Genomic DNA, 90,741 nt, shown 5'->3' on the forward strand with positions numbered 1-90,741 from the left:
AAGCGGGAAAACGAAGTTTAATGTTCATAATCTGGTTCTAACTGCTTGAAAAACCGTATTCCCGATAGAAGCATTGTGTACATTAAGCTCCGCTTTCGGGAATGACAAATAGTTTTGCAATTGGCTCAAGTAACAGGAATATAACATAAAAATCAAGCAAGGGGGGTTATCATGGCCGGAGAACTAAAGGGAATCAGAGTTATTGAAGTGGGGGGCGCCGTTGCCGTACCGATCGTCGGCATGCTGATGGGAAGCTGGGGCGCCGAGGTCATTCACGTTGAACCGCCCGGCAAGGGGGATAACTGGCGGCACGCCCTGGGACAGGGGATGTCGGGATTTGCGAAACCTCATTCGGTCAATTATTACTGGGAACATACCGATCGCAACAAAAAAAGCCTGGCCCTGAATATGGGAACCCCGGAAGGCCAGGCCGTTTTGCATAAACTGGCGGCTACCGCCGACGTTTTTCTGAACAACCTGCGGCCCTATGAGATGGAGAAGTTTCACCTCACTTATGAGCTTCTCTCGAAAATCAATCCCCGGCTTATCTTTGCGAATCTCACAGGATACGGCCAACGCGGCCCCGAGAAAAACACCGGCGGCTACGACTCCGTCGCCTTCTGGGCGCGCAGCGGCGTCATGGATTTGATGCATGATGCGGGGGTCGCGCCCAATATTTCGCGGCCCGGCTACGGCGACAGCATCACGGCGATGAGCCTGCTGGCCGGCATCATGTCCGCCCTCTATATCCGGGAGAAAACCGGGGTGGCCCAGGAACTGGAGATCTCCCTTTATAATACCGCCGTCTGGGCGCTGGGATTCGATATCGCCGGCTGCCTGATCACCGGCGAGGATGCGGTGCGGCCCCAGCGCAAAGAGATGGGCAATCCGATTCGCAATGTCTATGAAACGAGCGATCACCGCTGGATCATGCTGGGCATGACCAACGCCCAGCATTACTGGCCCGGTTTCTGCGCCGCGCTCGACCATCCGGAACTGGAAAATGATCCCCGTTTTGCCACTTATGATGAGCGGTTCAAACGGGCGGAGGAACTCGTGACTATCCTCGATGGGATATTCCGGAGCAGAACATACCGAGAATGGATAGATATTTTAAGCAAGACCAAGCTCGTCTGGTCCCCCGTAACGACGCCGCTGGAAGTCACCCGCGACGGCCAGGCCGCAGCCAATGAATTCTTTGTGGACTGGGACCATCCGAAATACGGCCCGATCAAGGTATTGAACAATCCGATTAAACTGTCCCAAACCAAAGCCGAGATCACCAGCGCGGCGCCCAGGTTGGGGGAGCAATCGGAAGAGATATTGAAGGGCCTGGGTTATGCTGACGGCGAAATTCAGACCATGAAGGCCGCGGGAACGATCGGGTAGGCGATTAACAGGGATGGGGCTTGTGTAAGTGCCTCCGCCGACTTGTTATTTATGGGCAAAAAGGAGGAAAGTCATGTCGGAAGAGATTATTTCCAGCCAATTCGCGAAATTTTCGTGCAATCTTCGTTTCGAAGAACTGAGCGCGGCGCATATCGCCAACATGAAGGGGTACATCCTGGACTGGCTGGGGTCGGCCCATGCGGGCGGGGAACTGCCGTCGGTCAGAATGATCAGGAAGGTTGCCGGCAGCCTCGGCGGCCATCCCGAATCCACGTCTATTCCCGACGCAAAAAAAACGAGCTGTCTATTGGCGGCTTTGGTCAACGGCGCTTCCTCGCATGTAGTAGAGATGGATGATCTGCATCGGGAATCCATTCTTCATCCGGCCTGCGTCATTCTTCCCGTGGTTCTTGCCTTGGGAGAACGGCAGCACGCCTCGGGCCGGGGGCTGATCGTCGCGGCTTCCATCGGTTATGAGATCGCGATCAGAGTGGCCCTTGCCGTCGGCACTGATCATTATAATTATTGGCACACGACTTCGACCTGCGGAACTTACGGGGCCGCAGCGGCGGCGGCCAAATTGCTTTTTCTGAACGAGGAGCAGTTCGTCTGGGCAATGGGTTCAGCAGGAACGCAAGCGGCGGGGCTCTGGGAGTTTCTTGCGGATAATGCGATGAGCAAACAGCTCCACGCGGGCAAGGCGGCGCAAAACGGAATGCTGGCGGCGCTCCTGGCCAGGGAGGGATTCACCGGCGCCCGGAAAATCCTGGAAGGGGGAAAAGGATTTTTTGTTGCCACCTCGAAGAATTTCGACGCGGACAAGTGCACCGACGGCCTGGGAGAGGTCTTTCACAGCGACCGCAATTCCTTGAAGTATTATGCCTCCTGCGGGCACACCCATTCCGCCATCGATGCCGTGCTTCAGGCCACGGGCGGGAAGACCTTCAAGCCCGCGGAAGTAGCGGAAGTCCGCATCCGCGTTTATCAGGCGGCAATCGACCTCCTGGGAGAAATCGAACCGAAGTCGCCGTACCTGGCAAAATTCAATCTGCCCTTCTGTATCGCGACGGCGCTGGCTTACGGCCACGTCCAACTGGGCGACTTCACCGAAGAGAGACTGGGCGATGCCGATTTGCGGGCACTGATGGCCAAGGTCAGTTTTACTGTGGATCCCGGGCTGACAAAGGTCTATCCGCGCAAGTGGCCCGCCGGTGCGACGATCGCGCTTGCCGACGGCCGCCAATTGAGCGCTGAAAACGAGTATCCCAAAGGGGATCCGGAAAACCCTCTGACGGCTTCCGAGCTGATCGTCAAATTCCAGAGCCTGACTGACAAAATACTCTCCGAAAAACAGGCGGACCGGATTGCCGACAGGGTGATGAACCTGGAAAAGATAGCGGACGCAAACGAACTTCTGACATAACGATATTTGGGAGGATTAACAACATGGCAAACAAGGAATTTTTCGGAATTTTTCCCTATCTTGTCACGCCCCTGGATGAACAGGGGAGGCTCAAGGAACAGGTTCTTGCCGATCTCGTCGCTCACCTCATCCGCCAGGGGGTGCATGGCGTCACACCGCTGGGCAGCACCGGCGAGGCGCCTTACCTTGACTGGGCAACAAGAAAGCGAACCATCGAGGTCGTTATGAGCGCAACGGCAGGGCGAGTCCCCGTCGTCGCGGGAATTTGCAGCAATTCCACTCAGGGGGCCATCCAGGAAGCGGCAGAAATCGAAAAGCTGGGAGTGGACGGCATTCTCACGATGATGCCCGGTTACTTCCCGCTGGCCGACGCCCAGGTTGTCGGACATTTCCGCGCCGTCGCCCGTTCGGTATCCTGCCCCATTGTCCTCTATACGAATCCGAAGTTTCAGACCTGGGACTTTACCGTCGAGGCGCTGCGCCAGCTTGCCGAAGAGCCAAACATCCAGTACCTGAAGGATGCCTCCGGGAATGTGGGCAAGCTCGTCTCTCTGGCGTCAACCCTGGGCGGCCGGATCAAAATTTTCAGCGATACTTCTTCCGTTCCCCTGTTCATGTTCCTGATCGGCGGCGTCGGCTGGATGTCCGGCCCCGCCTGCGTGATCCCCAAACAAAGCATTGAGCTGTACGAAACGGCACGGCAGAAGCGCTGGGACGAAGCGGCGCTCCTGCAGATCAAGCAATGGCCGCTTAACCTGGCCTTCCAGAAATTCACCCTGTCGGCCTGCGTAAAGGCGGGTTTGGAGATGCAGGGATTTCCCGTCGGCCCACCCCTGCCGCCGCAAAAGCAGTTGAATGCCGAGGAAAGAAAGGCCCTGGAAAAGATTCTGCGCGATCTCGGAGCGCTTTAGGGCCAATCGGTCAGTCGCACTCCGGCGGACCGACAACCGCTGGTCAATCTATCGAAATCCTCCGGGCATCGCTTTCCGGGTAAGGGTATTCCATCTGTTTGGCCGCTGCCCGCGCGACGGCTTCTCCAAAATGGCGGGCAACAATTTTCAGCGACATGTCGATGCCGGCGGAGATGCCGGCGGAGGTGTAAAGGGCGCCATCTTCAACAAAATGCAGATGCCGCTCGACACGGGTTTTCGGAAACAGCTCCTGCATCCAGGCAAGCGAGCGCCAATGCGTAGTCGCCCGCTTGCCGTCAAGGAGCCCGGCTTTCCCGAGCAACAGGGCGCCGGTGCAGACCGAAGCGAGGGTTTCCACCTGATTGGCGCGCTCGGCAAGCCAGCCGAGGAGCCGCCCGTTGTTCATTTCCGCCCTCGTCCCCCAGCCGCCGGGAACGACGAGGATATCAAGCGGCGGGCAATCGGCGAGTGCATAGTCCGGAACGACCTTCATCCCGCCGGCGGCAACCACAATGTCTTTGGTCTCGGCAACCAGAAAAACGTTGAAGGGAGAGGGCTCTTCCCGCCGTTTTAGCTCGTTCAAGCGGGTCACGGAAAAGACCTCGAAGGGGCCGCAGTAATCAAGCACTTCCACGTCGTTGAAGATAACGATGCCTGTCTGCTTGCGCTTCTCCATAGTTAGTGACTTACTCCTCAACTCCTGCATAAAAAAACAAGAAAATTTTCAGGTATTGCAAAAAATGTCTGCAAATTAAAAGGTTAGAGCCAATTGCAAAACTCCCCATTCTTGTCATTCCCGCAACGATTCTGAGCGGGAATCTGGTTCTAACTGCTTGAAAAAACCATATTCCCGATAGAGACATTATGGACATTAAGCTGCGCTTTCGGGAATGACAAATGGTTTTGCAATTACCTCGTTAGACAAAAATTTTCGGACAGCAGCTTGGAGAAATGGGTTGCGGGCGCCAGCCCGCTTTAGTCTCCCTCAAGGGCTGACCTCCCCGTTGGCCGTTCCCTTTAAAGACGACGGGGCGCTCCCGGTCGCCTGCCGTCATTTCCCGGCGTCAATTTCCGCAAAGACCTCCCGGGCGACTCCCATCGCATCGAGCGCAGCGGGAACACCGCAGTAGATGGCGCTCTGCATGAAAACCTCCATCATTTCCTCTCTGGTCACGCCGTTATTGAGCGCCCCCCGCACATGCAGTCTGATTTCATGCGGGCGGTTCAGCGCCGTCAGCATGGCAAGATTGAGAAAGCTTCTGGTTTTGCGGTCGAGGCCGGGCCTGGTCCAGATCTCGCCCCAGCAGTATTCGGTCACCAGCTCCTGCATCGGGCGGGTAAAGTCATTGGCCGAGCGCAGCGACTTTTCTACGTATTCGTCCCCCAGAACGGCCTTCCTGACGGCCAGCCCCTCTTCATAGCGTTTCTTTTCCATTGTCACGGCTCCTCTTTAATTTGGCTTCATGGCGGCTCTGTCTCTCCTGAGCCCCACCCCGGATTCAATAACCAGTTTTATTCCTGTACCACGGGCGGCAACTTGATGCCCTTGGGGCAGATATTTGCCAGCAGTTCCCGAAATGTTTGCAGTCCCTCCCCGGTCAAGCCGGCACTCTTCATTCTCTCGCTCCCCAGGGCATCCCGGGGATCAACGGCCAGCCGCACGTTTTTCACCAGGGCAGCGGAAGTAACCGGACCGTTCTGAGGAATCGCGGCATCGCACACGCCGCACAGGATGCAGGTTGCGGGAGTCTCAATCCTCGCCGAAACTTCAGGGGAAATTAGCCCATCATGGTGCGGTCCGGTAATGACCCAGGGCAGCACCCGCTTCAGCGCCGCGAAGAAAGGCTCCAAGTCCACAACCAGGTCCTTGAGCTGACGGAACCCAGGCAGCGGCTTGATTTCAAGCTCGCCCCCGTCGCCTGTCACATCTCTTACCAGCGTCTGGCAGGCCAGACGGGAAATGTTTCCAATCTGCATCGCGCAGGAGCCGCAGATGCCGCTGCGGCAGGAGCGTCTAAAGGCAAGCGCCGGATCCTGACGCCTCGCTTTGAGCAACACATCCAGCACGGTCTCGTGCCGCTCCCAGTCAACGGTGAATGTCTGACGGTAAGCAGCATCATTGGTCTGCGGATCGAACCGCTCAATAATTAACCTGAGTTGCATATCAATACCCCCTTTCCTGGGGCTGGAACCGGGTGAAGGCGACAGTGCCCGCTTCATAAATCGGCCGCCCGTCGTCGCCGCGGCGAATCAGCGTGTGGTGCAGCCAGTCGGGGTCATTCCGCCGCGGGTAGTCAATCCGGAAATGGGCGCCGCGACTTTCCGTGCGCCTCCAGGCGGCGCCGGCGGTCATTTCGCTGAGCTCCAGCATGAAGCCCAATTCCATGTGGTCAATGAGCTGCTGGTTAAAGGAATGTTCCCCGGCAGGCACCCGCAGCGCTGCATAGCGGCTGCGCAGGACGGCCAATTCCTCCATTGCCTGCTTAAGTTCAACCCCGGTGCGGAACACTCCCACTTTATCCGTCATGATGCGACCCATGTCCTCCCGGATGGCAAATACCGAGTCATCTGACTGTCGGGGTGCGCCGACGCCGAAATTGGCCTGCCAGTTTGACAACGCCCTCTCTAAGGAAACGCGCGGCCTGGGCGGCATGGGCCGCTTAACCATCTCCAACATGCGCCTGCCGGCCCGGCGGCCGAACACCACCGTTTCCAGCAGGGAGTTGCCCCCCAGGCGATTGGCCCCGTGGACGCTGACGTTTGCCGTCTCGCCGGCGGCCAGTAATCCGGGGATGCTGGTTTCGCAGTCCCGGTTAACCCTGATGCCCCCCATGCTGTAATGCTGGGCGGGCTCAATGGGGATCGGGGTTTGGCTCGAGTCCACTGCGGCGTAAAGATGGGCCAGTTCATTTACCTGGGGCAACAGCCGGTGGATCTTGTCCGCCCCCAGGTGGGTAAGATCGAGATTTATGTAGCCTTCGCCCAGACCTCGCCCATCCTTGATTTCCTGGAAGATGGAGCGGGACACCACGTCCCGGGGCGCCAGCTCCATCTTCTGGGGGGCGTACCGGGCCATGAACCTTTCTCCCGCGGCGTTGCGCAGATAACCGCCATCGCCCCGGGCCGCTTCCGAAATCAGGATGTTGGTGCCATAGAGGGTGGTGGGGTGGAACTGTACGAACTCCATGTCGGACAGGACGGCCCCCGCCCGGTAGGCAATGGCCGTGCCGTCCCCCGTGTTGGCATGGCCGTTGGTAGTCTTACGGAAAATCCTTCCATACCCGCCGGTGGCCAGGAGCGCCACCCGGCAGCGCACTACTTCCAGTCGCCCTGTTGCCAAGTCATAAACCAGAAGTCCCGCCAGACGGCCCTCTTCCAGCAACAGCTCCACCAGATGCCATTCCGGGTAGATGCGCACCCCGGCGGCCAAGGCGCGCTCATACAGGGTATGCAGCACCGCATGACCGGAGATGTCGGCAGAGTAGCACGCCCGCGGAAAACTGGCGCCCCCCAGTGAACGTTGGGCCGGGCGGCCCTCCGGGGTTCGGGACCAGGGCACGCCCATCTGTTCCAGCTTGCGGATTACCTCCGGCCCCTCGGAACAGAGCGTCTCAATGGCGTCCTGATCCCCCAGGTAGTCGCTCCCCTTAACCGTGTCGAACACGTGGTTCTCCACCGAGTCATCCTCTGCCATTGCGGCGTTAAAGCCGCCCTGGGCAGCCCCGCTGTGCGAGCGGGTAGGATAAATCTTGCTGATTAAGGCCACGTCCGTTCCGGGCGGCGCCTCCACGGCTGCCATCAACCCTGTCAGCCCCCCGCCAACGATAACAATGTCATGAAAAATCATTATTTCTTCTCCATGTTTGAGTTTCCCGTACTTGCTTTCAGCCGCGACTTCAGACCCGGAGCAGCAGATGCCTCCCCTTATCGTTGAAAGGTTGCTCTTGCGAATCGCCAAGTTTGCCGTTTGCTATTGCACCTGCCTGATGAGACATGGCTTTTTGTGCTTGCCGATATAAGTCGCCTTGGACTTGCGTGTCAAGAAAATATTGGCCGCCAGAAAATATAATAGATGATGGATTACAAAAATGGCCTGCGCTCCCGGGCAGGTTTCAGCTTAAAAATAGTACCCGACCCGCAGTTCCAGCTTGAAGTCGAAGGGTTTTTCGCCATACTCGCTCCCGACAGCGCCGCGGACAATGCTCGCCTTGAGGCGCAGCTCGAGGTTTGTGATCCCCGCATATGCCACCTCGGGCGAGAGGGTGAAGCTCCGGTCGTTCAGGTTGAGAATTGTAGTCAGCGCCGGGGTAACGTAGAGGAGATCGAAGGGTTCCTTCTGGGAAACCCGCAGGTAGAGGTAGTCCCTCATTGCATTGGGGCGGCCGTACTGCCCCTCGAAGAGCTGGACGGCCTTTTTCAGGGCGGCGTCCCCGCCGCCAGCCGCATAGGTTAGGTACGCGTTTTGTGTAAATCCGAAGAAATCCTCCATTTCGTCCCCGGAAAAGCCCATGCCATTGCGGTAGTATTCCAGGATGTAGGTCGTGTCCCGGGCGGTCAGGTAGCGCGTTCCCAGAAGATAACTCGTCGCATCGAACTCCCGGGGCGTTGCCTTGCCGGAGGAATCCACCAGGTTCACCGGAAAATCCTTAAGGTAGGCGATCTCGCCGTGAATCTCCCAGTTCGTTGTCACGTTCCGGGAAAAATCGGCGCCGAAACGGGTGGTCCGGCTGCCGCCGGTGAGGAACATAAAATCAATGTCCGTGTCGTAGAGAAGGAGGTAGAGCTTCCCGGCGGCATTAATGTAATTATTCTTCCCGAACTCGGAGTTCACGTGGTCGTAAACCGGCTGGAGCACCGGGGTGAAGGAAACGGTTTTCAGCGCCCCATCGAAACTCTTCGTATAGTCGGCCGACAGGGCAAAAACCCCCTCCATCCCCACCTCCGGATCGTCCGGATCCTTGGGACGGTCGATGAATCCCACGGGGTTCCAGGCGTAGCCCTTCCCCCATTTGAAGGTTTTCTTGCCAGCGTCCGTCTTTTGTACCGGAGCAGATTCCGAATCGCGATTTTAAAGAGATTGCCCATGGCCGTTTCCTCCCTTGTTCTTTGCCCCGTTTAGCTTGCCGTCTTCGAGTGTAAAGATGATTTCCGCCTCGCCCACGATCTTTGGGTCGTGGGTTGAGAAGATAAAGGTCGTCTTGAACTCGTCCCGCATCTGCTTCATCAGGTTGAGCACCATGTAGGCTGTATCGTGGTCCAGATTGGCCGTCGGTTCGTCCGCCAGCACCAGCATAGGGTTCGTCACCAGCGCGCGGGCAACGGCCACCCGCTGCTTCTGCCCACCCGAGATCTGGTCGGGCCGCTTGTCCCGCTGATCGGCCATCCCGACATCCGACAACAGGGCGGTTACCCGCTTCTGACGTTCCTGGGCCGAGACCTTCTGCACCATCAAAAGGGGATATTCAATGTTCTCGTAAACCGTCAAAACCGGCAGGAGGTTGAAGTCCTGAAAAATGAAACCGATGGTCTTTCCCCGGAAGGCCGCGCTCGCCTTGCGGTCCAGGGAGGCCACATCGGTGTCGGCAACTCTCATGTTCCCCGCCGTCGGCTTGCCCAAACAGCCGATGAGGTTCAAAAGGGTCGTCTTCCCGCTTCCCGACGGTCCGACAAAGGAGACGAACGAGGCGGGTTCGATCTCGAAACTGACGCCCCGGAGGGCCTGAACCGCCACCTCGCCCACCCGGTATTCCTTGGTTATCTGCTCTGCTGCAATTAAGGCCACTGCTGCCCTCCTTTTATCACGTCATGAAAAATCGCCAAGCCCCGGGGCGGGGGATTACTCTGCGAACAATATCGCCATCGGCTGGATACTTCTTTTATTAATAACCGATTTATTGGGCGTCCCGGCCAAATCTCACGGCCGGGACGGCCGTTCGTCAGTAAGTTAACGTATTCCCCAGCCGGGGGCGAAACCACCCCGCATGCCGGCTCCGCCGCGGGCCATTCCCCGCCCCAGCCCATAAGACTGCACCTTCGCCAACTGCTCAGGCGTCAGAATCTTGCGCGCCTCCAGGCGGTAGGCGGTCAGCTTGTCCATCAATTGATCGCGGAGGTTCCTTCCCTCCTTCTGCAGGGCGAGTATCTTCTCCTGATCCGGCGTCTTGGCCAGCCAGAGATTTCTCAACTCTCCATTTTTGGCGTAGAGCTGGGCCTGGAGGGGCTGGATATCCTTGAGGTGCGCCTCGCGCAGGGCGTTGATCTTCGCGGTCTGCTCAGCCGTCAGATCGAGCCCTCGCGTCGGATCCATCATCCCGTAACCGCCGGGTCCCCTGTCAAACCCGCCCGCCATCCCCCGATAGGCCATCGCCGGGGAGGCCACGACCGCCGCCAGGACGATCACCGCTACTGCTGTTACCACTTTGTGAATGTTAAACTTTGCTTTCATCATTTTTTGTCTCCTTTCAAGAGAATTGTTTGCTTTCTATAACGCAAGCTATGTGCCAATAGCGTGAATAACACTATATCTACATAATCTTATTAGAATTTATATTATAAATCGGCTTGAACCACTGAATCACATGGATACATTATATCCGGCGGCTGTATCCAGTTCGACAAACATCCTGGCAAACAGTATCCACCCCGGAAGAGCGAATCGGCGTTATCCAATTATCGTCTGGAAGATAAGGATGGGGTTGGATTGATTAACGGAAAAGCGGTGCAACGGAACCCTCGAAGAAGATGGCAAAGGCGGCAATCCCGACCAGAAAGGCCCCCAGGGCCGGATAGCGGTTCGCCTTCGTGAAGTTGGCAATGAACAGGATCAGGATGCACGAACCGAAGGCCAGGCAGAAGGGACAATAGGTGTCGTTAACGACCTGGAAACGGACGAGGATGGTCTCCCCGCCCAGGGCTCCGGAAAGGATCATCATGCGCAAGCATTGGACGAAACCGGTCCAACGGGACGCAAGCGGGATAGCCAGCGCCAGAAGACCCGCCATGAAGAGGATCCCGATTATCTTCAGGTCCAATCCCATAAACGTCCCCTGCAGGGAGGAACAAGTGGTTTCGCAGACATCGTAAAAAACCATCAGGCCGATGCCGATGACGGGGAAGAGGACATTGATGATTTTCAAAACACGGTATCTCGTCATTCGCCATCCATTCCTTCCGCAGGGGTCGTCCCGGCAAATGATCCGTTATTGCAGGACCTTGAGGGCGTTAATAATATTATCAACACCGATGAACGTCTTCTTCTGGCCGTTCTTGATAATGACGCAGGTAGGAGTTGCGTTGATTTTGTCCTCCTGCAACAACTTGTTGTAGCGGTCGAAGGCGAACTTGGGATCCCAGACTGCAAAGGCAATTCCCTTTCCCTTGAAGAGCGCCTCGATTAGTTCCTGGGTCGCAATCTCCTTGTTGGTGGAAGCTTCCATGAGGATGCTGCGCACCAGCAAGGCATGTTCAGCGCCGTTGTTTTTCCTAAGGGCGTAAAGAAAATTCCTGGAAAAAAGCGGCGTGAGCCGGTTCAAAGGAACGTCCACCAGGATAAGGCGGATCGCGTTTTTCTTGAGCAGGTCTTTCAGAATCTGGACAGCGCCTGGTTCCATTCCCCGACAGGGGGGGCAAAAATAATCGGTGTAAAGCCGCACTTCTACAGCCCCCGAGCCGAAAGAGGGAAAAGTCTGGTTTCGTGCTTCCGCCCATCCGCTCCCCGCCGCGCTCAACCAGATCAGAAGCAGCGAGAGCACCCCTACCACAGACACCCTTTTTAATCCCATATTTCCCCTCTTATTTCATAAACCTTACGGATACGGCGCAACAGTCGCAAAAACCGTAAATATCTCTTTTTCATTGAAGGGATTCATACGCACATCGCAGCATTTTGTCAATCACAGGATAGCCGTGCTCATCATAAAATTGGCTGCGCCTCCCGCCTATATGCCTGCGCCGACATTGCATCAGAAAAATCCGCCAGGATGTTCATATAATTGATATAGGCGTCGTAGGGCGACGCATAGGGGTTGAAATACTTGTGGACATCCCCGTCGGCAAACCACTTGGTGCACATGTAATAGAAATGGTCGGAGGTTTGAAGCCTTCGCCAGACGCTTAGAATCACGGCATTTTTTGTTTTTCTGACTTTTCGTTCCAGTCCATATAAGGAATCAATGGCGTCTTTCTGCAGGGAGTTTCCGCTCCAGGCCGTCAGATCACGCTCGACATCCGCCCACGACACGGGATTCGGCACATCCAGTTGCGCCGCCGAATCGTTATCCCGGACGACTTCCCGCGGCGTTTGAAACCGAAAGTCCGGATCTTTCAAGACCTCGCCCGGGAACGCCTTAAGGAAGTCAAATATCCCCGTATCCGCCCACTGGTGCTCGCCAAATGTCTCGTAATCCATAAAAAGATTGATCGTCTGGCAGGCGGCATCCGTCCGGTGGAGCCAGCGGGCAAACTTGTCCGCCGTAAGGGGGTATTCCGGCCACTGTCGATTGGAGAAGCGGAAGGCAATGTCATCGGAAAGCCGGTAATTGCGGAGGAGGAGCTTAAGTTTCGTACACCCTGCGGGCTGATAGACATGGTTGGGACTCCGCCATTCGAGGACATGGTCCGCACCCTCGGCGAGGATCGCTTTGTAGCGCATCTTCTCGATGACCCTCGCCAGGTCGTTGCTGTAAATCAGCTCGGTATTTCGGAAGGTCTGGGGCGTCTGACCAAAGAGGGCTTTGATTTTTTCCCCGTGCAGCGCCACCTGCTCCCTGAACTCCCGCAGGGAATACAGAAAGGCCAGGGAGTGGTAATAGGTCTCTCCCAGGAACTCCACACATCCGGTATCGGCCAGCCGCTTGAAGCTGTCGAGAACCTGCGGATTGTACCTCTCCAACTGTTCGAGCATGACACCCGTAATCGAGAAAGAAATCCGGAAATCGCCTCCGTGTTTCCGGATCAGGTCGAGCATGATCCGGTTCGTCGGCAGGTAACATTTCGCGGCCACCTTGTTCAAAATCTGCCGGTTATTTTCCTCATCCTCGTACGAGAGCCCCTGTTTGAAGTCAAAAACGGTAAAATGGCGGTGGCGCAATGGCTGATGAACCTGAAAATAACAGCATACCGAAGGCATCTTCCCTCCTCCCTATTTGCAGAACCTGCGGTAAACCGACAGGATTTTTTCCGCGGCCGCGTTCCAGCGAATGTTTTTCAGTTCTTCCCGCGCTCTGGTCGTCATCTCCATTACCAGAGCCGGATGCCTGAGCGCCCCGATCATCTTGTCGGCCAGTTCATCGACGTCCCAGAAGTTCACTTTCAATGCGTGGTGAAGAATCTCGGAGACCCCCGACTGTTTCGATATGATGACGGGAACATCATAAAGCATGGCTTCCAGAGGCGATATCCCAAAGGGTTCGGAGACGCTCGGCATGACATAGAGATCGCTCATGGCATATATTCGCTCCACCTCTTCGCCCTCCAGAAAGCCGGCAAAATGAAAGTTGCGTCCAATTTTCAACTCGGCCACCCTTTCGATCATCCGGGACATCATGTCTCCGGCGCCGGCCATGATAAAAGTCACGTCCGGGATCTTCTCCAGCACCCTCGCTGCCGCCTCGATGAAGTAGTCGGGCCCCTTTTGAAACGTGATCCTCCCGAGGAAGAGAACAATCTTGGCGCCGGTCCGTTTCTCAACACGGGAAAATAAGCGCCCCTCGCCGCGGGAAACGGCGTTGTGGACAACCGTAATCTTGTCGGGGCTTATGCCGTAGCGGTTCACGATGACATTCTTCGTGTAATGGCTCACGCTGATAATATGATCGGCATTCTCAAGTCCGCAACGCTCGATGTCGTAAACCTGACGATTGACGTTCTCGCCGCTCCGGTCGAATTCCAGGGAGTGGATATGGTAGATATAGGGCCTGCCGCTTACATTCCGGGCCTCGATTCCCGCAGTGACGGTCATCCAATCATGCCCGTGGATGACATCGAAGCTCTCCTTCCCCGCAAGAACACCTGCCGCTCGCCCATAGTCGCTCACTTCCCGGAAGAGGTCGGGGCCATAATCGCCGGCGAGTTCCCCCGTGCCCTGACTCGGCTTCAGATCTGCCAGGATGCCCCGTGAAAAGGGCGCGGCCCCCGGTAGGAGAGTTGCGTATGGCCTCAAGGCAGATTCAATTGCCCTGAATTGTACGGCCTCTGTAAAGATTTTCGTTCCGGAACCGTCGCCCCAAGGGATATCCGACGCCGATACCAGATTCACATGAGATGGACGCTGTTCCCCCCTTATTTTCGGCAGGACGAAAATAACCTCTGCGCCCAATTGGCTCAGTCCCAGAGTGATCCCCAAACAGGCAGTTCCCAGTCCGCCGCTGATATGGGGAGGAAATTCCCAGCCTAACATAAAAACGCGCATTGGTTCTTTCCTCTCTGGCGATATTCTGCAAACGATCGCCTTTATTGGTTCGTAATCTAGACCGACTGACCGCTATTGGACAAGTACTTCGGATCAGTTCGCCATTCCCTTTTACCGTAACATCAGACGCAAAATCAATGCCAATAATCACTGTAAGTCTTGCCCGTTTTTCCTGCCATGGTATTGAGCGGTTACAAAAAAGTTAGAAGGATTATCCAGGAAAAGGGGACGGCATCATGAAACTGTTTCAGACAAAAATAGCCATTCTGAAACGGAAAATCATTATAATTTATTGCCATTTCTTTTTTTAAATGTGAGAGCCAATTGCAAAACTATTTGTCATTCCCGAAAGCGGAGCTTAATGTACACAATGCTTCTATCGGGAATACGGTTTTTCAAGCAGTTAGAACCAGATTATGAACATTAAACTTCGTTTTCCCGCTTAAAATCATTGCGGTAATGACAGAATGTGAGAGTTTTGCAATTGCCTCGTGAGTAAATGGAAATCTTTCAGGAGGCTATTATGCTTGATCCGGCTATCATAACCTTTACGTCCGATGAATATATGCAGATAAAGAGGATCGTCCTTGACAGAGACACGCCCGACACCCTCGCTTTCGAAGATTATCGACAAGCGGTGTGAACTGTTCACAAACAAACCGGGCGTCATGAAAAACGCGCTCGACGTCTAAGCGGCGGTCAATACAACGAAAATAATTGCCTTGACAAGACGTTGGTTATTTGGCATAAGGGCCACAAGTTAGCGATCCGACGGGGCGAAAAGATGATAACCTTCTACAAAGCGGAATTAAGGGTAAAAGTTGTCAAGGCGATGGCCCATCCAGTGCGTCTGATGGTCATCGAATTTCTCCAGGGCAGAGAGCGCTCCTTTTCAGAAATATTCAAACTGTTTCAATTCGATAAATCCACAATCTCCAAACACCTGCTCGTTCTTAAGGAATCAGGGGTCATTTCTTCACGGAAAACCGGGAGGGAAATGATCTATAAACTCGAAGTCCCGTGTGCTGTGGATTTCTTCCGGTGCGCCAATGTTATCATTAAAGACAGAGTAAATAAGGAACTGCAGTTTCTGAGCAGATAATTTTTTTTGCTTCATTGTTGGCCGAAATGGCATATTACCATTTATAAAACGATGTAATGATTGGATGTTAAAAACTTTTGCTGACAAGAAGCTTGAAGGTTAGATGGGGATGGCTGATTTCTGGAGCGGGAAAATCCCCTGCTGGAATTTTTTAGGGTGCACATAAGGTGTTTATTCGCGCTGTGCAGCCCATAAAGACACGGAACGCCCCTGCTGGGAGGTTGCCGGAACTGAGTGCAGGAACATCCTCAATTTCGATTGGGAATGTCGGGATTGCAAGGTTATCAAGCTCTACGGTTCCATGGATTGCGACCCTTCACGGGAAGGCAGAATGGGAGATGAAAATGCGAAACTATAACAAGCCATCCCCGGCACTTAGTCGCATTTTCATATAAGCGACCAGGGCATTCATTTTGCTGCTGGCCAGACACATTAAACTAAGGAGGTTCGTATGCGGAAAGTTTTTAGAAAGGGAACTTTATTTGGTTTCATGATGTTGGTTTTGGCAGGCGCTGTTATCATGGGCGGCACATTGCCGACGATATCGGCTCAAGCCGCCGGGCTTGCCTCTATCTCAGGTACGGTAAATGATGTCAAGGGCGCCGGCGTGAAGGGCGCTGTCGTAACCGTGGCGGGACAGAAGGCAAAGGCCACCACGGCGGCCAACGGCTCATTCAAGCTTACCGGCGTGGCTCCCGGTTCGGCGTTTCTCTACGTAAAAACGCCTTCCGCGGTTTACTTGGACGGCGAAACTCTGAAGGCCGTCCCGGTAAAAGCCGGCGCCAACGTATCCGGCGTGGCGATAACCCTTTCGGGTCGCCCCAGCGCAACCGCCACCTATGTGGGAGGGAAGAGTTGCGCCGGGTGCCACGATGAAAAATTATCCAAGGCCCTTGACGGCACGCCCCATGCGTCCATCCACTCGCGCTTCGTGAACGAGGGGACAAGCCACATGATTTACAAGAACATGTGGCCGGAGCCGAACAGCAAATACCTGCCCCGGGATCCCAAGGGCAAGCTGCTCATGGTGCAAGACCCCCTGGACGGCAAGGGCCTGGTCAATCTGGCTCTCTGCACGAAAGGCGACGAACCCAATCGTCAGTACCTCTTCAAGTTTTACCCCGAGCAGAAAGATAAAGCCTCCCGGGCCGAAGCCGAACTGGATTGCTCGGATACCGCAGGCGCCGTCTGGATTCCCATTGCCGCCACAATCGGCGGCGAGGGCAACTGGGGCGAAGGGTACACCGACCCCAATCACAAGATTGCCGACCGTTACCCGAACTTCGGCGAGGGGAAACAGCGCTACATGGCCAGAATCCAGGACGTGCCGTATATCGTGAAGTGGATGAAGGAGAACAACGTCTCCCGGGAAGGCCAGAAACAGGATTACATCGACTACATGCCGGTCTTCATCATGCAGGACGGCACGCCTGTGGGTTCAAAGGTACTGGCAAAAGGCGAGCTCGGCGCCCCGATGTTCAGGCAGAAGTCACCGAAGAAATGGGCCACTCCGGACAACACCCTCTCGCGGAACTGCGCCGGATGCCACGCCACCGGAGTCAAGATACAAACAAAGGACTTCAAAGACTACAAGACCGTCGTCATCGACTGGGATTACAAGGACCTGAATACAACCTGCGAGCGGTGCCACGGGCCTGGTTCGGATCATGCGAAGACATCCGACAAGACGAAGATCATCACGCCCAAATATCTGACGGCAAAAGCGGGCAACGAGCTCTGCGGCCAGTGCCATGGAAACCACGACGGCAGGAGCATAACCCCGGCGGGGGTGTACAAACCCGCCTATGATGGCAACTACAAGGACACCCTCGGTCATGGATTCTTCGTCCCGGGCGTGTACAACATCGAGACGTTTTTTGCGAACTACGACAAACCCACACCCAGGCTTGTACCTGACTGGAAGGAAGGCTCATTCGCCTCCTGGCCTGATCAGACCCACGGTCGTTCGCACTCCATGGAGCTTTCCGAGCTGCACAGATCCGTCCATTATAACAACAAGTCCGAAAAGCTCACATGTTACACCTGTCACGACGCCCATACCCTGGATGCAGGGCCGGCATCGCTTAAGATTGGCGGCTACGATTTCACCAACGCGGCATACGGAAACAACACCCTCTGCCTGGCCTGCCACGCGGAAAGCGGCCAGTTCAAAGATATCTCCAAGACCGATGTGGCGGCACTCCAGCTTGACGCGGGCCGCAAGGTGAAGAAAGACGGAGCAGCCGTCGCGGTGAAAGCCGAAGACGCCGTAATGGCACGCAACAGGGTCGCCCGATCCGTGGCCAAACACATGCAGACGGGGGCCGCCATGGGCGGGGCTCTCTATACGCCGGATGACCCGCAGATGCCGGTGGGCAACTGCGCATCCTGCCACATGGCGAAGATCGGCAAGCTGCAGGATATCAACGTGGATGCCATGTACCACCTGGACTTCGACAAGAACGGGAAGAGCGCCGTGGCCGAGGGCAACGTCGCGTCCCACGTCTTCGACATCGTCTGGCCTGGTCAGAGCTCGATCCTGAAGAACCCCGATCCGTCGAAGGGCCACGACTACGACATCATGCCGAACTCGTGCAGCAAGTGTCATGCCTTTGCCAGGACCAGCGGCGATCTGGATTAACTATTTAATCTTTCTTTATCAGTGCCGGGGACAAAGTTGCAACTGTCCCCGGCAACCCTTCCAATTAACAACCCCGCCGCAAGCGGCGGAGTTGTCGCTCCCTCAGGCAATACACAACCTGTACTTCAAAACAAGAATCGCTTGATTCCGCATGTTTCGCAAATGATTGATTTTGATTGGAATCGTTAAACCGCTTTGGGGTTTTTGCTTTTGCGAATCCAGCGGCCTGCAAGCCAAAACCCGAGGGATAAGGCAACCAGCAGCAGAAAGAACGTTATTTCAGTTGGTTCCAAGATGAACTCGTCTTGTATATCAAGATGAGAAACCCCGGGGATGCTCTTTTATTGCGCTACGATTTCAAAGGAATAAAAAAACAATAAAACCGTTTTCTGCCTGGGGTAAGGAAGAAAATGAAGAACTACAAGGGGGAGGACCCGCGGCCAGCGGTTTGAATTTTTATAACACACGAGCCAATTGCAAAACTATTTGTCATTCCCGAAAGCGGAGCTTAATGTACACAATGCTTCTATCGGGAATACGGTTTTTCAAGCAGTTAGAACCAGATTATGAACATTAAACTTCGTTTTCCCGCTTAAAATCATTGCGGGAATGACAGAATGTGAGAGTTTTGCAATTGCCTCACACATTTAAAAAACACATTTAAAAAACCCTTGACAAGCAACCGAGGCTTGCTTAATATATGCTTTCAAGCGCAGATAAGCATATAATAAACCCGGAGGGGAGGTACCAAAAAATGAAAAAAGAAGCAGAACTCTTCAAGATTTTTGCCGATCCAACGCGTTTGAAGCTGGCCGCGCTCCTGTCAATCAAGGAGGAAATTTGTGTCTGCACGCTTGCGCAGGCGCTTAACGAACCGGAGTACAAGATTTCGCGGCACATCGGGATCATGCGGGCGGCTAAACTGGTGGAAGCCCGGCGCAGGGGAACGTGGATGTACTACAGAATGGTGGCGCCAAGCAGTCACATAGAGGAATGTCTCTCTCATCTGTTCCGCGAATGCCTGACGGAGCATCCGGAGGTGATTGCCTGCCTGGGGCGGCTGGATGAGGCGCAGTGCAACGATCCGGGGCGAACGGCAAAGCGCCGAACAGGCAACTGTCTTGCCGATTCCCCGATAACAGGTGGAACCGGCAAGCGGGAGAACCGCGAACATTAATGAAAACCAGAAGGAGGGCATAAGGTATGGCTGGGGAACAAATAGGCAAACAACTTTCTTTTCTCGATCGGTTTCTGACATTATGGATCTTTCTCGCCATGTTTGTGGGGGTGGGCTGGGGGTATCTCTTCCCCGGCGTCGTAGGCTTCTGGAGCCGGTTTCAATCGGGAACGACGAATATTCCCATTGCGATAGGGCTCATCCTGATGATGTACCCGCCCCTTGCAAAGGTAAAATACGAGGAACTCGGCGAGGTATTCAAGAACTACAGGATCCTGGGCCTGTCGCTGGTTCAGAACTGGGTGGTAGGCCCGGTGCTCATGTTTCTTCTTGCCGTCCTGTTCTTAGGCGGCTATCCGGAATACATGGTGGGCCTGATCATGATCGGCCTGGCCCGCTGCATCGCCATGGTCATCGTCTGGAACGATCTGGCAAAGGGCGATACGGAGTACTGCGCGGGGCTTGTCGCCTTCAACGCCATCTTCCAGGTCCTGTTCTTTTCCGTCTATGCCTATATCTTCATCACCGTCCTGCCTCCCCTCCTCGGCCTCAAGGGGGTGCAGGTGAACGTCACGATCGGCCAGATCGCCGAGAGCGTCTTCATTTATCTCGGCATTCCTTTCATTGCAGGCGTCCTCACCCGTTTCATTCTGATCCGTGTCAAGGACAAGAAATGGTATCATGAAAGGTTCATCCCGAAAATCAGTCCGATTACACTGATCGCGCTCCTCTTCACCATTCTTGTCATGTTCTCTCTCAAGGGCGAGTATATTGTTAAGATCCCTCTCGATGTTGTGCGGATCGCCATCCCGCTCCTCATTTACTTTGTCGTCATGTTCGCGCTATCGTTCTACATGAGCCACAAGGCCGGGGCCAATTACGGCCAGGCGGCCACCCTCTCCTTTACCGCCTCATCCAACAATTTCGAGCTGGCCATTGCCGTCGCGGTTGCGGTCTTCGGCATCAACTCGGGCGCCGCCTTCGCGGCCGTCATCGGCCCGCTGGTGGAGGTGCCGGTGCTGATCAACCTGGTGCACCTGTCCCTGTGGATAAAAAGGAAATACTTTCCCTATGAGGTCAAGACGCCGAAAGGCGTGTGCTATGTCAGTTGCAAACCATAAAACATGCCACGCACCGCAGCTTGACAAGAAAAGACCCGGGGTTCGTGAAGAGAGGATTTGGGGAATGAAAAAAAATGAGTTGATTGTCTATGAGGGCGCTATGTGCTGCTCGACAGGTGTCTGCGGACCGGAACCGGACCGCACGCTGATCGAGTTTAACGAGACGCTGAAGCGACTGACCGGCGAGTGCGGCGACAGCCTGAAGATTATACGGGCCAGCCTGACTTTTGACAGTTTCATTTTTATGGCCCACCCGGAAATCGCCCGGCTGGTCAAGGAGGGAGGACCAGGGGTTCTGCCGATCACAACGCTTAACGGCGAAATCATCGCCGGGCAGAAGTATTTGAACTATGAGACATTGAAAGCGGCAATCGAAGAGAAAAGCAACGATGTCAGGTGAAAACGAGGCGACATTTACCGCACCCGTGATGAACCTAAAGCGGCAAAATGCTGTCGAAACAAGAATGCGGAAGGAGCAAAATGATTAGGGATTTGATCATACCCACTAAAAATACGGTAAAGTTTGTTTTTTTCAGCGGCAAGGGCGGGGTCGGCAAAAGCACGATGAGTTGCGCTGCGGCGGTCTGGCTGGCCAATGCCGGATACAAGACGCTGCTTGTCACGACCGATCCGGCGCCGAATCTGGCGGACATCTTTGGTCAGCAGATCGGCCATCATGTCACGCCGATCCGGAATCTGAAGAATCTCCATGCCATCGAGATCGATCCCGACAAGGCGTCGGAGGAATACCGGGAGAGGATCGTGGCCCCCCTGCGGGAGCTTCTGGATGAGAAAAACATGAATGTCGTCAGGGAGCAGTTGAAGAGCCCCTGCGTGGAGGAAGTAGCGGCCTTCGACAAGTTCATCGAATTCATGGACGATCCCGACTATGAAGTGGTCGTGTTCGACACGGCGCCGACGGGGCACACCATCCGCCTTCTGGAGCTTCCAAGCGGCTGGACAGAGACCCTGAACGAAAACGCCGCCACCTGCATCGGACCGGGGGCATCCCTCCAGGGCGCGAAGGCGAAATACGAGAAGGCGATCTCGTACCTCCAGGACCGTAACCGCACCTCCTTCGTTTTTGTCCTGAAACCGGAGAACTCGTCCATTCTCGAGACGAAGCGAAGCGGGGCGGAGTTATCCAAACTGGGCATTGCCACCACTTTCCTCATCGTAAACGGGCTTTTGCCCGAAGAGGCCTGCACCGATGACTTCTTCCGGAAGAAAAAGCAGGAAGAGGGGCGAATTGTAGCGCGCATCGAATCCGAGTTCGCCGGTCTGGAGAAGGTCTATTATCCCCTGCGGGATGGGGAGGTCGCGGGGATAGAGATGCTCCAGGCCTTAGGTCGCTTCGTCTATGAGGAGAAAGCAGAGCAGCCCAAACCGGCCCAAGCCGAATCAGCGGTTTTTGCCGCCGACGGCACGCAGGCGTACCGGGAAGAAAACTGCCATGACCTCCTGCGGCCCGTCAACGGACAGCGTTTCATCTTCTTCACGGGAAAGGGCGGCGTGGGCAAGAGCACCATCGCCAGCGCCACCGCCCTGTTCATGGCGGATCAGGGATACAAGACCCTCATCGTCACCACCGATCCGGCGTCCCATCTCCACGACATCTTCGGCCAGGAGGTCAACCATGCGCCCGCAAGGATCTCAGGCGTGGACAACCTCTATGCGGCGCGGATCGATCAGCGCCAAGCCCTGGAGGAGTACAAGGCGCGGATTCTGGAAGCCATCAAGGAGCAGGGCGAGGAAACGCAGAAATCCGTGGCGGAGGATCTGAACTCGCCCTGCGCCGAGGAGATGGCCGCTTTCGAGAAATTCATGAGCTATTTTGAGAGCAACGGATACGACGTCACCGTCTTCGATACGGCGCCTACCGGTCACACATTGCGCCTGCTGGAATTACCGACCGACTGGAAAGGGTTTATCGATCTGGGCACCCTGACCAAGCAGACATCCGAGGCCACGCAGAACAAATACGCCGACGTGATCGAAAAGATGCGCAATCCGGACAAGAGCGCCTTCGTTTTCGTCATGTATCCCGAATACACCCCGATTGTCGAGGCATGGCGGGCCTCCGAGGACCTGAAGAAGCAGGTGGGCATCGAAACGGCGCTGGTCGCCGTCAATTACATTTTACCCCGGGATGCGGGGAACAACGCCTTCTTCGACCGGCGGCGGAAACAGCAGGAAAAGTACCTGGCGGAAATCGCAGAGCGTTTCCACAAGCCGCTGCTCTTCGCGCCCCTGCTCGATTGCGAACCGAAGGGGAAGGAAACGCTCCGAGAACTGGGCAAGGAGCTGTGCGGCGCTCACTGACGAACGGCAGTAAATGGCCGGCCACGGACGTAGATGATGCGAAGCTCGGCGCGATCAGTCTGCCGGCGCAGAGCCGTTTTCCCAGTTCGAGGGCGGCCTTGATCCGGGCGACCTTCGCCGGACCGAGGCCGGGTACCTTCCGCAGCTCCTCGCTGTGGGTGCGGTCGATCCCGTCGAGTCCCCGGAATTCCTTCAGGAGCGAAAGGGCGACCGTCTGCGCCCCTTCGGCCTGATCTTTATTTCTTCCGTAAAATTCCTTAAGATCCGCAACCCATTTTTACAACTAACGGGGTTCACGACACTTTCCCACTCACTTCGGTCTGTGGCAACCTAACATGCGCCTCATGACCCTGTCCAGTTTCTGGGGAGTGCTATACTGTGACAATGCACCCTGCATGAAGGCAGCAAACAAGCTTGTCAAAGACGCCATTGTCAAGCGCAAAGACGGTATAGTTGAATTCAACTACGCCAAATTGGCTAAAAGTCCAAAGGCTGGCGAAGCAGCCAAAAAGGCGTGCCCATACTACGCGATTGTCGAAGATGAAGGCGGATTTTACACCGATGGCACACCGGTTCAGGAATTATATGAACAGCGCGACTTCTATGAAAATGATAAAAAGCTGACTCGCCGTAAAGGAGCTCTAAAAGGCGCTATCCGCAAATGCACCTTCTGCTCACACCGCCTTGACAGCGGCATGATCCCTGCCTGCGTATCCACATGCATCGGGCGCGCCATGTATTTTGGCGATCTTAACGATCCCAACAGTCTGGTTTCCGAATTGATCAAAAAAGAAAAACCTGGCGTTATCGCACCGACCTTGGAGCCGGAACCAGAATTTACTATATCGGCTATGAGGATCGTAAAAACATTGCTGTCCCCAGCGCTGCCAGTTGCATCGAATGCCATAAATAAAGGAGGGATAACCACATGTACGATACTGAAAAACCATGTAAATTGGGAGAATATTTTGAAAAACTGCCAAAGACAGAGGTATCTCGTCGCGGCGTCCTTAAGTCGGCTGCCTTTCTTGGTGGCTCTGCCCTATTGATGAATCAGATTGAAAGCGCCTTCAAACTGCTGAATGTCGCTAACGCGGCAACAATACCTGCCGGCGACTATCCACTTGCCAAGGCAGGCAGCGTTATCTATTCCTGCTGTCTGCAATGCCACACCGCCTGCCCGATCAAAGTCAAAATACTCAACGGCGTCGCGGTCAAAATCGATGGCAACCCTTTCAGCGAAAACCTCATTCCGAATATCAATTACAAAACCAATCTTTCCAAGGCGGCAAAAATTGACGCCGGTCTCTGCCCTAAAGGTCAGGCTGGCATCCAGAGCCTCTATGATCCGTATCGCGTTGTAAAGGTACTCAAGCGTAAAGGACCACGCGGTTCCAATAAATGGGAAATTGTCTCTTTTGACAAAGCAATAAATGAGATTGTCAATGGCGGCCAGCTTTTCCAGGGAATCGGCGAAAGACTCGAAAGAGGTCGCCGCAGGCAAGATGAAAGTTGTTGAATTCATTCTTTATTTTGGCACCGGCTTTGTCGATGCGAACTTCGGTCCTCCCGCAATGTGCCCCAAAGTTACAGAAAACGTATCTGCCGGCAAGTTGAAGGTTGCCGTTGTTGACCCGCGCATGAGCAAATCAGCTTCACGCGCATTGAAATGGCTGCCGGTAAAACCGACTACTGACGCAGCGCTGGCCCTTGCCATGATTCAATGGATCATTGCCAACAAGCGCTATGACGCCACATACCTTGCCGCCGCAAACAAAGCAGCAGCCAAAGCGGTCAAGTAAACCACCTGGTCCAACAGTTCCCATCTGGTAAAAGTTGAAAAAGGCGTTCCCGGCGTACTGCTGCGCGCTTCTGATGTCGATCTGGGCGATAAGGACAGCTTTGTTGTCTTGAAGAATGGCGCCCCTGTTGCCGTAAAAGCGGACGACGACAAAAATGCCGTTGTTGGCGATCTTGAATATAGCGGTGAGATCAAGGGGATCCAGGTTAAAACCGCATTTACTATCCTCGATGTTCCGAACATCGTCTCAAAATTCCGTCGGCCGACTATTACACCTCTTACCGAAGTTGTAACCGTGTATGGCGAAAAAACCCACTGTTCATTCGAATCGGTTGCCATGGTCGGAAAGATCAAGGCTGTTGAAGGGATGGCGCCAGGCTCAATTGCGGTCTCCTGGTCATTCGGTCACTGGGGCTACGGAGCATCAGATGCGTCAGTTAATGGCAAGACCATCAAGGGGGACAAACGGCGCACCAGCGGTCTTTGCCCGAATGCTGCCATGAAAATTGACCCTGTATTGAAAAACTCCTGCATGACGGACCCGATCGGCGGAAGCGCATCATTCTATGAAACAAGGGTAAATCTGGTAAAAGCATAATTAACTTGGCAAGCAGGCGGGGAGAGTGTTAATTCGCTCTCCCCGCCTTCTTCTGTCTCACGCAACCGATTCAATCCATTGCGCGTCGGGCTGTCGCGACCATGCACACCCCCAGCTTACCTGGTTTCATCAATTGCAGTGATCGCAATGCGCCATCTCCCCCGCCGTGATGGGCAGAATCTGGAGCGTGGCGTGATTGATCCCATATTTATGAACGAGCATCTCCTGGACGGCACGGATGATCGCTTCATGATCCGGAGCCGCGTCGCCGGATTTGATATGGGCCGACAGGAGCTTCTTCTCGGAACCGCTCGCCCAGATATGGAGATCGTTCACCTCCACCACAGCGGGGATAGCCAGCAGGTCATTTTTTACTTCAAGGAAATCAATGCCCTGTGGCACGGAGTCCATCAGGGAGTTGACCGCCTGGCAGACTATCTTGTAGATTTCGCGGGCAATAAAGATACAGATCGTCAGCGAGAGGAGCGGATCGACAAAACGCCAGCCAAAGGCCATGATCAAGAGCGCGCCCACGATCACCGCAAGGGAAAACAGGGCATCCTGTAGAGAATGGAGCCAGGCGCTTTTCATATTGATGTTCCGCGACGACATCTTCTGCAGCAGCAGCGTCGCCGCTCCGTTCCCGACAAAGGCCACAACGGCGACCCAGAGCATCACCTGACCTTGAACCTCCGCGGGCGTCGTGAACCGCTTGATGGTTTCCCAGAAGACGAAGGCGATCACAACGGACAGACCGATGCTGTTGACGAAGGCGGCGATAAACTCGATCTTCCGGTAGCCGTAGGTTTTTCTTTCGTTGGGGGGACGACGGGCCACCTTCTCCGCCCAATAACTGAAGAGCATGTGGGCGATATCGCTCAGGTTGTGGACGGCGTCCGAGATCAGGGCCATGCTCTGGATCAGCAGGCCGAAGACCATCTCGAAGGCAACGATCCCGCCGTTGATCAGGATGGCGAAGATCAGGTTTTTCAGCGAGGCCGGCGTTTGATGGCTGTGGCCGTGGTCGTGGTCATGTTCGTGTTCGTGGTCGTGTCCCATGTTAGTTTATCTCCTTTTTTCTCATACTTTAAAAAAGCGCATCAGCGCATTTCAATGGCATGGCCGCAGCAAGCCGTCATACAGAAGCCGCAGCCATTGCACTTGTCATGGTCGAAAACTATCCGGCCTCCAAGCGGCTCCGCCTCGTCCTCGACGTGTGCAATCGCCCCGTAGAGACAGACCTCAATAGCCTTGCACATCTCCTTGAGGGCGGGACATTTCCGCTTGTCGAGATGGGGTTTCAACATATCTTTCGGGTTTGTCACCATGGACTCCCCTGTCCTTTTTCAGAAAACTCCCGCATTTTACGTTCCAAGACCTTGGCAATCCTCTTCGCTGCGGTTGGCGAATTCGGGGGAAACTTAACTCCTCCGTTCTCGCCCTGCCTATTTCAAACGTTTGTTGCGAACCGCCGAACCGATCTTATCGGACAGGGCGCCGCTAAAGGGCGATACCACCGGAAACGCCACCGAAAACGCCATCATGTACAGACCGGCCGTTTGGGGAGAAATCACCAGAACCTTCTGATAATAAAAAAGAATCAAGACTGTCGGGGTGAACATCGTCACAAAGGAAAGCCAACCTCGCGTGCTTTGCTGTCGCGGGGGATGGAGATGTAGGAGACGATAAACCCGGCGATAAAAACCAGGAAGGTCAGGTAAAAGACCGACTGCCACCCCCATAGCCCGATTGCGATCCCGCCCAGCGGTGCCCCGGCCTTTTTTGTGGAAAAACCCCCGACGTCAGAGGGCTTTATTCTCAACAGAAGCACTTCCTCGGTTTGCCTTCCGCAGGAGGAAGCTCATCCCTGATTCTTCAGGGTGAACGTTAAGCGCCCTCTTGCCATTCTGTTTTTCACCATTTTTTGTCGCTCTTTTATGCGATGAAATTGCCATAAATCATCCCTGCTGCAGTGGACATTACCACAACGATGGCGCAGTAGGTAAGGGTCTTTTTCCAGCCCATAATCCCCGTCAGCGTCAGCATTGCCGGCAGCGACAAGGCCGGGCCTGCCAGCAGCAGAGCCAAAGCGGGTCCCTTTCCCATCCCGGCGCCGAGCAGCCCCTGGAGGATCGGCACCTCCGTCAGCGTCGCAAAATACATGAGCGCCCCCGAAAGCGCGGCGAAGAGATTCGCCCAGAGGGAGTTGCCGCCCACCAGGCCGGCAATGACCGACTCCGGAATCAGGGCCTGGTAGCCGGGACGGCCCAGGAGAAAACCCGCCACAAGAACCCCGCCCAGGAGGAGCGGCAGTATCTGCTTCATGAAGCCCCAGCTTGACTCGACCCAGGAGGTCAGTTCGCCCTTGAAGAACCATGCCTTCAGGATTATGGCCAGAACGATCAGCAGCGCCGCTGTAACATACCACTTGGCGGCGAAGAGAATCTTCCAGACAGCCGCATCACCGGCCGAAGGCCTTGCGAAGGAAGCAAAGATGAGGATCAGCACCATCGTCAGCAAATAGAGGGCATCCTGCCAGAGCTTGCGAGTTTTTTTGTCCTCGTCCGGAAGGTAGATCTGCCCGGCCATCCGGTTAGCGTCATCCTTGCGGAAAATGAACGCCATCAAAAGACCGGTCACGACGGAAAAAACAACCGCGCCAACCGCCCGGGCCAGGCCCAACTGCCAGCCCAGCACCTTCGACGTCAGGACAATCGCCAGGACGTTGATTGCCGGTCCCGAATAAAGAAAGGCCGTAGCGGGGCCGATTCCCGCCCCTCGCATATAGATTCCCGCGAAAAGCGGCAGCACCGTGCAGGAGCAGACGGCCAGAACCGCCCCCGAAACCGAGGCGACCGAATAGGAGAGAAACTTGCTGGCCTGGGCGCCTAAGTACTTTAGCACCGAGGCCTGGGAAATGAAGACCGCGATCGCCCCGGCGATAAAAAAAGCGGGGATAAGGCAGGTCAGGACATGCTGCCGGGCGTAATCCTGGAGCATCATGAAGGCCTCCAGACCCGACCTGCGTATTACCTCATGATTCCAAGGAATGAAATAGGCCGCCAGAAAACCGGCCACGATGATCAATAGTTTTGTTCGTTCTTTCATAACAACCTTTTTCCCTTCCTCCTTGGTTCAGGGACCATACCCTGATATTGCTTATACGACGCACCCGCACCTAAAATACCATCCCGGGATAAATTCCGCAGCAGAGCCCTAAAACAACCCGGGGAAACCGCAATGCCATTAGGCCACGGGAAATTTTCCGAATCACTCGCGGATACGGCACAGCTCTGACCGGCAGAGACCCTCACTCCGGGCGAAGAGCTCCATGATCTTCGGGTCGTCCTCAAGCCAGTGCCGAAGGTTCCCCAAAAGCGAAGCCGCATAGGGGCTGCGGCTGCCGTCGCTCAGCGAGTAGTTCGCCCAGAGACCTTCCTTTTTCCTCACTACAAGCCCCGCAACTTCCAGTATCTTCAAATGCTTGGAAACGGTAGGCTGGGCAATGCCGAGGGCCGCCTGGATTTCGCAAACGCACATCTCGCGCTTCTGAAGCAGCTTCAGCAGCTTCACCCGATTGGGATCGGAAAGCGCTTTCATGACCATGATAAATTCTTCCATAACATCCCCTCAATATTTCTGTTGAGGAATATAGTTGCCATCAAAGCCGTTGTCAAGCAACTTTTTTCCCCTCTAACAACCCCGTAATTGGCGAGCGGTCATCCCTATTTTCTTCTTTCTGAAACCTCAGACAAAAAAAGATGAATCATTATATTCATCTTTGGCTATATTTCCAATATGTAATCTTTTCAGGGATATGAATTTGGGCAGGGCTTTGGGAAAACAGGCTATTCAGGCGGAAAAAAATTTTAAAACGGTCCATCCATTGTGAACAGCAAGCTTGACTTTATAAACATTAAACGTCTCTCCCCTGCTACGCCTCCAGCACCCGCAACAGCGAGGAGGTGTCGTCGTATCCCCAGCCCTTTTCCATCAGAACCCTTAGTTGCCTGGCTACCAGGGTTACCACGGGCAGATCAATGCCGGCATCGTCGGCTATTTCCTTGACAATGCGGAAATCCTTCTCATGCAGGCGCGCCTCGATCCCGGCGGAAAAATCCCGTTTCGCCATCTTGGGGCCCATCATGTCCAGCATCCGGCTTCCGGCAAAACCCGGGGCAATGGCGGCAAGAATTTTTTCCAAATCGCCCCCCTTTTCCCGGGCAAAATGCATCGCTTCGGCTATTCCCTGGATGTTGACAACCTGGACAATCTGATTGCAGGCCTTGGCAAGCTGGCCGCTGCCAGCCGGGCCGACATGGGTAATCGCCTTTCCCAGAAGCTCCAGAAGCGGCCTGGCTTTTTCCAGCGCTTCCGGCTCGCCTCCGACCATAATGGCAAGCGATCCTTCGCGGGCCGCCCTGACGCCGCCGGAAACGGGGGCATCGATAAAAGCGATCCCCTTTTCCGCAAGCGACAGGGCGATATTGCGCGCGGCGACAGCGGAAATGGTGCTGAAAACGATGCAAAGCGCTCCGGGGATCGCGCCCTCGATGGCGCCGTTCGGCCCGAGCAGGACGGCTTCGACGTCACTTGTATTGGTCACCATGACACAGACAAAATCGGCTCCCCGGGAGGCAACAGCGGGGCTTGCGACAACTGTTGCCCCCAGCGCGGCAAGCGGCGCCGCTGCTTCCTGCCGCCGCGCATAGACGCGTAACCGGTGGCCTGCCATGAGCAGACGCTCCGCCATCGGCGCTCCCATGTTCCCCAACCCGATAAAGGCAATTGTTTTTGAGTCAAAGCTGTCTGTTCTTGTCTCGGCCATCTCTTCGTTCCCTCCTGTAATTTCCCACGCCAGTTTTTATCGCCTGTCCAACCAGGCTTAGACGGGGCAACGATACGAAGAACGTTTCCGTGTGTCAACATTTTTTCCGTAAAATGTGAGCGGTTTTCATTAAAAAATTTTGTTGACAGGGCGTTTTCACTCTGGTAGGAAGGAAGTCGTTTTTTAAGATTAATGAAAAGTGTGGATGAAATGACCGTGAATAATGCCTGCAAAAACTGGCGCTGGTGGAGCAAATACGAAGGGGAGAGGTTTGCCGACCGCGCTTGACCATCATTGATGTAAAAAAATACAGCCGTGGCAGCCTCTTTAGGCAGCCACGGTTTTTTTGTTTTCAGGATTAAAAAAGGCCGTGACGATTCGCGGCCTTTTTTAATCCTGAAAATTTATGGAGAATTTGATCATGCATGTACCGGATTTTGAAACCTTCAAAAAACTGGCGAACGAGGGAAACCTGATCCCCGTTTTCCGCGAACTGCTCGCAGATGCGGAAACACCCGTGACGCTGCTGCTCAAACTGGCTGATCGGCCCCGGGTGTTTCTGCTGGAAAGCGTGGAAGGAGGTGAAAAATGGGGGCGTTACAGCTTTCTCGGAACTGATCCGAAGATCACCGTGAGGATTCGTAAAGATCATGTGATTATTGAGGAAAATGGAGAATCCCGGCGAATTCCTCATAAGGGAGACCCGCTCGGAGTTCTGGAGGAGCTGCTGGGGCGCCGGCGCCCGGTGTCCTTGGGGGAACTGCCCCGTTTTTACGGCGGCGCCGTCGGTTTTTTCGGTTACGACACCGTTCGTTATTTTGAGCGGCTTCCCGAGCACCGAATTCCCGGCAGCGATCAAGACGATGCCGTCTTTCTCATAACCGATACCATGGTCATTTTCGACAATGTCCGGCACACGATAAAAATCGTCTCCTCGGCTGCGATCGACGAAGACACGAACCTGCAAACGGCATACTCGGACGCGGTGCGGAAAATCGATGAGCTGCTGGAAATTCTGCGCTCTCCCGCCGTTCCCGTAATCAGCAGTTCCCAACCCCCCATACCGGAGGAATCGTTTCACCCGGAGATAGAAAAACAGGAGTATCTGGCGATGGTTGACCAGGCGCGAGAGTACATCATGGCCGGAGACGTCATCCAGGTTGTCCTGGCGCAACGATTCCACCGACCGACAACCGCGTCCCCCGCTGCTCTCTACCGGGCCCTGCGCTTTGTAAACCCCTCCCCCTACCTTTTCTTTCTGAAGATAGACGACACGCATCTCATTGGTTCCTCCCCGGAGGTGATGGTCCGGCTCGAGGAGGGCATAGCCGAGCTCAAGCCGATTGCGGGGACCCGACGCCGGGGGAAAACCGAGCAGGAAGACCGGGAGCTTGCCGACGAACTACTGCAGGATCCGAAGGAACGGGCCGAGCATGTCATGCTGGTGGACCTGGGGCGCAACGACCTGGGACGCGTTGCTTGCACCGGCAGCGTTCAGGTCAATCGGCTGATGGCGGTGGAGCGCTATTCCCACGTCATGCACCTTGTTTCGCTCTTGCAGGCGCAAATGCAGGAGGGGAAGAACGCCTATGATCTGCTGCGGGCGACCTTTCCCGCCGGGACACTGAGCGGCGCCCCGAAGGTACGGGCGATGGAGATCATTGCGGAGCTGGAACCATCCCCGCGCGGGGCTTATGGCGGGGCGGTGGGTTATTTCAGCTATGGAGGAAACGCAGATTTCTGCATCACGATTCGCACGCTGCTGCTTCGCAAGGGCGAGGTCTTTATCCAGGTTGGGGCGGGAATCGTCGCCGATTCCGATCCGGAAAGCGAATATCAGGAAACGCTGGGCAAGGCGGAGGGGGTTTTCCAGGCGGTGCGCCTTGCGGAAAACGGCCTGGAGCTGTAGCGTACCGACATACGCAGACAGTTGCGGCAAACCGGCGGACGGATGCCAAGGCATAAGCAAAGGAGGGGAAAAATGATTTTGATGATCGATAATTATGACTCGTTCACCTACAATCTGGTGCAGTACATAAGCCAACTGGGCGGCGAGGTGGAGGTGCAGCGCAATGATGCGATCACGCTTGCGCAAATCGAGGCGCTGCAGCCGGAGGCGATCGTCGTCTCGCCGGGCCCCTGCACGCCCGACCAGGCGGGAATCAGCGTCGCGGTGATCCGCCGTTTTCACCAGGAGCTGCCGATCCTCGGAGTCTGCCTTGGACATCAGGCAATCGGCCAGGCCTTCGGGGGGCGCGTCATCCGGGCCAAGCGAGTCATGCATGGAAAAACCTCGCCGATCGCCAATGACGGCAGGACGATCTTTGCCGGCCTTGCCAACCCGTTTACCGCCGGCCGCTATCATTCGCTGATTGTCGAGCGGAACTCGCTGCCCGACTGCCTCGAAATCAGCGCGGAAACCGCCGAAGGGGAAATCATGGGGTTGCGGCACCGGTCGCTGCCGATTGAGGGAATCCAGTTTCATCCCGAATCGATTCTGACGCCGTCCGGCAAAAGGCTCATCCGCAATTTCCTGACAATGGTGAAACATTAACGACGGCCTGCCATCGCAAAGGGGAATGAAAATTGAGGGGCGAACCCATCCCCACCCTTTCCCTCCCCTTGAAGGGGAGGGAAGTTGGATGCAATATTTTCAACAAGTTGAGTTATATTTTCAGATGAAAATGGGGGAGAGAGATATGATCAAGGAAACAATAGCGAAACTGGTTGTCGGCGAAAATCTGCGGGAAGAGGAGATGCTCTCGGCCATGGGGGAGATTATGGAAGGGGCGGCCACTCCCGCCCAGATCGCCGCCTTCATGACGGCGCTTCGGATCAAGGGCGAAACTGTCGAGGAACTGACCGGGGCCGCCCGGACCATGCGGCGAATGGCGACGAGGATCGATGCCCGTTCGTCAGTGGTCGTCGATACCTGCGGCACCGGCGGCGACGGTATGAATACCTTCAATATCTCGACGACAACGGCCTTCGTTGTCGCAGCAGCAGGGTTGACCGTCGCCAAGCACGGCAACCGGGCCGTCTCGAGCCGCTGCGGCAGCGCCGATGTCCTCGAAGCACTGGGCGTCAACATCAACGTCGGGCCGGAAATCATGGAGGAGTGCCTCCAGCAGATCGGGCTCGCCTTTCTCTTCGCCCCGCAACTCCACGGCGCGATGAAATACGCGCTCGGCCCCCGCCGGGAAATCGGCATCCGCACCATTTTCAATATGCTGGGACCGCTGACCAACCCCGCCGGGGCGACGGCGCAGCTCATCGGCGTGTATGATCCGAAGCTTACGGAGATGTTTGCCGGGGTATTGAAAAATCTCGGGACAAAACGGGCGTTTATCGTGCACGGCGGCGGCCTTGACGAGGCGACCGTCACCGGGGAGACGAGGGTCTCGGAATTGAACGAAGGGCTTATTTCCACTTACAATATCGATCCGCTGGATTTACTGGGGGAGATTTATCCGGATAAAGATCTTGCCGGCGGGGATGCCGAAAAAAACGCCGGGATCACGCTGGATATCCTCACTGGAAGAGCCTCCGGGGCGTCCCGGCAGATTGTCGTTCTAAATGCGGCGCTCGCCATCGTCGCCGGGGGCAAGGCAAACACCATCGCCGGGGGGATTGCGGCGGCGCAAGAGTGCATCAACAGCGGCGCCGCCCTGGAGAAGCTGCACGAGCTGAAAGAGAGGAGCAACAATTGATCCTGGCCGAAATTGTTGCGAAAAAGCGGAACGAAGTCGCCACGCGCCAGAAGAAAACACCCTTCAGGGCATTGGCAGAGAAGATTGCCCGGCTGCCTCCGACAAGAGATTTTTCCACGGCGCTGAAGCGGGAAATCGCGATCATCGCCGAGCTCAAGCGGCGCTCTCCCTCTCATGGCCTGCTCCGCAAGGAGTTTGATCCGGCAAAAATCGCCCTTCTCTATGAGAAAAACGGGGCGGCGGCTATCTCGGTTTTGACGGACGAGACCTTTTTTGGGGGAAGCGACAATGACATCGCTGCCGTCAAAAACGCCGTTTTGCTCCCAGTCCTCCGGAAGGAGTTCATTATCGATCCCTATCAGATCGCGGAAACCAGGGCGATCGGGGCTGACGCCCTCCTCCTGATCGCGTCCCTCCTTGGCGAAAGGGAACTCCGCGACTACCGCAAGCAAGCGGAATCACTTGGCCTCGCAGCGCTGGTGGAGGTCCACAGCCAGGAAGAACTCTGGGCCGCGCTTGCCTCCGGCGCCCGCATTATCGGCGTCAACAATCGAAATTTGGATACATTGGCAACAGACCTTTGCGTTTCGCGGGAGCTGGGACCGCTGCTCCCTCCCGGACTGACAAAAGTCAGCGAAAGCGGTATAGAAACAGAAACCGACATCGCCGCGCTGCGCGCGGCCGGGTTCAACGCGTTTCTGATCGGCGGGGCGCTCCTTTCCTCTCCGGACCCTGGGGCGAAGCTGAGAAATTTGACAAAAATGAGGGGAACATGACTGAAATCAAGATCTGCGGAATCACCAACAGCGAGGACGCCCTCGCAGCAGCAGCTTTGGGGGCAAATGCACTTGGGTTTATCTTTCAAGCGACAAGTCCCCGATATATATCTCCGATAGAGGCAAAGGAAATAATAGAGCTGCTGCCGCCCGCCATAACCAGGGTCGGGGTTTTCGTCAACAGCGGTGGGGACGAGGTAAAAAAGACAGCCGACATCTGCGGGCTGGACATAATCCAGTTGCATGGAGACGAGTCCCCGGAATACTGCCGCCGTTTCCCGCCGAAGTCGCTAGTAAAGGCCGTTTTTCTCAGCAGTAATGATGACCTTGCCTGCCTCGGCAGCTACCATGTCCGGGCCTTCCTCGCGGACTCCCGCCATGACGGCCGGTACGGCGGAACCGGCAGGAAGGCCAACTGGGAGCTTGCCGCCCGGGCCGCTGAGAAATATCCGCTGATCCTCGCCGGGGGACTAAGCGAGACAAATATCGCCGCCGCCCTGACAAAGGTGAAGCCGGCAGCCGTCGATATCAACAGCGGCATTGAGAAAGCGCCGGGGATAAAGGATCATGAACGAATGAGGCAGCTCATCGCGGTCGTGAAAAATCATGACCGGGCCTCATCAGGCGGCGGCTCTACCGCTGCAAACGGCATTTTCGCGCACAGAGGCCTTACTTCGCCTGCCATTTCCTGACGGAAGCGCCGTTTGGGACTTCCGCAGGGTACGAAACTTCTTCGCGCAAAGAGCGAGGAAAAACAATTTTTATTGGAAGGAATTAAACGATCATGCAAACCAGACTGCCGGATAAAAACGGCCATTTCGGAATTTTCGGGGGGCGCTACGCGGCCGAAACGCTGATGCCCGCCCTGCTGGAGCTGGATATTGCCTACAAGGCGGCCAGACAGGACAAGAGCTTCCAAAAGGAGTTCAGCTTTTATCTTCATGAGTACGCGGGACGCAAGACGCCGCTCTACGAGGCACGGCGCTTCTCCGAGGCCCTCGGCGGGGCAAAGATCTACCTGAAGCGGGAGGACATGAACCACACCGGCTCGCACAAGATAAACAACACGCTGGGACAGACGCTTTTGGCCCGGCGGATGGGCAAGAAAAAGGTGATCGCGGAAACCGGGGCAGGTCAGCACGGCGTTGCAACCGCGACCGCCGCCGCCCTGCTGGGCATGGAATGCCGGATTTTCATGGGGACGGAGGACATCCGCAGGCAGGCGCACAACGTCTTCCGGATGAAAATCCTTGGGGCCGAAGTCGTACCGGTTTCAGCCGGAACCGCAACCCTCAAGGACGCGATGAACGAGGCCATGCGCGCCTGGGTCGCCTCGGTGCGCGACACGTTCTATGTGATCGGCACAACGGCCGGACCGCATCCCTACCCGGCAATGGTGCGCGATTTTCAGAGCGTCATCGGCAGGGAGGCGAAAAAACAGATCCTGCAAAAGGAGGGTCGGTTGCCCGATCTGCTTGTCGCCTGCATCGGAGGGGGCAGCAACGCCCTGGGGCTTTTTTATCCGTTTCTCGGCGATGGCGCGGTCGCGATGACCGGCGTGGAAGCGGGAGGAAAGGGTCTGACAACGGGGTTTCATGCCGCGAGCATTACCGCCGGGCAAATCGGGGTTCTGCATGGCAACAAAACCTACCTTCTCCAGAGCGACTCCGGTCAGGTTCTTGACGCCTATTCGATCGCCGCCGGGCTTGACTATCCCGGGGTCGGGCCGGAGCATGCCTGGCTTGCCGATAAGGGCCGGGTAAACTATCTGACCGTCACCGACGAAGAGGCCGTGGCTGCCTTCATGCTGCTGTCGCAGTTGGAGGGGATCATCCCCGCGCTGGAGAGCTCGCACGCCCTCGCCCATGCAATCAAAATCGCCCCCGGCATGGCCAGGGAGAAAATAATCATCGTCAATCTCTCTGGCCGCGGAGACAAGGATGCGCAGACGATCTCCGAAAGCAAGGAGGGAAAAAAGTAATGGGAAGAATTGAAGAAAAATTTGTCGCCCTAAAAAAAGAGGGGAAAAAGGCCTTCATTGCTTACATTACCGCGGGCGATCCCGATTTGCGGACAACCGGGATGCTGATTCCTGCATTGGAGCAGGCCGGGGTGGATATCATCGAAATCGGCATGCCCTTTTCCGATCCCGCCGCGGACGGCCCGGTAATCCAGGCGGCCTCTGAACGGGCGCTGAAAAAGGGGATAAGGCTGGATGACATCTTTAAAATGATTGCCGCCGTCCGTAAAAAGAGTCGGCTGCCGATCGTTCTTTTCGGTTATTACAATCCTGTTCTGCACTATGGAAACGCTGCCTTCGCCGCCGCAGCAGGGGCTTCCGGGGTGGACGGAATTCTCGTTGTCGATCTTCCCCCCGAGGAAGCCGATGAACTGCGGCGCTACACGGACCCGGTCGGGCTTTCATTCATCACCCTCATCGCCCCGACGACCGGACTGGCGCGAGTCCGAAAAATGGTTGGCCGGGCGTCGGGATTTCTGTACTACATTTCCGCAACCGGCGTCACCGGAACGGCCAAGCCGGTGCTTGAAGATATACGCAAGGACATGAAAAACCTGCGGACAATTACCTCGCTCCCAACCGTCGTTGGCTTCGGGATCTCAACGCCCGAGCAGGCGGCCGGCATCGCGGCTTTGGCCGACGGCGTGGTGGTCGGCAGCGCCTTGGTAAAGCTGATCGGCGCAAATGGCAAGAGCAACGAGCTGCTTGCGGACATCGCTTCCTTCGCGGCAGGAATTCGTCAGGCGCTCGACTTCGCACCGCTGAATCAGGCCGAATCTCCGGTAAAGGGCGAGAAAAGAAGCTCCGGGAAGAAAAAATCTTGACTTTTCCTCGCTGCAAACAATAGAAACGACCTCGAACAGTGGGTAATAATTTTAGGGAGAAATAACAAGCCAGCATCCATAAGGAGGTATTTTTATGTTAAAGACGCGTATTACCGAGATGTTCGGCATTGAGCGCCCGATTGTCCAGGGCGGAATGATGTGGATATCAAGGGCGGAGCTTGCCGCGGGCGTCGCCAACGCCGGGGGCATCGGCTTCATGACCGCCCTGACTTTTGCGAACCCTGAAGACCTGCGCGCGGAAATCCGCAAGTGCCAAAACCTGACCGACAAGCCTTTCGGCGTCAACCTGACCTTTCTGCCGACCCTGCGCCCCCCGGACTACCCCGCCTATATCAAGGTATGCGCCGAGGAGGGGATAAAATTCTTAGAGACCGCCGGCAGAAACCCTGAACCCTATATGGAACAGATCAAGGCCGCCGGGATCAAGGTGATCCACAAATGCACCTCGGTCCGTCATGCGATCAAGGCGGAGAAAATCGGCTGCGACGCGATCAGTATCGACGGCTTCGAGGCGGCCGGTCACCCGGGCGAGGACGATGTAACCTCTTTGATACTCATTCCGCTGACACGAGACGCTATAAAAATCCCGTTCATCGCCTCCGGCGGTTTTGCCGATGGCAGGGGTCTGGTGGCGGCATTGGCGCTGGGCGCCGATGGCATGAACATGGGGACGCGCTTTGCGGCCACCAAGGAAACGCCGATGCATATCAACCTCAAACAGGCCATTGTTGACCACAGTGAACTCGATACAAAGCTGATCATGAGAACGCTGAAAAACACCGAACGGGTGCTCAACAACGAGATGTCCAGAAAGGTGCTGGAGATCGAAGGCCGGCCCGGAGATACGAAAATTGAGGATCTCATCCCCTACGTGTCGGGGTTGGTGGGGAAACAGATGCTCGCAGAGGGAGACATCGAGAAGGGCAATTTCGCGATCGGCCTCAGCATGGGGCTGGTAAAAGACATCCCCTCCTGCAAGGAACTTTTGGACGGCATTATGGCCGAAGCCGAGGCCATTATCAAAAAGCGCCTGCCCGGACTTGTTTGTTGAGAAGGCATTCGCGGCAATTGTGGGAGTGGTCTTCAAGAACGTGACAACGGAGAAAAAAATGGACATCCAGAAAATGAAGGAGCGACTGATCGAGATTGTTCTTGAAAGGACGTTCAAATACAGCGAAAATCCGCCCTTTACCCTTGCATCGGGGCACAAGAGCAACTACTACTTCAACTGCAAACCGACGACGCTTGACCCGGAGGGGATGAACCTGATCGGGGAGATTCTCTATTCCATGCTGACTACGGTGGATGTAACCGCGGCGGGCGGCCTCACCCTGGGCGCCGATCCGCTTGCCAACGCCCTGGCCGTTATCTCTTTTCAGAAGGGAAGGCCGATTAAATCCTTTATCGTCCGCAAGGATGTGAAGGATCACGGCGTTAAAAACGCGATCGAGGGCAACGTCGCTGTCGGCGAGAAGGTTGTGGTGCTGGACGACGTGATTACAACCGGCGGCTCGACGATAACGGCAATTAAACAGGCGCGGGAGGCGGGGCTGGTCATAAAAAACGCTATCGTCCTGATCGATCGGGAAGAGGAAAACGGTCGTCAGAACATCGAGGCCCAGGGGGTAGTGGTGGACGCCGTTTTGACGAGAACGGAGATTATGAGTCGGTACAAGGGCGGAAATATAGGTTCCCTGAAAACCGTTTAGGGGGTAGACAGCAGAGCCCGCGCCTGGATTACGTCCCTCTTGATCTGCGCGATCAGTTTTGCGGGGCTTTCGAATCGGATCTCGGCGCGCAGCCGCTCGAAAAAAAGAACATCCAGAATTTCGCCGTAGATGTCCTGGTTAAAATCGAAGATATGGACTTCCACGGAGAGTTTGCCGCCGGCAAAGGTCGGATTGAATCCGACATTCACAACGCCGTCATGGCTTTTACCCTTTAAAAGGCAGCGAACGGCGTAAACGCCGTGGGGGGGAAGCAGTTCCTTGTTGGCTTCGACGTTTGCCGTGGGGAAGCCCAGCTCAACCCCGCGCTGGTCGCCGGCAACCACCCTTCCGGAGATGTTGTAGGGGCGACCGAGGAGCGCCGCGGCAAAACGGACATCGCCCTGGAGAATGGCCTCCCGGATTTTTGTACTGCTGACAATTTCACTGCCTGCACAAAACGCGTTCATGGCCTCTACCGCGAATCCCAGTCTCCTGCCTTCCGCAGCCAGAAAAGCCTCATTCCCCTCCCTGGCATGACCAAAGGTGTAGTCGTGGCCAATTATGATCTTTCTGATGCGCAATTTTTCCCAGAGGATCTCCCGCACGAACTCCCCCGCCGTGGTTTGAGAATATTCAAGCGAAAACGGGATAATAAGGAAAGCTCCTATGCCGATCTCACGGAGCAGACTGATCTTTTCCTCGGCGGAGGAGATGAGATAGAAAGGACGTCTGTCCGGGTGGAGAACCATCTTCGGATGAGGGTCAAAACTGATGAGGACCGTCTTGCACCCTTCCCTGCCGGCCTCTTCCGCCATCCTTTGAAAAATGTATCGGTGCCCCAGATGAATCCCGTCGAAATTGCCAATGGTCGCAAAAACCCCCTGCAAATCAGCGGGGATGTTTTCACTGCCGCGAATAATATCCATATAAAAAGTGAGCCTCCCTCAAAGTTTGCGTACATTAGCACCAATCACAGATATTTCAAGGAAAATCGCCTTATTTAATATATATCCGCTCCTAACGAAACGGGCGCCGGTATTTTCTTGCCATCGGGAAGAACAGCCGGCGCTTTGCCCGATCATTAAAAAGGGAAGTATCCAACGCGCGCCGTCTTTTTAACTTGACAACGGCCAAGGCGTCATTGTAAAAAGCGCATCGTTTCGTACACGGAAACAATGCCGAAGTGGCGGAATTGGTAGACGCGCTAGGTTCAGGGTCTAGTGGGCGTACGCCTGTCCGGGTTCAAATCCCGGCTTCGGCACCATTTTTAGATTTTTTTAGTTGAAATGGGAGGTTAGATATCGGGTCTAACCTCCCATTTTTGTCTGGGGTGCTTTATTGTAAGAACGCAAAAAGGTTGAGGTTATTTACTGCCCATAATTGACGGAACGGCCATGACGGAACAACGGATTTACTATGAAGACACGGATGCCGGCGGAGTGGTTTATTACGCCAATTACCTGCGTTATCTTGAGCAGGGGCGATCGGAATTCCTGCGGGAACGAGGTTTTTCCGTTCTGGCACTCCAAAAACAGGGATATCTGATAGTCGTAATGCGGTTGGAGATCGACTATCTCGCGCCGGCCATACTGGATGATCTCATCCGGATTGAAACCGCTGTGCAGGAAATCGCCGGCGCAACCTGCACCCTGAAGCAAAAGGTGGTGCGTGTTGCAGACGGGAAAACGCTCGTAGATGCAAGAGTAACGCTGGCCTGCCTCGGACCCGGGCAAAAGGCGCGCCGGTTTCCCAAAGAGCTGCTGCGGGCATTAAAATCAGACGAGGTGCCATTGGCATAAATCAACCATTCTTTATCTTGCATCTGCCGGGAAAAAGTTTTACCAATCAGCCAACCGTGACAATACAAAAAAACTTGGGAGGCGCCATTATGAGCAAAAAAGTTCTGGTACTTTTGGGAAGTCCTCGGAAAAAAGGCAACAGCGCCATTTTGGCGGATCAGATCATCAGGGGAGCAAAGGCAGGAAAGGCGAAGATAGTAGAAACCATTTACCTGCAGGGGAAAAACATCGCTCCCTGCAGAGCCTGCATGAGTTGCCAGAAGAAAGGCAGCAAGGGCTGCGCCATTCAGGATGATATGCAGGATATCTATTTGAAGCTTATTGAAGCTGACGCCTGGGTCATCGCCAGCCCTGTTTACTGGTTCACAATGTCGGCGCAGACCAAAATCTTTATGGACAGGTGTTTTGCACTTCCTGCCTATAACAGCGATCCCTTCCGGGGGAAAAGGATTGCCATCGCCATGACTTACGGCGACGAAGATCCGGTGAAATCCGGCTGCATCAATGCCTTGAGAGCTTTCCAGGACGCCTATGGCTATACGGAATCCCCGATTATCGGGATGGTCTATGGCAGCGCCATGGATGCCGGAGAGATTCGCTCCAACGAAAAAGTGATGCAAGAGGCGTTTGCTCTGGGGAAGAAACTGGCCGCAGAATGAATTTTAAGGGCAATGCCCGACATTGAAGCTCCAAAAAGGACGGCCGCCGCAAAAATTTTCGGCTTGAAGGTGTAATATTTTTGAAAGCACGGCCAGTTACAGGAGGCGTTATGCCCAGAGTCATGATCCATCCCTCGGCCTACGACACGGTTAAACTTGCCGTTGACAGGGCTTTTTCGCTCTTTCCCCTGGCGCTGCAGGGCAAGAAGGTACTGATCAAGCCTAACGTGCTAAGGGGGTCGGCGGTGGAAGAGGGAGTGGTTACCAATCCAGCCGTACTGAGGGCCGTTGTGGAAAAAGTGGAAGGCATGGGGCCGGCCGCTCTTGTGGTCGGAGATAATCCCGGTATTTTCGGATATGGCGCCAACGAAGCCTGTTTCAGGCAAACCGGGTTGATGGCTGCCGCCAAGGGATACTATCAAAATATCGGCAACGACGCCCGCAAGGTGGCTTTCAACCAAAGCTTTATGCCCGAGGTCAGCGTCTCCCAGGCGGTGCTCGATGCCGACGTGATCATCAGCCTGCCCAAATTCAAAACCCATGGGTTGACGGTGATGACGGGCGCGATAAAAAACAGCTACGGCTTCCTGCCCGGCGCTCAAAAAGCCATGTTGCACAGGGCCTCCGGCAACCCGAAGCGTTTTCAGGAGTTGGTTGTCGAAGTTTTCCGGCTGCGCGTGCCCGATTTGTTCATCATGGATGCGGTGGTCGGCATGGAGGGCAACGGCCCCGCTTCGCCCGACCTGCGCGACATCGGTCTGATCCTGGCCTCCGACAATGCGGTCGCCCTGGATGCAGTGGTCGCCTATATGATGGGTTGCGAGCCGGCGCAGCTCCCCTTTCTTCAGTGGGCAAAAAAACTCGGTCTGGGAGATTTTGACATCGAACAAATTCAGATCGACGGCAAGTTGCAGCGCATACCCGACTTCAAGTTGCCGCCGCTCAGCGGCAGCGCCATTGCCAGCAATGTTACCGTCCAGGATTTCTTGCACAGCCGGACGACGCTGCGCCCCCAGGCCGATCCGGCGCTGTGTACAGCGTGCGGCGCCTGCACAGCGCAATGTCCGGTCGGCGCATTGTCCATGAATAAAGACTTTCCGGAAGTTTCAGCCGAAAAATGCATCGTCTGCTTTTGTTGTCAGGAGATTTGTCCGGAAAAGGCCATGTCGCTGTGCCCGCCCCTGTAAATCCGGATATGCTCCGTCCGGAAAGAATTTCTTGACAAGATACCTTCACGAATATATAGCCGCAAGGAAATATACAGTCGTTCCCGGGGAGTAACTCCTGGGCGCCTGCGGTAAATGACGCGTCCGCCCCGGGTGCAGCGCAGGACACGGAGGAATTGATCATAACAGCCTATCTCGACAAAAAAATAGGGACGCTGCCGGCAAGGAAATCTTCCGCAATCAGGGTTTCATGAGCGAGGAGAAAATCAAGGAGCAGCTCGCAAAGATGGGGGTTGTCTGATCCACCACTGGCGGCAAGTGATCGGAAACATATTTATTTTAAGTAATATGACAGGAGAATTTTATGGAAGAGTTTATCAAGGTCATGAAAGCGCTTTCCGATCCTAATCGGGTAAAGCTGCTGAAACTGCTTCAGAAGCGGGAGATGTGCGTCTGTGAAATTCAGGCGGCGCTCGAGATCGCCCAGCCCACGGTCTCCAAACATCTCAAAGTCTTGGAGAAGGCGGGCCTCGTAGGCCGCAAGAAAGACGGCCTCTGGGTGAACTACTTCCTGGCCGACGGCACCCGGAGCCCGTATGCGGCAAGCCTTCTGGGGAACCTGCGCCATTGGCTGGATAACAATCCGCAGATTCAGGAGCTTACGGAAAGGAGCGCCGGGATCAGTCGTAATTATCTCTGCGGCGGCCGCGAATGAAAAGCTCATCCCTGGCATTTTTTTAAGGAAAGGCAGCGAACCATGAAGGAGGATATGGTCAGGAGTATTTTCATGAAAAGAAATTGTCCCAAAGTTATTGTGGTTATTTTGTGTTTGTCGTTTCTGCTCTTTTTGGCGCCGGGAAATCTCGTTTACGCTGCGGAACAGGTTCCCGTCAAGGGAATGGTCACAATGATCGATCTGGGCGCTGGCGAGTGCGTTCCCTGCAAGCTGATGGCGCCAATCATGGTAAAGGTGGAAAAGGCTTATGCAGGGAAAGCCGCCATTGTTTTCATAGACGTCTGGAAGGACCCGGCCCCGGCCAAGCGCTTTGGCATCCGGTACATACCAACGCAGATCTTTTTTGATAAAAAAGGCAGGGAGGTTTTCCGGCATGAGGGATTTTTCAGTGAGGAAGATATCGTCCGCCAGTTCAGAAAAATGGGTATAAAATTGGAGGGATGAACATGCTGACGCCATTTTTTCTCACTATCAACGACTGGATCACCAGCGCGACCTACCTTGCGGCCCTGGGCTGTCTTCTCTGGGGAATGGTCAGCGTTCTTTTCAGCCCCTGCCATCTCGCCTCCATTCCGCTGGTCGTGGCCTACGTGGCCGGGCAGGATCAGGTCCTCAAACCCCGGCAGGCCGCCCATTACGCCATTCTTTTTACCGCGGGGCTCTTCATCACGATCGCCCTGATCGGCATTGTCTGCGCGCTTCTGGGCCGGATGCTGGGGGATGTGGGCAGCTACTGGCAGATCGTGGTCGGTCTCGTTCTGATCTGGGTCGCCCTGGGGATGCTCGGGGTAGAGAAGTGCAACTTCTCCGGCAGTCGGCTGCAAAGGCTGAACGTCAAGGGCCTGCGCGGCGCTTTTCTTCTGGGGCTTGCCTACGGGGTGCTTTCCGGCTCTTGCACCTTCGGCTTCATCGCCCCGATCCTGGCTATCATCACGGTGCAGCAGCAGGTGCTGACGGGGATCTTTTTGATCCTGCTTTTCGCCTTGGGCCACTGCCTTCCCATTGTGGTCGCCGGCAGCTCGACGGCGCTGGTGCGGCGCCTGACCGAAAGCCAGAGCTGGATCGGCTCGGGAGACTGGTTTCGCAAGAGCGCCGGGGTCGTCATCGGCCTTTTGGGAATCTACTTCATCGGGAGCCCCTTCCTAATTGGATGATTCTGCGCGATGAAGCAAGTATTTAATTTATTACGGTGAATTTTAGTTTTATTTGCATTTTTTTAAAAACTGTGTAGTATGCGCCCGTTTCTTACAGCGAGTGATGAAGGAGAGGGCTAATGCAGGACTACTGGATAAAAATCAGCGAATCGGAAGATGAGGGAATAAAATATCATCATTTTTTAATAACCGCACAAAATCAGGCCGAGGCAAGAAAATTCGCAATGGCGTTTATCGAGCGTTTCATCGACGACGATGAGAATCCGGAGGCCATTGAGAACGGTTATTCATTTTACAACAATGCGGTATTTGTTCGTCTGGTTTCGGTAAAAGAGACAACAAAAGAGGCCTTCAAAAATTTTCTTCTGAAACTCCATACCATCAACATGGGATGATGCTTATTTTCGCAGCAGTTCCGCCAGCGCCCCAGTGTTTCGCTCGGCGATCAGTCCTTTTACCAGGGAAAGGTTTTTCTCGTAACATTCGACAACCTGCATGATATGGGGATTTTTTGTAAGAATTGACGCGTACAAGTCAGCATTGGCCCCAAATACCCTGGCGCCCAGCGCTTGTTTTGCCCGGAATATCGGGGTCGAAAATGCCCCCAGTTCTGATTGCTTTCTGCCTGAATCCCGCAGGGCAAGCTCCATCAGGATCGTATTGAAATGGGTCAGCCCCTGGATAAGGGACATCATTCGGTCGTGCTCCGCGGGGCTTGTTATGGTCACCCGGGTGCCGCGCGCCTCAAAAAGCCCACTCAAAAAAGATAGCCAGCTCTCCCCCCGGCCGGGGCAGAGGATGATGTTGTTGCCATGCAGCGAGGAAACGTCTGGCCCAAAGAGGGGGTGGCAACCTATTACTTCGGCGCTGGTTGCGGCGAGCATTGCCCTTACCGATTCTTCCTTCAGAGAGGTAAGATCCATCAGGAGCGAGTCAGCGGCAAGATGCGGCCCGATTTTCCTGATAACAGCGATTGTGGCGGCAATGGGGACGGCCACGACAACGATGCGGCAGAGGGCGGCGAGTTCAGCTGCCGGCAAACCCGTTTTTCTCCCCGCTACATGAACGGCGTATCCTTCCCGGACAAGAAAATCGGCGAACCACTGACCGATCCCTCCGGTTCCTCCAATAATCCCGATCGCAAAGTCACTCATCAGTCACCCCGCCCCCTTGGATCGCCCGCTGCCGAAGCAGGTGATCGGCAAGCGCCAGGCAGACCATCGCCTCGCAAACCGGAATGATCCGGGGAATAGCCGCCGCATCGTGTCTGCCTCCGATTTCGACAGTAACGGGGTTGCCGTGAATGTCTATGGTATCCTGCGCAAGCGCGATCGAGGGAATCGGTTTGCAGGCAGCGCGGATGACTATTTCGTTGCCATTGGCAATGCCCGCCAGGATGCCGCCGGCATTGTTAGTCCGGAAGCCCTCCTTTCCCATCTGGTCATTGCAGGTGGAACCGGTCATTCTTGCCGCCGCAAAGCCGGCCCCGATCTCCACGCCCTTGACCGAGCCTATCCCCATCAAGGCGCCGGCCAGATCGGCATCTAACTTGGAAAAGACCGGCGCCCCAAGGCCGGCGGGACATCCGCGGACGATAACCTCAACAATCCCGCCCACGGTATCCCCCGCCTTTCTCGCCTCCGCGAGGCGGGCGATCATCCTTTTTTCCGCTTTCGGATCGGGACAGTAAAGCGGCCCGGCGGGGCGCGCCGCAGGGACGGGCCCGGCGGCGGATATTCCGCCCAACTCCCGGGTAAAGGCAAACACCTCCATTCCGGCCGCAGAGATTATTTTTCGCGCGACGGCGCCCGCCGCAACCCGGCCGGCAGTCTCGCGGGCGGAAGCGCGCCCGCCGCCCCGGTGATCGCGAATCCCGTACTTGGCCTGGTAGCTGAAATCGCCGTGACCCGGCCGAAAAAGATTCCGCAACCCTTCATAGGCGCCTTCATCGACATCCCGATTGCTGATTAAAAGAGAAATAGGCGTTCCCGTTGTCTTTCCTTCAAAAACCCCCGACAGAATCTGCACAATGTCTTCCTCGCGTCTGGGACTTGTCGAGGGCAGCCCGCCGGGCTTGCGTCGCTCCAAATCCTGCTGGATATCGGCAACGGTCAGCGGAATCCGGGGAGGACAGCCGTCGATCACCGCCCCGATCGCCGGACCGTGCGATTCCCCCCATGTTGTTACCCTGAACAATGTGCCAAATGTGTTGCCGGCCATGATCACCAAACCCTTTCTTCATAAAAACTACTTTTATCCTTCTTTCTGACGGCGCGCTGCCAGGGGTCTTTACCCCTGATCCCCCGGAGGAAAAGGGCCGAATATTTCAGGAAAGGCGCCACCAATGATGGCTGCAACCTCCTTTTCGGCAAGCGCATCTGTGTCAACTACCAGATCAGCGCTTTGGCGATAGAGGGGCTCCCGCTGCGCCAAAGTTTTTCTCACTTCCTCGGAGAGCGATTCCCCCGACAAAGACGGGCGATTTTCGCCGCTGGCCGCATCGCCTTCCATCCGCCCGCTGACAGTATCGGCAGAGGCGACCAGCCAGATTATCCTGCCGTTTTTTTTGAGGCATTGCATATTCGCCGGATCAAGCACGGCGCCTCCGCCGGTGGCGATAACCACACCTTCCGCCCCGGACACCTCCTCGATCACGGAGCGTTCTTTTTCTCGAAACGCCGTCCAGCCGTCGGCGGCGACGATCATGGCGATATTCTTTCCGGCGCGGCCGCAGACCAGCTCATCCGTGTCAAAAAAAGGGCGACCGCTCATCTCTGACAAAAGCCGGCCGATTGTAGTTTTTCCGGTACAGCGGTACCCGATGAGAATTATGTTCATCAATACAGACTCTCCAGAGTTTTCCAGAATCCGGGAAAGGATTTCCCGACGCAGGCCTCATCCTCGATCTCCATCCCCGGCGCGCTCAGGCCCAGAATCGCGAAGCTCATCGCAATGCGGTGGTCGTTGTAAGTTTTTATCCGCGCGCCGTGGGGAATTCCCCCTTCGATAATCAGACCGTCGGGCAATTCCTCGGCAACGATTCCGGTTTTGCGGAGCTCCGCGGCCAAGGCGGCAATCCGATCGCTTTCCTTCAGCCGCAGATGGGCAACATTGCGGATGATGCTCCGGCCTTGGCGCGCCGCACAGAGCACCGCAAGCGAGGGAACAATATCCGGCATTTTGGCCATATCAAATACCATCTCCCCGTTCGGCATTTTTCCCCCAAGCACTTCAATCGCTTGCTGTTCGCGGCTGACCGCGCAGCCGAGGTTCTCCAAAACATCCAGAAAGCCGATATCGCCCTGGCGCGTTTGCGGATCGATGTTCTCCACCCGGAAGCGGCCCTTCAGCAGAGCGGCTGCGAGAAAGAAGTAGGAGGCGCTCGAGGCGTCGCCCTCGATCGTAAATTCCCGCCCCTGATAGAATTGCCCGCTGGGGACAATGTAACGGTTATTGCCGGCTAATGCAACCCTGACGCCAAACGCAGCCATTGTCTCGATCGTCAGGGCAATGTAGGGCAAAGAGGGAATCCGCCCCTCCAGGACAATCGTTATCGCCCCGGCAGCGTATGGGGCGGCAATCAGCAGCGAGGACACGTACTGGCTGCTTCCGATATCGCACAGTACAACTGTGCCGCCCCGCAGCCCGTATCCGCCGATCGTTACCGGCGGATAACCTTTTTCTCCTTCAGTATGGCTCTCTACGCCAAGAACGGCAAGGGCATCCAGCAGCGGTTTCAAGGGCCGTTCACAGAGGCGGTTGTCGCCGGTCAGCAAAAATGGTCCCTTTCCCAGGGAAACAATCCCCGCAAGCAGACGCAGCGCTGTGCCGTTATTGCCCAGCGATATCGCCCTGCCGGTTTTCGGGATCGCCCCGCCCGCCCCTTGTATTAACAAATCAGCGCCGCTCTGCCTTATTTCTACGCCAAGCTTCCGGAACGCCTCGGCAAGAATGAGCGTGTCGTCGGCGACCAGGATATTTTTCAGCCGCGACTCTCCCCGGGCCAGAGCGGCGATCGCCATCGCCCGCTGCGTCAGGCTTTTCGAACCCGGCAAGCCTACAACCGCCTTGAGATTTGCCAGTGGTTTAATGGCGATCATTACGACGGCTCCCCTTCAGCGCCCCACGGATAGGAACCAAGTATCTTGAGAAAGGCAGTCCTTCCCCTGAGTTCCTCCAGGCACCGCCGCGTCTTTTCCTCTTCGCCATGGCCGGTGAAATCGGCAAAGAAGAGGTATTCCCAAAGCCGCTCCTTCATGGGCCAGGATTCGATTCTGGTCAGACTTATTCCCGCCTCGGCAAAGGGAGCAAGGGCATGCTGCAGGGCCCCGGCCGCATGAGCCGTTCCAAAAAGGATCGAGGTCTTGCTTTTTTCCGTGTCCCCCCCCTCCTGCCGGGCCGGTTTTTTCCCGATGACAAAAAAACGGGTCGTGTTGAGAGGGCTGTCTTCAATGCCCTCGGCCATAATTTTGAGGTTGTAGAAATCAGCGGCCAGGCTGCTTCCGACGGCAGCCCCGGAGGGATCGGCAAGCGCCCTGCGGGCCGCCCCCGCCGTGCTTTCCACCTCGATGAGGGAAGCGACCGGCAGGTATCTGCGGAGCCACTGCTGGGATTGCGCCAGGGCCTGGGGGTGCGAATAAACCTTTTGGACATCCCCCCTCTCGTTGCAATTGGACAGCAGACAAAGCCGTATCCGTAAAAAAACCTCCGCCCGGATGACAAGCGGGGTCGCGATCAGACGATCCAACGTCGCCTTAACCGAGCCTTCCGTTGAATTTTCTATGGGAACAATCCCCCAATCATTTTCCTTCTTTTCGACACTGTTGAAAACATCGGCAATTGCGGACTTGGGCGCGGCCGTGATGCTGTTTCCGAAATGAGCCAGTGCTGCCTGATGGCTGAAAGAGGCCTCCGGTCCCAGGTAGGCGACGCTAACCGGCGCCTGCAGGGCCCGCGAAGAGGAGATAATCTCCCGAAAAATATTTTTCAGGGAGCAGTCGGGTAAAACTCCTGCAGTATTTCCCGCGATATTGCGGTAAATATTCTCCTCCTGGGACGGGTCGTAGATTTCGCGGCCAGCCTCTTTTTTGATTCTGCCGATCTGGAGCGACAAGGAGGCGCGCTCATTGAGAAACCTGATGATTTCGCGATCAACCCCGGTAATTCTTTCCCTTAACTCTTGGAGGGCATTTTCGCTCATAAGCTAAGTTCCTCCAGCGTTTCTCTCAGGATTTCTTCGCGGATGCCTCCCTGGATGAATGGTTTGCCCAATCTGCGGATCATGACAAAATTGATTATTTTTTTCCCCCCTTCATGGACATTGAGCTCCGCTTTTTTGTCCAGGGACAACCGTGCCAGAATGGCATCGATATCAATACCCGCTGGAATCTTGTATTGAAACCCGACTGCGCGGAGCGCGGATTTGATCCTTTCCCCGTCGCCTGCCGGCAGACCGTGGAGTTTTTCGGAAAGGCGCGCCGCAGCCGCCATGCCGATCGCCACCGCTTCACCGTGGGATAGCTTGTAGCCGGATGTCGCCTCCACTGCGTGGCCAATGGTGTGCCCAAAATTGAGAATCCGCCGCAGCCCCCCTTCCCGCTCATCGAGCTCCACAATGCTCTTCTTGATCCGGCAGGCTTCAATAACTATTTTTGTCAAAAACAAAGGGTCCCGCAGGCCGTTTTTACCGGCGGCTTTTTCGATATCCTTGAGCAGGGAGGGCCTTTCTATGGCGCCGTATTTGATCACCTCGGCAAAACCGCTCCGGAAAATCGCGTCGGGAAGAGTTTTTAAAAACTCTGTATCAATAAAGACCCCTTGTGGTTGATAGAAGGTCCCCAGGATATTTTTCCCGGAAACGGCGTCAACTCCGGTTTTTCCGCCGATGCTGCTGTCCACTTGGGCAAGCAGGGTGGTTGGCATCTGGACAAAGGGAATGCCCCTCATATAGAGCGAAGCGACAAAACCGGTCAGATCGCCGATCACGCCTCCGCCGAGGGCAACGAGCAGCGTTTGCCGGTCCGCCCCGAGGGAGATCAGGCGCTCGGCAACCTCAAGCACGGAAGCCAGCGTCTTTGTTTCTTCGCCCGGCGGCAGTACGATCCGCTCTATCCGGAGCCCGGCTTTTTCCAGGGCCTTTTGCACCCGCTCTCCATGCAGGACGTCAATCGTGCTGTCCGTGACGACCACACAGTGGCTTACGGTTCCGCTTTTGCCCAGCGCCATCCCTGCCCAGTCCAGAATCCCCTCGCCGATATTAATCTGATAGGAGTCGTCACGGTTCTTTTTAAGCGTTAATCCAAGCTTTCTCATGACAGCTTCCCGATTTTGTTCTGCATGGCGTCCTGCATAATCCTTACCTCGTCCATCAGGCGGTAAAAAACCTCGGGGCGCAATGACTGCGGCCCGTCGGAAAGGGCCTTTTCCGGTTCCGGATGGATCTCGATGATCGCCCCATGGGCCCCGACGGCAACCGCCGCGCGGGTAAGCGGAATGATGTATTTCGCATGGCCGGCGGCATGGCTGGGGTCAATGATAACCGGCAGGTGAGTCAACTCCTTGATTACTGGAACGGCGCTTATATCGAGGGTGTTTCTGGTTGCAGTCTCGAAAGTGCGGATTCCCCGCTCGCAGAGTATCACCTGGTTGTTTCCCCCGGAGAGGATGTATTCGGCGGACATCAGCAGCTCCTCGATTGTCGTCATCATTCCCCGCTTGAGCAGCACCGGCTTGCGGGACAGACCAACCCTTTTCAGCAGGGCAAAATTCTGAACATTGCGGGCGCCGATCTGAAAGATATCGCTGTAATCCTCGATCAGATCAATATCCTTCGTATCCATGACCTCGGTTACGACCGGCATGCCCATTTTCTCGCCCACATTTTTCAGTATCTTCAGCCCTTCTTCCCCCATCCCCTGAAAGCTGTAGGGCGAGGTGCGCGGTTTGAAGGCGCCGCCCCGCAGAATCTGGGCGCCGGCCTTTTTGGCGATGTACCCGCATTCCATCATCTGTTCCGCGTTTTCGATCGAACAGGGCCCGGCTATTACGGTAAACTGCGGCCCCCCGATTTCCACATTGCCGACCCGGACAATCGTCTCTTTTTCCTGGAATTCCCTCCCCGCGAGCTTATACGGTTTGAGGATCGGTACGACCTTTTCCACCCCGCGCAAGAAAGCGACGGATTTCAGCAGCACCCTGCCCTGATCGTTTCCCACGGCGCCGATGATTGTCCGTTCCACCCCCTCGGAAATGTGGGGTCTGTAGCCAGCCGATTCAATCCAGGCCATTACCTCGTGGATATCTTCTTTTGTTGAGTTTTTTTTCATCAGGATAATCATCTTTTGCCCCCTTAATAAAAAAGGCCGTGGCGAGCTTCTCGCTCTTCCCACAGCCTGAAACAAAAAAGCCATGGGCAGCGTCTTTCCGTCTGTCCATGGCTTGGTTAAGTTAAGTTGATTCCTTACTTCTCCCTGAGCGCCGGGCAGACCGATCCGATAAAGTAATAAAACCAATACCAGCTTTCGGAAAAAACATTCGCTCTGCCCATTTAACTTACATCCCGCCCAAATATTTATGAACCCCAAACCTCATTTTCGGCGCTTACTGACCACATGTTTTTTTTCTTGTCAAGAAAAATTTTACAACACGTTCCATTTTATCTCTTGCATCTGCTCGGCCAACTGCTGTATCTCAATAGTCAATTTGGTGATCAAAATTAAATGCAGCGCAGGGCCCTGGATGGATGCTGGCTTAAGCTGCTGCAATATTGCGAAGCTCAAGATAATATGGGGCTCTGACCATGAACACTGATTTCATAATAATGGCGATCGCGGTGGTAATTGTTATTGTTCTTGCATTCTGGCGCTTCTCCAGCGGCAATTACGGCAGCCTTGCTCCGAACAGCGAGGTCGCCGCCGCTTACACGACATATCATATCGACCCTGACCGCAATTACTACGTAAGCGGACCCGCTGCTTTTCCCAACGCTATCCTCGGACTGGACAAATCTCTGACGCTGGATTCCGATTTGTGGAAGCGCATCGAACCGACACCGGACAAAATGAAAGATCTGGTAGAGAATATGACCATGCGGGCTGCGGAAACATTCCAGTCGCTTCAAGGATATGATGTCATCGATGAAAAAGGGCGCAAAACGGGAAATTGGTTTTCCCTTCCCGGGATAGACATCATGATCAGGAGAACGGGCGAAAACAGTTTCAGCATTTCGACGCCGGCGATCGAGACCGGCCAGGACAGATAACCGGTGCAGCCATACAGGCAGAACCATTCCGCCCTTTCATAACTGCGATACCCCTCAGAAATTTGCGCATGCGCTTTAAGATTCAACCCGTCAAATACGCCGTCGTTTTTCCAGCGCCTTCATATATTCGGCGAAAAGGTCGGGGGCGGTGGACTTCATCTCCCGCCGAATCTCAATAAAATTGATCCCGCTAACGCTGCGGAGGAAAGGCTCGTTGTCGCAAAGGACGATGCCTTTCGTGAAGATGCGGGCGGCAATAACGGGTTCGGAACTGCGGCGAAAGGCCTTCTGCAACTCCCGGTATCTTTCGGTGAAAGCGCTTAATTCATCAAGTATTCTGATCATTTTTGGCTTGAAGATTCCCCGGATGTACGCGCAGGCGGGAAGCCATTCGCAGGCCAGAGCCGGCGGCCAGCCATACTCTTCGGGTAAAAGCTGCAAGAGTTGTTTCAGCTCCTCGTCGCGCAGATGTTGCCAGTCAATGGCGCAGGGAGCAATCAGGCAGGCCTCGAAATAAAGCTGGCGTGCGGTCTCCCGGTTGCCGCGTTCCCACCAGGCGTCGCCAAGATAACCAAAAAGGGGTGCGCTTTCCCGAATCGAAAGCAGGCAGGTTTGCAGGGAGTGGATCGCCCGTTCATACTCGCCGGTCTGAATGTAAATGTAACCGACCGGGATGTCCCCGGCCAACTGGAAATCGTCCGGCAATGAGGCCTCTTCGACAGCAGCAGCAATCAACCGGAAGAAACGGCGCCGTAGTTTTTCCGGCATCCGGGCGTTGTACGCCAGCGCACCGCAGAATAACTCGAAGGAGCGCCAGAGTTGAAACAGCAAACCGGGCAGTTCCGGGCCGGCGGACGGCAGCAAGCTCAACTGCCCCTGCAAAAACCGGACGATCCGCAACTTCTCTTCCACATCCTCTCTGCTTGCGGGATAGAGATTGCGGTAGTCGGTCAATAAAACCTGCGCCTCGTCGAGACGCAGTTCGTTGAAAGCGTTTGCGGCGTCGTTCAGCAAAACAAATTCATCCAGAAAAAGCGGCATCTGTTCCATATTTGGCAATCATCCCTGTAATTTTAAAACCCTCTTTTTTCGATAATCCAATCGCAAAACACATTGCGCAAATCAGGGTAAAATTCTTCCGTCCGATAGCATCTTCTCGGAAATTAGCAAACAAAAAACCGCCTCATTCCACGGTAATTTTGTTCTCGTCCCTCTTTACCCACCTGATGCTGGCAACCCCTCCGGCTTTCATCACAACGCTGGCCGGGCTTGCGATGTTGCGCGTACTGCAGACGGCGTTTTCGACCGCGTTTCAAGACCGATTTACCTTTGGTGCACTTCTGACCTTCATCGTTACCGTTGCCAATGTTGCGATATTCAACATCGGTGCGCCCTTCTGGGGTCTGGTTTTCGGATTCTCCCTGTCTTGGCTGATCGAAAGGGATGATTTCCACGGCGGTAAGGCGAGAAACTCCCCTCCCGGCAGTTGACAAAACCGCTGACACCGCGCAGGCCCCCTATTTTCGCTGCAATAGATGCCTTCCCCGCACTTTTTCGCCGGAATCGTTCTTCGGGATTCTTTAAATGGCCTTATTAATGGATTGTCCCTTGCGTGGCGTCCAGGCGATTACGATCAGGCCGGAACTGCCGTCATCCTGCTCAGGCGATTCTTCAGGGCTTCCGGAAAAGCGCCGTTAGCCGACTTCAGCAGAATGGCTGGAACGCCCCCGAAGAGTTCGTAGCTGCGGGCCAGCACCCGGTCATCCCAGATGGCGTTGATGCTGTCTTTGTTCATTGTTTCCGACGTCAGAGCCGCTTGCCATCCGCCCAGCCAGCCGGTCACAACGCGATTGGCGAGTTGGGGAATCAGCCTGTTGGTATCCATCAAGCCATTCTTTTCCGAAGCGGGCATAAGGCGCCGGCTTTCCAGAAGCCAGGCCAGCGAAACCATGTCGTGGGCCACCACCGAGTCAGAGGCGATTATCAGACCATAATCCGGTTCAAAGACATAACCTTTGTCCGGACCATAGGTGGCAAGCACCTTGTCTGCCGCCGAAATCACGAGGCGCTGTTTATCCCTCAGGGTCGCAACCGTATTGCCTTCGGCTGTTTTCTCCTGCAGAGTGGCCGCGTCCCGGTGATATTCCAGGCGCGTGTCATGTCGCCAGTAACCCACGGCGGCTTTCAGCCCCAATGAGCTCCCCGCCAATACATGCCTGGAGCAGCGGGGCATCAGGACGATGTGCTGAATCTCCTTGAGAATATTGGGCATCATGAGGCCGCGCTTCCAGTGTGAACCGGCAGACGGAAAATCCTCATAAAAGGCCTCCCACCCGCTTTCCTCGAAGCAGTGCAGCTCTCCGCCAGAGGTCTGAACAGCCTTCGCCAACCCTGACGCAATCATCAAAGCGCGAGAGCTTCCGGAAAGAGATTTCGGAGAAAATCGCAGGTCCCGGACCCCGGACATGTCGCCCACAATTACCCTGCGCGCCCCTTTTTCCTTAAGGAGTCCGATCATGGAGGCAATGGCGGCAGGGCTTGTGGTGGCGGGATAGGGGCTGTCTGAATTGTTTACCGGTTTGATGAAGACGGCATCACCCCTGGACAGCCAGGAAAAGTCGGTGGACATCTCGGCGGCATTGCGGACCGCTGTTTTTATATCCTGCTCGGAAGCGCCCTTGCCCACACCTGCCAGAAATACCCTGGTCGGAGCGCCAGAGGCAAATTGTTCGGTCTTCATGGGATTCGGAGCTGCCCCGACGCCTTCGGCAAACGGACATAATGCAATTGCCGATGCCCCTGCCGCCGCTTTCAGAAAGTCTCTTCGTTCCATATTTATTTACCTCTTTGTTTTTTTGCGTTGATGAAGCAGGGTTCGTCCAATCTCTTAAAGAACCAGTCGCCGGCTAGCTTTCCAGGACAAAAAGCGCGTCGGCGACAAGCGGCTCAGCCCCTGCCAAAATAAGCGGATTGAGGTCTATCTCGGCGATCTCCGGGTGGAGAACGGCTATATTCCCCAACGTTTGCAGAATGGCGGCAAGCGCGGGTGCGTTTACCGCCGGCATCCCGCGAATTTCGCCGAGCAGCGCTTTGGCCTTGATGTCTTCAAGCATCTCCGCCGCCTCGGTAATCCCGAACGGCGCCGCGCGGAAGGTGGCGTCTTGCAGCGCCTCGGTAAATATCCCCCCCAGGCCGAACAGCACGCAGGGGCCAAAACCAGGGAATCTCGTCATGCCCGCGACAAACTCGCGGCGCCCGATGACCATTTGCTGGATTAAAATCGGTATTTCTCCACCTGCGGCGGTTCGCACCGCACAAAAGGCCCTCAGCAGGGCCTCTTTTGTCTGAATGTTCAGTTCAATCAGTCCCTTACCGGATTTGTGCATAATATTTGGGGAACACGCCTTGAGGGCAAGGGGAAACCCTATTTCCTCCGCCGCTTTTATGGCCTCTGCCTCAGAATCGGCTAATTGCTCCCGCGTGACGGGAACACCGTACGCGGCAAGGAGTCTTTTGGCCTGATGCTCGTCGAGGGCCTGCTGCCCGGCGGCAAGGGCGGTTTTCATTATTCTCAGCCCCTCCGCGGCAACTTCCGGCAGGATCGGCTTCACTATCGGCTTTCTCTCTTGTATCCGCAGGCGGCAAAGCAGCGAGGCCATTCCCCGCGCCGCCTTCTCCGGAGAATCAAAGACGGGGATATCGCCATCCATGTATCTGGACGTATTGTCGTCGCCACGACCGAAAAAGGAGCTGATCACCATCGGCAGGTTATGTTTCCAGGGGAGAGCCAAAGCCTCGGTCATGTCGTGAGACAGCTGCCGGGAAGCCTCATCTTCCGTCATTCCCCCCGTCATCTCCTTCATGTGGTCGTAAACCATTTTTATAAAACCGGAACCCACTGCTCCGTGCAGGACAAGACCGTCAATCTCGCCGCTTTCCATAATCATTTCCGGAATTACGGTGGTCAGAACCTTCATCTCCCGGTGGTAGGTCAGATCAACCGGATTGGCGCTGGATGCATGGGGAGGAATCAACTCCCTGATTTTTGCCTGCAACCCGTCGGAAAAACGGGGCACAATCATTCCTCCCTGATCGGCGTTGTGGGAGATCGCCGTGCCCGGTCCTCCGGAATTGGTAACAACCGCAAGCCGGCGACCGCGCAGCGGCGGTTGGGTCGCGTGCGTCCAGCCGTGGGCGTAGAGTTCTTCAATGGAATCGCAACGAATGATCCCGGCCTGCTTAAAAATGCCCTCGTAGAGAAGATCCGGCCCGGCCAGCGAACCGGTGTGACTCAGACCCGCACGGGCGCCGGAGGCGGAACCTCCCACGTACTGGGCAAGCACTGGCTTGTGGGGAGTAATTCTCTGCGCTGCTTCAATAAAACGTCGGCCGTCGCGTATCCCTTCTATATACATGACAATCGCCTTCGTCTGCTCGTCCTGGCCGAGGTATTCAAGGGCGTCAGCCATATCGATGTTGGCCTCGTTGCCGCAACTGATTGCCTTGCTGAAGCGGATTCCCCGTTCCCGAAGATACCAGAGCGTCTGGGTGACGTAGGTGCCGCTCTGGGAAACCATGCCGAGCGCTCCCGGTCTTCTGTCCATCTTACCGATAGTCAGGTTTAAGGGAAGCGCCGTGTTGACGATCCCCATGCAGTTCGGACCGAGAAAGCGAAGCCCGTAAGTTTTCGCAATTTCCTGCAGGCGTTCCTCCAGAGCCCTGCCTTTCGGGCCGATTTCCTTGAACCCCGCGCTGATGATTATTGCCCGCTTCGTGCCAAGCTTCGCGAAATCTTCAAGCATGGGGATTACCAACGCGGTGGGAACGATCAGAAGAAGCAGATCCGGCGCCTCCGGAAGGGCGGACGCGGATGGGTACGCCTTGTGACCCAGGACTGTTTTCTCAGTCGGATGAATCGGATAAAATTGTCCCGGAAAACCATCTTTCAATATGGAAAGAGCCTGCAGAGTTCCCATTTTTTCCGGATTGTTGCTGGCGCCGGCGACCGCGATGGATTTGGGGCTAAGAAGCAGATGCAATGGATTTTCGGCCATGACTTTTCTCCCGTGTTTTTATGAATGGCCACAAGTCTCAAACGTGACAGGTAAAGACTATAGGGGATAAGGTCGGGGCTGTCAAGAAAAACGAGCGCTCGCTCGCAAAAAATTACTTTACAAAGTATGCGGTTAAGGTTTAGTAAGCAAATGTCAATTTCAAGCGAATTAATCAAATTAATATATCAGGAGGCAAAAATGAACGCGAACGAAAAGCAATACGATGTTGCAATCGTTGGGGGCGGACCGGCCGGGTTCACCGCGGGGATTTACGCGGTGCGGGCGGCACTCAGCGCAATCCTGTTTGAGGGGGCCTCGACTGCAAGCCAGATCACGATGACGGACGCGATCGAAAACTATCCCGGCCGGGGCGGTGCTAATGGCCTTGAATTAGTCGAAGACTTTAAAAAGCAGGCGGTGAGTTTCGGTCTCGAAACCGCAGCCGATGATGTTGCGGAGATAAAGAAAGCTACAGTGGACGGCAAGGAAGGATGGGAAGTGGTTGCGGAAGGCAAGAGCTATAAGGCGCTTACCGTGATTTTTGCGGCGGGGGCAAACTGGCGCCGCCTCGGCGTGGCCGGCGAGGAACGGTTCATCGGCAGGGGCGTTTCGTTCTGCGCTACCTGCGATGCCCCCCTGTTCAAAAACAGGGACGTTGCCGTTGTCGGTGGCGGGGATACGGCGATCCAGGAGGCGATCTATCTTACCAAGTTTGCCCGCAAGGTCACGGTTATTCACCGCCGGAATCGCCTGCGCGCGACGGCAATCCTGCAGCAGCGCGCTTTGGCCAACGACAAGATAGAATTTCTCTGGGATTCCGTTGTCGATAAGGTGGACGGCCTCGATCTTCTGCAATGGGTCAAGGCGCATAACCTGAAGACAAACGAGGATGTCAGACTTTCGGTAAGCGGGCTCTTCATCTTTGTCGGGTTGAATCCCAACACGGAGATGCTGCGGGCCTTGGTTGCTCTGGACGAACGCGGTTATGTCAAGGTTGACGCCAACATGAAAACATCGGCCCAGGGGCTGTTCGCCGCCGGCGATTGCATCGCCAAACAACTCCGCCAGGTGGTGACCGCCTGCGGGGATGGAGCGAACGCCGCTTACTCCGCCCAGCTTTACGTGGAAGATCTAAAGGGAGAGGCCTACTAAGTGGAGAATTTGATAGCCCTCTGGAGGGATCTCCCCTCTCATATAACCCCCTGGCTCTTGCAGATAGGGGCGTTTCAGTTGCGCTGGTACAGCCTGATGTATCTGGCCGCCTTTTTGAGCGTTTATCTGCTGATAATGCGCCGGATCAAAGTGGATGGACTGCCCTATACCGCCGAGCTGGTTCAGGATTTCTTTACCTGGGCGATCTTCGGGGTGATTGTCGGCGGTCGCCTCGGTTATGTGCTGTTCTACAATCTGGATTATTATCTCCAGCGCCCTCTGGAGATAATCCTTCCCTTTCAATTCGAGGACGGGATTCGTTTTACTGGAATAAGCGGGATGTCATATCACGGCGGCGCCATCGCCGTTCTGCTGGCCGGCATAATCTTCTGTTGGAAAAGGGGTATCGAATTCTGGCGTTTTGCCGATCTTTTCGCCTCGGCGATTCCCCTCGGCTACACGTTCGGACGAATCGGCAATTTCATCAATGGCGAATTATACGGAAGACCGACGGATGTCCCTTGGGGGATGCTTTTCCCCCTTGACCCGCGACACCTGCTGCGCCATCCCTCGCAGCTCTACGAGGCGTTTTTCGAGGGGATTGTCCTTTTCGTCATCCTCTGGGCGATCCGCAAGAAATTTTCTTTTACCGGTGCGATCGTTGCCTGCTACATAGCAGGATACGGCTTCATTCGCTTCTTTATAGAGTTTTTCCGCGAACCGGATAGTCAACTCGGTTTTGTGTATGGCCCGTTCAGCATGGGACAAATCCTGTGCATAGCGATGATCATGACCGGGACGGCGATTTACCGGTTTCGCAAAAAACAGTCGGGGAAAAGTCCATAACGCAAAGACCTTATTTCAATGTCCATTAATTAAGATTCTCATGGAGGAAAGCCAATGACAATGTTCAAGGAAACATCGATGGGCGCTGTATTCCAGAACCGCGTTGCACAATACGGCGACGAAACCCTTATTCTCTGGAAGAACAAGGGCAAATGGGAAGAACTCTCCTGGAAAAAGCTTAACGAATTGGTGCGCGTTCTGGGGCTGTTTCTAATTAACCGGGGAATCCAGCCCGGGGACAAGGTAGCGCTGTTCTCGCCAAACCGTTATGAGTGGTGGGTGGCGGATCTTGCCATTATCTCCGTCGGCGCCGTAAACGTCCCGATCTACGCAACCAATTCGGCGGAAGAGGCGCGGTACATTATCGAAAATTCCGACGCCCGGCTCTGCTTTGTCGGGACCAGAGAGCAGGCGGAAAAGATCCTCAAGGTCAAACCAGTGCTTCCGACCCTGAGCGAGATTGTACTGTTTGAGGAAGGAACAAGCCTCCCCGAAGGCGTTATCGCCCTGCAGGACGCCTATAGCGAAGGCAGGGGCTACCCGGCAAAGGATGATTTTGACAAAAGGCTGCCGCCCATCGGCTTCGACGATCTGGCAACGATCATCTATACCTCCGGCACGACCGGCCCCCCCAAGGGCGTCATGCTTACCCACCACAATTTCGTTGCCAATGTAAACCAGCTTCGGGCGGTAGATCCCGAGTTTCTGAGACCCGGCCACACCTTTCTCTCTTTTCTGCCCCTCGCCCATTCCCTCGAACGAACCGTCGGCTACTATAGCCCGATTTTCCTTGGCGGACACAAGGTCGCCTTCGCCGAAAGCACGGAAAAACTGCTGGAAAACTTTCAGGAAATCAGGCCCACGTTCCTGGTCAGCGTGCCGCGCATTTACGAAAAGGTGCACTCCGGAATAGTCGCAAAGGTAGCTTCCGCTTCCCCCGTCAAGAAAGCCCTCTTCAACTGGGCAATGGGGATCGCCAAGGAGAACCTGCCTTACGTCTGTGAAAACAAGCCCCGCACCGGCCTGTTTGCCATCAAGTACAACCTTGCCGACAAGATCATCTTCAGCAAGCTTCGCGTTGCCCTGGGGATGGACCGGCTCGAGGCGGCAGTTTCCGGAGGCGGCCCCCTGTCCGTAGCCGATGCAGAGTTCTTTCTGGGAATGGGGATCAAGGTGCTCGAAGGCTTCGGCCTCACCGAGACGGCCCCGGTTACCAACGGAAACATGCCCAAACATATCAAACCGGGAACGGTCGGCCCCGCGTTGCAGGACACGATCATCAAGATCGCTGAGGACGGGGAAATCATCATCAAGGGCCCCCAGGTCATGAAGGGATACTACAAAAACGAGGCGGCGACGAAGGCCGCCTTCACCGAGGACGGTTTTTTCCGTACCGGCGACATCGGCCAGATCGACGCGGACGGGTATCTCAAGATCACCGGCCGGATCAAGGATCTCATAATCACCTCGGGCGGCAAGAACATCTCCCCGCAGAACATTGAAAATGCCCTCGCGGCTTCTCCGTTAATCGAGCAGGCGGTGGTCATCGGCGACAACCGCAAGTACCTGTCGGCGCTGATTGTCCCAACGTTTGCTACCCTGGAGCTCTGGGCCGGGGAAAACAATATCGCCTTTGCGAACCGCGCTGAATTGATCGGCAAACCGGAGGTCAAAAGTCTCTACGAAAAGGAGCTGGCGGAGCGAATGAAGGATTACGCGCGGGTTGAGCAGATCCGAAAATTCACGCTGCTGGAAGCCGAGTGGTCTCAGAATACCGGCGAACTCACGCCGACGTTGAAGATGAAGCGACAGGTCATCAACCAGAAATACGGGCCGCTCATCGAAGCGATGTACCCGCCTGAATAGACGGGGAGACCTGGACAAGAGAGGGCAAGAGACGCGGCAACGAAAAACGGGGCGGGGTCAGGCGCATTTTGCGCCGTGCTCCGCCTCCACCTTGATCGATACCCCGCCCCGCACCGCAAACTCCGCCGTTATCTTGCACCAGCGCGGCGAAAGGACTTCGAGCAGATCGTCAAGTATCGCATTGGCCACGTGTTCATGAAATACCCCCTGATCGCGAAAAGACCACAGGTATAGCTTCAACGACTTGGACTCCAGTATCTTTTGGTCGGGGATGTATTGAATCGTCAGAGCCGCAAAGTCCGGCTGCCCGGTTGCCGGGCACAGGCAGGTGAATTCATCTGAGCGCATGGTAATCAGATAATCGCGCCCCTGGTTGTGATTGGGAAACGTCTCTAATTTCCGGACGGGTTTTTTGTCCCCTCCCAGCAGGGTCAGCCCTTCCAGATCAGTTTTTTCGGTGATCGTTGACATTTATTTCCCTTCTTCATGAATATATTCGGCTCAATAAAAACGAGCCGTGTTTCGACACGAGCATCCCCAAAAATAAAGAAGCTTCTGAACGGATTTTACCGCGTCGTTTGACCTTCTATATGAAACTGTTTGATCTTGTCCATATTTTTCTGGAAACAACTTTTTTATTGATAATCCTTCCTTCCTATGGTAAATGGCGAGCCCTGTTCAGTGGGGGATCGTTCAATGGTAGGACAACGGACTCTGACTCCGTGAATCGTGGTTCGAATCCACGTCTCCCAGCCATAAATAAAGGGCTCCCGCGAGGGGGCCCTTTCTGTTGGTCTCTACAAGTCTCTACGATGGTTTTGCATTGTATGCCCGGCCAAGAGGATCGCGGACGGCATGGGCAAGCTGCGCCTAGATCAACTCCGGCCTGACATGGAAGACTTCATCAAGGATGGTTCGCACCCTTGCCCGGAAGCCGTGTCCCGTCATGCGCTCGTTGTCATATCCGGAGTCCGCAATGTAACGTTGATGGTATTCTCGCTCATCGGTCGCGCCGTCGATCTGATAGAGGGGAAAACATATTTACCGTTGCCGGTGAGCGGATATATTTCCCGGAGTATTTCAAGGGCCTGTTTCGATAACGGAACGATGTGCGCTTGCTTCGTTTTCATCTTCTCTGTCGGGATGTTCCAGACGGCTTCATCAAGATTGATCTCCGACAATTCAGCGCGTCTCAATTCGCCAGGTCTGACAAAGTTACCCCAATAGTTACCTCCAAAAAACTTGGATTCAGGGAAACAACATAACATCATCCTGGACATAGACAAGAAAAACCCGCTATTTCTAACGGGTTCTTTCTCTTCTTTGGACTGTAGAAAACAACATGAAACATGCTATTGGCGGAGAGAGGGGGATTCGAACCCCCGTGAGAGCTTTTGGCCCCCAAATCGATTTCGAGTCGATCCCGTTACGACCACTTCGGTACCTCTCCGGTTCAGCAAGCCTTCCCGACCAAAGGGAAGGCTTTTATTAAGAATAATAATGGCAAGCGCTTTATTTATAGGACCGCGCATTGCCCGCTTCCTTCGGTAAGCTTTTTAACGCGGGGAGGATAACCTTTTCCGGCGAAAAAATCCACTTAAAATTTCTCCGCACGCTTCGTGTAAAACACCACCCTGAACGGCGACTGCGTGGTTGAGGCGCCGGTCGTCAAAAACATGATACAGGCTTTGGGCGGCGCCGTTTTTGGGATCGGCTGCCCCGAAGACAAGTCGCGCTATCCGGGTTTGAATGATGGCCCCGGCGCACATCAGGCAGGGTTCCAGCGTAACGTAAAGGGTGGCGTCGGCGAGGCGGTAATTGCCGATTAGCGACGCGGCCGCGCGGATGGCGAGAATCTCGGCGTGGGCTGAGGGGTCGTGCAGGGCAATCGGACTGTTGCAGGCGGCGGCAAGCAATTCGTCATTCATTACAATAACCGCGCCGACCGGCACTTCGCCGTTGGCCAGGGCCAGCTCAGCCTGGGCGAAAGCCGCCTGCATCCATTTTTCATCCATCTCCGGACTGCCCTGGCAATTTTTTAATGCTTTTATCATTTTCGCGAGGAGTGACTCTTTTTCGAATTAATTTTTCTCTGTTAACGTTTACACCTTTGACTTTTTACCGGAATGTAACCATAATACAAGGCAGAACGACAATTTACAGGCGGAAATCGGCTGCTTCATTTATAATTGCCCAACGGCTTGCGGTACACGATGAAAAAGAAATTCCTGATTCTTTTTATTCTGTTTTCACTGACAATTCACGCACTGGTGATCTTGCTTTCGCTCCGCCTCAAGCTGCCGGCAGTGACGCATCACGATCCGGTTATAAAGGTAGAGTTGAAAACGCCTCAGGAGGTGGAAAAACCCCGCGCCAGACATTCGAAAACGCCGACACGAACTTTTGCCGACGCTGGCACGGAAGCCGATCTCGCCAGTGAGGCGTCGGTGGGGCTCGAAAACCCCGGCGGCGTTTATGAACCTTATCTGCTGAAGATCCGCCGCCGGATCGAGAATCTTTGGTCATACCCGCCTCAGGCCCTCGCCGAAAACCGGGAGGGAAGCGCCGTAATCCGCTTTACCATAGCGGCGAACGGAACTCTGGCGGGCTCCACCGTACTCACCAGTTCCGGAAACTTTCTTCTTGATGAAGGGGCACTTGCCTGCATCAGGGGCGCCTCGCCCTTTGACCCGCTGCCCGCCTCCTTCAATCTTTCGCGCCTCAATGTAACCGCCACCTTCAGTTACCGGATAAATCTCTGAATGTATCAGATTTCGGCAATGATTCCTGCCAGGTCCCGGCTCGTTTCGAGAAGCCGGTCGCGGAGCTCGACCTGCTCCACCCACCTCTTTTTCTCCAGCGCCTCCCGGCGGTTTTGAATCTGGGCAAGCCTTCCTTCGAGGTCGGAGATCAGGTACCCCCAGTCTATCCGTGGTTCGGCCTTTTCCGGGTAGGCAACCACTTTGGGCTGCATCCCCGGCGTCAGCGTTATCTCCTCAAGATAATCGGGGATCGCCGCTACGACGTCGAAACGTTCCTTGATCAGCCTCGCCAGTTCCTGCTGGGCTGTGTACTCGCCATGTGTCAGAAAAAGTTTGACATCCCTGTTTTTAAAATGTCCGAACCATTCCAGAAGCTGGGTTTGTCCGGAATGGGCGGAAAAGCCGTTAATCGTGAATATCTTCGCGCGTACGGCGACATCCTCGTTCAGAATGTGAATCTTTTCGGCGCCGTCGATGATCTTCCTGCCCGGCGTCCCCTGCGCCTGGAATCCGACAAAGACAACGCTTGCCCCCTCCCGCCAGAGGTTGTGGCGCAGATGGTGCTTGATGCGGCCGGCATTGGCCATGCCGCTTGCAGAGATGACGATTGCCGGTCCCTGCGTATTGTTGATTGCAATCGATTCGGCGGTGGACTGGGTGTATTGGAGCCGGGGAAGCTGCAGCGGGTCGTCGCCGTTTTCGAGGATTAGTCTGGTCTCCTCATCCATGTATTTTTTGCATTTCTTGAATATCTCCGTTGCCTGGATGGCAAGCGGGCTGTCCACATACACGGGGATGTCGGGAAGGCGGCCATCCTTCGCCAGCAGGTGCAGAGAGTAGATCATCTCCTGGGTGCGTTCGACGGCGAAGGCCGGAATGATCACCTTTTCCTTCCGTTTGTAACTGTACGCAATCGCTTCCGCAAGTTCTTCAAGACTGTCCTTTTCATCCTTGTGGTTGCGGTTGCCGTAGGTGGACTCCATAAAGAGGAAATCCGCCTCTTCGATAACAACCGGATCGCGGACGATGAGTTGCGACGGCCTGCCTATGTCCCCGGAAAAGACGATTTTGCTCTGTTTCCCATCCTCGGTAAGGGACAGTTCCATCATCGCCGCGCCAAGGATATGGCCCGCATCCCGGAACGTAACCGTCAAGCCGGGAAACGGCGAAAAAGCTTCATCATAGGTGATTGCGGAAAAAAGGGGGAAGGAGTCCATTGCGTCTTTCTGCACATAGAGCGGGGTGCTGATGGATTCCCCGTGACGCCGCCGTTTTACGCTTTTCCATTGCGCTTCCATCTCCTGGATGTGGGCGCTGTCCAGAAGCATGATATGGAGAAGCTCCCGGGTGGGGGGCGTCATGTATATCTTGCCCTTGAATCCCTTCTGCACGAGGCGGGGAATCAGGCCGGAATGATCAATATGGGCGTGGGTCAACAGGACAAATTCGATTTCATGGGGGTTATAAATATCAACATCCCAGTTGCGCTTTTCTATCTCCTCGTTGCCCTGATGCATGCCGCAGTCAATGGCAAACCTGTGCCCCGCCGCTTCGACAATATAACAGGAACCGGTAACCGTCCTTGCCGCGCCCATCAGTTTTACCTTCATTTTCCGCCTCGCTGTTTTATTTTTTTCATTGTCCCGAAAAGGAACCCTGCCATGAACATTAAACTGCATTTTCCGCGTCGCTTCCCTATCATAACCCTTTCGAAACCGCAATTGTTCTTTCCCCGCAAAAGCGGCAGAGCCATTCTTTGTTCCTCATTCTGCCAGTTTTGCTAAATGCGGCTTGACAAAAGTCTTGTCCAGTCCTATAGATGGCGGCTTGTTTGGCTTTATTTGTAAAATATTGAAGATTACGGAGACCAATCGCAAGAAGGACAGTGGAATTGCAGCGCTGAAAATGGATGTGTTCAGGGAAACAATTTCCGGAAGGTTAAAAATCATGAACGACGAAAAAATAAGAACGCGTTTTGCCCCGTCTCCGACGGGTTATCTCCATATCGGCGGCGCCAGAACGGCCCTTTTTAACTGGCTTTTTACACGGCGGTACAACGGCACTTTTGTTTTGAGAATAGAAGACACCGATCAGGTGCGCTCCACGGATGAATCGACGCAGGCGATTCTGGATGCGATGCGTTGGCTGGGGCTGAACTGGGACGAGGGGCCATATTTTCAGGCAGAGCGGGTGTCTATTCACCGGCAGATGGTGGAAAAACTGATCGACGAGGGGAAGGCCTACTACTGTGACTGCACCCCGGATGAGCTCGACGCAAAAAGGAAAAAAGCCCTTGCCGAGGGAAGAAAACCCAAATACGATGGCTGTTGTCGGGACAGGGGACTGAAAAAATCGGCCAACACGGTCGTGCGGTTCCGCTGTCCGGAGGTAGGCGTCACGGTTGTCCGCGATCTGATCAAAGGGGGGATCTCCTTCAATAACGATGAACTTGACGACCTGATCATCGAGAGAACGGACGGGTATCCTACCTACAATTTCGCAGTCGTCGTTGATGACGCGCAGATGGCAATCACCCATGTTATCCGGGGCGACGACCATGTCAATAATACGCCCAAGCAGATACTGCTCTATGAGGCGCTTGGGTACGATATCCCGCTGTTTGGGCATGTTCCGATGATTCTCGGCTCTGACAAGGCGCGTCTGAGCAAAAGGCACGGGGCGACGTCGGTTATGGCATACAAGGATATGGGTTTTCTCCCCGAGGCCCTGGTGAATTATCTCGTCCGTCTGGGCTGGTCGCACGGCGATCAGGAGATTTTTACGATAGAAGATCTCATTCGCGAGTTTTCGCTGGAGTCGGTCGGTAAATCGCCGGCCGTTTTCAACCCGGAGAAACTCCTCTGGCTGAATCAGCATTACATAAAAAATTATCCCCAGGAGAAGCTCATCGCCGCGGTGACCCCTTTTTGGGCTGAAAAAGGCTTTAATCTTGCCGATGGCGAATTTGTCCGCAAGGCGATGGAAAACCTCCGCACCCGGTCGCGGACGATCGTGGAGATGGCCGATTCCGGAGCGTTCTTCTTCAAGGATGAGGTGGAATACGAACCGGCGGCGGCGGAGAAATTTTTGACGGCGGAGTATTTGGGACATCTGGAGGCGGTAGCCGAAAAGCTTCCCGGCGTTGCCGATTATACAAAAGACGGCATCGAGATTTTTCTGCGGGCGCTGGCCGAGGAGCGGGGCACAAAGCTCAAGTGGCTGGCCCAGGCCTTGCGGGTTACCCTGACCGGAAAGACGGTAAGCCCCGGGATAGACGAGATTATGGCAACCATCGGCAAAAAGCGCGTCCTGGGAAAGATAAACAAGGCGGTCGATTACATCAAGGCCCGCAGTAATTGATCAACTTTGATCTTGACAATTTGCCATTACTCAATTAGAAAGCACCTTCCACACGCGGTGTTGCCGCAGGGACGGTTGGCTGGTTTTTTGCTTATGGCCCAGCGGGTGCAACGATAATCATAAACCATGGTCCCATCGTCTAGTGGTTAGGACGCTGGCCTCTCACGCCGGAAACCGGGGTTCAAGCCCCCGTGGGACTACCAAAAATGAAAACAGTGGGTTCGGTGTTGTTCCCGGACCCTTTTTCTATTACTGAAAGTACTTTCCCCAGTACTAATCCCCGGTAGGCAATAAAAAAGGGTCGCATGACCCATATATCCCATCGCCTGACTTTATCGCCTCCGACCAATTTACCGTTCGCGCGTCTCTCCACCCCTGCGTTTTCGCAGGAAGGCCATGGTTCGCGAACGGCCAAACGGGCTATCTTGATGCCTGCTCCAAAGGTGCCGCAAATCTTGCTCCGTATCGATATCGTGCCACACCGGCGTCAGGTGGAATATACATTCTCTGTCGCGCAGACGGGCCAAGGTTTCTTCCAAAACGCTGTTTTCTCCCCGGGGAAGTTCGTTGAAAACAGCCGGAGCAAACGCCGCGGCGCGAAAGCCGATCAGATAATAGCCGCCGTCGCAGGCCGGGCCAACGACTGCGTCCTGTCCGTTTTCCAGCGCCTGAAAAGCCTCCTCGATCACCTCTGCGGTCAGATCCGGCGAATCGCTCCCAATAAGCAGGGACGCAGCAAATCCCTTTGCAAAGCATGTTTTAAAGGCATTTGCCATCCTTTCCCCGAGCCCTTCCCCTTTTTGCGGCGTATAGGCGAAGCGTTTGCCAAATCGGTCGCTGATCTCGAACTCACTTTCTGCCGGCGTGAAGAAAATCTCCAGATGGCAGTTCACCGGGGCCAGCGCCTCCAGCAGATCGTCCACGAAACAGCCGTAAAGTTCGGCGGCAAAAGAATCGCCGCAGGTCCCGGCCAGTCTGGTCTTGACCTTCCCCGGCTGGGGAGCGCGGACAAAGACCGCCAGACAACGGTTCTGATGTGCAGGATTGTTCAGCATTATGCCGGTCACTATTTTCCCAACGGGGTAAAAATCATCTCTCACGGGTTTTGAATTTCTTATGGAGCAAGAAGAATCTTCATGGCCCTTCCCGGTAAAACCGCGCGAGCCGCTCCGGCGTCACTCCGCAAAGGTACATAATCATCAGAAACCAGTTTCGCAACGTGCCGAAGGCCAGACCCTCTTTTTCCCAGCGCCGCGCCGACGTCATCACCGGCTCCCGGAAAATGGCAATCCTCTGCCCGCTTTGTTTGATCCTCTGCATGAGCTCCACATCTTCCATAATCGGAATCTCCTTAAACCCTCCGAGGCGCCGAAAGTAGGAAGTCCTTATGAAGATTGCCTGATCGCCGTAGGGGATTCTCGTCAGACGCGAACGCAAGCTGGCAGCCATTTCGATAATGCCGCGTCTGTCCGATTCAGGGCATTCGTCGTCTTAAAGATTCTAAATCTTTGATTATAATAGTATTTCGTAATGTTGACACACAGCCCTTATCGCGGAGTATTCTTAATTCTTTATTGATGCTCTCCCGGGAGACACCGAGGATGTTTCCCAATTCCTGCTGGGAGATAATCACCGAAAAGGATTCCGGATGATTTTCATAAGCGGATTGCGGCGCCGCCATTTCGACGAGTTGTTTTGCCAGCCGCGCCGATAAATTGAGGAAACACATCTCCGCCAACTGATCGTCGGTCTTGCGTAATCTCTTGGAGAGGGAGTGAAGGATGGCGCGGACGGCGTTTTCATTTTTTCCCAGAAAGAAAAGAAAATCCTTGCGGTTAAGGGCGTAGAGCTGAGAATCCTCAAGCGCCGCCGCATCGGCCGAGCGGGGCAGTCCATCAAGCAGTGCCATTTCCCCCAGAAATTCCCCTGGACCAAGAATCGCCAGCGTTACTTTCTCCCTCCTTCTGGATACGGATATTTTTATTCTCCCCTGCAAAATGATGTAAAAAGCCGTTCCTTCATCGCCCTGGCGAAAGAGGAGCTCATGTTTTTTGATGCTCTTGCGCCGCAGGAGGCCGGCCAAAAGTTCCCGCTCCGCCTCGGTCAGCAAGGCAAATAATGGGATAGTTTTAAGTATATTGATCAGCGCAATCAATTGCTCACCTAATCTGTGAAGAACATCACAAAGTGAATGTGAAGAAGTTCAAATATTTAACTGAAATTACCATTGACTATAGGATAATTCATCTTTATTCTACAGGCAAGGGAATTTACCAGGAGCCAATTGCAAAACTATTTATCATTCCCGAAAGCGGAGCTTAATGTACACAATGCTTCTATCGGGAATACGGTTTTTCAAGCAGTTAGAACCAGATTATGAACATTAAACTTCGTTTTCCCGCTTAAAATCATTGCGGGAATGACAGAATGTGAGAGTTTTGCAATTGCCTCCCAGGAAAGAAAAATATGCCAAGCCCTATGGCCATAATGGTTTTTATCAATAAGATAACACAGGGGAAAATTATGGAAAGAGAAAAAGTCCTTTTTGTATGCGTTCACAACAGCGCCCGCAGCCAGATGGCCGAAGCCCTGATGAATCACCTGTGTGGCGATCGCTTTGAGGCGAAAAGCGCCGGACTGGAACCGGGATTGCTGAACCCCCTTGTCGTCAGGGCAATGGCGGAGATCGGCATCGACATTTCCGAAAACAAGACCAAAGGCGTTTTTGACTTCCTCCAGACGGGCGAGCTGTTTTCGCTGGTCGTCACCGTCTGCGACGAGGCCAGCGCCGAGCGCTGCCCTTTTTTCCCCGGCGTCTTCAAGCGCCTCCACTGGGGGTTCCCCGACCCATCCCAGATTTCCGGCACGCAGGACGAAAAGCTGGAAGCCATCCGCAAAATAAGAGACGACATCAAAAACAGAATCATGGAGCTCTGCGCAACACGCTGACGGAAAAACACAGCCGCCCTTTCCGTCAGGCTATGCGCACAATGCCCGCCAGGTGTTCTTCTGGAGGAAGCTGCCTGAAACGTCCTCCTCCATCTCCTGAAACATTTTCAGCGGGACGGCAAAGGAAAACAGATTTCTGCCGAGCTGTTTCTTCAGATTATTCCGCGCGGAGAGGTCGGTAAGGCCGACCACCGCCCGGGGATTGTCCGACTGCGCTTCCCGGTAGGGGTAAATGCCAATGGTCTGGCATCCCGCGGCATACGGAATAATAGCGTTTTCATTCCCTTTTCTTCCGTAATTGGCCAAAATTACCAGGGCGGAAAGCTGATCCGGATCGGCAAGGAAAACAATTATCTCGGGTTGCTCTTTTTCGAGATCCACCTTTTCCAGGGGCTTAAAAAGCACATACCTTGCAGGAACCTGCATGATGGGCAGGTTGTCAACAAAATCCTTGACAAGTTCCGGCGTTTTAATGAACCCCTCACCCTGAAGGAAATCTTCGAGCCAATCCTTCTCGACAAAGGGCGCCAATTGCCTGGCCACTGCCTGGCCAGTTGCCGATTGTTCGTTTCCCGTTGACAAAAAACGGCAGAAGCATTCTATCCCTCCGGGAAAATTAAGGTACTGGTTACCGAAACCCAGGCCAATTCCCCCGCCCCAGCAGCCATACGTTTTCTCATCAAAGGCTGCCGCCTTCCCCTTCGCCGCGCTGGCCAGCATCCACATTACGCAGCCCCATTTGCCTTCCTTAAATCCCAGGGCATCTGCCGGCTTTTCGTCAGCCCAGAGAATGGCTACGGGGGGATATGCCAGTTTCAGGGCAACCGCAATTTTGCTTTCCATCATCCCTTTCTCCTTTCACCTGAAAATGCAATCTCAACTTATTGAAACCATTACATCCAGTTTTCCCCTTCAAGGGGAGGGCCCGGGTGGGGAGCGGAAAAGGCCACGGCGGCGATGATCGCGGCGCCGATTCCCGATCCGTCATGAACAGGCTGAGTGGCGATTCGGGCCGCCTGAGCGCCGTACAGTTCACGCAGGGTTTCCCGCAGGGCGTCTGGAAATCCCGGATATTTTTCAAAAAGGCTCCCGTCGATGGCAATTACATGATAATCGTCAAGGGTGGCATCCCTCCAGGAAACGACGGCGGCAATCGCCGCTCCGGCCAGCCGGGCAGCCCGGTGGGAAACGATGCGGCAGATTTCTCGGACAATCTTTCTATCAGCGGCAGATGTAGCAAAAAGGCCGAAGGCGGTGGGGAAATCGCCTCCCCGGGCCGCTATCGCCATCTGTTGAGCGGTCAATGAGTATTCCATCGCCAACGCGGAGGGATTCGCCCCCTTGAAAAGGAGCCCCTGCGCCATCATTTCCACAATGATAATGCGTGCAAGTTCGCCCATGTACAGACCGGATACCATTTTTTCCAGCCGCTGTTTCCCGGGATTGGAAGAGGCGCCGTCGAGGATCTTGTCATAGAGGTTTACCGTGACCTTGTCAAAGTTCCCCCACTCCATATTGATGATCATCTCACCGTCGGCAGGAGCCAATCCCGGAGACTTTTTTATCCGGGCAATCTTTTCCGGGTAGCAGGCGTTGGTTCCTGTGCCGAGAATCACGCCCAGATCGCAGGCCGGATCGGCATAGCTGCCGGCGGCAAGCGTGCCGACCGTATCGTTAGTGAGCGCCGCGATATGGATAAAGCCCAAGCCCTTTCGCTCCAGTGCTTCGCAAAGCAGCCACACCACGTCGCGGCCCTCCACGCCAGCGGCAGTGAAGCCCTTTGTCCAGCCGATCAGCTTCCCCGAAACAATGGATAACTGCACTACCGGGAAAGAAAAGGTAAAGGCCAGATCGTGAAGATGGCGCGTGCTTTTTTCATGTTTTTGGAAGAAGGTTTTTACACAGTCGGCAAGGAAATCAAACAGCGCCTCTCCCTGGCCTTCCATGAGAGCCTGGGGAACGACAAACCGTTCGGTCGCGCCCCGGGAGGCGCTTCTGTCGCCATTGAGTCTCACCGCCAGCACCCGGAGGTTGGTGCCGCCCAGATCGAGGGCAAGAAAGTCCCCCTTTTCCGCTCCGGTGGGCCGGCTCACAAAGGTGGGAATCATCTTGAGCGAGCTTTGTTTCCCCGCCAAACCCCGCTCCATCTCCCGGTGAAAATGACCAATCAATTCACTGATATCAGGAATGTTTGCTTGGAAGTCATCCGCCAGGCTGGTCAGAAAGCGTTCAGTCTCAGGGGCAAGGGTTTTTTTTGTTGGCTGCGAATTTCTCATGCAATCATCCCCGCCGTCATTCCGGCGGAATCCGGAAAACGAAGTTTAATGTTAATAGCTTGGACGTCAAGAGCCGGAAGTCGGCCCTTAACGGGATGAGTATCGATTTTATTGAGCTGATGTTGTGGAAAGATTGCCAAGTACTGCTGGGGTTGAGGTTGAATTTGCTCTATAAATTGATGTTCGCGATCTTTCCCATAGAGTTCATGATATTTTCCATAAGGCATAGTATTGAGGGCCATGTAATTGGCAGTGCGGGCGTGCGGGACATAGTCCGCCATGGCCGAGCTGACCGCCGCAACGACAGCTTTCACAAGAAGACCAGCTACGCCGCCGCCGGTATTGCCGCCGGAAAGATCAACCACCACGGTGCCGTTATATCGCCAGAGGACGACATTGGACTTAGCTGATTTCAGTTCGCAATCGATCGAGATGGTCAGGTTCGCCGCAAGCACCATGTAGGAAAGATTCCATTTCTTGATGGTGGTAAACAGAACCGCATCGGCGCCGAAGTATTCCCGAAACTTCTGGAGGGGAACATCCTTGATTAATTCGGAGTCATAAATGCCCTCCATCTTGAGCAGCTCGGTTGTAATCTCGTAGGGAAAAACATAATATCCCCGGAAGGAAAGGGGCTCCTGAATGGTCGTAGCGTAATAATCCTTCGCTTCCGCCGCGGTGGACTCGTTCATGGGCGGCAGGACCAAAATTGAAGCCGGCGCCTCCTGATATAAAAGGGGAAATTTATCCCCTTTCGTGACCATTTTAGGGGCGCAGGCGCTCAGGGAAACGCCCATCAATGCGGGTCTGTCCCCCTGAATGTAGATGTTTCCGGACGGGCAGATCGACTTGCAGATGCCGCAGCCGTTACATTTTTCGTCGACCCAGAAGCTTCGGTCCATCGTCGGAATGCGGGGGAAGGAGAGACGATTTAGTCCGGCAAAAAAAATGTTCTTCCACAGGGGGCCTTTTTCTACCGGTAGTTTCTTTCTCGCTGCGCAGGAAGCGGCGATCCTGCCAATCTTTTCTCGTGACAACTCGATCTGTCGGATTTGCCTCTCTTTTGGTCCGGGACCACCCCGGGGAATATAGTTGGACGGCATCTCCAGCCCGAATCCGGCGGAAAGAGGCAAGCCCCGGATCTGCATTCTTTTCTTCAGTTGAATCAGCGTGGCGGCGACCTGTCCCGCGTTGACGGCCACGGCAAAATAGTACCGGTCCCCCTTTTTCTCCAGCGCCTCTACAAAGGCAATGACTCTGCGCGGCTGCCCCCAGATGTGGACGGGAAAGATGATTCCGATCGCCTCGGCGCCGCTTGCGACCGAATCCCTGGAAGTACTCGATATTGGGATGATCTCGACGTCGCCCATTGCGATTGCCAGCATCCTGGCTGTCCAGAGCGAGTTGCCTGTACCCGTATAGTAGAATAGCTCGGTTTTCATGAATAATTACCTCTAAAAAGATTTCTCCAAATCAATCAGCAGACTGAAAAGCCCTTCTGCCCTCATAATTCGGGCCGGAAAATGTCTCGATCGTGCGCCGCTGCGATTAGCCAAGCGCGGACAGTCCTTTACGATCAATGAGATCAAGAAGCCGCTGCGCAGGGCCGCTTGGATTTTTTTTACCCTGCTCCCATTGCTGCACCGTTGTTTTGCCGAGGCCAAGAATGGCGCGGGGCATTTTCAGTAACAGGCGGGGCGCCTGTCCTGAAAAACAGGGACGCGACTGCGGACGTTGTCTGCAAATTCGGGAGCTATATCGACGACGAGCAATTCTTCTTGCGTTTCCGACCCTTCTACAAGAATTTCGCCCCAGGGATCGACCGCCAGAGAATGGCCGAAGAAGACGTTGTCCGGATCACGGCCGACCCGGTTGACGGCAATAACGAATATCTGGTTTTCAATCGCCCGGGCTATGTTCAGCATTCGCCAGTGATTCCCCCGGACCGACGGCCATTCGGCGCAAACGAAGAGAATCCGGGCGCCAGTGAGGGCCAAAGCGCGCGACAATTCGGGGAAGCGCAGATCGTAGCAAATGATCAGCCCCGCAGTTGTTGAGTCTATGGGAAAGGTACACTGTTCTTGGCCCGGAGACAGATAGAGGTCCTCTTCCATCAGGCCGATCAGGTGGATCTTGCGGTATCTGCCGACTATCCGTCCGTCTTTGCCGATTGCGCAGGCGGTATTGTAAATCTTGCCGTCGCACAGCTCCGGAATCGACCCGGCAACGATAGCAATGTTGTTTTCCCGGGCTGTCCGGCAGAGCATTGCTATCGTCCTGCCCGCCAACGTCTCCGACAAGTCTGCTATATCTTTAAGTTTGTATCCGGTAGTCCATAATTCCGGAAAGACGAACAGCTCCGCGCCCCGGGCCAGCCCCTCCGCAATGAAGGCGCGGGCCTTCGAGTGATTGGCCTCAATGTCGCCATAGGCAACATCCATCTGCACAAGGGCAATTCTCATTGCAAATTCACCATTCAAGCGGCAAGGAAATGCTTCCTGATTCGGTCAAATTTATAGTCGCTGCCCGGAAAGCAGGCAGTATGAATGGTTTTGTCGTTTTGCTCGTTTGCCGCACGGGATCGGTTATTTTGCCTTTTTTACTGTAGAGATGCCGAGCAAACTGTACGCCCCGCAATAATTAAAAAGCCCGGTCAGCAGGGGAATAAGGCCGACAGCTCCCCACCAGCTCTTGTAAAGAAACCCGATTACAATAATCACCACTCCCAAAATAATTCTGATCCATTTATCAATCCCGCCCACATTTGCTTTCATAATGGCCTCCTTATTCGTTTCTGATTTTCTTTTATACAGTTGCCGGGGATAATACAATCAGAAAAATTTACCTGAAATTGCGTGCATAAATTCGCTGTTTGTGATGGGCTGCCCACTCTGACAACCCTTCCTCGGGACGCGACAAAGCTCGTCCCCTAAATTGCATGAACAACAAGCTTCGCTTTATGAACATGAAGCTTCGCTTTCAGCCTTCTTTGCCACGGGAGAAAGCATGAAGCCTGTTGCTTTCCGGCGGATGGCTGTGGTAGATAACAGGCGTCATTAAAATCTAACGAACGCGCTATCGGCAACTCCGACATCCGCCCAAAGTGAAAAATGCACTCATTTATCCTTAATGATATTCTGATCATAATACTCCTGTCGGTCGTCGTGCTTTATCTATGCCATCGCCTGCGCCTGCCGCTCATTGTCGGCTTCCTGCTGACCGGAGTGATTGCCGGCCCGCACGGCTTCCGGCTGGTGCGTGAAATAGCGGCGGTTCAGACGCTGGCCGAAATCGGCGTGGTGCTGCTGATGTTTACAATCGGCATGGAGTTTTCGTTGCGGAGCCTGCTGCGGATCAGAAAAACCGTCCTGCTCGGGGGATCGCTGCAGCTTGTCCTGACGATTCTGGCCGGGTTCGGAGCGGCAAGACTTTTCGGCTTCTCTGCCAAAGAAGCTATTTTTGCCGGGTTTCTCCTTTCCTTGAGCAGCACGGCAATCGTCCTGAAAACCCTCCAGGATCGCGCGGAGATGGAATCCCCGCACGGCAACACGGCGCTGGGCATCCTTATCTTCCAGGATATGGCGGCGATTCCAATGATGCTGATGGTTCCGTTGCTGGCCGGTTCTTTTCAGGGCGGAGGGTCGCCGCTGCTGCTTTTGGCAAAGGCCGTCGGGATTGTCCTGCTCGTCCCGGTCATGTCCAAATGGGTTGTGCCCCGAATATTTTTCAGCATCGCCAAGACCAGAAGCCGGGAACTCTTTCTGATTACCACGATCGCTCTGTTCATGGCGGTAGCCTGGCTAACCTACACGGCAGGGCTCTCGCTCGCGCTGGGCTCTTTTCTCGCGGGGCTGATAATCTCCGAATCGGAGTACAGCCATCAGGCGCTGGGTGATATCCTGCCCTTTCGCGACGTCTTCACCAGCTTCTTTTTCGTCTCGATCGGCATGCTGCTCGACGTCGGCTTTTTCCTGAGACATCCCGTTTCGTTGACGCTGGCGGCGTTCGCCATTTTGGCAATAAAAGCTGCTACTGCGAGCATCGCCGCGTTCTTCTCCGGCCTGCCGCTGCGAACCGCCTTGGTCGCGGGCATGGCGCTCGCCCAAGTCGGAGAGTTTTCCTTTATCCTGTCAGAAACGGGTGTGCCCTTTGGCCTCGTTGTCGGCGACATCTACCAGGCGTTCTTGGCGGTTTCGATACTGACGATGATGGCGACCCCCTCCCTGATCGCCCTGGCGCCTGCCGTGGCCCATGCCATAGTTAAACAGCCGCTGCCTCGCCGCCTGAAGCAGGGAATGGCCCCCAAAAAACAGGAGGCGCCGTCCCGGCTGGAAAATCACCTGCTCATTGTCGGGTTTGGCCTGAACGGTCGCAACCTCGCCCGCGCCGCCCGGATCGCCGGCATCCCCTACATGATTCTGGAAATGAACCCCGCCTTTGTCCGCAGCGAAAAGGCAAAGGGAGAACCAATCTATTATGGAGACGCGACACAGGAGGCCATCCTGCTGCACGCAAATATCCGGCAAGCCCGCAGTCTGGTTGTGGTCATCAACGACCGGGCCGCGGTGCGGAGGATCACCGAACTTGCCCGCCGGCTGAATCCCTCAATATATATCTTGGTAAGAACTCGCTATATATCTGAAATAAATGATCTTTTAAAAATAGGCGCCAATGAAGTGATCCCCGAAGAGTTTGAAACTTCCGTCGAAATCTTCAGCCGGGTGCTCGCCAAATATTTTATCCCGAAGGATGATATCGAAAAACTGATCGTGGAGATTCGTGCGGATGGATATGAAATGCTCCGTTCCCTTTCCCATAACGCTCAGCCGTCCTGCACGATGAACGGCTGCCTGCCGGATTTGGAGATATCCTCCTTCCGGATCGCGGAAGGCGCCTCCGTAATCGGGCAAACCCTTCAGGAAACGGCACTGCGGAAAAAATACGGCGTGACGCTGCTGGCAGTCAACCGTTCTTCCCAGATAATCTCCAATCCTTCCGCTGACTTTGAGTTCGCCGCGGGCGATGTCCTCTTTCTGGTCGGAGAAGCAAAAAAGATTCAGAAAATAAGGGAAGTATTAAACAGTTGAAAGAAAACCACGGAGGGGATGGCCGGTTTGCCGCCTCAATATTCTTGACAGACAAAATAAAGTCTGCCTATACGAACCTCCCCTGTCATGCGAGGGGATACGCCATAAAAATTACTTATAGAGGAGGAAGCGATGAAAAGAGCTATCGTTACGATGCTTTGCTTGGGATGCCTGATTGGTGTTTTTGCCGGACAGGGTGAAGCCCAGACCGTGATCAACATTGCTACGGTCACCAACCCGGCCTTTGTCCACAACTATGCGGCGAAGTGGTTTGAGGAAGAACTGGAGAAGGCCCTTCCTGGCAAGTACAAGGTTGTGCTCCATCACTCCGGGGCGCTGGGCTCGGAAACCCAGGTACTTCAGCAGATCCAATTGGGCACTACGCAAATGTCTGTCTGCACGACCGGTCCAGTCGAGACTTTTGTCCCCGAAATCAAGGCCCTGGAGATGCCTTTTGTGTTTACATCCTATCAGGCCGCCGATAGCGCCCTGGACGGGCCAATCGGCAAATACCTCGCCGGACGGTTTGAAAAGGCGGGGTTTTTCCCGCTGCACTTTCTCGACAATGGCTTTCGCAATGTCACCAATTCCCGACGTCCGGTCAAAACACCCGCTGATTTGAAAGGGTTGAAAATCCGCACGATGGAATCGCCGACCCATCTGGCCATCTGGAGGGCGATCGGGGCAAACCCGACGCCGATGGCCTGGCCGATCTTTACAGCCTTGCAGCAGGGGGTCATTGACGGACAGGAAAATCCCATTGCCGTTATCCACGCCGCGAAGCTGATCGAAGCCGGGCAGAAACATCTGACTATTACCCGCCATGTTTATTCGGCGCTGGTGTTTGTTGCGAACAAAAATTTCATGGACAATCTGCCGGCGGCTGACAGGAAAATCGTGATGGCCGCCGCCCGCACGGCAAGCCTGAAGGGGCGTGCCTTTATCCGCGACAATGAGGCCAAGCAGTTGGCCGAACTGAAGGCGGCCGGAATGCAGGTCGAGGAGAAACCGGATATCGCGGCCTTCCGCAAGGCAACAGCGCCGGTAATCGATGCAACGACCGGTGAGACGAAAAAACTTATCCAGGAAATACGTAAAATTTCAAGGTAGTTGGATATGGGTATTGCCGACTTCATAAATGTAACCAGCCGGGCGCTCAACCGGGCAGTCGAGAGGGTGCTGATGCTGCTCGGCGTTGCCATCGGGGTGATTCTTTTTTGCCAGGTACTTTTTCGCTATTTGGGCGCCTCGCTGGGTTGGTCGGAGGAGGTAAGCCGGCATTTGCTGGTCGCCATTACCTTTTTGGGGGGGACCTCTGCTTATAAACACTCTAATTTTATTGGTCTTTCCGGGATAGGCGGGTTGCTGGGGACGAAACTCCAGGGATTCATTGCCAGGGCGCTCCAGGCGCTGACGCTTACCTGCTTCGGCATCATCGCCTGGTTCGGCATCGCCTGCACCCTTAATGCAAGTGCGCAGACCACATCCTCCCTGCAAATTCCGATGTCCATCCCGTTTGCCGTCATTCCCCTTGCCGCAATAATCCTGGTAATCCATGTGCTGGCCGATATGACCAACCCAGCCCGGCGGAGTCTCCCATGATCGTTGCGCTGCTCTTTGCCCTGCTTTTTTTTCTCATCCTCATTGGGTTGCCGATAGCTCTGTCGATCGGAATTCCGGCGATCGCCATAATGCTGGCGCCGGGGGTATTCCCTCAAGGCGTCACTACCTCGGCGTTGGGACAAACCATTGTCCAGTTGCTCTTCTCCGGGGTGGATTCCTTTGATCTTCTGGCGATCCCGCTGTTTATGATGGCCGGCGCCATCATGGAAAAAGGCGGCATTTCAAGGCAACTGATTGATTTTTCCGATAGCCTTGTTGGGTGGGTGCCCGGCGGGCTTGCGTGCGCCTGCATTGTCGCCTCCATGTTTTTTGCCGGCATTTCCGGTTCCGCGGCTGCCGATACGGCGGCTATCGGCGCGGTTATTATCCCGGCAATGATCAAGCAGGGCTACCCCCCCGCGCTTGCCGGCGCAGTGGTCGCTGCGGGCGGTTCCATCGGGGTGATCATCCCCCCCTCCATTCCGATGGTTATCTACGGATTTCTAACCAATGAGTCGATTGCCAAACTCTTTGCCGGCGGTCTGATCGTGGGAATGCTTTTCGGCCTGTCGTTTATGGCGGTGATAATCTGGCTCTCCCTGCGACACCATTACGGGAACTGGCGGCCCTTTTCCCTCCGCGGGGTCTGGAAAAGCTTCAGAGAGGCAAAATGGGCGCTGGGCGCCCCGGTGATTGTCCTCGGGGGAATACTTGCCGGCGTCGTCACCGTTACTGAAGCGGCAGCGCTTGCCTTGTTCTATGCCCTGCTTGTCAGCCTGACTTTCAATCGGGATATGAAATGGCGGGATTTGCCGCCGCTGATTGTGCGCTCGCAGATCACGGCGGCGACAATCCTCTTTATCATTTCCATGGCCAAGGTCTTTACGTGGCTTGTCGCTATGCAGCAGACAAGCCAACATCTCGGCGCCGCAATCCTCGGGATGGGGCTGCCGCCGTGGGGGGCGTTAATACTGGTAATGGCAGGGCTGCTTCTGGTAGGTTGCGTTGTGGAAACGACGGCCGCGCTGATCCTGCTGGTTCCTGTACTTGCCCCCCTCATTGCGCAGCTGGGGATCGATCCTGTACAATTCGGGGTGCTGGCGGTAGTCAATCTGGCGATAGGAATGCTTACTCCGCCGGTAGGAATTTGTCTTTTTGTAAGTTGCGGAATCTCCGGAGTTTCCCTGGGGGACATCTCGCGGGCGGCAGCGCCCTTTATATTTGCCGCCTTAACGGTGCTGCTGATTGCCGGCGCGTGGCCCCCCCTGACTGTCTGGCTGCCCTCACTGCTTTACAGGTAGCTGAAAACTTTATTTCTTTCCTTGTAAAACCTCGATGAAGGCCTCGATCCGCGTTTCCACCTGGCTCTCGGAAAAACTCCTCTCATCCACCATGTCCGCCTCGATCATCAGCGTGGGAATACCCATTTTCTCGCCTACGATCCTCTGGATATCGTACTGGCCGAAGGAGTAGGGCTTGCAGCTCCGGTTGGAGTGCATGACGATTCCATCGACATTGTATTTTTCGGCCATCGCGATTACCTGCTCCGCCATCTGATCGACGCCGATATTCAGGTAGATCCGGCTGTAGCCTTCGGCCATTGTCTCAATAAAATCGTCTTCTTTTATATACTTCATCGAGCCGCACCAGGCGGTGGTGTAGGTATCGGCGACCAGACACGCGCCGGCAGAGGCGAATTTTTCAGAAAGCCATTTCATCCGGTACCAGATCGGGAGGTTGTCCCAGAGGAGACGGTATTTTTCTTCGGCTACCGCGCCGATCTGCTGCGCTACTCGCTCCTGCATCTCCTCGAGCAGGATTTTGTAGTAATCTACCGTCTGCCTTGTTCCCCGAAGCGTTACGATCAGGGCCAGATGAAAAAAGGCGTCAAAGGCGCTCAGCGGCGACGGACGATTCACCGCCATATCGAGCACGGCCTGCCAGAGGCGCTGTCCCTCCAGGGAGAGCTTCCCCACCTCCTGCATCCGGTCGTAATCGAATCTCTTGCCGGTCGCATTTTCCAGAAACTCTATATATTCAAGTATCTGACTTTTTACATATTTCTTTGCTTCAGCGGAAAAATCGACATGGGTAAAGGGGGTATCGAGGATAAACAGCGGAATATTGAAATAGCGGGCCTGCACCTCATACCACTTCAGAACCGTGCCGCAGATGTTGTTGCAGCAGACCAGCATATCCGGTTCCGGGAGTCCGCCGATCGGGCCGCCGTTGATCGGGGCGCAGCCGATATCGGAACGGGCGTAGGAACACAGATCGCTTGAATAGCCCATCTCCTCCGCCTTCCGGCAGAGCTCGACGCCCATCTTCGAGGCCCCGATCATCGCCCCGTGGTTCTCCGGATAAACCGGAATGATGTCCATCGCAATCAGCGGCTCCACCGGGCCGCCGCTCGTTATCCAGGCGACCTTCTTGCCGGTCTGTCCGGCGGTTTTTGCGTCGATGTAGTAGGAGGTCATGATCTCCTTCATCTTCGCCGCCGCCTTGATCTTTCTTCTCTCTTTGCCCTCGTCTTGCTCCGCCACTTCGTCTCTCCCGCTAAATCATCTCGATGAACGCCTCAACCCTTGTTTGCAATTGCCCGCCCGCTTGAAGCGGGTCGTCCACCTCGAGCATCAAACTGGGAATGCCTGCTTTTTCCAATACTTGTTGCAGATATGGATAATCGAAGGCATGGGGATCGCAGAATTTCAGAAAAAAGAAAATCACCCCCTGCGCCCGTTTTTCCACAACCATCTCCACCAGACGCTCCCCCCGATCAGCTATTCCCGCATGCTTTGCCGGGCAGACAATTCTCTTCATGTACCTGTCGGCGATCGCCATGAGCGGATCCGGATTGTCCTCATCGACAGGACCGTTAAAATAGCGGAACCCGGTACAGAGGTTGTCGCCTGCAATAGCGCCGCCGGCTTCCTCAATGATATTGTATATATCAGGATAATTGCATACGCCCCCTTCCAGAAAAATCCGCTTTGGCAAGGGGGCGCCGGCGTCGGGGGCCTCACGGCTGTCAGAGGATAGTTGAACCACGGCATCCTCAACAAGGTCCGCAAGCCGTTTTTTGTCCATAATCATCGCCGCACGGTTAAGTATATATAATTCTTCTCCATTTATAATTGAGGGATTCTTGTTGATCAGCTCGTAGATTCTGGTGAACGACTTGCGGATCCGGTTCATGGCGCTGATCGCTTTGCGCAGGTCGCTATCGGCAATCTCCACTCCGAGCTTTGCCCCCAAATCTTTCCTGAAGATCTCCAAAACATCCCGGAAATAGCTGCGGGCGCTTTCGGTATTCAGTTTCGCCGGCAGAATCAAATCCAAATGAAAAAAACCGTCCTTGTTGATCCGGCAGATATCCGAGAGCCGCTGCATTGTGTCGCAAGTATGCGCAAAAACAATCCCTTCCAAAAAATCAAGCCTTCCGGACAGTGCATCTTCCAACACTCCCCTGGCCAGAGAACAACAATAGGACTGAAGATGGGCGTCGGCCAGGCGCGCCTTCTGTCCGGAGCCGAAAAGACGAAACGGGTGAGCCCCTGTGGCGATGATTATTTCTTCCGGCGTATATGAGCATAAAGTGCCGACAATCTTCTTTTCAGCTTTCAGCGTTTCGGCATAACCATAGGGGTCTTTTGCAATAAGCAGAAGCTCTTCGCTTAGCTTCATCAATGCCTCCTTCAGAGCCTAATAACATTTCACCGCGCTGCGGCCTGGACATCGGTTATCTACACTAAATCGGCTATTTGAATTGCGCCGCGTTGCGGCTCGTTCATTGGCTGCTGACATTGCCCCGGCTGGTTTTACATTTTTGTAAGAATTTCGACGCCCTGTTCGGTAACAAGCACGGTATGCTCAAACTGGGCGCTCAGACTGCCGTCTTTTGTCGTCACCGTCCAGCCGTCCTCCCGTGAGGTGACAACCTCGTAAGATTTCCCCATATTGATCATCGGCTCGACGGTAAAGGTCATCCCCTGCCGCAGCCGCACCGCATCTTCCTTGGTGTAGTGATGATGCACATAGGGCTCTTCGTGAAAATCCCTGCCAATCCCATGACCGCCATAATCGCGAACGATGCTGTAGCCGAACTTGGAGATATATTTTTCAATCGCCCGGCCGACCTCGTAGAGAAACTTCCCGGGCTTGATCTCGTCTATTCCCCGATACATGGCATTCTCCGTGCGGGAAACAAGATTTTTCGCCTCTTCCCCTCCGTCGCCGACCACATAGGTTCGTGAAGAGTCCCCGAAATAGCCGTCGAGAATGACGGTAACATCGACATTAACGATATCCCCATTCTTAAGTATTTCTTTTTCCGAGGGAATTCCATGACAGACCACATTGTTCACCGAGGTGCAGATGCTCTTCGGGAAACCATGATAATTCAGCGGCGCGGAAATCGCCCCGTGCTTTTGCGTATATTCCTGGCAAAGATCATTCAGAAATAACGTGCTTACTCCTTCTTTAACAGATGGTTCTATATACTTGAGGAGCTGTGCGGCCAGCTTTCCGGCCTTTCGCATTTTTTCGATATCATCCTTGTTTTTAATAATAATCATAAGCCCGCTCTTGATCAGATCGTTGAAAGTGCATGCATGTTACTGTTTATTAAGTATTTTCTGTAAAAACAGTTAGGACTGTTGCGACCTCCCGCCCTGCCGTTCTGGTAAACCATTTCCCGGAATATTAGTCAAGCCGTTTTAGCGGCAAGGTCGGCGAGAAGGTCTTGACTGCGTGACTGTTTTTTCATTGACAGACAATCTCGATTTACCTATAGTTGGCAGCGAAGCGCTTTAATTGTCAGGAAACATTCCCGTTTACTGCCCAATCATCCGGCTGCCATGAAAAACCGTCAGAAACAGCAGGCTCCACATCAAATATCGCATCTCCTTGCCGAATCCCGGCTCGTCATCCATTTGTCGGGTGAATTCGGACTCAAGACCCTGCCTGTCTTTTCCAGTGAGATAAACAATCTGCTGGAAAATGCAGAAACCATTCAGGAAATAGAATTAGATTTTTCCCGCGTCTCCTATTTCGACAGTGCCGCCGCCCTGGCCATTTTGACCATCAGGCAATCCTGCGCGGCAAGGGGCTTCGCTGTTCAACTCGTCAATTTCCCTGAAAAAATAGAAAGAATTTTCGGCGTAATTGACCAGAACGTCCTGACCAAACCCCCACTGAAGACAACGGTAAGACGCGAAGGAGCGATCACCCGGATCGGTGGGGATTTTCTCGAATTTGTACACGATACGCAGGAATTTATTACATTTTTTGGCGCACTGCTGGTTGCCGTGGCTAATGCCGTTTTTCATCCCCGCTCGGTACGCGCCAAAGACGTCCTGTTTTATATGACGCAGGCCGGCGTCAACGGTCTGCCGATTGTCGGTTTGATCAACCTGCTGATCGGGCTCATCATTGCTTTCATGTCTTTCCTGCAACTGCGCCTGTTCGGCGCCAATGTTTACGTCCCGGCGCTTGTCAGTTTCGCGATGGTCAAGGAGCTGGGGCCGATCATGACGGCGATCCTGGTGGCTGGTCGTTCCGGCTCCGCGTTTGCCGCCGAAATCGGGACAATGGTCGTCAATGAAGAGGTGGACGCACTGAAAACAATGGGTTTCGATCCAGTGGCATTCCTGGCCGTTCCGAAAGTTTTCGCCTTGCTGATCGCGGTCCCCATCCTGACCCTGTACGCCGATCTGTTCGGCGTCATCGGCGGCTTGACCGTCGGCGTAATCGGCCTTGACATGTCGTTTAATACGTATATTACACAATCACTGAATGCCGTCGGCGTTTTTGACGTCGTTGCCAGCCTGATCAAGGCGGCGGTTTTCGCGGCGCTCATTGCCGGAATTGGCTGCCAGCGGGGGTTTCTGGCCCGTTCCGGAGCGCAGGATGTCGGCAAGTCCACAACATCCGCGGTCGTAGCCGCCATCTTTATGATCGTAGTCGCTGATTCCTTTTTTGCCATTGTGCTGTACTATCTAAGATAATTGTTTGCGGAAGGAGCCGCCTTGTTCGCTATGGAAAACAGCTCAATAATTACGGTGGAAAATCTGACCGCCCGGTTCGGCGACAACATCGTCTTTGCTGACGTCAGCTTTCAGGTAAAAAAAGGAGAAGTACTTGTTATTGCAGGAGAAAGTGGCTGCGGTAAATCCACGCTGCTGAAAATAATGATCGGACTGCACAGGCCCGCCTCGGGAAGGGTTCTGTTTCGGGGTGAGGACATCAGGGGCGCGGATGAGCAGGAATTAAACCTATACCGGCGCAGTATCGGTGTCCTTTTCCAATCTTCCGCCCTGTTCAGCTCCATGACGCTCAGCGAAAATATCGCCCTGCCGCTCCGGGAATACACCGATCTCGACGACGGGACCATTGACCTGCTGGTCAAAATGAAACTGGGGATGGTAAATCTGGCCGGATACGAAAATCACTATCCGGCGGAACTGTCGGGGGGGATGAAAAAACGGGCCGGCATCGCCAGGGCAATGGCGCTTGACCCAACTGTACTTTTTTTTGACGAACTGTCGGCGGGGCTGGACCCGGTTACCGCTGCCGAACTCGATAATCTGATTATCAAAACCAATGAAGCGCTGGGGACGACAATGGTTATCGTCACCCACGAATTGGAATCCATCTTCAAAATTTCCCATCGCATCATCATGTTGAGCAAGGCGGCGGGAGGCATCATCGCAGAGGGGAGTCCCGCCGACATGAAGGAACACTCGACAGACCCCCTGGTTCGTAATTTCTTTTGGAGGCAGGCGCCCGGGGCGTTGCTTCAGGAGAGTTCTTATGGCCAGTAAGAATAAAAAATTCATCACCGGGCTTTTCGTTCTGAGCGGTTTATTGATCGGCGCAATTGCCATCATCTGGCTCGGCGCGTCGGATATGTTCCTGAAGGGGGCGCTTTACAACGTTTATTTTGACGAATCGGTACAGGGGCTGCAGGTGGATTCGACGGTCAAATACCGGGGCGTGGAAATCGGCAAGGTCAAAAGCATAAAAGTCGCGCCCGACAACATGCTGATTGAAGTCGTCATGAAGATCGATCTGTCCAGCGATTTACAGAAAAACACCTATGCCCAGTTGCGAACGGCCGGCATTACCGGAATCGTCTTCATTGAACTGGATCGGATCAGCCCGGAGATCGTTGTTAACTTCCGGAATGTTCCCTTCGTTTCCGACCATCCCGTCATCCCGTCGCGCCGCTCGGAAACCAGCCGGTTTTTGTCCGATGCCAACACCATCCTGCAAAATATTAAAGCTATTGATTTTAAAGGTGTATCTGAACAAATCAAGGATTCCGCCCGTTCGCTTGAGGTTTTCATGACCGACAAGCGTCTGACCAGAATAATCGCCAATCTGGAATCCGCCTCCCTCATCCTTGACCGCTCCGCCGCCAGGATAAAAGAAAAAATTGACGCATTCGAGACGGAAAGCGTCCGGAGAGATATCGCCGCCACCCTTGCCGAAACGCGCGTTCTGATCAAAAGCGCCAGGCAGGAGATCGAAGCAATGCAGCTTCCCCGGCAGGCGGCAATAGCGGGCGAGGCTATCGAGGCGATAGATAAGAGCTCAAGGGCGATCGCCCTGAAGCTGCAGGATTCGTCAGAAAACCTGCGGACGGCCTCCGAATCCCTGAAGGGTCTCGCGGAGAGCCTGAAAAACAACCCCTCGGAGCTGATTTTCGGCCGCCCGGGGCCGCCGCGAAAGCCGCTGGAATAAAGGAGGAGATGCAATGGAGCAATGCTTGCCGTTTCGCAAAAGCCGGCCCCGTATTATGAACACCAAGCTTCGCTTTTTCCGGGTGAGTTTCCTTTTTTTGGCCTCCCTGTACGTTGCCGGATGCGTCGGCAAACCGCCGCTTACAATAGACAGGTACCTGATAGCTTATCCCGCGCCAGTCTTGGAAAAACTTCCCCGGATCGAGGACGCTCTCCGGGTTGACCGCTTCTCCGTTGCCGATGCGTACAACAGCGAGGCGATGATTTTCCGCAGTGACAGCGTCAAGTTTGATTCCTTGAATTACAACAAATGGGCGGTTAATCCTGCCGACATGGCAACAGACAACCTGCTGCGCGACCTGCAGGAAAGCGGTCTTTTCCGCGCCGTGTTTTCACGATACGTGCTGGATGAAGGACGTTATGTCCTGCAGGGGGGGATTCATGAGTTTTTCCTCCGTATGGATAAAGCCGGCAATGCCGCTGTTATCAAACTGGAAATTACGCTCAAGGATATAACGCAGCGGGAGGCGACCAGGAGAATTCTGTTTCAGAAAAAATATCAGGAGGAAGAATTGCCGGCAACCCGGACGCCGGAAGGCTATGCCAAGGCAATGAGCCGCGCCCTGGAGAGAATTTCCCGAAAAATCACAAACGATATTTATAAAACCCTTGCGCCTGCCCAGGCAGGCACGCGATGAAGTTCTTGGAGCTTTCGGCGACCACCCCGGACGCGACCAAGCGCGCCCCGCCAATTTTATAAACAGACGAGCCAATTGCAAAACTATTTGTCATTCCCGAAAGCGGAGCTTAATGTACACAATGCTTCTATCGGGAATACGGTTTTTCAAGCAGTTAGAACCAGATTATGAACATTAAACTTCGTTTTCCCGCTTAAAATCATTGCGGGAATGACAGCGTTGGGAGTTTTGCAATTGGCTCAGACTAAAGTCCAAACAACCTGAGCAGTTGCTATAATATTTTGCTGCGAAAGATGAAAAAAACCGCACCCATCAGGCAAAAGCCCGCCCAGAGATAGTCCAGCGTAAATTTTTCTTTCATGTAAAGCGCGGAAAGGGGGATAAAGATTGAGAGAGTGATGACTTCCTGGATTATTTTTAATTGTCCCGGGGAGATGTTCGTATGCCCTATGCGGTTGGCCGGCACCTGCAGCAGATATTCAGACAGCGCTATCCCCCAGCTCGCCAGGGCGGCTATAATCCAGGGCTTATGGGACATGTTCCGCAGGTGCCCGTACCACGCGAAGGTCATGAAAATATTGCTTGCGAATAGCAACGCCACCGTTGCCAAAACCCTGTTCATACCCCTACCGCCCGCCATCATGCATGATAGACATGCCGACATTTTTTTCAGACGCCGCTCATTGCCGCCCTGCTGCGGGGGGTCATTTCATAAGCAGCCGTTCGCTGTCAAGTGAAATAATTACGGAAAAAATGACTCCCCGGAAATGTAAAACCCGTCACGGTAAATTTGTTCTGTTCGCAAAAGGCGGAAAATAGCGGGTTTTCCATCTTCGCCCTTTATTTAAAATCATGTACTTGCATGGAGAACAAACTTACCCTGCAAAACCCGTTGACACACGGTTGAATTTCCCGTATCGTCTCAGCCGTCAAAACCGGGCTGCGGCCATGTATCATCTATAACATCGGGAAATTATAATTAACTCTATGCATCTTCCGCTGTGGGGCCCCTTTGCGGCCACGCGGCAACCAGGGACAAGAGCAAAATAAATTTCAGCGGCGGGGAGAACGAAAATGGCAAAAATATTTGAAAAAATAAACATTAATGGCATGCTGCTCGAAAATCGCACTGTCCGTTCCGCAACCTGGGAGGGACTCGCGGACAAGGACGGAGGGGTCACACCGGCCCTGAGCGACCGGATGATCGCCCTGGCTCGGGGAGGCGTTGGCCTGATCATCACCGGGCATGCGTTCATCACCAAGAATGGTCGGAGTGGGCCGGGACAGCTCGGCGTTTACCAAGACGAACTGCTCCCCGGACTAACCCGACTGGCGACAGCGGTCCATAAAAACAGCAGCCGGATAGTCCTGCAGTTGGCCCACGGAGGCTTCTTCGCGATGGGCAAACTGACGGGCGAAGCGCCGCTCGCCCCCTCCCTCGTTCCCGAAATGGCCCAATCGCCCCGCCGGGAAATGACTCTTCCGGATATCCAGGAACTGGTCGGCGCCTTTGCCGCGGCGGCCGGAAGGGCAAAAGCCGCCGGTTTCGACGGGGTGCAGATCCACGCCGCCCACGGCTATCTGCTGAGTCAGTTTCTCTCGCCAGCTTTTAACCGGCGTACCGATGAATACGGGGGAAGTATTGAAAACCGCACCCGTTTTATTATCGAAGCGCTCCGCGCGATCCGTCTGTCCGTCGGCCCCGACTACCCGGTGCTGGTCAAGATGAACGTCGGCGATTTTATCGACGGCGGCCTTGCCCTCGACGACTCGCTTACGGCCGCCTCCCTGCTTGCCGAAGCAGGAATTGACGCAATCGAACTGAGCGGCGGATTCCTGAGCGGGGGAAAGCTGAGCCCGAGCAGGATGGGAATCGATTCGGAGGAAAAGGAGGCATATTTCAGTGAGGAGGCCAAGGCCTTCCGCAAAAAGGTCTCCGTTCCCCTTATCCTCATCGGCGGAACCCGTTCTTTCGGGGTCGCCGAAAGGCTGATTGCCGACGGAATCGTCGATTGCGTTTCCTTCTGCCGCCCACTTATCCGCGAGCCTGATTTGATAAATCGCTGGAAATCCGGGAACTTCGCAAAAGCCGCGTGCATTTCCTGCAATCGGTGCTTCGGCCCGGGGCTGACCGGCCAGGGGGTTTACTGCGTGGCTGAAAAGAGGTCGGCCTGATTATCACAGTCGCAGAATCTGGCGCCCAAATGTCATAGTTTGTCACGTCTCGCAGAACTTGCCTTTCTCCCGCCGAAATTTCCTTCAACACTTCTGGACGTAAATCAGCTATTCTGATCAATGTTTTTGCCGCACGGGACGGTTCGCGCCGCCCCTGTTCCCATTGTTCCAGCGTCCGTTTCGAGACGCCCATCAATGCGGCAAACTGGCTTCGGGGAAGGCCATGTTGAAAAGGATTATTGCCATAATGTTATCGGGTCTGCCACTTTTCTGCGCCACCGGTGCAATCGCTGGTGTTTAAGGTTTGATCACCGGACTCTTTTTCGAGTTGTTCCGGCATTAAAGGTTGTCGAGGGGGCTGCGAACCGCAAGTCCCGGCCGGTTGAGCACGTGGGTGTAGATCATCGTGGTGGCGACATCGGCATGGCCGAGCAACTCCTGCACGGTCCGGATGTCGGCCCCGCCTGCCAGTAGATGGGTGGCGAAGGAGTGACGCAATGTGTGCGGTGTTACCCGCTGGGAAAGGCCTGCCGCCCTTGCCGCCTTGCGGATGGCGTTCTGAAAAGCTGCATCGTCGAGATGGTGCCTTCGCCGCAGGCCGCTGCGCGGGTCGATCG

The 90,741-nt window shown here is 54.8% G+C and carries 94 protein-coding genes and 4 tRNA genes; 50 read left to right on the forward strand and 48 right to left on the reverse strand.

The window, feature by feature from the left end:
* Positions 1 to 171: 171 nt before the first annotated feature.
* The 3 genes from K0B01_03520 to K0B01_03530 all read left to right on the forward strand — a co-directional run bounded on the left by K0B01_03520 (position 172) and on the right by K0B01_03530 (position 3,723).
* Positions 172 to 1,389, forward strand: a complete 1,218-nt coding sequence (locus tag K0B01_03520; protein MBW6485204.1) for a CoA transferase — start codon at positions 172 to 174, stop codon at positions 1,387 to 1,389.
* 73 nt (positions 1,390 to 1,462) lie between these two features.
* A complete protein-coding gene (locus K0B01_03525) occupies positions 1,463 to 2,812 on the forward strand; it encodes an MmgE/PrpD family protein (protein MBW6485205.1) in 1,350 nt (449 codons plus the stop codon).
* A 23-nt stretch (positions 2,813 to 2,835) separates the two neighbouring features.
* Positions 2,836 to 3,723, forward strand: a complete 888-nt coding sequence (locus tag K0B01_03530; protein MBW6485206.1) for a dihydrodipicolinate synthase family protein — start codon at positions 2,836 to 2,838, stop codon at positions 3,721 to 3,723.
* Positions 3,724 to 3,766: 43 nt separating this feature from the next.
* On the opposite strand, the gene K0B01_03535 is transcribed toward K0B01_03530, so the two are convergent.
* The 11 genes from K0B01_03535 to K0B01_03585 form a co-directional block, all read right to left on the reverse strand.
* Positions 3,767 to 4,429: a DJ-1/PfpI family protein gene (locus tag K0B01_03535; GenBank protein MBW6485207.1), complete on the reverse strand. Its 663-nt coding sequence runs from the start codon at positions 4,427 to 4,429 to the stop codon at positions 3,767 to 3,769.
* Positions 4,430 to 4,774: 345 nt separating this feature from the next.
* The gene (pcaC, locus tag K0B01_03540) at positions 4,775 to 5,158 is read right to left on the reverse strand and encodes a 4-carboxymuconolactone decarboxylase (GenBank protein ID MBW6485208.1); all 384 of its coding nucleotides are present in this window, start codon (positions 5,156 to 5,158) and stop codon (positions 4,775 to 4,777) included.
* A 77-nt stretch (positions 5,159 to 5,235) separates the two neighbouring features.
* A complete protein-coding gene (locus K0B01_03545) occupies positions 5,236 to 5,886 on the reverse strand; it encodes a 2Fe-2S iron-sulfur cluster binding domain-containing protein (GenBank protein MBW6485209.1) in 651 nt (216 codons plus the stop codon).
* A gap of 1 nt (position 5,887) precedes the next feature.
* On the reverse strand, positions 5,888 to 7,570 hold the full coding sequence (locus K0B01_03550; protein MBW6485210.1) for an FAD-binding protein: 1,683 nt from the start codon (positions 7,568 to 7,570) through the stop codon (positions 5,888 to 5,890).
* A gap of 270 nt (positions 7,571 to 7,840) precedes the next feature.
* Entirely contained in the window at positions 7,841 to 8,704 is an 864-nt protein-coding gene (locus K0B01_03555; protein MBW6485211.1) for a hypothetical protein, read from the reverse strand.
* Between the two features lie 87 nt (positions 8,705 to 8,791).
* On the reverse strand, positions 8,792 to 9,505 hold the full coding sequence (locus K0B01_03560; protein MBW6485212.1) for an ABC transporter ATP-binding protein: 714 nt from the start codon (positions 9,503 to 9,505) through the stop codon (positions 8,792 to 8,794).
* 162 nt (positions 9,506 to 9,667) lie between these two features.
* Entirely contained in the window at positions 9,668 to 10,171 is a 504-nt protein-coding gene (locus tag K0B01_03565; protein MBW6485213.1) for a Spy/CpxP family protein refolding chaperone, read from the reverse strand.
* A gap of 256 nt (positions 10,172 to 10,427) precedes the next feature.
* Entirely contained in the window at positions 10,428 to 10,877 is a 450-nt protein-coding gene (locus K0B01_03570; protein MBW6485214.1) for a hypothetical protein, read from the reverse strand.
* A gap of 45 nt (positions 10,878 to 10,922) precedes the next feature.
* Positions 10,923 to 11,504: a DsbA family protein gene (locus tag K0B01_03575; protein ID MBW6485215.1), complete on the reverse strand. Its 582-nt coding sequence runs from the start codon at positions 11,502 to 11,504 to the stop codon at positions 10,923 to 10,925.
* A 131-nt stretch (positions 11,505 to 11,635) separates the two neighbouring features.
* Positions 11,636 to 12,850: a glycoside hydrolase family 57 protein gene (locus K0B01_03580; GenBank protein ID MBW6485216.1), complete on the reverse strand. Its 1,215-nt coding sequence runs from the start codon at positions 12,848 to 12,850 to the stop codon at positions 11,636 to 11,638.
* A gap of 12 nt (positions 12,851 to 12,862) precedes the next feature.
* Complete coding sequence (locus tag K0B01_03585) at positions 12,863 to 14,131, reverse strand: glycosyltransferase family 4 protein (protein ID MBW6485217.1); 1,269 nt, start codon at positions 14,129 to 14,131, stop codon at positions 12,863 to 12,865.
* Between the two features lie 784 nt (positions 14,132 to 14,915).
* Here K0B01_03585 and K0B01_03590 point away from each other — a divergent pair.
* From K0B01_03590 to K0B01_03640, 11 genes are all read left to right on the forward strand, one after another.
* Positions 14,916 to 15,233: a metalloregulator ArsR/SmtB family transcription factor gene (locus tag K0B01_03590; protein MBW6485218.1), complete on the forward strand. Its 318-nt coding sequence runs from the start codon at positions 14,916 to 14,918 to the stop codon at positions 15,231 to 15,233.
* Positions 15,234 to 15,684: 451 nt separating this feature from the next.
* Positions 15,685 to 17,874, forward strand: a complete 2,190-nt coding sequence (locus tag K0B01_03595; protein ID MBW6485219.1) for a carboxypeptidase regulatory-like domain-containing protein — start codon at positions 15,685 to 15,687, stop codon at positions 17,872 to 17,874.
* A 754-nt stretch (positions 17,875 to 18,628) separates the two neighbouring features.
* Positions 18,629 to 19,051: a metalloregulator ArsR/SmtB family transcription factor gene (locus tag K0B01_03600; GenBank protein MBW6485220.1), complete on the forward strand. Its 423-nt coding sequence runs from the start codon at positions 18,629 to 18,631 to the stop codon at positions 19,049 to 19,051.
* 26 nt (positions 19,052 to 19,077) lie between these two features.
* A complete protein-coding gene (gene arsB, locus K0B01_03605) occupies positions 19,078 to 20,172 on the forward strand; it encodes an ACR3 family arsenite efflux transporter (protein ID MBW6485221.1) in 1,095 nt (364 codons plus the stop codon).
* Positions 20,173 to 20,236: 64 nt separating this feature from the next.
* Positions 20,237 to 20,572, forward strand: a complete 336-nt coding sequence (locus K0B01_03610) for an arsenic metallochaperone ArsD family protein (GenBank protein MBW6485222.1) — start codon at positions 20,237 to 20,239, stop codon at positions 20,570 to 20,572.
* Between the two features lie 80 nt (positions 20,573 to 20,652).
* Positions 20,653 to 22,494 carry a TRC40/GET3/ArsA family transport-energizing ATPase gene (locus K0B01_03615; GenBank protein MBW6485223.1) on the forward strand — a complete coding sequence of 614 codons (1,842 nt, stop codon included), beginning with the start codon at positions 20,653 to 20,655 and terminating at the stop codon, positions 22,492 to 22,494.
* On the forward strand, positions 22,479 to 22,727 hold the full coding sequence (locus K0B01_03620; protein MBW6485224.1) for a hypothetical protein: 249 nt from the start codon (positions 22,479 to 22,481) through the stop codon (positions 22,725 to 22,727). Before K0B01_03615 ends, K0B01_03620 begins: the two co-directional genes overlap by 16 nt.
* A 162-nt stretch (positions 22,728 to 22,889) precedes the next feature.
* Entirely contained in the window at positions 22,890 to 23,543 is a 654-nt protein-coding gene (locus K0B01_03625; GenBank protein MBW6485225.1) for a hypothetical protein, read from the forward strand.
* Positions 23,543 to 24,013, forward strand: a complete 471-nt coding sequence (locus K0B01_03630; protein MBW6485226.1) for a hypothetical protein — start codon at positions 23,543 to 23,545, stop codon at positions 24,011 to 24,013. The genes K0B01_03625 and K0B01_03630 overlap by 1 nt, the downstream gene beginning before the upstream one ends.
* Complete coding sequence (locus K0B01_03635) at positions 24,000 to 24,296, forward strand: molybdopterin-dependent oxidoreductase (GenBank protein ID MBW6485227.1); 297 nt, start codon at positions 24,000 to 24,002, stop codon at positions 24,294 to 24,296. Before K0B01_03630 ends, K0B01_03635 begins: the two co-directional genes overlap by 14 nt.
* Before the next feature lie 108 nt (positions 24,297 to 24,404).
* Positions 24,405 to 24,893 carry a hypothetical protein gene (locus K0B01_03640; GenBank protein MBW6485228.1) on the forward strand — a complete coding sequence of 163 codons (489 nt, stop codon included), beginning with the start codon at positions 24,405 to 24,407 and terminating at the stop codon, positions 24,891 to 24,893.
* Positions 24,894 to 25,022: 129 nt separating this feature from the next.
* Here K0B01_03640 and K0B01_03645 read toward each other — a convergent pair whose 3' ends face one another.
* The 7 genes from K0B01_03645 to K0B01_03675 form a co-directional block, all read right to left on the reverse strand.
* Entirely contained in the window at positions 25,023 to 25,952 is a 930-nt protein-coding gene (locus K0B01_03645) for a cation diffusion facilitator family transporter (GenBank protein MBW6485229.1), read from the reverse strand.
* A gap of 41 nt (positions 25,953 to 25,993) precedes the next feature.
* The gene (locus K0B01_03650; GenBank protein MBW6485230.1) at positions 25,994 to 26,221 is read right to left on the reverse strand and encodes a 4Fe-4S binding protein; all 228 of its coding nucleotides are present in this window, start codon (positions 26,219 to 26,221) and stop codon (positions 25,994 to 25,996) included.
* Between the two features lie 117 nt (positions 26,222 to 26,338).
* A complete protein-coding gene (locus tag K0B01_03655) occupies positions 26,339 to 26,521 on the reverse strand; it encodes a hypothetical protein (protein MBW6485231.1) in 183 nt (60 codons plus the stop codon).
* Entirely contained in the window at positions 26,518 to 26,715 is a 198-nt protein-coding gene (locus K0B01_03660) for a hypothetical protein (protein MBW6485232.1), read from the reverse strand. Before K0B01_03660 ends, K0B01_03655 begins: the two co-directional genes overlap by 4 nt.
* A 113-nt stretch (positions 26,716 to 26,828) precedes the next feature.
* Entirely contained in the window at positions 26,829 to 28,001 is a 1,173-nt protein-coding gene (locus K0B01_03665) for a permease (GenBank protein MBW6485233.1), read from the reverse strand.
* Positions 28,002 to 28,163: 162 nt separating this feature from the next.
* Positions 28,164 to 28,514: a metalloregulator ArsR/SmtB family transcription factor gene (locus K0B01_03670; protein ID MBW6485234.1), complete on the reverse strand. Its 351-nt coding sequence runs from the start codon at positions 28,512 to 28,514 to the stop codon at positions 28,164 to 28,166.
* Between the two features lie 313 nt (positions 28,515 to 28,827).
* Positions 28,828 to 29,721: an NAD(P)-dependent oxidoreductase gene (locus K0B01_03675; GenBank protein ID MBW6485235.1), complete on the reverse strand. Its 894-nt coding sequence runs from the start codon at positions 29,719 to 29,721 to the stop codon at positions 28,828 to 28,830.
* A 421-nt stretch (positions 29,722 to 30,142) separates the two neighbouring features.
* On the opposite strand from K0B01_03675, the gene trpE reads away from it, so the two are divergent.
* From trpE to pyrE, 9 genes are all read left to right on the forward strand, one after another.
* Entirely contained in the window at positions 30,143 to 31,630 is a 1,488-nt protein-coding gene (trpE, locus tag K0B01_03680; protein MBW6485236.1) for an anthranilate synthase component I, read from the forward strand.
* Between the two features lie 72 nt (positions 31,631 to 31,702).
* Positions 31,703 to 32,275 carry an aminodeoxychorismate/anthranilate synthase component II gene (locus K0B01_03685; GenBank protein MBW6485237.1) on the forward strand — a complete coding sequence of 191 codons (573 nt, stop codon included), beginning with the start codon at positions 31,703 to 31,705 and terminating at the stop codon, positions 32,273 to 32,275.
* Between the two features lie 145 nt (positions 32,276 to 32,420).
* Complete coding sequence (trpD, locus tag K0B01_03690; GenBank protein MBW6485238.1) at positions 32,421 to 33,431, forward strand: anthranilate phosphoribosyltransferase; 1,011 nt, start codon at positions 32,421 to 32,423, stop codon at positions 33,429 to 33,431.
* Positions 33,428 to 34,207 carry an indole-3-glycerol phosphate synthase TrpC gene (gene trpC, locus K0B01_03695; GenBank protein MBW6485239.1) on the forward strand — a complete coding sequence of 260 codons (780 nt, stop codon included), beginning with the start codon at positions 33,428 to 33,430 and terminating at the stop codon, positions 34,205 to 34,207. The genes trpD and trpC overlap by 4 nt, the downstream gene beginning before the upstream one ends.
* Positions 34,204 to 34,899, forward strand: a complete 696-nt coding sequence (locus K0B01_03700) for a phosphoribosylanthranilate isomerase (protein ID MBW6485240.1) — start codon at positions 34,204 to 34,206, stop codon at positions 34,897 to 34,899. The genes trpC and K0B01_03700 overlap by 4 nt, the downstream gene beginning before the upstream one ends.
* Positions 34,900 to 34,991: 92 nt before the next feature.
* Positions 34,992 to 36,188, forward strand: a complete 1,197-nt coding sequence (gene trpB / locus K0B01_03705) for a tryptophan synthase subunit beta (GenBank protein ID MBW6485241.1) — start codon at positions 34,992 to 34,994, stop codon at positions 36,186 to 36,188.
* Positions 36,188 to 37,051, forward strand: a complete 864-nt coding sequence (gene trpA / locus K0B01_03710) for a tryptophan synthase subunit alpha (protein ID MBW6485242.1) — start codon at positions 36,188 to 36,190, stop codon at positions 37,049 to 37,051. The genes trpB and trpA overlap by 1 nt, the downstream gene beginning before the upstream one ends.
* 94 nt (positions 37,052 to 37,145) lie before the next feature.
* Positions 37,146 to 38,123 carry a nitronate monooxygenase gene (locus tag K0B01_03715; GenBank protein ID MBW6485243.1) on the forward strand — a complete coding sequence of 326 codons (978 nt, stop codon included), beginning with the start codon at positions 37,146 to 37,148 and terminating at the stop codon, positions 38,121 to 38,123.
* Between the two features lie 58 nt (positions 38,124 to 38,181).
* The gene (pyrE, locus tag K0B01_03720; GenBank protein MBW6485244.1) at positions 38,182 to 38,781 is read left to right on the forward strand and encodes an orotate phosphoribosyltransferase; all 600 of its coding nucleotides are present in this window, start codon (positions 38,182 to 38,184) and stop codon (positions 38,779 to 38,781) included.
* On the opposite strand, the gene K0B01_03725 is transcribed toward pyrE, so the two are convergent.
* On the reverse strand, positions 38,778 to 39,707 hold the full coding sequence (locus K0B01_03725; GenBank protein ID MBW6485245.1) for a bifunctional riboflavin kinase/FAD synthetase: 930 nt from the start codon (positions 39,705 to 39,707) through the stop codon (positions 38,778 to 38,780). The two genes, pyrE and K0B01_03725, sit on opposite strands and share 4 nt — an antisense overlap.
* 251 nt (positions 39,708 to 39,958) lie before the next feature.
* On the opposite strand from K0B01_03725, the gene K0B01_03730 reads away from it, so the two are divergent.
* The 8 genes from K0B01_03730 to K0B01_03765 all read left to right on the forward strand — a co-directional run bounded on the left by K0B01_03730 (position 39,959) and on the right by K0B01_03765 (position 44,690).
* Positions 39,959 to 40,045 (forward strand) — tRNA-Leu (locus K0B01_03730).
* Positions 40,046 to 40,175: 130 nt separating this feature from the next.
* The gene (locus K0B01_03735; GenBank protein MBW6485246.1) at positions 40,176 to 40,580 is read left to right on the forward strand and encodes a YbgC/FadM family acyl-CoA thioesterase; all 405 of its coding nucleotides are present in this window, start codon (positions 40,176 to 40,178) and stop codon (positions 40,578 to 40,580) included.
* Between the two features lie 89 nt (positions 40,581 to 40,669).
* Positions 40,670 to 41,239, forward strand: coding sequence for a flavodoxin family protein (locus tag K0B01_03740; protein MBW6485247.1), 570 nt, complete (start codon positions 40,670 to 40,672; stop codon positions 41,237 to 41,239).
* A 110-nt stretch (positions 41,240 to 41,349) separates the two neighbouring features.
* Entirely contained in the window at positions 41,350 to 42,426 is a 1,077-nt protein-coding gene (locus tag K0B01_03745; protein ID MBW6485248.1) for a DUF362 domain-containing protein, read from the forward strand.
* A 343-nt stretch (positions 42,427 to 42,769) separates the two neighbouring features.
* Positions 42,770 to 43,120 carry a metalloregulator ArsR/SmtB family transcription factor gene (locus K0B01_03750; GenBank protein ID MBW6485249.1) on the forward strand — a complete coding sequence of 117 codons (351 nt, stop codon included), beginning with the start codon at positions 42,770 to 42,772 and terminating at the stop codon, positions 43,118 to 43,120.
* Between the two features lie 72 nt (positions 43,121 to 43,192).
* Positions 43,193 to 43,585, forward strand: coding sequence for a thioredoxin family protein (locus K0B01_03755; GenBank protein ID MBW6485250.1), 393 nt, complete (start codon positions 43,193 to 43,195; stop codon positions 43,583 to 43,585).
* 38 nt (positions 43,586 to 43,623) lie between these two features.
* A complete protein-coding gene (locus K0B01_03760) occupies positions 43,624 to 44,295 on the forward strand; it encodes a cytochrome c biogenesis protein CcdA (protein MBW6485251.1) in 672 nt (223 codons plus the stop codon).
* Positions 44,296 to 44,414: 119 nt separating this feature from the next.
* Positions 44,415 to 44,690, forward strand: a complete 276-nt coding sequence (locus K0B01_03765; GenBank protein MBW6485252.1) for a hypothetical protein — start codon at positions 44,415 to 44,417, stop codon at positions 44,688 to 44,690.
* Between the two features lie 3 nt (positions 44,691 to 44,693).
* Here the strand turns inward: K0B01_03765 and K0B01_03770 are convergent, their stop codons facing one another.
* The 7 genes from K0B01_03770 to aroF all read right to left on the reverse strand — a co-directional run bounded on the left by K0B01_03770 (position 44,694) and on the right by aroF (position 51,632).
* Positions 44,694 to 45,449, reverse strand: a complete 756-nt coding sequence (locus K0B01_03770; protein MBW6485253.1) for a prephenate dehydrogenase/arogenate dehydrogenase family protein — start codon at positions 45,447 to 45,449, stop codon at positions 44,694 to 44,696.
* The gene (aroC, locus tag K0B01_03775; protein ID MBW6485254.1) at positions 45,442 to 46,515 is read right to left on the reverse strand and encodes a chorismate synthase; all 1,074 of its coding nucleotides are present in this window, start codon (positions 46,513 to 46,515) and stop codon (positions 45,442 to 45,444) included. The genes K0B01_03770 and aroC overlap by 8 nt, the downstream gene beginning before the upstream one ends.
* Before the next feature lie 69 nt (positions 46,516 to 46,584).
* Complete coding sequence (locus K0B01_03780; GenBank protein ID MBW6485255.1) at positions 46,585 to 47,133, reverse strand: shikimate kinase; 549 nt, start codon at positions 47,131 to 47,133, stop codon at positions 46,585 to 46,587.
* Positions 47,133 to 48,395 carry a 3-phosphoshikimate 1-carboxyvinyltransferase gene (aroA, locus tag K0B01_03785; GenBank protein MBW6485256.1) on the reverse strand — a complete coding sequence of 421 codons (1,263 nt, stop codon included), beginning with the start codon at positions 48,393 to 48,395 and terminating at the stop codon, positions 47,133 to 47,135. Before aroA ends, K0B01_03780 begins: the two co-directional genes overlap by 1 nt.
* Positions 48,395 to 49,495 carry a prephenate dehydratase gene (pheA, locus tag K0B01_03790; protein MBW6485257.1) on the reverse strand — a complete coding sequence of 367 codons (1,101 nt, stop codon included), beginning with the start codon at positions 49,493 to 49,495 and terminating at the stop codon, positions 48,395 to 48,397. The genes aroA and pheA overlap by 1 nt, the downstream gene beginning before the upstream one ends.
* Positions 49,492 to 50,607, reverse strand: a complete 1,116-nt coding sequence (aroB, locus tag K0B01_03795; protein MBW6485258.1) for a 3-dehydroquinate synthase — start codon at positions 50,605 to 50,607, stop codon at positions 49,492 to 49,494. The genes pheA and aroB overlap by 4 nt, the downstream gene beginning before the upstream one ends.
* Positions 50,604 to 51,632, reverse strand: a complete 1,029-nt coding sequence (gene aroF / locus K0B01_03800; GenBank protein MBW6485259.1) for a 3-deoxy-7-phosphoheptulonate synthase — start codon at positions 51,630 to 51,632, stop codon at positions 50,604 to 50,606. The genes aroB and aroF overlap by 4 nt, the downstream gene beginning before the upstream one ends.
* Positions 51,633 to 52,093: 461 nt before the next feature.
* Between aroF and K0B01_03805 the strand changes: the two genes are divergently transcribed.
* Positions 52,094 to 52,555, forward strand: a complete 462-nt coding sequence (locus K0B01_03805) for a hypothetical protein (GenBank protein MBW6485260.1) — start codon at positions 52,094 to 52,096, stop codon at positions 52,553 to 52,555.
* 90 nt (positions 52,556 to 52,645) lie between these two features.
* Here the strand turns inward: K0B01_03805 and K0B01_03810 are convergent, their stop codons facing one another.
* Positions 52,646 to 53,605 carry a hypothetical protein gene (locus K0B01_03810; protein ID MBW6485261.1) on the reverse strand — a complete coding sequence of 320 codons (960 nt, stop codon included), beginning with the start codon at positions 53,603 to 53,605 and terminating at the stop codon, positions 52,646 to 52,648.
* Positions 53,577 to 53,729 (reverse strand): hypothetical protein, encoded by a 153-nt coding sequence (locus K0B01_03815; protein MBW6485262.1) that lies wholly within the window; start codon positions 53,727 to 53,729, stop codon positions 53,577 to 53,579. The genes K0B01_03810 and K0B01_03815 overlap by 29 nt, the downstream gene beginning before the upstream one ends.
* Before the next feature lie 25 nt (positions 53,730 to 53,754).
* Here K0B01_03815 and K0B01_03820 point away from each other — a divergent pair, with 25 nt between their 5' ends.
* Positions 53,755 to 54,045, forward strand: coding sequence for a benzoate/H(+) symporter BenE family transporter (locus tag K0B01_03820; protein MBW6485263.1), 291 nt, complete (start codon positions 53,755 to 53,757; stop codon positions 54,043 to 54,045).
* A gap of 143 nt (positions 54,046 to 54,188) precedes the next feature.
* Here the strand turns inward: K0B01_03820 and K0B01_03825 are convergent, their stop codons facing one another.
* Both K0B01_03825 and K0B01_03830 read right to left on the reverse strand, forming a co-directional pair.
* Positions 54,189 to 55,388: a DUF362 domain-containing protein gene (locus K0B01_03825; protein ID MBW6485264.1), complete on the reverse strand. Its 1,200-nt coding sequence runs from the start codon at positions 55,386 to 55,388 to the stop codon at positions 54,189 to 54,191.
* Positions 55,389 to 55,461: 73 nt separating this feature from the next.
* Positions 55,462 to 57,609, reverse strand: coding sequence for an acetate--CoA ligase family protein (locus K0B01_03830; protein ID MBW6485265.1), 2,148 nt, complete (start codon positions 57,607 to 57,609; stop codon positions 55,462 to 55,464).
* A 198-nt stretch (positions 57,610 to 57,807) separates the two neighbouring features.
* On the opposite strand from K0B01_03830, the gene trxB reads away from it, so the two are divergent.
* Genes trxB through K0B01_03845 form a run of 3 tightly spaced genes read left to right on the forward strand, consistent with a single transcriptional unit; the run spans position 57,808 to position 61,473 of the window.
* Positions 57,808 to 58,761 carry a thioredoxin-disulfide reductase gene (gene trxB / locus K0B01_03835; GenBank protein ID MBW6485266.1) on the forward strand — a complete coding sequence of 318 codons (954 nt, stop codon included), beginning with the start codon at positions 57,808 to 57,810 and terminating at the stop codon, positions 58,759 to 58,761.
* The gene (gene lgt, locus K0B01_03840; protein MBW6485267.1) at positions 58,762 to 59,607 is read left to right on the forward strand and encodes a prolipoprotein diacylglyceryl transferase; all 846 of its coding nucleotides are present in this window, start codon (positions 58,762 to 58,764) and stop codon (positions 59,605 to 59,607) included. It abuts the gene before it with no gap.
* Positions 59,608 to 59,661: 54 nt separating this feature from the next.
* Positions 59,662 to 61,473, forward strand: a complete 1,812-nt coding sequence (locus K0B01_03845) for a long-chain fatty acid--CoA ligase (protein ID MBW6485268.1) — start codon at positions 59,662 to 59,664, stop codon at positions 61,471 to 61,473.
* Between the two features lie 57 nt (positions 61,474 to 61,530).
* Here the strand turns inward: K0B01_03845 and queF are convergent, their stop codons facing one another.
* On the reverse strand, positions 61,531 to 61,944 hold the full coding sequence (gene queF, locus K0B01_03850; protein MBW6485269.1) for a preQ(1) synthase: 414 nt from the start codon (positions 61,942 to 61,944) through the stop codon (positions 61,531 to 61,533).
* Positions 61,945 to 62,155: 211 nt separating this feature from the next.
* Between queF and K0B01_03855 the strand changes: the two genes are divergently transcribed.
* Positions 62,156 to 62,229: transfer RNA gene (locus tag K0B01_03855), tRNA-Gln, on the forward strand.
* Positions 62,230 to 62,417: 188 nt separating this feature from the next.
* Here K0B01_03855 and K0B01_03860 read toward each other — a convergent pair.
* The 3 genes from K0B01_03860 to tadA all read right to left on the reverse strand — a co-directional run bounded on the left by K0B01_03860 (position 62,418) and on the right by tadA (position 63,527).
* Positions 62,418 to 62,669 (reverse strand): tyrosine-type recombinase/integrase, encoded by a 252-nt coding sequence (locus K0B01_03860; protein ID MBW6485270.1) that lies wholly within the window; start codon positions 62,667 to 62,669, stop codon positions 62,418 to 62,420.
* Positions 62,670 to 62,829: 160 nt separating this feature from the next.
* Positions 62,830 to 62,923, reverse strand: a tRNA-Ser gene (locus K0B01_03865).
* Positions 62,924 to 63,029: 106 nt separating this feature from the next.
* A complete protein-coding gene (gene tadA, locus K0B01_03870) occupies positions 63,030 to 63,527 on the reverse strand; it encodes a tRNA adenosine(34) deaminase TadA (protein MBW6485271.1) in 498 nt (165 codons plus the stop codon).
* A 159-nt stretch (positions 63,528 to 63,686) separates the two neighbouring features.
* On the opposite strand from tadA, the gene K0B01_03875 reads away from it, so the two are divergent.
* Entirely contained in the window at positions 63,687 to 64,235 is a 549-nt protein-coding gene (locus tag K0B01_03875; protein MBW6485272.1) for an energy transducer TonB, read from the forward strand.
* A gap of 5 nt (positions 64,236 to 64,240) precedes the next feature.
* On the opposite strand, the gene K0B01_03880 is transcribed toward K0B01_03875, so the two are convergent.
* Positions 64,241 to 65,845, reverse strand: coding sequence for an MBL fold metallo-hydrolase (locus K0B01_03880; protein ID MBW6485273.1), 1,605 nt, complete (start codon positions 65,843 to 65,845; stop codon positions 64,241 to 64,243).
* A gap of 334 nt (positions 65,846 to 66,179) precedes the next feature.
* On the opposite strand from K0B01_03880, the gene gltX reads away from it, so the two are divergent.
* Both gltX and K0B01_03890 read left to right on the forward strand, forming a co-directional pair.
* On the forward strand, positions 66,180 to 67,595 hold the full coding sequence (gene gltX, locus K0B01_03885; GenBank protein ID MBW6485274.1) for a glutamate--tRNA ligase: 1,416 nt from the start codon (positions 66,180 to 66,182) through the stop codon (positions 67,593 to 67,595).
* Positions 67,596 to 67,723: 128 nt separating this feature from the next.
* Positions 67,724 to 67,798, forward strand: a tRNA-Glu gene (locus K0B01_03890).
* A gap of 147 nt (positions 67,799 to 67,945) precedes the next feature.
* Here K0B01_03890 and K0B01_03895 read toward each other — a convergent pair.
* The 3 genes from K0B01_03895 to K0B01_03905 are packed head-to-tail and all read right to left on the reverse strand — an operon-like array spanning position 67,946 to position 69,747.
* The gene (locus K0B01_03895; protein ID MBW6485275.1) at positions 67,946 to 68,695 is read right to left on the reverse strand and encodes a TIGR04282 family arsenosugar biosynthesis glycosyltransferase; all 750 of its coding nucleotides are present in this window, start codon (positions 68,693 to 68,695) and stop codon (positions 67,946 to 67,948) included.
* A 34-nt stretch (positions 68,696 to 68,729) separates the two neighbouring features.
* A complete protein-coding gene (locus K0B01_03900; GenBank protein ID MBW6485276.1) occupies positions 68,730 to 69,044 on the reverse strand; it encodes a hypothetical protein in 315 nt (104 codons plus the stop codon).
* Between the two features lie 25 nt (positions 69,045 to 69,069).
* Positions 69,070 to 69,747 carry a Crp/Fnr family transcriptional regulator gene (locus K0B01_03905; GenBank protein ID MBW6485277.1) on the reverse strand — a complete coding sequence of 226 codons (678 nt, stop codon included), beginning with the start codon at positions 69,745 to 69,747 and terminating at the stop codon, positions 69,070 to 69,072.
* Between the two features lie 371 nt (positions 69,748 to 70,118).
* On the opposite strand from K0B01_03905, the gene K0B01_03910 reads away from it, so the two are divergent.
* A complete protein-coding gene (locus K0B01_03910; GenBank protein ID MBW6485278.1) occupies positions 70,119 to 70,544 on the forward strand; it encodes an arsenate reductase ArsC in 426 nt (141 codons plus the stop codon).
* 30 nt (positions 70,545 to 70,574) lie between these two features.
* Here the strand turns inward: K0B01_03910 and K0B01_03915 are convergent, their stop codons facing one another.
* The 5 genes from K0B01_03915 to K0B01_03935 form a co-directional block, all read right to left on the reverse strand.
* Positions 70,575 to 71,387: a DUF169 domain-containing protein gene (locus K0B01_03915; GenBank protein ID MBW6485279.1), complete on the reverse strand. Its 813-nt coding sequence runs from the start codon at positions 71,385 to 71,387 to the stop codon at positions 70,575 to 70,577.
* A 50-nt stretch (positions 71,388 to 71,437) separates the two neighbouring features.
* Positions 71,438 to 72,820 (reverse strand): hypothetical protein, encoded by a 1,383-nt coding sequence (locus K0B01_03920; GenBank protein MBW6485280.1) that lies wholly within the window; start codon positions 72,818 to 72,820, stop codon positions 71,438 to 71,440.
* Complete coding sequence (locus K0B01_03925; GenBank protein ID MBW6485281.1) at positions 72,817 to 74,262, reverse strand: EFR1 family ferrodoxin; 1,446 nt, start codon at positions 74,260 to 74,262, stop codon at positions 72,817 to 72,819. Before K0B01_03925 ends, K0B01_03920 begins: the two co-directional genes overlap by 4 nt.
* 240 nt (positions 74,263 to 74,502) lie before the next feature.
* Complete coding sequence (locus K0B01_03930; protein ID MBW6485282.1) at positions 74,503 to 75,282, reverse strand: carbon-nitrogen family hydrolase; 780 nt, start codon at positions 75,280 to 75,282, stop codon at positions 74,503 to 74,505.
* A 123-nt stretch (positions 75,283 to 75,405) separates the two neighbouring features.
* Positions 75,406 to 75,594, reverse strand: a complete 189-nt coding sequence (locus K0B01_03935) for a DUF2892 domain-containing protein (GenBank protein MBW6485283.1) — start codon at positions 75,592 to 75,594, stop codon at positions 75,406 to 75,408.
* A gap of 336 nt (positions 75,595 to 75,930) precedes the next feature.
* Here K0B01_03935 and K0B01_03940 point away from each other — a divergent pair, with 336 nt between their 5' ends.
* The 4 genes from K0B01_03940 (at position 75,931) to K0B01_03955 (ending at position 80,810) form a co-directional block, all read left to right on the forward strand.
* Positions 75,931 to 77,907, forward strand: coding sequence for a cation:proton antiporter (locus tag K0B01_03940; protein ID MBW6485284.1), 1,977 nt, complete (start codon positions 75,931 to 75,933; stop codon positions 77,905 to 77,907).
* A gap of 132 nt (positions 77,908 to 78,039) precedes the next feature.
* The gene (locus K0B01_03945) at positions 78,040 to 79,017 is read left to right on the forward strand and encodes a TRAP transporter substrate-binding protein (protein ID MBW6485285.1); all 978 of its coding nucleotides are present in this window, start codon (positions 78,040 to 78,042) and stop codon (positions 79,015 to 79,017) included.
* A 6-nt stretch (positions 79,018 to 79,023) separates the two neighbouring features.
* Positions 79,024 to 79,509, forward strand: a complete 486-nt coding sequence (locus K0B01_03950; protein ID MBW6485286.1) for a TRAP transporter small permease subunit — start codon at positions 79,024 to 79,026, stop codon at positions 79,507 to 79,509.
* Positions 79,506 to 80,810 (forward strand): TRAP transporter large permease, encoded by a 1,305-nt coding sequence (locus tag K0B01_03955; protein ID MBW6485287.1) that lies wholly within the window; start codon positions 79,506 to 79,508, stop codon positions 80,808 to 80,810. The genes K0B01_03950 and K0B01_03955 overlap by 4 nt, the downstream gene beginning before the upstream one ends.
* Before the next feature lie 9 nt (positions 80,811 to 80,819).
* On the opposite strand, the gene K0B01_03960 is transcribed toward K0B01_03955, so the two are convergent.
* The 3 genes from K0B01_03960 to map form a co-directional block, all read right to left on the reverse strand.
* On the reverse strand, positions 80,820 to 82,052 hold the full coding sequence (locus tag K0B01_03960) for a 2-hydroxyacyl-CoA dehydratase (protein ID MBW6485288.1): 1,233 nt from the start codon (positions 82,050 to 82,052) through the stop codon (positions 80,820 to 80,822).
* A gap of 13 nt (positions 82,053 to 82,065) precedes the next feature.
* Positions 82,066 to 83,193 carry a 2-hydroxyacyl-CoA dehydratase family protein gene (locus K0B01_03965; GenBank protein ID MBW6485289.1) on the reverse strand — a complete coding sequence of 376 codons (1,128 nt, stop codon included), beginning with the start codon at positions 83,191 to 83,193 and terminating at the stop codon, positions 82,066 to 82,068.
* 134 nt (positions 83,194 to 83,327) lie between these two features.
* Entirely contained in the window at positions 83,328 to 84,083 is a 756-nt protein-coding gene (gene map / locus K0B01_03970) for a type I methionyl aminopeptidase (protein ID MBW6485290.1), read from the reverse strand.
* Positions 84,084 to 84,365: 282 nt separating this feature from the next.
* On the opposite strand from map, the gene K0B01_03975 reads away from it, so the two are divergent.
* From K0B01_03975 to K0B01_03990, 4 genes are read left to right on the forward strand one after another with little or no spacing between them, the layout of a single operon-like run.
* Complete coding sequence (locus K0B01_03975) at positions 84,366 to 85,514, forward strand: ABC transporter permease (GenBank protein ID MBW6485291.1); 1,149 nt, start codon at positions 84,366 to 84,368, stop codon at positions 85,512 to 85,514.
* 30 nt (positions 85,515 to 85,544) lie between these two features.
* Positions 85,545 to 86,330 (forward strand): ATP-binding cassette domain-containing protein, encoded by a 786-nt coding sequence (locus K0B01_03980; protein ID MBW6485292.1) that lies wholly within the window; start codon positions 85,545 to 85,547, stop codon positions 86,328 to 86,330.
* Complete coding sequence (locus tag K0B01_03985; GenBank protein ID MBW6485293.1) at positions 86,320 to 87,252, forward strand: MCE family protein; 933 nt, start codon at positions 86,320 to 86,322, stop codon at positions 87,250 to 87,252. Before K0B01_03980 ends, K0B01_03985 begins: the two co-directional genes overlap by 11 nt.
* 55 nt (positions 87,253 to 87,307) lie before the next feature.
* Positions 87,308 to 87,949, forward strand: a complete 642-nt coding sequence (locus K0B01_03990) for a membrane integrity-associated transporter subunit PqiC (GenBank protein MBW6485294.1) — start codon at positions 87,308 to 87,310, stop codon at positions 87,947 to 87,949.
* Between the two features lie 271 nt (positions 87,950 to 88,220).
* On the opposite strand, the gene K0B01_03995 is transcribed toward K0B01_03990, so the two are convergent.
* Complete coding sequence (locus K0B01_03995; GenBank protein ID MBW6485295.1) at positions 88,221 to 88,571, reverse strand: DMT family protein; 351 nt, start codon at positions 88,569 to 88,571, stop codon at positions 88,221 to 88,223.
* Positions 88,572 to 89,023: 452 nt separating this feature from the next.
* Here K0B01_03995 and K0B01_04000 point away from each other — a divergent pair, with 452 nt between their 5' ends.
* Positions 89,024 to 90,124, forward strand: a complete 1,101-nt coding sequence (locus K0B01_04000) for an NADH:flavin oxidoreductase (GenBank protein MBW6485296.1) — start codon at positions 89,024 to 89,026, stop codon at positions 90,122 to 90,124.
* A 339-nt stretch (positions 90,125 to 90,463) separates the two neighbouring features.
* Here K0B01_04000 and K0B01_04005 read toward each other — a convergent pair whose 3' ends face one another.
* The gene (locus K0B01_04005) at positions 90,464 to 90,739 is read right to left on the reverse strand and encodes a tyrosine-type recombinase/integrase (GenBank protein ID MBW6485297.1); all 276 of its coding nucleotides are present in this window, start codon (positions 90,737 to 90,739) and stop codon (positions 90,464 to 90,466) included.
* Positions 90,740 to 90,741 lie beyond the last annotated feature (2 nt).

It is taken from the genome of Syntrophobacterales bacterium (genome assembly GCA_019429105.1).
Taxonomy (GTDB): Bacteria; Desulfobacterota; Syntrophia; order Syntrophales; family UBA5619; genus DYTH01.

Bases quoted from the DNA above. Each gene is read 5' to 3' on its own strand.
- K0B01_03520 (MBW6485204.1), top strand. From the start codon at position 172: ATGGCCGGAGAACTAAAGGGAATCAGAGTTATTGAAGTGGGGGGCGCC.
- K0B01_03525 (MBW6485205.1), top strand. From the start codon at position 1,463: ATGTCGGAAGAGATTATTTCCAGCCAATTCGCGAAATTTTCGTGCAAT.
- K0B01_03530 (MBW6485206.1), top strand. From the start codon at position 2,836: ATGGCAAACAAGGAATTTTTCGGAATTTTTCCCTATCTTGTCACGCCC.
- K0B01_03535 (MBW6485207.1), bottom strand. From the start codon at position 4,429: ATGCAGGAGTTGAGGAGTAAGTCACTAACTATGGAGAAGCGCAAGCAG.
- pcaC (MBW6485208.1), bottom strand. From the start codon at position 5,158: ATGGAAAAGAAACGCTATGAAGAGGGGCTGGCCGTCAGGAAGGCCGTT.
- K0B01_03545 (MBW6485209.1), bottom strand. From the start codon at position 5,886: ATGCAACTCAGGTTAATTATTGAGCGGTTCGATCCGCAGACCAATGAT.
- K0B01_03550 (MBW6485210.1), bottom strand. From the start codon at position 7,570: ATGATTTTTCATGACATTGTTATCGTTGGCGGGGGGCTGACAGGGTTG.
- K0B01_03565 (MBW6485213.1), bottom strand. From the start codon at position 10,171: ATGATGAAAGCAAAGTTTAACATTCACAAAGTGGTAACAGCAGTAGCG.
- K0B01_03570 (MBW6485214.1), bottom strand. From the start codon at position 10,877: ATGACGAGATACCGTGTTTTGAAAATCATCAATGTCCTCTTCCCCGTC.
- K0B01_03575 (MBW6485215.1), bottom strand. From the start codon at position 11,504: ATGGGATTAAAAAGGGTGTCTGTGGTAGGGGTGCTCTCGCTGCTTCTG.
- K0B01_03580 (MBW6485216.1), bottom strand. From the start codon at position 12,850: ATGCCTTCGGTATGCTGTTATTTTCAGGTTCATCAGCCATTGCGCCAC.
- K0B01_03585 (MBW6485217.1), bottom strand. From the start codon at position 14,131: ATGCGCGTTTTTATGTTAGGCTGGGAATTTCCTCCCCATATCAGCGGC.
- K0B01_03590 (MBW6485218.1), top strand. From the start codon at position 14,916: ATGATAACCTTCTACAAAGCGGAATTAAGGGTAAAAGTTGTCAAGGCG.
- K0B01_03595 (MBW6485219.1), top strand. From the start codon at position 15,685: ATGCGGAAAGTTTTTAGAAAGGGAACTTTATTTGGTTTCATGATGTTG.
- K0B01_03600 (MBW6485220.1), top strand. From the start codon at position 18,629: ATGAAAAAAGAAGCAGAACTCTTCAAGATTTTTGCCGATCCAACGCGT.
- arsB (MBW6485221.1), top strand. From the start codon at position 19,078: ATGGCTGGGGAACAAATAGGCAAACAACTTTCTTTTCTCGATCGGTTT.
- K0B01_03610 (MBW6485222.1), top strand. From the start codon at position 20,237: ATGAAAAAAAATGAGTTGATTGTCTATGAGGGCGCTATGTGCTGCTCG.
- K0B01_03615 (MBW6485223.1), top strand. From the start codon at position 20,653: ATGATTAGGGATTTGATCATACCCACTAAAAATACGGTAAAGTTTGTT.
- K0B01_03625 (MBW6485225.1), top strand. From the start codon at position 22,890: ATGAAGGCAGCAAACAAGCTTGTCAAAGACGCCATTGTCAAGCGCAAA.
- K0B01_03630 (MBW6485226.1), top strand. From the start codon at position 23,543: ATGAATCAGATTGAAAGCGCCTTCAAACTGCTGAATGTCGCTAACGCG.
- K0B01_03635 (MBW6485227.1), top strand. From the start codon at position 24,000: ATGAAAGTTGTTGAATTCATTCTTTATTTTGGCACCGGCTTTGTCGAT.
- K0B01_03645 (MBW6485229.1), bottom strand. From the start codon at position 25,952: ATGGGACACGACCACGAACACGAACATGACCACGACCACGGCCACAGC.
- K0B01_03650 (MBW6485230.1), bottom strand. From the start codon at position 26,221: ATGGTGACAAACCCGAAAGATATGTTGAAACCCCATCTCGACAAGCGG.
- K0B01_03665 (MBW6485233.1), bottom strand. From the start codon at position 28,001: ATGAAAGAACGAACAAAACTATTGATCATCGTGGCCGGTTTTCTGGCG.
- K0B01_03670 (MBW6485234.1), bottom strand. From the start codon at position 28,514: ATGGAAGAATTTATCATGGTCATGAAAGCGCTTTCCGATCCCAATCGG.
- K0B01_03675 (MBW6485235.1), bottom strand. From the start codon at position 29,721: ATGGCCGAGACAAGAACAGACAGCTTTGACTCAAAAACAATTGCCTTT.
- trpE (MBW6485236.1), top strand. From the start codon at position 30,143: ATGCATGTACCGGATTTTGAAACCTTCAAAAAACTGGCGAACGAGGGA.
- K0B01_03685 (MBW6485237.1), top strand. From the start codon at position 31,703: ATGATTTTGATGATCGATAATTATGACTCGTTCACCTACAATCTGGTG.
- trpD (MBW6485238.1), top strand. From the start codon at position 32,421: ATGATCAAGGAAACAATAGCGAAACTGGTTGTCGGCGAAAATCTGCGG.
- K0B01_03700 (MBW6485240.1), top strand. From the start codon at position 34,204: ATGACTGAAATCAAGATCTGCGGAATCACCAACAGCGAGGACGCCCTC.
- trpB (MBW6485241.1), top strand. From the start codon at position 34,992: ATGCAAACCAGACTGCCGGATAAAAACGGCCATTTCGGAATTTTCGGG.
- trpA (MBW6485242.1), top strand. From the start codon at position 36,188: ATGGGAAGAATTGAAGAAAAATTTGTCGCCCTAAAAAAAGAGGGGAAA.
- K0B01_03715 (MBW6485243.1), top strand. From the start codon at position 37,146: ATGTTAAAGACGCGTATTACCGAGATGTTCGGCATTGAGCGCCCGATT.
- pyrE (MBW6485244.1), top strand. From the start codon at position 38,182: ATGGACATCCAGAAAATGAAGGAGCGACTGATCGAGATTGTTCTTGAA.
- K0B01_03725 (MBW6485245.1), bottom strand. From the start codon at position 39,707: ATGGATATTATTCGCGGCAGTGAAAACATCCCCGCTGATTTGCAGGGG.
- K0B01_03735 (MBW6485246.1), top strand. From the start codon at position 40,176: ATGACGGAACAACGGATTTACTATGAAGACACGGATGCCGGCGGAGTG.
- K0B01_03740 (MBW6485247.1), top strand. From the start codon at position 40,670: ATGAGCAAAAAAGTTCTGGTACTTTTGGGAAGTCCTCGGAAAAAAGGC.
- K0B01_03745 (MBW6485248.1), top strand. From the start codon at position 41,350: ATGCCCAGAGTCATGATCCATCCCTCGGCCTACGACACGGTTAAACTT.
- K0B01_03750 (MBW6485249.1), top strand. From the start codon at position 42,770: ATGGAAGAGTTTATCAAGGTCATGAAAGCGCTTTCCGATCCTAATCGG.
- K0B01_03755 (MBW6485250.1), top strand. From the start codon at position 43,193: ATGAAAAGAAATTGTCCCAAAGTTATTGTGGTTATTTTGTGTTTGTCG.
- K0B01_03765 (MBW6485252.1), top strand. From the start codon at position 44,415: ATGCAGGACTACTGGATAAAAATCAGCGAATCGGAAGATGAGGGAATA.
- K0B01_03770 (MBW6485253.1), bottom strand. From the start codon at position 45,449: ATGAGTGACTTTGCGATCGGGATTATTGGAGGAACCGGAGGGATCGGT.
- aroC (MBW6485254.1), bottom strand. From the start codon at position 46,515: ATGGCCGGCAACACATTTGGCACATTGTTCAGGGTAACAACATGGGGG.
- K0B01_03780 (MBW6485255.1), bottom strand. From the start codon at position 47,133: ATGAACATAATTCTCATCGGGTACCGCTGTACCGGAAAAACTACAATC.
- aroA (MBW6485256.1), bottom strand. From the start codon at position 48,395: ATGATCGCCATTAAACCACTGGCAAATCTCAAGGCGGTTGTAGGCTTG.
- pheA (MBW6485257.1), bottom strand. From the start codon at position 49,495: ATGAGCGAAAATGCCCTCCAAGAGTTAAGGGAAAGAATTACCGGGGTT.
- aroB (MBW6485258.1), bottom strand. From the start codon at position 50,607: ATGAGAAAGCTTGGATTAACGCTTAAAAAGAACCGTGACGACTCCTAT.
- aroF (MBW6485259.1), bottom strand. From the start codon at position 51,632: ATGATTATCCTGATGAAAAAAAACTCAACAAAAGAAGATATCCACGAG.
- K0B01_03805 (MBW6485260.1), top strand. From the start codon at position 52,094: ATGAACACTGATTTCATAATAATGGCGATCGCGGTGGTAATTGTTATT.
- K0B01_03810 (MBW6485261.1), bottom strand. From the start codon at position 53,605: ATGGAACAGATGCCGCTTTTTCTGGATGAATTTGTTTTGCTGAACGAC.
- K0B01_03825 (MBW6485264.1), bottom strand. From the start codon at position 55,388: ATGGAACGAAGAGACTTTCTGAAAGCGGCGGCAGGGGCATCGGCAATT.
- K0B01_03830 (MBW6485265.1), bottom strand. From the start codon at position 57,609: ATGGCCGAAAATCCATTGCATCTGCTTCTTAGCCCCAAATCCATCGCG.
- trxB (MBW6485266.1), top strand. From the start codon at position 57,808: ATGAACGCGAACGAAAAGCAATACGATGTTGCAATCGTTGGGGGCGGA.
- K0B01_03845 (MBW6485268.1), top strand. From the start codon at position 59,662: ATGACAATGTTCAAGGAAACATCGATGGGCGCTGTATTCCAGAACCGC.
- queF (MBW6485269.1), bottom strand. From the start codon at position 61,944: ATGTCAACGATCACCGAAAAAACTGATCTGGAAGGGCTGACCCTGCTG.
- tadA (MBW6485271.1), bottom strand. From the start codon at position 63,527: ATGATAAAAGCATTAAAAAATTGCCAGGGCAGTCCGGAGATGGATGAA.
- K0B01_03875 (MBW6485272.1), top strand. From the start codon at position 63,687: ATGAAAAAGAAATTCCTGATTCTTTTTATTCTGTTTTCACTGACAATT.
- K0B01_03880 (MBW6485273.1), bottom strand. From the start codon at position 65,845: ATGAAGGTAAAACTGATGGGCGCGGCAAGGACGGTTACCGGTTCCTGT.
- K0B01_03900 (MBW6485276.1), bottom strand. From the start codon at position 69,044: ATGGCTGCCAGCTTGCGTTCGCGTCTGACGAGAATCCCCTACGGCGAT.
- K0B01_03910 (MBW6485278.1), top strand. From the start codon at position 70,119: ATGGAAAGAGAAAAAGTCCTTTTTGTATGCGTTCACAACAGCGCCCGC.
- K0B01_03915 (MBW6485279.1), bottom strand. From the start codon at position 71,387: ATGGAAAGCAAAATTGCGGTTGCCCTGAAACTGGCATATCCCCCCGTA.
- K0B01_03920 (MBW6485280.1), bottom strand. From the start codon at position 72,820: ATGAGAAATTCGCAGCCAACAAAAAAAACCCTTGCCCCTGAGACTGAA.
- K0B01_03925 (MBW6485281.1), bottom strand. From the start codon at position 74,262: ATGAAAACCGAGCTATTCTACTATACGGGTACAGGCAACTCGCTCTGG.
- K0B01_03930 (MBW6485282.1), bottom strand. From the start codon at position 75,282: ATGAGAATTGCCCTTGTGCAGATGGATGTTGCCTATGGCGACATTGAG.
- K0B01_03935 (MBW6485283.1), bottom strand. From the start codon at position 75,594: ATGAAAGCAAATGTGGGCGGGATTGATAAATGGATCAGAATTATTTTG.
- K0B01_03940 (MBW6485284.1), top strand. From the start codon at position 75,931: ATGCACTCATTTATCCTTAATGATATTCTGATCATAATACTCCTGTCG.
- K0B01_03945 (MBW6485285.1), top strand. From the start codon at position 78,040: ATGAAAAGAGCTATCGTTACGATGCTTTGCTTGGGATGCCTGATTGGT.
- K0B01_03950 (MBW6485286.1), top strand. From the start codon at position 79,024: ATGGGTATTGCCGACTTCATAAATGTAACCAGCCGGGCGCTCAACCGG.
- K0B01_03955 (MBW6485287.1), top strand. From the start codon at position 79,506: ATGATCGTTGCGCTGCTCTTTGCCCTGCTTTTTTTTCTCATCCTCATT.
- K0B01_03965 (MBW6485289.1), bottom strand. From the start codon at position 83,193: ATGAAGCTAAGCGAAGAGCTTCTGCTTATTGCAAAAGACCCCTATGGT.
- map (MBW6485290.1), bottom strand. From the start codon at position 84,083: ATGATTATTATTAAAAACAAGGATGATATCGAAAAAATGCGAAAGGCC.
- K0B01_03975 (MBW6485291.1), top strand. From the start codon at position 84,366: ATGAAAAACCGTCAGAAACAGCAGGCTCCACATCAAATATCGCATCTC.
- K0B01_03980 (MBW6485292.1), top strand. From the start codon at position 85,545: ATGGAAAACAGCTCAATAATTACGGTGGAAAATCTGACCGCCCGGTTC.
- K0B01_03985 (MBW6485293.1), top strand. From the start codon at position 86,320: ATGGCCAGTAAGAATAAAAAATTCATCACCGGGCTTTTCGTTCTGAGC.
- K0B01_03990 (MBW6485294.1), top strand. From the start codon at position 87,308: ATGAACACCAAGCTTCGCTTTTTCCGGGTGAGTTTCCTTTTTTTGGCC.
- K0B01_03995 (MBW6485295.1), bottom strand. From the start codon at position 88,571: ATGAACAGGGTTTTGGCAACGGTGGCGTTGCTATTCGCAAGCAATATT.
- K0B01_04000 (MBW6485296.1), top strand. From the start codon at position 89,024: ATGGCAAAAATATTTGAAAAAATAAACATTAATGGCATGCTGCTCGAA.